Annotated in this window: 99 protein-coding genes, 2 tRNA genes, 1 other RNA gene and 1 riboswitch (2 of these 103 running past the window's edge); of the genes, 62 read left to right on the top strand and 40 right to left on the bottom strand. The window is 72.7% G+C overall.

The genetic code is table 11. The features are described from left to right. From ACZ6WH_RS29230 to ACZ6WH_RS29220, 3 genes are all read right to left on the bottom strand, one after another. Nucleotides 1-1,145: the 5' portion of a carbohydrate ABC transporter permease gene (locus tag ACZ6WH_RS29230; RefSeq protein ID WP_469731897.1), read on the bottom strand. The gene continues 205 nt to the left of window position 1, outside the view; the window shows 1,145 of its 1,350 coding nt (coding positions 1-1,145); its start codon is at nt 1,143-1,145; the stop codon falls past the left edge of the window. Nucleotides 1,146-1,149: 4 nt separating this feature from the next. Further along, a complete protein-coding gene (locus tag ACZ6WH_RS29225; protein WP_469731895.1) occupies nt 1,150-2,490 on the bottom strand; it encodes an ABC transporter substrate-binding protein in 1,341 nt (446 codons plus the stop codon). 161 nt (nt 2,491-2,651) lie between these two features. Next, the gene (locus ACZ6WH_RS29220; protein ID WP_469731893.1) at nt 2,652-6,746 is read right to left on the bottom strand and encodes an FHA domain-containing protein; all 4,095 of its coding nucleotides are present in this window, start codon (nt 6,744-6,746) and stop codon (nt 2,652-2,654) included. Nucleotides 6,747-7,285: 539 nt separating this feature from the next. Between ACZ6WH_RS29220 and ACZ6WH_RS29215 the strand changes: the two genes are divergently transcribed. The 4 genes from ACZ6WH_RS29215 (at nt 7,286) to ACZ6WH_RS29200 (ending at nt 12,967) form a co-directional block, all read left to right on the top strand. Continuing rightward, complete coding sequence (locus ACZ6WH_RS29215; protein ID WP_469731891.1) at nt 7,286-8,992, top strand: serine/threonine-protein kinase; 1,707 nt, start codon at nt 7,286-7,288, stop codon at nt 8,990-8,992. 250 nt (nt 8,993-9,242) lie between these two features. Further along, a complete protein-coding gene (locus ACZ6WH_RS29210) occupies nt 9,243-10,502 on the top strand; it encodes a serine/threonine-protein kinase (protein WP_432855057.1) in 1,260 nt (419 codons plus the stop codon). A 166-nt stretch (nt 10,503-10,668) separates the two neighbouring features. Then, on the top strand, nt 10,669-11,781 hold the full coding sequence (gene prfB / locus ACZ6WH_RS29205) for a peptide chain release factor 2 (RefSeq protein ID WP_469731889.1): 1,113 nt from the start codon (nt 10,669-10,671) through the stop codon (nt 11,779-11,781). Between the two features lie 310 nt (nt 11,782-12,091). Further along, the gene (locus tag ACZ6WH_RS29200) at nt 12,092-12,967 is read left to right on the top strand and encodes a hypothetical protein (RefSeq protein ID WP_469731887.1); all 876 of its coding nucleotides are present in this window, start codon (nt 12,092-12,094) and stop codon (nt 12,965-12,967) included. Between the two features lie 99 nt (nt 12,968-13,066). On the opposite strand, the gene ACZ6WH_RS29195 is transcribed toward ACZ6WH_RS29200, so the two are convergent. Then, the gene (locus ACZ6WH_RS29195) at nt 13,067-13,267 is read right to left on the bottom strand and encodes a hypothetical protein (RefSeq protein WP_432855048.1); all 201 of its coding nucleotides are present in this window, start codon (nt 13,265-13,267) and stop codon (nt 13,067-13,069) included. A 306-nt stretch (nt 13,268-13,573) separates the two neighbouring features. Here ACZ6WH_RS29195 and ftsE point away from each other — a divergent pair, with 306 nt between their 5' ends. The 6 genes from ftsE (at nt 13,574) to ACZ6WH_RS29165 (ending at nt 18,678) form a co-directional block, all read left to right on the top strand. Then, nucleotides 13,574-14,263 (top strand): cell division ATP-binding protein FtsE, encoded by a 690-nt coding sequence (ftsE, locus tag ACZ6WH_RS29190; RefSeq protein ID WP_361562588.1) that lies wholly within the window; start codon nt 13,574-13,576, stop codon nt 14,261-14,263. A gap of 32 nt (nt 14,264-14,295) precedes the next feature. Further along, nucleotides 14,296-15,207, top strand: a complete 912-nt coding sequence (gene ftsX / locus ACZ6WH_RS29185; protein ID WP_361562590.1) for a permease-like cell division protein FtsX — start codon at nt 14,296-14,298, stop codon at nt 15,205-15,207. A gap of 67 nt (nt 15,208-15,274) precedes the next feature. Beyond that, complete coding sequence (locus tag ACZ6WH_RS29180) at nt 15,275-16,498, top strand: S41 family peptidase (RefSeq protein WP_469731886.1); 1,224 nt, start codon at nt 15,275-15,277, stop codon at nt 16,496-16,498. An 18-nt stretch (nt 16,499-16,516) separates the two neighbouring features. After that, entirely contained in the window at nt 16,517-17,032 is a 516-nt protein-coding gene (gene smpB / locus ACZ6WH_RS29175; protein WP_432855040.1) for an SsrA-binding protein SmpB, read from the top strand. A gap of 144 nt (nt 17,033-17,176) precedes the next feature. Continuing rightward, nucleotides 17,177-17,547, top strand: a transfer-messenger RNA (tmRNA) gene (gene ssrA, locus ACZ6WH_RS29170). Between the two features lie 156 nt (nt 17,548-17,703). Next, entirely contained in the window at nt 17,704-18,678 is a 975-nt protein-coding gene (locus ACZ6WH_RS29165; RefSeq protein ID WP_469731885.1) for an extracellular catalytic domain type 1 short-chain-length polyhydroxyalkanoate depolymerase, read from the top strand. Nucleotides 18,679-18,721: 43 nt separating this feature from the next. Here the strand turns inward: ACZ6WH_RS29165 and ACZ6WH_RS29160 are convergent, their stop codons facing one another. Then, nucleotides 18,722-19,897 (bottom strand): epoxide hydrolase family protein, encoded by a 1,176-nt coding sequence (locus ACZ6WH_RS29160; RefSeq protein WP_469731884.1) that lies wholly within the window; start codon nt 19,895-19,897, stop codon nt 18,722-18,724. Nucleotides 19,898-20,024: 127 nt separating this feature from the next. Next, a complete protein-coding gene (locus ACZ6WH_RS29155; protein WP_469731883.1) occupies nt 20,025-21,329 on the bottom strand; it encodes an MFS transporter in 1,305 nt (434 codons plus the stop codon). A 127-nt stretch (nt 21,330-21,456) separates the two neighbouring features. Between ACZ6WH_RS29155 and ACZ6WH_RS29150 the strand changes: the two genes are divergently transcribed. From ACZ6WH_RS29150 to ACZ6WH_RS29120, 7 genes are all read left to right on the top strand, one after another. Beyond that, nucleotides 21,457-22,425: a LysR family transcriptional regulator gene (locus tag ACZ6WH_RS29150; protein WP_432855028.1), complete on the top strand. Its 969-nt coding sequence runs from the start codon at nt 21,457-21,459 to the stop codon at nt 22,423-22,425. 138 nt (nt 22,426-22,563) lie between these two features. Beyond that, nucleotides 22,564-23,925 (top strand): nitrate/nitrite transporter, encoded by a 1,362-nt coding sequence (locus ACZ6WH_RS29145; protein ID WP_469731882.1) that lies wholly within the window; start codon nt 22,564-22,566, stop codon nt 23,923-23,925. A 213-nt stretch (nt 23,926-24,138) separates the two neighbouring features. After that, complete coding sequence (locus ACZ6WH_RS29140; RefSeq protein ID WP_432855022.1) at nt 24,139-25,332, top strand: uroporphyrinogen-III synthase; 1,194 nt, start codon at nt 24,139-24,141, stop codon at nt 25,330-25,332. A gap of 114 nt (nt 25,333-25,446) precedes the next feature. After that, nucleotides 25,447-26,037 (top strand): CGNR zinc finger domain-containing protein, encoded by a 591-nt coding sequence (locus ACZ6WH_RS29135; RefSeq protein ID WP_432855019.1) that lies wholly within the window; start codon nt 25,447-25,449, stop codon nt 26,035-26,037. A gap of 101 nt (nt 26,038-26,138) precedes the next feature. Further along, nucleotides 26,139-26,678: a sigma-70 family RNA polymerase sigma factor gene (locus ACZ6WH_RS29130; RefSeq protein WP_432855016.1), complete on the top strand. Its 540-nt coding sequence runs from the start codon at nt 26,139-26,141 to the stop codon at nt 26,676-26,678. Further along, the gene (locus ACZ6WH_RS29125; protein WP_469731881.1) at nt 26,675-27,433 is read left to right on the top strand and encodes a zf-HC2 domain-containing protein; all 759 of its coding nucleotides are present in this window, start codon (nt 26,675-26,677) and stop codon (nt 27,431-27,433) included. Before ACZ6WH_RS29130 ends, ACZ6WH_RS29125 begins: the two co-directional genes overlap by 4 nt. Before the next feature lie 89 nt (nt 27,434-27,522). Further along, nucleotides 27,523-29,946: a HelD family protein gene (locus ACZ6WH_RS29120; protein ID WP_469731880.1), complete on the top strand. Its 2,424-nt coding sequence runs from the start codon at nt 27,523-27,525 to the stop codon at nt 29,944-29,946. A 244-nt stretch (nt 29,947-30,190) separates the two neighbouring features. Here ACZ6WH_RS29120 and ACZ6WH_RS29115 read toward each other — a convergent pair whose 3' ends face one another. Beyond that, on the bottom strand, nt 30,191-30,397 hold the full coding sequence (locus tag ACZ6WH_RS29115; RefSeq protein ID WP_030250355.1) for a cold-shock protein: 207 nt from the start codon (nt 30,395-30,397) through the stop codon (nt 30,191-30,193). Nucleotides 30,398-30,666: 269 nt separating this feature from the next. Here ACZ6WH_RS29115 and ACZ6WH_RS29110 point away from each other — a divergent pair, with 269 nt between their 5' ends. Next, nucleotides 30,667-32,100 (top strand): NAD-dependent malic enzyme, encoded by a 1,434-nt coding sequence (locus ACZ6WH_RS29110; RefSeq protein ID WP_399711079.1) that lies wholly within the window; start codon nt 30,667-30,669, stop codon nt 32,098-32,100. Between the two features lie 341 nt (nt 32,101-32,441). Beyond that, nucleotides 32,442-32,723 (top strand): HU family DNA-binding protein, encoded by a 282-nt coding sequence (locus tag ACZ6WH_RS29105; RefSeq protein ID WP_103834809.1) that lies wholly within the window; start codon nt 32,442-32,444, stop codon nt 32,721-32,723. Nucleotides 32,724-32,958: 235 nt separating this feature from the next. Here ACZ6WH_RS29105 and murA read toward each other — a convergent pair whose 3' ends face one another. Beyond that, complete coding sequence (gene murA / locus ACZ6WH_RS29100) at nt 32,959-34,296, bottom strand: UDP-N-acetylglucosamine 1-carboxyvinyltransferase (protein WP_469731879.1); 1,338 nt, start codon at nt 34,294-34,296, stop codon at nt 32,959-32,961. A 264-nt stretch (nt 34,297-34,560) separates the two neighbouring features. Here murA and ACZ6WH_RS29095 point away from each other — a divergent pair, with 264 nt between their 5' ends. Together ACZ6WH_RS29095 and ACZ6WH_RS29090 are read left to right on the top strand one after the other, a co-directional pair. Continuing rightward, nucleotides 34,561-35,172: a YqgE/AlgH family protein gene (locus ACZ6WH_RS29095; protein WP_469731878.1), complete on the top strand. Its 612-nt coding sequence runs from the start codon at nt 34,561-34,563 to the stop codon at nt 35,170-35,172. A gap of 143 nt (nt 35,173-35,315) precedes the next feature. After that, entirely contained in the window at nt 35,316-35,609 is a 294-nt protein-coding gene (locus ACZ6WH_RS29090) for a DUF3039 domain-containing protein (RefSeq protein ID WP_361562617.1), read from the top strand. Between the two features lie 85 nt (nt 35,610-35,694). Here ACZ6WH_RS29090 and ACZ6WH_RS29085 read toward each other — a convergent pair whose 3' ends face one another. Beyond that, on the bottom strand, nt 35,695-36,147 hold the full coding sequence (locus ACZ6WH_RS29085; RefSeq protein WP_469731877.1) for an SSI family serine proteinase inhibitor: 453 nt from the start codon (nt 36,145-36,147) through the stop codon (nt 35,695-35,697). A gap of 798 nt (nt 36,148-36,945) precedes the next feature. Here ACZ6WH_RS29085 and ACZ6WH_RS29080 point away from each other — a divergent pair. From ACZ6WH_RS29080 to ACZ6WH_RS29070, 3 genes are all read left to right on the top strand, one after another. Continuing rightward, on the top strand, nt 36,946-37,842 hold the full coding sequence (locus ACZ6WH_RS29080; protein WP_432854998.1) for an FAD binding domain-containing protein: 897 nt from the start codon (nt 36,946-36,948) through the stop codon (nt 37,840-37,842). A 91-nt stretch (nt 37,843-37,933) separates the two neighbouring features. Then, complete coding sequence (locus ACZ6WH_RS29075) at nt 37,934-41,773, top strand: 2Fe-2S iron-sulfur cluster-binding protein (protein WP_469731876.1); 3,840 nt, start codon at nt 37,934-37,936, stop codon at nt 41,771-41,773. Further along, nucleotides 41,770-44,103, top strand: coding sequence for a xanthine dehydrogenase family protein molybdopterin-binding subunit (locus tag ACZ6WH_RS29070; protein WP_469731875.1), 2,334 nt, complete (start codon nt 41,770-41,772; stop codon nt 44,101-44,103). Before ACZ6WH_RS29075 ends, ACZ6WH_RS29070 begins: the two co-directional genes overlap by 4 nt. Before the next feature lie 42 nt (nt 44,104-44,145). Here the strand turns inward: ACZ6WH_RS29070 and ACZ6WH_RS29065 are convergent, their stop codons facing one another. The 3 genes from ACZ6WH_RS29065 to ACZ6WH_RS29055 form a co-directional block, all read right to left on the bottom strand. Beyond that, nucleotides 44,146-44,340 carry a hypothetical protein gene (locus ACZ6WH_RS29065; protein WP_469731874.1) on the bottom strand — a complete coding sequence of 65 codons (195 nt, stop codon included), beginning with the start codon at nt 44,338-44,340 and terminating at the stop codon, nt 44,146-44,148. A 162-nt stretch (nt 44,341-44,502) separates the two neighbouring features. Then, nucleotides 44,503-44,574, bottom strand: a tRNA-Cys gene (locus tag ACZ6WH_RS29060). A gap of 112 nt (nt 44,575-44,686) precedes the next feature. After that, nucleotides 44,687-45,586, bottom strand: a complete 900-nt coding sequence (locus ACZ6WH_RS29055; RefSeq protein WP_469731872.1) for an alpha/beta fold hydrolase — start codon at nt 45,584-45,586, stop codon at nt 44,687-44,689. A 172-nt stretch (nt 45,587-45,758) separates the two neighbouring features. On the opposite strand from ACZ6WH_RS29055, the gene ACZ6WH_RS29050 reads away from it, so the two are divergent. From ACZ6WH_RS29050 to ACZ6WH_RS29035, 4 genes are all read left to right on the top strand, one after another. Then, nucleotides 45,759-47,282 carry an MFS transporter gene (locus ACZ6WH_RS29050; RefSeq protein ID WP_469731870.1) on the top strand — a complete coding sequence of 508 codons (1,524 nt, stop codon included), beginning with the start codon at nt 45,759-45,761 and terminating at the stop codon, nt 47,280-47,282. Nucleotides 47,283-47,413: 131 nt separating this feature from the next. Further along, entirely contained in the window at nt 47,414-49,189 is a 1,776-nt protein-coding gene (locus ACZ6WH_RS29045; protein WP_469731868.1) for a DEAD/DEAH box helicase, read from the top strand. 310 nt (nt 49,190-49,499) lie between these two features. Further along, nucleotides 49,500-50,141, top strand: a complete 642-nt coding sequence (locus tag ACZ6WH_RS29040; protein WP_432854983.1) for an IclR family transcriptional regulator — start codon at nt 49,500-49,502, stop codon at nt 50,139-50,141. Between the two features lie 104 nt (nt 50,142-50,245). Next, nucleotides 50,246-51,025, top strand: a complete 780-nt coding sequence (locus ACZ6WH_RS29035) for a YlbL family protein (RefSeq protein WP_469731866.1) — start codon at nt 50,246-50,248, stop codon at nt 51,023-51,025. A 61-nt stretch (nt 51,026-51,086) separates the two neighbouring features. Here ACZ6WH_RS29035 and ACZ6WH_RS29030 read toward each other — a convergent pair whose 3' ends face one another. Genes ACZ6WH_RS29030 through ACZ6WH_RS29010 form a run of 5 tightly spaced genes read right to left on the bottom strand, consistent with a single transcriptional unit; the run spans nt 51,087 to nt 55,324 of the window. After that, nucleotides 51,087-52,091, bottom strand: a complete 1,005-nt coding sequence (locus ACZ6WH_RS29030; RefSeq protein WP_469731864.1) for a glycine betaine ABC transporter substrate-binding protein — start codon at nt 52,089-52,091, stop codon at nt 51,087-51,089. Then, nucleotides 52,091-52,963: an ABC transporter permease gene (locus tag ACZ6WH_RS29025; protein WP_469731862.1), complete on the bottom strand. Its 873-nt coding sequence runs from the start codon at nt 52,961-52,963 to the stop codon at nt 52,091-52,093. The genes ACZ6WH_RS29030 and ACZ6WH_RS29025 overlap by 1 nt, the downstream gene beginning before the upstream one ends. Next, entirely contained in the window at nt 52,960-54,201 is a 1,242-nt protein-coding gene (locus ACZ6WH_RS29020) for an ABC transporter ATP-binding protein (RefSeq protein WP_432854971.1), read from the bottom strand. Before ACZ6WH_RS29020 ends, ACZ6WH_RS29025 begins: the two co-directional genes overlap by 4 nt. After that, nucleotides 54,194-54,841, bottom strand: a complete 648-nt coding sequence (locus ACZ6WH_RS29015) for an ABC transporter permease (RefSeq protein ID WP_361562639.1) — start codon at nt 54,839-54,841, stop codon at nt 54,194-54,196. The genes ACZ6WH_RS29020 and ACZ6WH_RS29015 overlap by 8 nt, the downstream gene beginning before the upstream one ends. Before the next feature lie 15 nt (nt 54,842-54,856). Beyond that, nucleotides 54,857-55,324 (bottom strand): Lrp/AsnC family transcriptional regulator, encoded by a 468-nt coding sequence (locus tag ACZ6WH_RS29010; protein ID WP_030614406.1) that lies wholly within the window; start codon nt 55,322-55,324, stop codon nt 54,857-54,859. A 134-nt stretch (nt 55,325-55,458) separates the two neighbouring features. Here ACZ6WH_RS29010 and hppD point away from each other — a divergent pair, with 134 nt between their 5' ends. The 4 genes from hppD (at nt 55,459) to ACZ6WH_RS28990 (ending at nt 59,958) form a co-directional block, all read left to right on the top strand. After that, on the top strand, nt 55,459-56,604 hold the full coding sequence (hppD, locus tag ACZ6WH_RS29005) for a 4-hydroxyphenylpyruvate dioxygenase (protein ID WP_469731859.1): 1,146 nt from the start codon (nt 55,459-55,461) through the stop codon (nt 56,602-56,604). 111 nt (nt 56,605-56,715) lie between these two features. Next, a complete protein-coding gene (locus ACZ6WH_RS29000) occupies nt 56,716-58,080 on the top strand; it encodes an FAD-binding oxidoreductase (protein ID WP_469731857.1) in 1,365 nt (454 codons plus the stop codon). Between the two features lie 48 nt (nt 58,081-58,128). Next, nucleotides 58,129-58,416: a ribosomal protein L7/L12 gene (locus ACZ6WH_RS28995; protein ID WP_432854958.1), complete on the top strand. Its 288-nt coding sequence runs from the start codon at nt 58,129-58,131 to the stop codon at nt 58,414-58,416. A 96-nt stretch (nt 58,417-58,512) separates the two neighbouring features. Further along, nucleotides 58,513-59,958 (top strand): dihydrolipoyl dehydrogenase family protein, encoded by a 1,446-nt coding sequence (locus ACZ6WH_RS28990; RefSeq protein WP_469731855.1) that lies wholly within the window; start codon nt 58,513-58,515, stop codon nt 59,956-59,958. A 108-nt stretch (nt 59,959-60,066) separates the two neighbouring features. On the opposite strand, the gene ACZ6WH_RS28985 is transcribed toward ACZ6WH_RS28990, so the two are convergent. Together ACZ6WH_RS28985 and ACZ6WH_RS28980 are read right to left on the bottom strand one after the other, a co-directional pair. After that, a complete protein-coding gene (locus tag ACZ6WH_RS28985; protein ID WP_469731853.1) occupies nt 60,067-60,414 on the bottom strand; it encodes a tetratricopeptide repeat protein in 348 nt (115 codons plus the stop codon). 62 nt (nt 60,415-60,476) lie between these two features. Continuing rightward, nucleotides 60,477-60,953, bottom strand: coding sequence for an SsgA family sporulation/cell division regulator (locus tag ACZ6WH_RS28980; RefSeq protein WP_432854949.1), 477 nt, complete (start codon nt 60,951-60,953; stop codon nt 60,477-60,479). Nucleotides 60,954-61,202: 249 nt separating this feature from the next. Here ACZ6WH_RS28980 and ACZ6WH_RS28975 point away from each other — a divergent pair, with 249 nt between their 5' ends. Both ACZ6WH_RS28975 and ACZ6WH_RS28970 read left to right on the top strand, forming a co-directional pair. Further along, nucleotides 61,203-62,822: an RDD family protein gene (locus tag ACZ6WH_RS28975; protein ID WP_469731851.1), complete on the top strand. Its 1,620-nt coding sequence runs from the start codon at nt 61,203-61,205 to the stop codon at nt 62,820-62,822. A gap of 183 nt (nt 62,823-63,005) precedes the next feature. After that, nucleotides 63,006-63,740, top strand: coding sequence for an RDD family protein (locus tag ACZ6WH_RS28970; RefSeq protein WP_469731849.1), 735 nt, complete (start codon nt 63,006-63,008; stop codon nt 63,738-63,740). Between the two features lie 12 nt (nt 63,741-63,752). Here the strand turns inward: ACZ6WH_RS28970 and ACZ6WH_RS28965 are convergent, their stop codons facing one another. Then, on the bottom strand, nt 63,753-64,043 hold the full coding sequence (locus ACZ6WH_RS28965; RefSeq protein WP_432854940.1) for a hypothetical protein: 291 nt from the start codon (nt 64,041-64,043) through the stop codon (nt 63,753-63,755). Between the two features lie 336 nt (nt 64,044-64,379). Between ACZ6WH_RS28965 and ACZ6WH_RS28960 the strand changes: the two genes are divergently transcribed. Beyond that, complete coding sequence (locus tag ACZ6WH_RS28960; protein WP_469731847.1) at nt 64,380-66,773, top strand: immune inhibitor A domain-containing protein; 2,394 nt, start codon at nt 64,380-64,382, stop codon at nt 66,771-66,773. Nucleotides 66,774-66,965: 192 nt separating this feature from the next. Further along, nucleotides 66,966-67,301, top strand: coding sequence for a hypothetical protein (locus ACZ6WH_RS28955; protein ID WP_432854934.1), 336 nt, complete (start codon nt 66,966-66,968; stop codon nt 67,299-67,301). Nucleotides 67,302-67,321: 20 nt separating this feature from the next. Here ACZ6WH_RS28955 and ACZ6WH_RS28950 read toward each other — a convergent pair whose 3' ends face one another. Then, nucleotides 67,322-67,918: an isochorismatase family protein gene (locus ACZ6WH_RS28950; RefSeq protein ID WP_469731844.1), complete on the bottom strand. Its 597-nt coding sequence runs from the start codon at nt 67,916-67,918 to the stop codon at nt 67,322-67,324. Nucleotides 67,919-68,170: 252 nt separating this feature from the next. Next, nucleotides 68,171-69,499 carry a nicotinate phosphoribosyltransferase gene (locus ACZ6WH_RS28945; protein WP_469731842.1) on the bottom strand — a complete coding sequence of 443 codons (1,329 nt, stop codon included), beginning with the start codon at nt 69,497-69,499 and terminating at the stop codon, nt 68,171-68,173. A gap of 80 nt (nt 69,500-69,579) precedes the next feature. Here ACZ6WH_RS28945 and clpS point away from each other — a divergent pair, with 80 nt between their 5' ends. The 7 genes from clpS (at nt 69,580) to ACZ6WH_RS28910 (ending at nt 74,478) form a co-directional block, all read left to right on the top strand. Continuing rightward, nucleotides 69,580-69,891, top strand: coding sequence for an ATP-dependent Clp protease adapter ClpS (clpS, locus tag ACZ6WH_RS28940; RefSeq protein ID WP_361562657.1), 312 nt, complete (start codon nt 69,580-69,582; stop codon nt 69,889-69,891). Beyond that, nucleotides 69,891-70,490 carry a DUF2017 domain-containing protein gene (locus ACZ6WH_RS28935; protein ID WP_469731840.1) on the top strand — a complete coding sequence of 200 codons (600 nt, stop codon included), beginning with the start codon at nt 69,891-69,893 and terminating at the stop codon, nt 70,488-70,490. Before clpS ends, ACZ6WH_RS28935 begins: the two co-directional genes overlap by 1 nt. Before the next feature lie 334 nt (nt 70,491-70,824). Then, a complete protein-coding gene (locus ACZ6WH_RS28930) occupies nt 70,825-72,276 on the top strand; it encodes an amino acid permease (protein WP_469731838.1) in 1,452 nt (483 codons plus the stop codon). A 94-nt stretch (nt 72,277-72,370) separates the two neighbouring features. Further along, a complete protein-coding gene (locus ACZ6WH_RS28925) occupies nt 72,371-72,805 on the top strand; it encodes a M67 family metallopeptidase (protein ID WP_469731836.1) in 435 nt (144 codons plus the stop codon). Between the two features lie 156 nt (nt 72,806-72,961). Further along, on the top strand, nt 72,962-73,075 hold the full coding sequence (locus ACZ6WH_RS28920) for a putative leader peptide (protein ID WP_361562663.1): 114 nt from the start codon (nt 72,962-72,964) through the stop codon (nt 73,073-73,075). Between the two features lie 174 nt (nt 73,076-73,249). After that, the gene (locus ACZ6WH_RS28915; protein WP_362208039.1) at nt 73,250-73,528 is read left to right on the top strand and encodes a MoaD/ThiS family protein; all 279 of its coding nucleotides are present in this window, start codon (nt 73,250-73,252) and stop codon (nt 73,526-73,528) included. Continuing rightward, complete coding sequence (locus ACZ6WH_RS28910) at nt 73,528-74,478, top strand: PLP-dependent cysteine synthase family protein (RefSeq protein ID WP_469731833.1); 951 nt, start codon at nt 73,528-73,530, stop codon at nt 74,476-74,478. The genes ACZ6WH_RS28915 and ACZ6WH_RS28910 overlap by 1 nt, the downstream gene beginning before the upstream one ends. A 125-nt stretch (nt 74,479-74,603) precedes the next feature. Here ACZ6WH_RS28910 and ACZ6WH_RS28905 read toward each other — a convergent pair whose 3' ends face one another. Then, entirely contained in the window at nt 74,604-75,155 is a 552-nt protein-coding gene (locus ACZ6WH_RS28905) for a type II toxin-antitoxin system PemK/MazF family toxin (RefSeq protein ID WP_469731831.1), read from the bottom strand. Between the two features lie 313 nt (nt 75,156-75,468). Here ACZ6WH_RS28905 and ACZ6WH_RS28900 point away from each other — a divergent pair, with 313 nt between their 5' ends. Beyond that, the gene (locus ACZ6WH_RS28900) at nt 75,469-76,221 is read left to right on the top strand and encodes an MBL fold metallo-hydrolase (protein ID WP_432854910.1); all 753 of its coding nucleotides are present in this window, start codon (nt 75,469-75,471) and stop codon (nt 76,219-76,221) included. 91 nt (nt 76,222-76,312) lie between these two features. On the opposite strand, the gene ACZ6WH_RS28895 is transcribed toward ACZ6WH_RS28900, so the two are convergent. Next, complete coding sequence (locus ACZ6WH_RS28895; protein ID WP_469731829.1) at nt 76,313-77,566, bottom strand: PTS transporter subunit EIIC; 1,254 nt, start codon at nt 77,564-77,566, stop codon at nt 76,313-76,315. 197 nt (nt 77,567-77,763) lie between these two features. Beyond that, complete coding sequence (locus ACZ6WH_RS28890; protein WP_469731827.1) at nt 77,764-79,077, bottom strand: PTS transporter subunit EIIC; 1,314 nt, start codon at nt 79,075-79,077, stop codon at nt 77,764-77,766. 227 nt (nt 79,078-79,304) lie between these two features. On the opposite strand from ACZ6WH_RS28890, the gene ACZ6WH_RS28885 reads away from it, so the two are divergent. The 5 genes from ACZ6WH_RS28885 (at nt 79,305) to ACZ6WH_RS28865 (ending at nt 82,080) form a co-directional block, all read left to right on the top strand. Continuing rightward, nucleotides 79,305-79,538: a PTS sugar transporter subunit IIB gene (locus ACZ6WH_RS28885; RefSeq protein ID WP_030250235.1), complete on the top strand. Its 234-nt coding sequence runs from the start codon at nt 79,305-79,307 to the stop codon at nt 79,536-79,538. 99 nt (nt 79,539-79,637) lie between these two features. Then, nucleotides 79,638-80,369 carry a ribonuclease PH gene (rph, locus tag ACZ6WH_RS28880; protein WP_361562676.1) on the top strand — a complete coding sequence of 244 codons (732 nt, stop codon included), beginning with the start codon at nt 79,638-79,640 and terminating at the stop codon, nt 80,367-80,369. Nucleotides 80,370-80,683: 314 nt separating this feature from the next. Next, entirely contained in the window at nt 80,684-80,845 is a 162-nt protein-coding gene (locus ACZ6WH_RS28875; protein WP_432854891.1) for an SCO1431 family membrane protein, read from the top strand. 92 nt (nt 80,846-80,937) lie between these two features. After that, nucleotides 80,938-81,387 (top strand): hypothetical protein, encoded by a 450-nt coding sequence (locus ACZ6WH_RS28870; RefSeq protein WP_469731824.1) that lies wholly within the window; start codon nt 80,938-80,940, stop codon nt 81,385-81,387. Between the two features lie 84 nt (nt 81,388-81,471). Then, the gene (locus ACZ6WH_RS28865) at nt 81,472-82,080 is read left to right on the top strand and encodes an XTP/dITP diphosphatase (RefSeq protein ID WP_432854885.1); all 609 of its coding nucleotides are present in this window, start codon (nt 81,472-81,474) and stop codon (nt 82,078-82,080) included. A gap of 78 nt (nt 82,081-82,158) precedes the next feature. Here ACZ6WH_RS28865 and ACZ6WH_RS28860 read toward each other — a convergent pair. From ACZ6WH_RS28860 to bcp, 4 genes are all read right to left on the bottom strand, one after another. Continuing rightward, a tRNA-Leu gene (locus tag ACZ6WH_RS28860) sits at nt 82,159-82,243 on the bottom strand. A 717-nt stretch (nt 82,244-82,960) separates the two neighbouring features. Beyond that, nucleotides 82,961-83,626: an HNH endonuclease signature motif containing protein gene (locus tag ACZ6WH_RS28855; protein ID WP_432854879.1), complete on the bottom strand. Its 666-nt coding sequence runs from the start codon at nt 83,624-83,626 to the stop codon at nt 82,961-82,963. Nucleotides 83,627-83,804: 178 nt separating this feature from the next. After that, nucleotides 83,805-85,304, bottom strand: coding sequence for an MFS transporter (locus ACZ6WH_RS28850; protein WP_469731973.1), 1,500 nt, complete (start codon nt 85,302-85,304; stop codon nt 83,805-83,807). Nucleotides 85,305-85,644: 340 nt separating this feature from the next. Beyond that, nucleotides 85,645-86,112 carry a thioredoxin-dependent thiol peroxidase gene (gene bcp, locus ACZ6WH_RS28845; RefSeq protein WP_432854876.1) on the bottom strand — a complete coding sequence of 156 codons (468 nt, stop codon included), beginning with the start codon at nt 86,110-86,112 and terminating at the stop codon, nt 85,645-85,647. A gap of 280 nt (nt 86,113-86,392) precedes the next feature. On the opposite strand from bcp, the gene ACZ6WH_RS28840 reads away from it, so the two are divergent. From ACZ6WH_RS28840 to ACZ6WH_RS28830, 3 genes are all read left to right on the top strand, one after another. Further along, a complete protein-coding gene (locus tag ACZ6WH_RS28840) occupies nt 86,393-86,713 on the top strand; it encodes a DUF3618 domain-containing protein (protein ID WP_432854873.1) in 321 nt (106 codons plus the stop codon). A gap of 117 nt (nt 86,714-86,830) precedes the next feature. After that, the gene (locus tag ACZ6WH_RS28835; RefSeq protein ID WP_019711573.1) at nt 86,831-87,133 is read left to right on the top strand and encodes a GroES family chaperonin; all 303 of its coding nucleotides are present in this window, start codon (nt 86,831-86,833) and stop codon (nt 87,131-87,133) included. A 109-nt stretch (nt 87,134-87,242) separates the two neighbouring features. Continuing rightward, nucleotides 87,243-87,302, top strand: a riboswitch (guanidine-III (ykkC-III) riboswitch). Nucleotides 87,303-87,346: 44 nt separating this feature from the next. Further along, entirely contained in the window at nt 87,347-87,667 is a 321-nt protein-coding gene (locus ACZ6WH_RS28830) for a DMT family transporter (protein WP_432854870.1), read from the top strand. 65 nt (nt 87,668-87,732) lie between these two features. On the opposite strand, the gene ACZ6WH_RS28825 is transcribed toward ACZ6WH_RS28830, so the two are convergent. Then, on the bottom strand, nt 87,733-90,054 hold the full coding sequence (locus tag ACZ6WH_RS28825) for a transglycosylase domain-containing protein (RefSeq protein ID WP_469731821.1): 2,322 nt from the start codon (nt 90,052-90,054) through the stop codon (nt 87,733-87,735). 304 nt (nt 90,055-90,358) lie between these two features. Here ACZ6WH_RS28825 and ACZ6WH_RS28820 point away from each other — a divergent pair, with 304 nt between their 5' ends. The 4 genes from ACZ6WH_RS28820 to ACZ6WH_RS28805 all read left to right on the top strand — a co-directional run bounded on the left by ACZ6WH_RS28820 (nt 90,359) and on the right by ACZ6WH_RS28805 (nt 93,743). Continuing rightward, complete coding sequence (locus tag ACZ6WH_RS28820; protein ID WP_469731819.1) at nt 90,359-91,186, top strand: ABC transporter permease; 828 nt, start codon at nt 90,359-90,361, stop codon at nt 91,184-91,186. A 61-nt stretch (nt 91,187-91,247) separates the two neighbouring features. Next, nucleotides 91,248-92,012: an ABC transporter permease gene (locus tag ACZ6WH_RS28815; RefSeq protein WP_469731971.1), complete on the top strand. Its 765-nt coding sequence runs from the start codon at nt 91,248-91,250 to the stop codon at nt 92,010-92,012. Nucleotide 92,013: 1 nt separating this feature from the next. Continuing rightward, the gene (locus tag ACZ6WH_RS28810) at nt 92,014-93,012 is read left to right on the top strand and encodes an ABC transporter ATP-binding protein (RefSeq protein ID WP_432854859.1); all 999 of its coding nucleotides are present in this window, start codon (nt 92,014-92,016) and stop codon (nt 93,010-93,012) included. Nucleotides 93,013-93,047: 35 nt separating this feature from the next. Beyond that, nucleotides 93,048-93,743, top strand: a complete 696-nt coding sequence (locus ACZ6WH_RS28805; protein WP_469731816.1) for a DUF1707 SHOCT-like domain-containing protein — start codon at nt 93,048-93,050, stop codon at nt 93,741-93,743. A 15-nt stretch (nt 93,744-93,758) separates the two neighbouring features. Here the strand turns inward: ACZ6WH_RS28805 and ACZ6WH_RS28800 are convergent, their stop codons facing one another. Further along, on the bottom strand, nt 93,759-95,069 hold the full coding sequence (locus tag ACZ6WH_RS28800; RefSeq protein ID WP_432854855.1) for an SGNH/GDSL hydrolase family protein: 1,311 nt from the start codon (nt 95,067-95,069) through the stop codon (nt 93,759-93,761). Nucleotides 95,070-95,329: 260 nt separating this feature from the next. Between ACZ6WH_RS28800 and ACZ6WH_RS28795 the strand changes: the two genes are divergently transcribed. Then, on the top strand, nt 95,330-96,679 hold the full coding sequence (locus ACZ6WH_RS28795) for a DUF445 domain-containing protein (protein ID WP_469731814.1): 1,350 nt from the start codon (nt 95,330-95,332) through the stop codon (nt 96,677-96,679). 52 nt (nt 96,680-96,731) lie between these two features. Beyond that, nucleotides 96,732-97,496, top strand: coding sequence for a class E sortase (locus tag ACZ6WH_RS28790; RefSeq protein WP_469731813.1), 765 nt, complete (start codon nt 96,732-96,734; stop codon nt 97,494-97,496). Here the strand turns inward: ACZ6WH_RS28790 and ACZ6WH_RS28785 are convergent. From ACZ6WH_RS28785 to ACZ6WH_RS28775, 3 genes are all read right to left on the bottom strand, one after another. Beyond that, nucleotides 97,493-98,500, bottom strand: coding sequence for an SCO0930 family lipoprotein (locus ACZ6WH_RS28785; RefSeq protein WP_469731811.1), 1,008 nt, complete (start codon nt 98,498-98,500; stop codon nt 97,493-97,495). The two genes, ACZ6WH_RS28790 and ACZ6WH_RS28785, sit on opposite strands and share 4 nt — an antisense overlap. Nucleotides 98,501-98,676: 176 nt before the next feature. Then, on the bottom strand, nt 98,677-100,233 hold the full coding sequence (locus ACZ6WH_RS28780; RefSeq protein WP_469731809.1) for an NADH-ubiquinone oxidoreductase-F iron-sulfur binding region domain-containing protein: 1,557 nt from the start codon (nt 100,231-100,233) through the stop codon (nt 98,677-98,679). Further along, nucleotides 100,230-100,949, bottom strand: coding sequence for a hypothetical protein (locus ACZ6WH_RS28775; RefSeq protein WP_432854844.1), 720 nt, complete (start codon nt 100,947-100,949; stop codon nt 100,230-100,232). The genes ACZ6WH_RS28780 and ACZ6WH_RS28775 overlap by 4 nt, the downstream gene beginning before the upstream one ends. 433 nt (nt 100,950-101,382) lie before the next feature. On the opposite strand from ACZ6WH_RS28775, the gene ACZ6WH_RS28770 reads away from it, so the two are divergent. Next, nucleotides 101,383-102,264 carry a PucR family transcriptional regulator gene (locus ACZ6WH_RS28770; protein WP_432854841.1) on the top strand — a complete coding sequence of 294 codons (882 nt, stop codon included), beginning with the start codon at nt 101,383-101,385 and terminating at the stop codon, nt 102,262-102,264. Nucleotides 102,265-102,348: 84 nt separating this feature from the next. Here the strand turns inward: ACZ6WH_RS28770 and ACZ6WH_RS28765 are convergent, their stop codons facing one another. From ACZ6WH_RS28765 to ACZ6WH_RS28755, 3 genes are all read right to left on the bottom strand, one after another. Next, entirely contained in the window at nt 102,349-103,821 is a 1,473-nt protein-coding gene (locus tag ACZ6WH_RS28765; RefSeq protein WP_469731806.1) for a DUF1996 domain-containing protein, read from the bottom strand. Next, a complete protein-coding gene (locus ACZ6WH_RS28760; protein WP_469731804.1) occupies nt 103,818-104,576 on the bottom strand; it encodes a DUF4142 domain-containing protein in 759 nt (252 codons plus the stop codon). Before ACZ6WH_RS28760 ends, ACZ6WH_RS28765 begins: the two co-directional genes overlap by 4 nt. A 185-nt stretch (nt 104,577-104,761) precedes the next feature. Further along, complete coding sequence (locus ACZ6WH_RS28755) at nt 104,762-106,582, bottom strand: AMP-dependent synthetase/ligase (protein ID WP_469731802.1); 1,821 nt, start codon at nt 106,580-106,582, stop codon at nt 104,762-104,764. Between the two features lie 134 nt (nt 106,583-106,716). On the opposite strand from ACZ6WH_RS28755, the gene ACZ6WH_RS28750 reads away from it, so the two are divergent. From ACZ6WH_RS28750 to ACZ6WH_RS28740, 3 genes are all read left to right on the top strand, one after another. After that, nucleotides 106,717-107,019 carry a DUF6412 domain-containing protein gene (locus tag ACZ6WH_RS28750; RefSeq protein ID WP_469731800.1) on the top strand — a complete coding sequence of 101 codons (303 nt, stop codon included), beginning with the start codon at nt 106,717-106,719 and terminating at the stop codon, nt 107,017-107,019. Nucleotides 107,020-107,181: 162 nt separating this feature from the next. Next, entirely contained in the window at nt 107,182-107,955 is a 774-nt protein-coding gene (locus ACZ6WH_RS28745) for a YidC/Oxa1 family membrane protein insertase (protein WP_469731798.1), read from the top strand. A 142-nt stretch (nt 107,956-108,097) separates the two neighbouring features. Further along, nucleotides 108,098-108,955: a fumarylacetoacetate hydrolase family protein gene (locus ACZ6WH_RS28740; RefSeq protein ID WP_469731796.1), complete on the top strand. Its 858-nt coding sequence runs from the start codon at nt 108,098-108,100 to the stop codon at nt 108,953-108,955. Between the two features lie 34 nt (nt 108,956-108,989). Here ACZ6WH_RS28740 and ACZ6WH_RS28735 read toward each other — a convergent pair whose 3' ends face one another. The 3 genes from ACZ6WH_RS28735 to ACZ6WH_RS28725 all read right to left on the bottom strand — a co-directional run. After that, nucleotides 108,990-109,958 (bottom strand): DUF3048 domain-containing protein, encoded by a 969-nt coding sequence (locus ACZ6WH_RS28735; protein ID WP_469731794.1) that lies wholly within the window; start codon nt 109,956-109,958, stop codon nt 108,990-108,992. 71 nt (nt 109,959-110,029) lie between these two features. Further along, nucleotides 110,030-110,497 (bottom strand): heme-degrading domain-containing protein, encoded by a 468-nt coding sequence (locus tag ACZ6WH_RS28730; protein WP_469731792.1) that lies wholly within the window; start codon nt 110,495-110,497, stop codon nt 110,030-110,032. Then, on the bottom strand, nt 110,494-110,983 hold the final stretch of the coding sequence (locus tag ACZ6WH_RS28725) for a Gfo/Idh/MocA family oxidoreductase (protein ID WP_469731790.1). Its footprint extends 629 nt past the window's final position; 490 of the gene's 1,119 nt are visible here — the last part of the coding sequence; the start codon falls outside the window, past its right edge; the stop codon is at nt 110,494-110,496. The genes ACZ6WH_RS28730 and ACZ6WH_RS28725 overlap by 4 nt, the downstream gene beginning before the upstream one ends.

The following is a 110,983-nucleotide window of genomic DNA, read 5'->3' as shown; positions in this document are numbered from 1 at the left end:
AGCACGTTGATCATCAGCGTGACGAGCACGACCACCAGGACCGGCGCCAGCAGCGGCACCGTCACCCGGCGGAAGACCTGCCACTCGTTCGCGCCGTCCACCCGGGCCGCCTCCAGCAGCTCCCGCGGCACGCTCGCCAGACCCGCCGCGATCAGCACCATCGCGAAGCCCGCCCACATCCACACGTAGCTGCCGATGATCGCGGGCGTCACCAGCGTCGGACCCAGCCAGTCGACGCCGTTGTACGCCTCGGCGAAGTTCGCGGCGGGCAGCCGCAGCTTCGCCCCCTCGGCGCGGCCGGGCAGCGCGTACGTGCCGTCCGCCGCGGTGGTCGCCGTGGCCACCACCTTGCCGTCCCGCACCGCCTCGATCCGCAGGCCCGCGAGGGCCTTCTCCGACGGGTCGATCCTGTCGGGGGTGCCGCCGCCCCCGCGCGTGAAGTCCAGCCAGGCGGTGCCGGTGATCTGCCCCGGCCGCGGCTTCGCCGGTACGGCCCGGTGCGCGCCCTTGACGTCGTCCGGCTGTACCGCCACCAGCGGCAGGCCCACCGCCGTACCGGTCCGCGCCGGATCCTTGGTCGTGAACGAACCGCCGCCGGAGGGCTTGAGGTCGGCGTTGGGCCGCGGATTGGCGCCCGGGTACGGCGCGGGCTCGGCGAACGTGTCGTGCACGCTCACCCAGACCGCGTTGGCCACCCCGCGCTCCGGGTCCTGCTCGTACACCAGCCGGAAGATGATGCCCGCCGCCAGCATGGAGATCGCCATCGGCATGAAGACGATCAGCTTGAACGCGGTGCCCCAGCGCACCCGCTCGGTCAGCACGGCGAAGATCAGCCCCAGCGCGGTGGCCACGGTCGGCGCGACCACCACCCAGATGACGTTGTTCTTCAGCGCCGTGCGGATCCGTTCGTCGGCGAACAGCTCCCCGTAGTTGTCCAGCCCCACGAAGCCGCTGCCCGGCGCGTCGAAGAAGCTGCGCCAGAGCGAGAACCCGATCGGATAGACCACCAGCGCGCCGAGCAGCAGCAGCGCCGGGAGGAGGAACGCGCCCGCGATCCACGGGCGTGTCCCCGTCACGCTCCTGCCGGGCGCCTTCGCGCCCTTGCCGGGAGCCGGTGCGGCGGCCGCGGTGCCTCGGGGGGCCATGGCGTCAGCTCCCGAACGACTTGGCGGCGTCCTTCTCCAGCTGCGCCTGGGTCCCCGCCACGTCCTTCGGGTTCTTCAGGAAGTCCTGCAGGGCCTTCCACTCGCCCTGCCCCGGCTTGCCGCCGAAGGACGCCGGGGCCTGGTCGGACATGTCGAAGCGGAAGTCGTCACCGGCCGCGACCAGCGCCTTGCCGATCTCCTTGAACACCGCATTCGGGTACACCGACGGGTCCAGCTTCTTGTTGGCGGAGACGAAGCCGCCCTGCGCCGCCCAGATCCGGGCCGCGTCCGGGGAGGCCAGGAACGTCAGCAGCGCCTGCGAGGCCTTGTTGTCCTTCAGCGCCACCGCCACGTCCCCGCCGGTCACCACCGGGGACTCCGTGCCGACCGCCGGGAACGGGAAGACCTTGGCGTCCGCGCCGACCTCCGCCTTGGTCTGGCCGATGTTGGCCGCGGCGAAGTCGGCCGAGGAGACCATCGCGGCCTTCGGCTCGTCCTTGAACGTCTGCGTCACCGACTGCGGGAACGCCGTCTGCAGCGCGCCCCCGTTGCCGCCCGCGAGCAGCCCCTTGGCACCGAAGAGCGAGCCGAGCGTGGTGAGCGCCTGCTTCACCGACGGGTCGGTCCACTTGATCTCGTGCTTGGCCAGCTGGTCGTACTTCTCCGGGCCGGCCTGCGAGAGGTAGACGTTCTCGAACCAGTCGGTGAGGGTCCAGCCGTCCGCGCCGCCCACCGAGACCGGCTCGACGCCGGAGTCCGCGAGCGTCCTGGCGGTCTTCAGGAACCCCTTCCAGTCCTTCGGCTCGGACACCCCCGCGTTCTCGAACGCCTGGGTGTTGTACCAGACCAGCGACTTGTTGCTGGCCTTGAAGTACACGCCGTAGCTCTTGCCGCCGGCGCTCCCCAGGTCCTGCCAGCCCTGGGAGAAGTTCGCCGACAGCTCCTTCTTCGCGGCCGGGCCGAGCGGCTTGATCCAGCCCTTCTTCGCGAACTCCTGGAGCACCCCGACCTGCTGGAGCATCGCGACGTCCGGCGCGCCGCCGCCGGCGACCTTGGAGCCGATGAAACCGGCCATGTCGTCGCCGCTCGGCACGAACTCCACCTTGGCGCCGGTGCGCTTCTCGAACTCGGCCAGGACCTTGGTGAAGTTCTCCCGCTCGGGGCCGGTCCACACGGCCGTCACCTGGAGGGTCTGTCCGTTCAGCTTTGGCAGCGAGACGGTGGGCGCGCTGTTGCTGCCGCCCTCGCCCTCGCTGTTGCCGCCGCCGTCGCCCCCGCAGCCGGTCAGTGCCAGTGCTCCCACCGCGACAAGTGCCGTTGCCGTACGAAGCGTTGCGTGACGCATCCGTCGCCCTCCCGTTCGCCGTGCGACAGTCCTACCGGCGCCGGGAAGCCCGAGCAATAGTGCGTTCGACTGCAACGCACCGTCGTGACCGGGCCGTTACCACGGCGGGTAACCCGGCTTTTCCGTACGGCGACCCATTCGTTGCACGGTTGCACTTGGCGCTACGGCACGGACTTCGCCGCCTTCTGGAGCGCGCTCGCCAGCAGGGCCAGGTCGGTCGGGCCATTGCCCAGCTCGCGCAGCGGGCGGCGGGCCGGCGGGTCGCCCATCCGCTGCCATTCCAGGGGCACGACCGTCGGCCGCAGGGTGGACGTCCGGGGTATCCGGCCCGTCACCCGGCCCGCCTGGAAGGGCGTCGCCGAATTGTCCGCCGCGCGGAACAGCCGGCCGCGCCCGACAGGCAGCGGCTCGGCCGGATCGCTCTCCGTGCCCAGCTCCACGCGGAGCCCGGCCCGCTCGGCGGTCGCGGTCGTGGCCGTACGGTCCGGATGGCCGGTCGCGGCGATCAGATGGACACCGAGCGCGGCGCCGTCCCGGGCGACCGCCTCCAGCGCCCGCACCACGGAGCCGGCGGCGGGTCGGCCCGTACTGCCCAGCGCCGGGGCGACCAGCGCGTCGAAGTCGTCGACGACCACGAAGAGCCGGGTCATCGGCGGTACGGCGGCGAACCCGTCGGCCCCCTGGCCCTCGGCCGTCGGCGCGCCCTGCGTCCGCTCCCGGGGGCGCAGCCGCAGCGTGCTGGTGGCCGGCGTGTCGAGCAGCCCCGACCGGTCGGCGCCGCTCTCGTACCCGGCGGCCGGCGCGTGCGCGGGGGCGGCCGTGCCGCCCGCGGTCGCCGTACGGCCCTCCGTGGACCGGCGCGGGCCGATCACCCGGGGCGCCGCGAGGTGCTTCGCCCGCCACTCCGCGAAGCCGGTGCCGCCCAGTATTTCCGCGCGCCGCTTCAGCTCCGAGGAGAGCGCCTGCGCGAACTCCCGCATCAGCACCGGGTCCGAGGCCGCCAGATGCGCCGTGACGTGCGGCAGGTCCGTACAGAGCCGCAGGCCGTCACCGCGCTCCGTGCCCGCGCCGTCGACCAGCACCAGCGAGAGCCGGTCCGGGCGGTCGGCCGCGGCGAGCGAGGCGGCGATCGAGCGCAGCAGCTCGGTCTTGCCCGTACCCGGACCGCCCTCCAGCAGGAAGTGGCAGCCGTCGGCTGCCGGGTCGGCGTGCACCGGGCCGTGCGGGCCCGCGCCCAGCACAGCGGGGGCCGAGGGCTCCTCGCTGTCCGCCGTGGCCGCCCAGCGGGCCATCAGGGAGGCGGGGGTGGCCCGGGCCAGCCCCATTTCGTCCAGCAGCCGGGTGGTGTCGGGCAGCGGCACCGCCGCGCTGCGCGCGCCGCGGTCCGTCCGCACGGATTCGGCCTCGCGCAGCGGCGCCAGGGCGCGCGCGAACCGCTCGGCCCAGGGCAGGGACACCGCGTCCACGGTCGCGACCGTGCCGTTCGTCCCCGCGCCGTACGGCCCGGCGACGCTCTGCGGGACGCCGTTCACGGCGATGCTGCCGGTCACCGCGGCACCCGGGGCGGCCGGGGCCAGCGGGGCACCGGGCTGCACGACGCGCAGCGCCGTGGCCACGTCGCCGCTGAGCACCGCGACGGCCCCGCACTCCCCGAAGGCGGGGGATGCCGCCCGGGCCGCTTCGTACGTCGCGGCCAGCGGATACACCGGCGACGCCGACGGCGTCTCGGCCAGCGCGAGCACATGGACACCGACCGACGGGCCGCTCGCCGCCAGCCGCGCCACGGTCTCCCGCAGCCCGGATGTGCCGGGGTCGCCGTCGGCGATCACGAGGGTGTACGGGCCGCGGTGGCGGGCCGCCGCCGCGGCCACCGCCGACCGCTCGGCGCTCGCCCAGCCGGGCCCGAGCGGCCCGTCGTCCAGCCGCCGCACCAGCTCGGTGGTGCGCGCGGCGGCCTGGTCCTTGTCGTACGCCAGCAGCAGCCGGCAGTCCTGGGCGTGCGCCGGGCGGACGTGCGGCAGCCAGCCGAGCCAGGACCACTCCTCCAGGCGCTGCGCCGCGGTGCGCGTACGGTCGGCGGCGAGCAGCACGATCTCCAGCGTGCCCGGCGCGTGCAGCGCGGCGAACTGGGCGACCGCGGACCGCGCCAGCCCGGCGAGGCGGGGACGCGGCCCGGCCAGGCCCAGCGAACCGGCCGAGCGCAGCGCGACCGTGACCGGCACGGCGGCCCGGCCGCCGGCGCGGTCGGCGGTGCCCAGCCGGACGGCCAGCGCGTCCGGATGCCCGGCGTCCCGCTCCCACAGGCGGGGGCCGGGGCCGAGGGCGGTGAGCAGGACCGTCGCCGCGTCCGGCCAGCGTTCGTGCGCGGCCGCTCCCCGGCCGTCCGCCGCGGGCGCCCCGGGGCCGCCGGCGACCGGGCCCTGCTCCACGGGGCCGTACGCGGCGGCCTCCGGGGCGGCCTCCTCGTCGGCCCCGGACTCCGCGGCGGCGCGGCCGCCGGCCAGCCTGCGCGCCCACGCGCTCAGGCCGCCCCGGCGGGTCGGCCGGCGGGACGGGGACGCGCCGTCGTCGGCCTCCGCGTCGGTGCCGGGCTCCGCGAACGGGCCCACCAGCTGCTCCCGGCCGCCGTGCGTGGCCGCGGACCGGGCATCGGGAGCGGACGGCCCGGCCGGGGCCCGGCCGTCGTGCCCCGCGTGCTCCGGTACGTCGTGGGCGTCCTGGCCCGCGCCGAACCCGACGGCGGCGGCCGGGGTGCCCCGCACGGGCGTGCCGCGCCGCCCCGAGGCGGGGGCCCGAGTGCCGGCGCTGTCGGCGGGGTGGCCGTGCGCGCCGCCCGCAACGGCGCCGTACGGGTCCGCTGCCGGCTGCCCGGGGTGGCCGTGCTGCTGCCGGGCGGGCTCGTCCTGCTGCGCGGCGTACGGATGGCCGTGCCGCGCGCGCTGCCGGTGCTGCTCCTCGGGTGCGGCCGGCGCGTACCGGTCCGGCTCCGGACGGCCCGTGACGCGCGCTTCGGGGGCGTGCCCCTCCGCCGCGCGTGCCCCGGCGGCGTACTCCGCCGCACCCGGCGTCCCGGCCGCGTACGGCCCGGTCCCGGGAGCGCCGCCGTACGGGCCGGCGGCGTGCCGGTCGTCCGTGCCGTAGGCGTCGGTGGTCGGCTGCTGCGCGCCGTACGGGGCCGCGGCGGCGGGCCGGGCGCCGTACGCGTCCGCCGGGTCCGCGCCGTACGCGGCGGTCCCGGCGGACTCCGCTCTGTGCCGGCCCGCCACGCCGTGGACCTCCTGCGCCGGGCCGTGACCGGTGCCCGTGCCCGTGGCGCGCGCCGGGCCGGCGTCGATCCGGCCCGTCCCGACGCCCTCCGCGCGCGGCGAGCCGCTGCCCGCGCCGCGCTCCTGCCCGCCGGCCGCCGCTCCGGGACCGGCCGCCGGGCCCGCCCCGGGGGCGAAGCGCTCGCTGCTGTACGAAGCGCTGTGCGAAGCGCCGTACGGGGCCGTGCTCCGGGCGCCGTAAGAGGGGGCGGGGCCCGCCGTGCCGTACGGGGACGGGCCGCCGGGCGACGGGTGGTGCTCCTCGCCGGGGGCGCCGCCGTCCGCCGGGTGGACGCGCAGCCGGCCCTCGCCGTCCGGGGTGGCCGGGAGCAGGGGATCGGGGGAGGCGGGGGACGGCTGGAGGCGCAGCGCCGACTCGCCGATCCGGAGCAGCGCGCCCGGGGGCAGCGACGCCGGGCGGTCGTCGATCTCGGTGCCGTCGACCGCCGTGCCGTTCGTGGAGCGGAGGTCGGCCACGGTCACCGCGCCGTCGGGCGCCACCGTGACCGCGCAGTGCATGCGCGAGACGTCGGGGTCGTCCAGCGGCACGTCGGCGTCCGCGGAGCGGCCGATGCGGATCTGGCCGCCGTGCAGCAGATGCACGCCGCCCGCGTCCGGGCCGGAGACGACCCGCAGCCGGGCGGGGCCGGCGGGCAGGCCGTGCGCCGGCGCGGGCCCGGGGCCCTGGAGGGAGAGGACCGCGCCGTCTATCAGCGGCGGCTCGCCGAGCGCGGCACGCTGGAGGTCGAGCCGCTCCTGGCCGGCGTAGAGCACGACCGGGCCGCTGCCGGCGCCGGCCCCGCCGACGTCGGCGCCCGCGCCCGCGACGGCCGCCGCGAGGCTGCTGGCCACCGCCGAGAGCGCCGTACCGGCAGGGGCCGTCACGAGCACGTCGCAGGCACGGGTGGAGTGGCCGCTGCGCGGCCCGAGGACGGTCAGCCGGATCTGCATCGCCGTCAACGGTCCCTTCCGCCCGGCAATGCGGCGGGGACCGTCACCTCCCCCCACCGCGCCCGGACACGTCGGCACGTACAAGTCCAAGTCCGCGTGCATGCGCACGCCGCACGCCGCGGCGCAGTGCCCCCGTACCCCACCGCTGCCGTGCTGGAGAGCATCCTCGCACCTGCCACCGACAACAGGCGGGGCGACTGTCCTTCAGTGATCTTGTTCGGTCACGCATGTGTGCAAAAGTGGCTGCTTGCGACCCATGATCGGCCAAAGATCGTCCACTGAATGGTCAGCGACCGGGGTAGGGAGCAACCATCCGTCCGGAACCGGCGTCTTTCCGAGGAGCCCCGCCGGGTCCCTTACCGGACGACCCGGAAGGAACCGCCCCGGACCACGGGATCCGCCCGGCAGCGGCCGCGAAACACGGCACTATGGTGGGGCGGAAGGGCCCGCCCGGTGCGCCGGAGTGGCCCACAGACCCCACAGCCCGACAGACAGCGCAGATCAGGCAGCTGCTCAGTAACGACCAGGGAGCGCATGACGTGCGGCCGGTAGGGAGCAAATACCTGCTCGAGGAGCCGCTCGGACGCGGCGCCACGGGCACCGTCTGGCGTGCTCGCCAGCGGGAGACGGCGGGCGAGGAGGCCGCCGTCGCCGGGCAGCCCGGCGAGACGGTCGCGATCAAGGTGCTCAAAGAGGAGCTGGCGCACGACCCGGACGTGGTGATGCGCTTCCTGCGCGAGCGCTCCGTCCTGCTGCGGCTCACCCACCCGAACATCGTCCGGACCCGCGACCTGGTCGTGGAGGGTGACCTGCTCGCGCTGGTCATGGACCTGGTCGACGGCCCGGACCTGCACCAGTACCTGCGCCGGAACGGCCCGTTCAGCCCGGTCGCGGCCGCGCTGCTGACCGCGCAGATCGCCGACGCGCTGGCCGCCAGCCACGCCGACGGCGTCGTGCACCGGGACCTCAAGCCCGCGAACGTCCTGCTCGCGGGGGCCGACGGCGCCGCCGAGATGCACCCGATGCTGACCGACTTCGGCATCGCCCGGCTCGCGGACTCCCCGGGGCTGACCCGCACCCAGGAGTTCGTCGGCACCCCCGCGTACGTCGCGCCGGAGTCCGCCGAGGGCCGCCCGCAGACCTCCGCCGTGGACATCTACGGCGCGGGCATCCTGCTGTACGAACTGGTCACGGGCCGTCCGCCGTTCGCCGGCTCGACCGCCCTCGAAGTGCTGCACCGGCACCTCAGCGAGGACCCGCAGCGTCCGGGCAGCGTCCCCGAGCCGCTGTGGACCGTCATAGAGCGCTGCCTGAGCAAGCGCCCCGAGGGGCGGCCCAGCGCCGAGAACCTCGCCCGCGGCCTGCGCGTGGTCGCGGCCGGCATCGGCGTGCACGCCTCGCCCGCCGAGGCCGAGGCCGCGCTCGGCGTCGCCGCCCTGCTCGCGCCCGACCCGGCGCCCGCGCCCGTTCCCGACACCGGGGCCGGCGGCGGCAGCGGTGACGCCGACCCGACCCAGGTGCTGCCCTCCGGCGGCGCCGGGGGCGGTACGTACGACCCGTCCGCCGCGACCAACGTCATGCCGACCACCGGCGCCGCCGCGGCGGGTGCCGCTGCCGCCGGTTTCGGCGCCGACTCCGGGCGTCCCCCGGGGAGCGGCGACCCGACCCGCGCGATGCCGCCCGTACCGCCGGGCCCGCCCGGTGGCGACCCGCAGCAGCCCGACGGGCCCCACCCCTGGGAGAACCAGCTGCGCGCCGCCCGGGACCGGAACGAGCAGACCCAGGTCCAGTACCTCAACCCGGACGAGGACCCGCTGCGCCGCCGCCCCCAGCGCCGGCCCCCGCAGCCCCCGCCCCAGCAGTACCAGCAGCAGCCGCAGTACGGGCAGCAGCCGCCGCCGCAGTACCAGCAGCCGCCGCAGCCGCAGCCGCGACAGCGCCGGCAGGAGCCGCCGCCGCAGCGGTACGAGCCGCGGCCGCCCGCCCCGGAGCCGCGCCGCCGCGAGCGCGAGCCGCGCCGGCGCAGCGCCAACCCGGTGCACATTCCGGGCCTCGGCTGCCTCAAGGGCTGCCTGATCATGATCGTGCTGATCGTGGTCGGCTGCTGGCTCATCTGGGAGCTCACCCCGCTCCAGGACTGGATCGGCCAGGGCCGCAGCTTCTGGAACCAGATCAGCCAGTGGTGGACCGACGTCTCGGACTGGGTGTCCACGATCGGCGAGGCCTCGAAGTCGGTGGGCCGGTAGCGGCCCGCCCGTGAGCGGACCCGTCCGCCGCCACCGCTCCGCCCGGAGGGGACGTCGTGGATTTGTCGACATCCCGGGAGATTTTCCGGCGGAGAAGTGGCGGTTGACGGCGTCCGGGGCGCCGAAAGCCCCGCGGCCCGCGTAGTTTTGTCGCCAGCATCGGCCCCGCGCACCCCCGCGCCCCGGGCCGCGGCCCCGCGCATCCGCGCCGCGGGCCGTCACCTGTCGGACAAGACCCGTCGGAGCAGTCTTGGCACGGAAGATCGGCAGCCGGTACACCGCCCACCAGATCCTCGGTCGCGGCAGCGCCGGCACGGTGTGGCTGGGCGAGGGCCCCGAAGGGGCCGTGGCGATCAAGCTGCTGCGCGAGGACCTCGCCTCCGACCAGGAGCTGGTCGGCCGCTTCGTGCAGGAGCGCGCCGCGCTGCTCAGCCTGGACCACCCGCACGTGGTCGGCGTCCGCGACCTGGTCGTGGACGGCAACGACCTCGCGCTGGTGATGGACCTCGTCCGGGGCACGGACCTGCGGACCCGCCTGGACGCCCAGCGCCGGCTGGCCCCGGAGGCCGCGGTCGCCATCGTGGCCGACGTCGCCGAGGGCCTGGCCGCCGCGCACGCCGCGCGCATCGTGCACCGCGACGTGAAGCCCGAGAACGTCCTGCTGGACATGGAGGGCCCGCTCGGCCCCGGCGGCGCGCACCCCGCCCTGCTCACCGACTTCGGCATCGCGCGCCTGGTCGACTCGCCCCGCCGCACCCGCTCCACCCGGGTCATCGGCACCCCCGACTACCTCGCCCCCGAGATCATCGAAGGTCTCCCGCCCCGCGCCTCCGTGGACGTCTACGCGCTGGCCACGGTCCTGTACGAGCTGCTCGCCGGCTTCACGCCCTTCGGGGGCGGACACCCCGGCGCGGTGCTCCGCCGGCACGTCACCGAGCGGGTGGCGCCGCTGCCCGGCATCCCGGACGAGCTGTGGCAGCTGCTCCTCCAGTGCCTGGCCAAGGCGCCGGCCTCCCGGCTCCGCGCCCCCGAGCTGGCGGCCCGGCTGCGGGAGATCCAGCCGTCGCTGGCGGGCATCCCGCCGCTGGACATCGACGAGCCGGAGAGCGAGCAGGAGGCCGACGAGCCGGCCGCGGCACCGGAGGCGGCCCGGGAGGAGGGCGGCCCGTACCACCCGGCGCCCGAGGAGGGCGGCAGGGTCCGCGGAGCGGTGCCGCTGGTCCACGGCGCGGCTCCGGATTCCAATCGGGACACGCACACGAGCATGCGGGTGCCGGGACCGGACGAGCTGGCCGGCGGGGCACACGGCACGGCCCGTACGCCGCGCGCCGCGGGCGAGCGCCGGGCGGGCTCGGCCCGTCACCGGGTACGGAAGCGCCGGGTCCGGCTGGGCCTCGCGGCGGGCGCCCTCGTGGTCGCGGCGGGCCTGGGCACCTGGCTCGCCTCCGGCGACGACGCCCCGGACGACGCCCGCCCGGGGACGCAGCAGTCGTCACCGGACGTGCCGTGACGCTCGGCCCCGCAGCAGTGGCGCGCCCCGCAAGGGGCGCGGGGAACTGCGCGAGCAACCGGGACGGCGCCGCGGGCAGCCACCGGCCGCCCGGCTCGGAGCCGTGCGAAGACGGCCGGGGACGGCCACGGCTCACGTCGGCTCACCCAGCCGTTAGGCTGGAGTCGTGGCAGTCGTCGATGTATCCGAAGAGCTGAAGTCCCTCGCCTCGACCATGGCGTCGATCGAGGCCGTCCTCGACCTCGACAGGATGAGGGCCGATATCGCTGCGCTCGAGGAGCAGGCAGCGGCCCCCGACCTCTGGGACGACGTGGAGAACGCCCAGAAGGTCACCAGCCGGCTCTCCTATCTCCAGGGCCAGCTGCGCAAGGCCGAGGAGCTGCGCGGTCGGGTCGACGACCTCGAAGTGCTGTTCGAGCTGGCCGCTGACGAGGCCGACGAGGACGCCCAGGCCGAGGCGGAGTCCGAGCTGACCGCGGTCCGCAAGGCCGTGGACGAGCTGGAGGTGCGCACCCTCCTGTCCGGCGAGTACGACTCCCGTGAGGCGGTCGTGAACATCCGCGCCGAGGCGGGTGGCGTGGACGCCGCCGACTTCGCCGAGAAGCTCCAGCGCATGTACCTGCGCTGGGCCGAGCGGCACGGCTACAAGACGGAGCTGTACGAGACCTCGTATGCCGAAGAGGCCGGCATCAAGTCGACCACCTTCGCCGTCAACGTGCCGTACGCCTACGGCACGCTCTCCGTGGAGCAGGGCACGCACCGCCTGGTCCGGATCTCCCCGTTCGACAACCAGGGCCGCCGCCAGACGTCGTTCGCCGGCGTCGAGGTGCTGCCCGTCGTCGAGCAGACCGACCACATCGAGATCGACGAGTCGGACCTGCGGGTCGACGTGTACCGCTCCTCCGGCCCCGGTGGCCAGGGCGTCAACACCACGGACTCCGCGGTCCGCCTGACGCACATCCCGACCGGCATCGTGGTCTCCTGCCAGAACGAGCGCTCGCAGATCCAGAACAAGGCCACCGCCATGAACGTCCTCCAGGCGAAGCTGCTGGAGCGGCGCCGCCAGGAGGAGCAGGCCAAGATGGACGCGCTCAAGGGCGACGGCGGCAATTCCTGGGGCAACCAGATGCGTTCGTACGTCCTGCACCCGTACCAGATGGTCAAGGACCTGCGGACGGAGTTCGAGGTCGGCAACCCGCAGAGTGTGCTGGACGGCGACATCGACGGCTTCCTGGAGGCCGGCATCCGCTGGCGCAAGCAGCAGGAGCAGCAGGGCTAGACCGGAACACCCGAAGCAACCGTCGCCGCTGAGGCGACGGTTGCTTTTTTGTTGTGGTGATTTGGTTACAGTCGTACGCCGCCGAGCCCATCAAACTACCGCAATACGGTCATCGAGCCTTTATTTGACCTTGACGGTCCGTTGGGATCTGGGAAGGGTAGAGCGCGGCATGCGTATGTCTGGGGCGCGTGTGAAACGGGGATCTGAGGTAACCGCCTGCGAGAGACGGAGCGGACTCGTGTCCCGCATCGGCCGTTGCCCCGCACAGCGATGCCCCAATGACACATGTAGCTACTGGGGGTAGCACTAGATGACGAAGAAGACACGGGTGCGTGTGGCACGCGTTGCGGCCGGTGCCGTGATCGCGGTGGGCGCTTCGCTCACCGTGACGGGCGCCGCTTCCGCCGCCACGCCGGGCGCCGAGGCCCAGGGCCAGAACGATGGCATCATCGGCGGCCTGATCGGCGGCATCATCGGCGGCGGCGACAACGGCGGCACCAACGGTGGCGACACCGGTGGTGACACCGGCGGCGACACCGGTGGCGAGACCGACGGCGGTCTGATCGGCGGCGGCGACGGCGGCGAGGACAACGGCGGCGCGATCGGCGGTGGCGACGACAACGGCGGCGCCATTGGCGGCGACGACAACGGCGGCCAGGACAACGGCGGCGCCATCGGTGGCGACGACAACGGCGGCGTCATCGGTGGCGACGACAATGGTGGCCAGGACAACGGCGGCGCCATTGGCGGCGACGACAACGGCGGCCAGGACAACGGCGGCGCCATCGGTGGCGACGACAACGGTGGCCAGGACGGCGGCCAGGTCGGCGGCGGCGACGGCGGCGACAACGGTGGCGACAACGGCAACGTCGGCGGCGGCGACAACGGTGGCGGCAACGCCGCCGGCGGCTCCGACGACGGTGGCTCCACCGGCCCCGGCCCCGACAACGGCGGCCAGACGCCGGTCGAGCAGCCGGGCGACTCCAAGGAGGACATCGCCAACACGCCGGGTCAGGCGCAGGACACCCCGCAGGGTGGCCAGCAGCAGGCCGGTGGTGAGCTGGCCGAAACCGGTTCGTCCGGCACCACGTTCCTGCTCATCGGTGCCGCGACGATGATCGCCGGCGGCGTCGGCTTCCGTATGCTGCCCCGCCTGATCAACAAGGGTGGCGCGGCCGCGGCCTGAGGCCGTACGGCTTCGTAGCGCGACACACAGCACAGCAGAGGGCCCGGCGCGGATTCCGCGCCGGGCCCTGGTGCGTCCTGCACAAGATCAGTCGATGGCTCAGGCCATTCGGTCCCACAGCAGACCCACCGCGACCAGCGCCACCAGCAGCGCGACCAGCGCCGCCGGGGTGACCTGCGCGAAAAGCCCGGTCAGGCCACTCTGCTGCTGCAGTCGCTGCCTGCTCGCCCGGCACACCGGGCAACGGCCCTCGTTCACGGGGGCCGCGCAGTTGGCGCACACCAGCCGGTCGTACGTCATGCGACCTCCTTCTCGCCAGCTCCAACGCGCGGGCCGGCGCGTTGGTTCCCTCTTCTACTGTGCCAGCTCGGCCGGACATCGGCGCGCCTACCGGGATCCTCCCAGCGCACGGCGTATTCAGGCCGCCCGGGGGCCGTCGGCCGAAGCCGGAATGTGCTCGTTTTGTCCCCGTAGGTGCCGTGAATAAACGCACCAAGACCGGACGCCGACTGCGCCGTGCCACGTGGTTCGCGTATGGTCACGCTCACCGACGGGAGCCGCAACACGGCAAACCGTGCCCCTACCCAGGTCGACCGTGGTGCATCAGTGATCCGATTCGACAACGTCTCCAAGACCTACCCGAAGCAGAACCGCCCCGCGCTCAGGGACGTCTCGCTCGAGATCGAACGAGGCGAGTTCGTCTTCCTGGTGGGCTCCTCCGGCTCCGGCAAGTCCACCTTCCTGCGGTTGCTCCTGCGTGAGGAGCGGTCCAGCCACGGCGCGGTGCACGTACTGGGCAAGGACCTCGGGAAGCTGTCCAACTGGAAGGTCCCGCAGATGCGGCGCCAGATCGGCACCGTCTTCCAGGACTTCCGGCTGCTCCCGAACAAGACCGTCGGGCAGAACGTCGCGTTCGCCCTGGAGGTCATCGGCAAGCCGCGCGGCCAGATCCGCAAGACCGTCCCCGAGGTGCTCGACCTCGTCGGCCTCGGCGGCAAGGAGGACCGGATGCCGGGCGAGCTGTCCGGCGGTGAGCAGCAGCGCGTCGCGATCGCCCGGGCGTTCGTCAACCGCCCGATGCTGCTGATCGCCGACGAGCCGACCGGCAACCTCGACCCGCAGACCTCCGTCGGCATCATGAAGCTGCTGGACCGGATCAACCGCACCGGTACGACGGTGGTCATGGCCACCCACGACCAGCAGATCGTCGACCAGATGCGCAAGCGGGTCATGGAACTCGAAAAGGGCCGGCTCGTACGCGACCAGTCGCGCGGCGTGTACGGCTACCAGCACTAAGCGTGTACGGCCCCCAGCACTGAAAGGACGCCATGCGCGCCCAGTTCGTCCTGTCGGAGATCGGCGTCGGTCTCCGCCGAAACCTCACGATGACCTTCGCCGTCATCGTCTCCGTGGCTCTCTCGCTCGGCCTCTTCGGCGCCTCGCTGCTGATGCGCGACCAGGTCAGCACGATGAAGGGCTACTGGTACGACAAGGTCAACGTCTCCATCTTCTTCTGCAACAAGAACGACGCCGACTCCGGCGCCAACTGCGCCAAGGGCGCGGCGACGACGCAGCAGAAGAACGACATCCGCGCCGAGCTGGACCGGCTGCCGATCGTCGACAAGGTGAGCTACGAGTCCAGCGACCAGGCGTACAAGCACTACAAGGAGCAGTTCGGCGACACGCCCGTGGCGGGCCTCGTCACGCCCGACCAGCTGCCGGAGTCCTTCCGGGTCAAGCTGAAGGACCCGACCAAGTTCGCGGTCATCAAATCGGCCTTCAGCGAGCGGCCGGGCGTCCAGGAGGTCCAGGACCAACGGGACACCGTCGAGCCGTTGTTCAACCTGCTCAACGGCATGAATATCGCCGCGCTGTGCGTGATGGGGCTGATGCTGGTCGTTGCGCTGTTGCTGATCGTCAACACCGTGCGGGTGTCGGCGTTCAGCCGCAGGCGGGAGACGGGGATCATGCGGCTGGTCGGCGCGTCCAGCTTCTACATCCAGATGCCGTTCATCCTGGAGGCCGCCATCGCCGGCCTGATCGGCGCCGCGTTCGCGTGCGTCCTGATCGTCGGCGGCAAGTTCATCCTCGTGAACAACTGGCTGGCGGAGAAGATCCAGGTGATCAACTTCATCGGCTGGGACTCCGTGGTGGCGGTACTCCCGTTGGTGCTGCTCATCGGTCTTCTGATGCCGGCGCTCGCCGCGTTTTTCGCGCTCCGCAAGTATCTGAAGGTGTGAGTTATGCCAAGAGCGCCGTACGGGCAACTGCCCGTACGGCGCTTCTTTCTGGCCTAGACTCACCGGCATGTCGGGCCGATTGCACTTTGTCCGGCCCCGCCGCATCCGCCGCGGGGCGGCCATGACGTTGGTGGTCGCGAGCGTGCTCGGCACCGGCGCAGCGGCCGGTACCTGGAGCGGCGAGGGCCGGGAAGGGGCCGAGCGGCACATACCGGTACGGACCGTCGCCGACGGCCGGGCCGCGGCGGAGGGCACGGCGGACCGCGAGGCCGTCGAGGAGGCCGCGGCCGAGGCGGCCAAGGCCGGCAAGTCCGGCAGCCAGGCCGCCGCCGACGTGGTCAGCCGCAGCGGCGACCGCTGGTCCACCGTCTACACCGCGGGCGAGTACGAGGACTTCCGGCGGGAGCTGGACGGCGAGTACGTCGGCGTCGGCCTGTGGCTGCGCCAGGGCGAGCACGGCCGCGTCCAGGTCTCCCGGGTCCGGCCCGACAGCCCCGCCGCACGGGCCGGCATCGCGCCCGGTGACGAGCTGCTCGCCGTCGACGGCCGCACCACCCGCCACCGCCCCGTCACCGATGTGGTGGCCGGGCTGCGCGGGGACGCCGGCAGCACCTCGAAGCGCGCGGGCGGCGCGGCAGCGCCCGGTACCCCCGTCGCGCTGCGGCTCCGGCGCGCGGACCAGGACCGGTCCGTGACGCTGCACCGCGCCCGGCTGCGCACGGCGAACGTCACCGTGGAGCGGCCGGCCGCGCCCGGCGGCATGACCCGGATCAAGGTCGAGGCGTTCGCCAAGGGCACCGGCGAGGAGGTGCGCGAGGCGGTCCGGTCGGCCCCGCCCGGCGGCATCCTGCTGGACCTGCGCGGCAACACCGGCGGCCTGGTCGGGGAGGCGGTCACCGCGGCCGCCGCTTTCCTCGACGGCGGCCTGGTCGCCACGTACGACGTACGGGGCAGCCAGCGCGCGCTGTACGCCGACCGCGGCCGGGCCACGAAGTCACCGCTGGCCGTGCTGGTCGACGGCGGCACGATGAGCGCGGGGGAGCTGCTGGCCGGAGCGCTGCAGGACCGCGGCCGCGCGGTGGTGATCGGCTCGTCGACCTTCGGCAAGGGGTCGGTCCAGATGCCCAGCAAGCTCGCGGACGGCTCGGTGGCCGAGCTGACCGTCGGCCACTACCGCACGCCGTCCGGCCATGGCGTCGACGGCCGGGGCATCCGCCCCGACATTCCCGCCGAGGATCGTGCGGAGAGCCGGGCCAGAGCAGTAATGAGTGGCCTGGGAGGCGGGTCGTAGTGCGAAAATGGCCGCACTATGGCTAAGCAGAACGCGAAGACGAAGGCCAAGCGGCAGGCCGCGGAGGCCGGGCGCAAGCTCATTGCGCAGCACAAGAAGGCGCGGCACGACTACCTCATCATCGACACCTACGAGTGCGGCCTCGTGCTCTCGGGCACGGAGGTGAAGTCGCTGCGGCAGGGGCGGGCTTCGCTCGTGGACGGCTTCGTCCAGATCGACGGCGGCGAGGCGTGGCTGCACAACGTGCACATCCCCGAGTACGCGCAGGGCACGTGGACCAACCACGCGGCGCGCCGCAAGCGCAAGCTGCTGCTGCACCGCGAGGAGATCGACAAGCTGGCCTCGAAGTCCCAGGAGACCGGTCACACGATCGTGCCGCTCCAGCTGTACTTCCTGAAGGGCCGCGCGAAGGTCGAGATCGCGCTGGCCAAGGGCAAGAAGGAGTACGACAAGCGGCAGACCCTGCGCGAGCAGCAGGACCGCCGTGAGGCCGACCGGGCGATCTCGGCGGTGCGCCGGCGGCAGCGGGCCTGACCTGGCGGAAGGGCCCTCCCGGGGACCCGGGGAATATTGCTGGCACGGTGCCGCGTTGTTCCCGTACGATGGCACACGTACCTCGGAATGACGGGGTGCGGGGCGCTCCGCGGGACGGAGTGTCCGGCTTTGAAAACACAACATGGGGATGATCGGTTTCGACAGCGGATGTCGAAGCAGGGGAAGCGTGTCGAGGAAGCGGCAATGATCTCGTTAACCATATGTCGCAACCAATAATCGCCAACACCAAGCGCGATTCCTTCGCCCTCGCTGCCTAAGTAGCGACCTGCGAAGTGTCAGCCCGGGGATGATCCCGACCCGGATCCTGGCATCAGCTAGGGGTCTTATCCACTGAGCCCGGTCACGGGGTTCTGTGGAGACATCAAACAGTGACTGAGCCCGTCGGAGACTTGTCCGCGTGATCTCCGGGGCTGAGAAAATCGCAGCGGACTGCACACGGAGAAGCCCTGATTCTGCACCGTTGGACGCGGGTTCGATTCCCGCCATCTCCACCGAACGGAGGCCCCGGCCTCCGGACATCCCATGTGAGGCAGAGCCCCGCAGCCGTCAGGCAGCGGGGCTCTTGTCGTGCCGGGGCCCATGGCGCGGGCGCTGGATGTGGCGCCCCGCGCCATATCGGGGTGCGTCGTCCGCTCCTACTGTCGCCGGGCATGTACAAGACAATCAGACGCACCTTGAGCGCGCTGGTCGCGGCCGTCCTTGCCGCCCTGTTGCTCCCCGCCGGCACCGCGCAAGCGGCCGCCGGCACCATCGAGGAAGTCACCGGCTTCGGCAGCAACCCCGGGGCGCTGCGGATGTACCGCTACGTCCCCGAGGGGCTGCCCGCCGGCCGCCCCGTGGTCGTCGCGCTGCACGGCTGTACGCAGAACGCCACCGCCTACGGCAAGCAGAGCGGCTGGACCGAACTCGCCGACCGCTGGGGCTTCTCGGTGGTGTTCCCGGGCCAGACGAGCGCCAACAACCTCAGCTCCTGCTTCAACTGGTTCCAGGCGGGCGACATCGAACGCGGCAAGGGCGAGGCGGCCTCCATCCAGCAGATGACCGCCAGGCAGCTCGCCGACGCGGGCGGCTCCAAGGCGTACGTCACCGGGCTCTCGGCCGGCGGCGGCATGACCGCCGTCATGATGGCCGCGTACCCGGAGACCTACACGGCGGGCGGCGTGGTCGCGGGCCTCCCGTACGGCTGCGCGCAGGCGGCGGGCTCGCCGTACGTGTGCATGTACGTCGGCGCCACCCAGACGCCCGCGCAGTGGGGCGACCGGGTGCGGGCGGCCCGGCCCGGGTACACCGGCCCCTGGCCCCGGCTCACGGTCTTCCAGGGCACGTCCGACACGACCGTGAAGCCGGCGAACATGGCCGACCTCGTCGAGCAGTGGACCAATGTGCACGGCACCGACCAGGCCGCGGACACCAAGGACACGGTGGGCGGCTATCCGCACGCGGTGTACCGGGACGCGGCGGGCGCGGTGGCCGCCGAGACGTACGAGATCACCGGCATGGGGCACGGGCAGCCGCTGGACCCCGGCACCGGCCCCGCCCAGTGCGGCACGGCCGGCGCGTACATGCTCGACGTGAATCTCTGCGCCGCCTACGAGATGGGGAAGGGGTGGGGCCTGAACGGCTGAGACCGCCGCCGGCCCCGCCCGCCTCACCGGAGCGCGCCGGGCCTCACCGGAACGTGCCGAAGAACTCCCGCAGGTCGTCCAGGAGCAGGTCCGGGACCTCCAGGCCGGGGAAGTGGCCGCCGCGCGGGTACTCCGTCCACCGCACCACGGCGTCCGACCGGTCCGCGAGGTGACGCACCGGGCGGGCCAGGTCGGCGGGGAGGACCGCGACGGCGGTCGGGGTGGTGGACGGCACCGTGTTCCCGCCCCAGCCGGCCCCGGAGTGCATCGTCTCGTAGTACAGGCGTGCCGAGGACGTGGCGGTGCCGGTGAGCCAGTAGAGCATCACGTTCGTCAGGAGGCGGTCGCGGCCGACCGCCTCCTCGGGCGTGTCCCGGCAGTCCGTCCACACCTTGAACTTCTCGGTGATCCAGGCGAGCTGGCCCACGGGGGAGTCGGTGAGCGCGTACCCGAGGGTCTGCGGACGGGTGGACTGCAGGATGCCGTAGCCCATCTCCTCCTTCTGGACGTGCGCGCGCTGCTCCAGAGAGGCGTGCACCTCCGCCAGCTGCGCTTCGAGAAGCCCCGCGCGCTCCTCCTCGGTGGGTTCGGCGGTCGCCACCGCGGAGGGCAGCAGCGTCAGATGGACCGCGGCCACCGCCTCCGGGTGCTGCCGTCCCCACTCGCGGGCGATCATCGCGCCCCAGTCGCTGCCGTGCACCCCGTAACGCGCGTACCCCAGTCGCCGCATCAGCTCGGCGAAGGCGGCGGCGATGCGCGGGACGCCCCAGCCGGGCTTCGCCGGCGGCCCGGAGAAGGCGTAGCCGGGCAGGGACGGCACGACGACGTCGTACCCCGCCTCGGTGAGCGGCCCGATCAGGTCGAGGAACTCCACGAAGGAGCCCGGCCAGCCGTGCAGCAGCACGAGGGGGAGCGCGTCCGGGGCGCCGGAACGCACGTGGAGGAAGTGCACGGTCGTGCCGTCGAGGGTGGTGGTGAACTGCGGGAAGCGGTTCAGCTCGGCCTCGTGCCGCCGCCAGTCGTAGCCGTCGTGCCAGTACGCGGCGAGCTCCTTGAGGTACGCCAGTGGCACGCCCTGGCTCCAGCCGACGCCCGGCAGCTCGTCCGGCCACCGGGTCCGGGAGAGCCGGTCGCGCAGGTCGGCGAGGTCGGCGTCGGGGATGTCGATACGGAACGGGGTGACGGCGGCGGTCTCTGTGTGCGGTCGGTCGGAGGTCATGGGCAGACGGTAGAGGCCACCGCGGACGGGGCGGGACCGCAACGCGGAATCGCACGGGCCGGGCCGCCGCGAGGAGCCCGGCCCGCGTTACGCGCTCGGGGTTGCCGCGTGGGCCCTACGGCCCGCGTCATGCGCTCCGGGCCGTCCGGAGGCGCCCCGTGAGCGTCACGGCCGCCGCCAGGGCCGCAGCGGCGGCCGGTACGGCGTATCCCGCCCCGCCGCTCCCGAGGTGGTCCGTGGCCCAGCCGCCCGCCGCCGAGCCGGCCGCGATGCCGGCCAGCAGGGCGGTGACGGCGAGCGTCAGGCCCTCGTTGACCTGGCCCGCCGGGGTCAGGGCCTGCACCCGGCCCATGCCGGTGGCCATGGTCGGCGCGGTCGCCATGCCGGCCACCAGCAGGGCGGCGGCCAGCACCGCGAGGCTGCCGCTCGCCGCCCCGAGGAGCGGCAGCAGCATCAGGGCGGCCATCGCCGCCACGCAGCCGGCGAAGCGCGCTGCGGGCCGGTCCGCGGGCGGCAGCAGCCCGTACAGCAGGCCGGCGGCGCACGAACCGGCCGCCTGCAGCGCCAGGATGCCGCCCGCCGCCGCCCGTACGCCGTGCCCGTCGGCGAACCCGATGGTGACCACCTCCAGCGAGCCGAAGACCGCGCCCGTGCACAGGAAGGCCAGCAGGAGCGGGGGCAGGCCGCGGTGGCGCAGCGGGGAGCGGACCCGGCCCGTACGGGGCGCGGGCGGCGGCTGCGTACGGCGCTGCGCGGCGAACAGCACCATCCCGGTCAGCAGCAGCACGGCCCCGACGAGCGTGCCCGCCTCCGGGAACAGCGCCGTGCACAGGAAGGCCGCGAGCACCGGCCCCAGCATGAAGCACACTTCGTCCGCCGCCTGCTCGAAGGAGTGGGCGGTGTGCAGGGCACGGGAGTCGCCTCGGAAGAGGTGCGCCCAGCGGGCCCGCGACATGCCGCCCGTGTTGGGTGTGGTCGCGGTGCACACGTAGGAGGCGAAGAGCGTCCAGACGGGCGCGTCGAGCCGTACGCACAGCACGAGGGCCAGCGAACCGGCGACGGCGAGGAGGGCGGCGAGCGGCGCCACCCGGCCCTGTCCGTAGCGGTCGGCCAGCCGCGCCGTCCACGGGCCGACGACCGCCGTCGCCGCGAGGCCGGCCGCGGTCACGGCCCCGGCGAGCGCGTACGAGCCGCGCGACCCGGCGATCATGAGCACCGCGCTGACGCTGAACATGCCCATGGGGAGCCGGGCCAGGAGGTTGGCCGCGATGAAGGCGCGGGCGCCGGGCACCTCGAAGATCCGGGCGTACGGGCGGAGGAACGGCAGGCGCGGGCGGCTGCCGGCCGGGCGGCGGGTGCGGCCGGCGGCCCGGCGCGGGCAGGCGGGAACGGGCGGTGCGGTCACGGGCCGGGCGGCGAGGAAGAGGATCACCCGTCCACGGTCGGGCCGGCGCCCACGGGGCGTCCAACACCTTCCCGCAGCCCATTCACCGTTATTGGTTGTCAATCCGCCGCCACCAGGACTGGGGGCCTCGGCCCGGCTTTGTCACCATGGGTGCGTGCCCCACGACATAGAGCCTCGACTGCTGCGCGCCTTCATGGCCGCCGCCGAGGAGCTCCACTTCACCCGTGCCGCCGCCCGCCTGTACGTCGCCCAGCAAGCCCTCAGCCGGGACATCCGCCGCCTGGAGCGCGATCTCGGCACCGTGCTGTTCCTGCGCACCACCCGTCAGGTGCGGCTCACCCCGGAGGGCGAGCGGCTGCTCCCGTACGCCCAGCGTGTGCTCGCCGCGCACGACGAGCTGTCCGCTGCGTTCACCGGCGGCGCCGACCGCGCGCGTCCGCTGCTGGTCGACGTGGGCGCGCCGGTGGGGACCGCGTACCGGGTGCTGGAGCGGGCCCGTGCCGCGGCCCCCGACCTGGAGTTCGCCGCGCGCTTCCACAGCGGCCTGACCGGCGCGGCGGAAGGGCTGCTGGCGGGCGCCCTGGACGTGTCCTTCGGACGGGTCGCGGGGCTGCCGCGCGGGGTGCGGAACCGGCTCGCCCACCATCCGGTGCGGTACGAGCCGATGGCCGTCCTGCTGCCGGCGGAGCACCCGCTGGCAGCCCGCGCCGCCGTGCCCGTGGGCGCGCTCGCCGGGGAGACGCTGTACACGGGGGCGGGCAACGCGCACACCGCGGAGTGGACCGCCCTGGCCGAGCGGCTCTTCGAAGGGCGCGGCATCCGGGCGGCGGCGCCGTACCCGGAGATCGACGGCCCGGCCGAGTTCCTCCGCGTCGTACGGAAGCGCGGCTGGTCCGTCCTGGCCAGCGTGGAGTTCATCGAGGCACCCGGGATGGTGCTGCGGCCCCTCGTGGACCCCGTGCCGCTGTCCCCGGTGTCGGTGGTCTGGCGGCGGGGGCTGCGCCACCCCGGCCTGGACGTGCTGCGGGCCGCGGCGCGCGAACTGGGCACGGAGGGCGGCTGGCTGTCCCGCCCCCGAGGTGCCTGGCTGCCTCCCGAGGACGCCCGGTTGATGGCAGGGTGAAGCGCGGCGCGGGCGGTACTCACCGCGTTCCGCGGTTCCGGGTGAGCGCGATATTGCGTCCGTGACACCTGGCGGCACCGCCGCGAAACGCGCCGTCCCTAGCGTCGGAGCGGGTGACTTCGAGAGCCGGGAGGCGCGATGACGGTGGCACGCAGGGGCAAGCGGTGGATCGAGGAGTGGGATCCCGAGGACGCGGCGTTCTGGGCGGACGGGGGTGAGCGGATCGCGCGCCGCAACCTGTGGTTCTCCGTGCTCTCCGAGCACATCGGCTTCTCCGTGTGGAGCCTGTGGTCGGTGATGGTGCTCTTCATGGGGCCCGAGTACGGCGTCGATGCGGCCGGGAAGTTCTTCCTGGTCGCGATGCCCACGGTGGTCGGCGGGGTGCTCCGCGTGCCGTACACGTTCGCGGTGGCGCGCTTCGGAGGACGCAACTGGACGGTGCTGAGCGCGTTGCTGCTCCTCGTGCCGACCGTCGCCGCGGCCTTCGTGATGGAGCCGGGCACCTCGTACACCACCTTTCTGGTGGTCGCGGCGCTCACCGGAGTGGGCGGCGGCAACTTCGCCTCCTCCATGACCAACATCAACTCCTTCTTCCCGCTGCGCGAGAAGGGGTGGGCGCTGGGCCTGAACGCGGGCGGCGGGAACATCGGCGTACCCGTCATCCAGCTCCTGGGCCTGCTGGTCATCGGTACGGCGGGTGCCGCGCACCCGCGCCTCGTGCTGGGCGTCTACCTCCCGCTGATCGTGCTCGCCGCCCTGTGCGCGGCGCTGTTCATGGACAACCTGGCGCCGGTCACCAACGACACCGGCGCGGCCAAGGAAGCGGCGCGCGACCCGCACACCTGGATAATGTCGCTGCTCTACATCGGCACCTTCGGGTCGTTCATCGGCTACAGCTTCGCCTTCGGGCTCGTCCTGCAGAACCAGTTCGCACAGACTCCGCTGCAGGCGGCCTCGCTGACCTTCATCGGGCCGCTGCTCGGCTCGCTGATCCGGCCCGTCGGCGGAAAGCTCGCCGACCGCTTCGGGGGCGCGCGGATCACGCTGGGGAACTTCGCCGCCATGAGCGTCGCGACGGGCGTCGTGATCGCCGCCTCGGTACGGGAGTCGCTGCCGGTCTTCCTCGTCGGCTTCATCGCCCTCTTCGTGCTCACCGGCCTCGGCAACGGCTCCACGTACAAGATGATCCCGGCGATCTTCCAGGCCAAGGCGGTCTCGCGCGGGCTGGCCGGCGAGGCGGCCGCGGCCTACGGGCGGCGCCTCTCGGGCGCGGCCATGGGGCTGATCGGCGCCGTCGGCGCGCTCGGCGGCCTGGGCATCAACCTCGCCTTCCGGCAGGCGTTCTCGACCGGGGGCTCCGGCACGCCCGCCTTCGTGTCCTTCCTCGTGTGCTACGCACTGTGCGCCGCCGTGACCTGGGCCGTATACCTCCGGCCCACCGCACCGGAGCCGGACGCGCAGGCCGAGGAGGCGCAGCGCCCGGCGTACGCCGAGGTGTGAGCGGACACGCCCGGTGACGGCCCCGGCGGGAACGTCCGGGGCCGCCCGGGCGTAACACTGGAGAAATGACGGTGAACCCGGGCCGACACGGACCCTTGACAGCATCAGAGGGCCGATCGGTCCGCCGGACCGCCCGGGACGGACGCCCGGGGACGGCAGGGCCCGGCCGCCGTTGAGCCGGCGCACATCACTGCGGAGCGGGACGAGAGCCACATGCACGACGGACAGCGAAACGACCTACCGGACGACAGCGGACCGAAGGAGCGGAGCGGCGGGCAGCCACTGGCCGGCTTCACCATCGGGGTGACCGCGGCCCGCCGCGCCGCCGAGCTGGGCACGCTCCTGGAGCGCCGCGGCGCCGAGGTCGTGCACGCGCCCGCGCTGCGCATCGTGCCGCTCACCGACGACACCGAGCTGCTGGCCGCCACCAAGCAGCTCATCGACGACGCGCCGGACATCGTGGTGGCCACCACCGCCATCGGCTTCCGCGGCTGGGTGGAGGCCGCCGAGGGCTGGGGCCTGGGCACCGCGCTGCTGGAGCGGCTGGGCGGCGTACGGCTGCTCGCCCGCGGCCCGAAGGTGCGCGGCGCGATCCGCGCGGCCGGTCTCACCGAGGAGTGGTCGCCCGCATCGGAGTCCATGGCCGAGGTGCTGGACCGGCTGCTGGAGGAGGGCGTGGACGGCAGCCGGATCGCGCTCCAGCTGCACGGCGAGCCGCTGCCCGGCTTCGTGGAGTCGCTGCGCGCCGCGGGTGCCGAGGTGGTCGGCGTGCCGGTCTACCGCTGGATGCCCCCGGAGGACATCGGCCCCGTCGACCGGCTGCTGGACGCGGTGCTGGCCCGCACCGTCGACGCGGTGACCTTCACCAGCGCCCCGGCCGCCGCGTCGCTGCTGCGCCGCGCCGAGGAGCGGGGCGTGCACGCCGAGGTGCTGGCGGCACTGCGGCAGGACGTCCTGGCCGCGTGCGTCGGCCCGGTGACCGCGCTGCCCCTGGAGAACCACGACATCGCGACCGTCCAGCCCGAGCGCTTCCGGCTCGGCCCGCTCGTCCAGCTGCTGTGCCAGGAACTCCCCGGCCGGGTAAGGCCGTTGCCGATCGCCGGGCGGCGGCTGGAGATCCGCGGGCACGCGGTGCTCATCGACGGCGAGCTGCGCCCCGTGCCGCCCGCCGGGATGTCGCTGCTGCGCGCGCTGGCCAGGCGGCCCGGCTGGGTGGTCTCCCGCGGTGACCTGCTGCGCGCGCTGCCGGGCGCGGGCCGCGACGAGCACGCCGTGGAGACGGCGATGGCCCGGCTGCGGGCGGCGCTGGGCGTCCCGAAGCTGATCCAGACGGTGGTCAAGCGCGGCTACCGGCTCTCGCTGGACCCGCACGCGGAGACCAAGTACGCGGACGAGCAGTCGCGTTGACGCGGGGGGCCGGTGTGGCCGGCCGGCGCCGCGAGGCCGGTACCGAGGGTTCCGGCGAGCCGCCCGGCCGGGCACTCTGGAGGGAGACGTTGTCCCCGAAGGAGTGACAGGCACATGGCGGCCCCTTACGACCTGCGGTTCGACTGCGGGCGGATCTGCCTTGACCTGGTGGCCACGACCGGCGATCCGTCGGCCGAACGGCTCCTCGGCCCCGACCACTTGAGAGCCTGGCTCGTCGGCGCGGGCGTCGTACCGCGCAGCACGCCGCTCGACGCCGTCGACGGCAGCTGGGTCGCGCGCTTCCGTGCGCTGCGCGAACTGCTGCGGCGCATCGTCCACGACGAGATCCGCGGCCGGGCCGCCGACCGCGACCTGGCACTGCTCAACGCCACGGCCGAGGCCCCGCCACCGCCCGAACGCGCCGTACGCGGCGTGGACGGCGCGCTGGAGCGCCGCTGCGCACGCGCGCCGGACTGCGCAGGTCTGATGGCCGCGGTCGCCCGGGACGCGGTCGGCATGCTGACCGACGCGGTGGCACGCGGCCAGCTGCGCCAGTGCGAGGGCGAGACATGCTCGCGGATCTACCTGGACACCTCGCGCGGCCGGCGGCGGCGCTGGTGCTCCAGCGAGGTGTGCGGCAACCGCGAGCGGGTCGCCCGGCACCGCCGCCGCGCCCTCGGCCCCGCCTCCCGCGTCACCGGCTGAACACCCGCACGCCCGCGTACGTACTCCACCGCGAGCTCCCGAAGGCCGGGGGCCCGGACCCGGAACGGAGTCCGTTCCGTCCTATCGACCGGGGAGTGGCGTTGCGCGAGGATGCCGTCGTGGCCGACCGGACGACGCCCGACGAAGAACTCATGCGGGCCTTGTACGAGGAGCACGCGGGACCGCTCCTCGCCTTCGTCCTGCGGCTGGTGGCCGGCGACCGCCACCGCGCCGAGGACGTGGTCCAGGAAACCCTGCTGCGCGCCTGGCGCAACGCCGACCAGCTGCAGCGCGCGACCGGGTCCGTACGCCCCTGGCTGGTGACCGTGGCCCGCCGCATCGTCATCGACGGGCACCGCAGCCGCCGGGCCCGCCCCCAGGAGGTGGACGCCGCGCCCCTGGAGACGCTGCCCGCCGCCGACGAGATCGACCGCGCGCTGCGCCTGATGACGATCTCCGAGGCGCTGGCCGACCTGAGCCCGGCGCACCGGGAGGCCCTGATCGAGACGTACTTCAAGGGACGTACGGTCAACGAGGCCGCGGAAGTGCTGCGAGTGCCGCCCGGGACGGTGCGGTCCCGGGTGTTCTACGCCCTGCGCTCCCTGAAGCTCTCCCTGGAAGAACGAGGAGTCACGGCGTGAACCGGCCCCACCCGCCCGCCGAGCCGGCGGACCACACCGACGTCGGCGCCTACGCGCTCGGCGTGCTGGACGCCGCCGACGCCGCCCGCTTCGAGGAACACCTGGCCGACTGCGACCGCTGCGCCGCCGAGCTGGACGGCCTGCTCGGCCTGCCCCCGCTGCTGGCCGGGCTCGCCGACGACGGCACGGGCGCCCCGCCCTCCGAGGCCACGCTCGTCCCGAAGCCCTCGCGGCGCGTCCTGGGCGGCCTGCTGGCCGAGGTCGCCGCCGTCCGGCGGCGCGGCCGCCGGCGGCTCGCCCTCGTGGCCGCGGCCGTCGCGCTGATCGTCGGCGGGCCGCTCGCCGCCCTGGCGGTGACCCGCGAAGCCCCGCAGCCCCCGCCGCAGGCCGTGAGCCCGGCCGAGCAGATGTACGACAGCGGCCGGGACAAGCACACCGCGGTCGACCCGGACACCAAGGTCGCCGCGGGCGTGGCCATGGCCGACCGCCCGTGGGGGACCTCCGTCGCGCTCCGCCTCGGCAACGTCAAGGGCCCGCTGACCTGCTCCCTCGTCGCCGTCGGCAAGGACGGCGACGAGCAGACCGTCACCACCTGGGCGGTGCCGGACGGCGGGTACGGCATCAAGGGCGGCGCCACGAAGTGGAGCCGGCAGCCGCTCTACACGAACGGCGGCGCCGCCATGAGCCGCGCCGAGATCGACCGCTTCGAAATCCGTACCCTCGCCGGCGAGCGGCTGGCCGCCGTCGACGTCTGACCGGACACCCGCGCTGCCGCACAGGTGCGCCCGCGACCTGCTTCGCGTACGGTTGACGGCTGCCCTACGCACAGCAGAAGGGGGCCTGGGTGGCCGCGCAGAACGCCACGCACGCGCCGGAGAACTCCACGCACGCGCCGGATTCCGTACCTGACAGCGACTCCGTCCGCGACCGCGAGATCGCGGGCGAGCAGACGCATCTGGACCGGGTGTACCGGCGCCTGGAGGAGAAGATCCACGAGGCACAGTTCCTGATGGACGACGCCGCCAAGCGCGGTCAGGTCGGCACGCCCGGCGCGCTCGCCGAACGCGACGCGCAGGTCTTCCAGGCCGGCGTCCACCTGCACCGCCTCAACTCAGAGTACGAGGACTTCCTCTTCGGCCGCATCGACCTGCTCCTGGGCAAGGACGGCAAGCGGGGCCCGGACGGCGCGTACACCTCCGTCGAGCCCGCCGACGGCGCGATCGGCGCCGACCACCGCGCGGAGATCGCCGAGACGCTGCACATCGGACGGCTCGGCGTGCTGGACGCCGACTACAGCCCGCTGGTCATCGACTGGCGGGCGCCCGCCGCCGCGCCCTTCTACCGCGCCACCCCGGTCTCCCCGGGCCGTGTCGTGCGCCGCCGCGTCATCCGCTCCAAGGGCCGCAGGGTGCTCGGCGTCGAGGACGACCTGATGCGCCCGGAGGTCACCGCCACGCTGGCCGGCGAGGAGCTGCCGGCGGTCGGCGACGGCGCGCTGATGGCCGCCCTCGGCCGGGCCCGCAGCCACTCCATGCGCGACATCGTCGCCTCCATCCAGGCCGAGCAGGACATGGTGATCCGGGCGCCCGCCGCCTCCGTCACCGAGGTCGAGGGCGGCCCCGGTACGGGCAAGACGGCGGTCGCCCTGCACCGCGCCGCCTACCTGCTCTACCAGGACCGGCGCCGCTACGCGGGCGGCATCCTCATCGTCTCGCCCACCCCGCTGCTGGTCGCGTACACCGAGGGCGTGCTGCCCTCGCTCGGCGAGGAGGGCCAGGTCGCCATCCGCGCGCTGGGCTCCCTGATGGAGGGCGCCGAGGCCACCGCGTACGACAGTCCTGCCGTGGCGCGCGTCAAGGGCTCCTCGCGCATGCTGAAGGTGCTGCGCAAGGCGGCCCGGGGCGCCCTGGAGCTCGCCGCAGACACCGCCCCGGCCGAAGCGCCGGACGGTCAGCTGGCCTTCGGCGACATGGACGAGGAGGACACCGCCCCGGCCGTGCCCACCGACCGCCTCCGGGTGGTCGCCTTCGGCTCCCGGATCGAGCTGGACGCCGCCGAACTGCGCCGCATCCGTACCGCCGCTCTCGGCGGCACCGCGCCGGTCAACCTGCTGCGGCCGCGCGCCCGCCGGCTGATCCTCGACGCGCTCTGGGCGAAGACCGGCGGGGACCGCCGCTACAGCGACCCGGAGCTGGCCGCCGAGGCGCGGTCCGGGTTCGACGAGGACATCACCACCGAGCAGGACTTCCTCGACTTCCTGGACGCCTGGTGGCCGGAGCTGACGCCGCGCCGGGTGCTCGCCGCCATGGCCGACGAGAAGCTGCTGGGCCGCTGGTCCCGGCGGGTGCTCCAGCACCGCGAGGTACGGCGGCTGGCCCGCTCGCTGGGCCGCCTGGACGCGCAGGGCCTGGGCCCGCTCTCCGTCCACGACGTCGCGCTCCTGGACGAGCTCCAGCTGATCCTCGGCGCCCCGGCACGCCCCGCCCGGCAGCGCGAGGCCGACCCGCTGGACCAGCTCACCGGACTGGAGGAGCTGACCACGTTTGCGGACCGCAACTCCTCGGGGCGCAGCCGCCGGGAGCGGCTCGCGGAGGAGCGCACGGACTACGCGCACGTCATCGTCGACGAGGCGCAGGACCTGACGCCCATGCAGTGGCGGATGGTCGGCCGCCGCGGCCGGCACGCCACATGGACCGTGGTGGGCGACCCCGCGCAGTCCTCGTGGTCGGACCCGGACGAGGCCGGGGAAGCGCGGGACGAGGCGCTGGGCACCCGCCCGCGCCGCCGCTTCACCCTCACCGTGAACTACCGCAACCCGGCCGAGGTCGCCGAACTGGCGGCGCGTGTCCTGGCGCTGGCCATGCCCGGCATGGTCGCGCCGGAGGCGGTGCGCTCCACGGGCCTGCGGCCGCGGTTCGCCGTCGCCGGGGACCGGCCGGGCGACTCCGTACGGGAGGAGGCGCGCCGGCTGCTGGACGAGGTGGACGGCACGGTCGGTGTGGTCGTGGCCATGGACCGCCGGGAGGAGGCGCGCGGCTGGCTCGCGGACCTGGGGGACCGCGTGGTCGCGCTGGGCTCGCTGGAGGCCAAGGGGCTGGAGTACGACGCGACGCTGGTGGTCTCGCCCGCCGAGATCGCCGACGAGTCGCCGGCCGGGCTGCGGGTGCTGTACGTGGCGCTGACGCGGGCGACGCAGCGCCTGACGGTGGTCTCCGGGGCGCGTGACGAGCCGGACGCGGACGGGGTGCCGGACCTGCTGCGCGACTGACGGATCCGGGGCGGGTCCCGGCGTACTCCGCTACGGGATTCGCTTACGGGACTCGGGTGTTCGGGGACATTGCCCGAGACGGCCGCAGTGTTAGCCTGTAGGTGGCACCGGCCCGATCCAAGCCCCCGGGCCCAACCATAGTCGCTTCGAGCGACCACTTGCCGCGAGGCGAGCATGGCGGGTCGGTGCCACCTCAACTTCTCCAGCGTCACGGACAGGTCCGTGTCACCGGTGGGCCGGAAGGTCAGCCGATGACGCGGACCTGTTCCGCTTGCGGGCCCTTGCGACCCTGGGCGATCTCGAATTCCACCCGCTGGGTGTCCTCCAGATTCCGGAAGCCGTCGCCGCTGATCGAGCTGTAGTGGACGAAGACGTCAGGTCCGCCGTCCTCCTGTGCGATGAATCCGTAACCCTTCTCGGAGTTGAACCACTTCACGGTGCCCTGAGCCATATCGCCCATCCTTGCGTGTCTTTGGGGTACTGCGCGCAAGATCTTAAGGGCGGTACGGCAGAGTTTCTCCCTATTAAGGCCGTTTTTCAGGCGAAGGAGTGGGGGGTTCCGCCGAGCTGACTAGCTCTCGTATGGTGGAAGAGTCATTCCGAAACTTGTGGCTGGTTACCGTGTACCGGCTGGTAGGTGGGACGATCGGACGATGCGCAGGACATCCGAGCTCCTGGGGCAGCGCATAGGGAAACAAGCGAAAGCAGAGGAAGTCGGCCATGGCAACGGCGCCTAGCGTCTCGTATTCGATGACGGTGCGACTGGAAGTTCCCGCGAGCGGCACCGCCGTCAGCCAGCTCACCACGGCCGTGGAGTCCTCCGGCGGGTCGGTCACCGGCCTCGACGTGACCGCTTCCGGCCACGAGAAACTCCGGATCGACGTCACCATCGCCGCGACGTCCACCTCGCACGCGGACGAGATCGTCCAGAAGCTGCGCGAGATCGAGGGCGTCTCGCTCGGCAAGGTCTCCGACCGCACGTTCCTGATGCACCTCGGCGGCAAGATCGAGATGTCGTCGAAGCACCCCATCCGGAACCGTGACGACCTGTCCATGGTCTACACCCCCGGCGTCGCCCGCGTCTGCCAGGCCATCGCGGACAACCCCGAGGACGCCCGCCGCCTCACCATCAAGCGCAACAGCGTCGCGGTGGTCACCGACGGCTCCGCCGTGCTCGGCCTGGGCAACATCGGCCCCAAGGCCGCGCTGCCCGTCATGGAGGGCAAGGCGGCCCTCTTCAAGCGCTTCGCCGGCATCGACGCCTGGCCGATCTGCCTGGACACCCAGGACTCCGACGCCATCGTGGAGATCGTCAAGGCCATCGCCCCCGGCTTCGCGGGCATCAACCTGGAGGACATCTCCGCGCCCCGCTGCTTCGAGATCGAGGCGCGGCTGCGCGAGGCCCTGGACATCCCGGTCTTCCACGACGACCAGCACGGCACCGCGATCGTCGTGCTCGCGGCCCTGACCAACGCGCTGCGCGTGGTCGGCAAGAGCATCGAGGACGTACGCGTCGTCATGTCCGGCGCGGGCGCCGCCGGTACGGCCATCCTCAAGCTGCTGCTGGACGCCGGCGTCAAGCACGCGGTCGTCGCCGACATCCACGGCGTGGTGCACGCGGGCCGCGAGGACCTGGTCTCCGCCGACCCCGACTCGGCGCTGCGCTGGATCGCCGACAACACCAACCCCGAGGGCGTCACCGGCACCCTCAAGCAGGCCGTGGTCGGCGCCGACGTCTTCATCGGCGTCTCGGCGCCCAACGTCCTGGACGGCGACGACGTGGCCCGGATGGCCGAAGGCGCGATCGTGTTCGCACTCGCCAACCCCGACCCGGAGGTCGACCCGGGCGAGGCCCGGCAGACCGCCGCCGTCGTGGCCACCGGCCGCTCGGACTTCCCGAACCAGATCAACAATGTGCTGGTCTTCCCGGGTGTCTTCCGCGGTCTGCTGGATGCGCAGTCGCGTACGGTCAACGAGGACATGATGCTGGCCGCGGCCCGCGCCCTCGCCGACGTCGTGCTGGAGGACGAGCTGAACGCGAACTACATCATCCCCAGCGTGTTCAACGACAAGGTCGCCGGCGCGGTCGCCGGGGCCGTCCGGGACGCCGCCCAGGCCGCCGGAGCCGCTGTGACGGGCGGCACGACCGCCTGATACGGCGCGTCGCACGACACGCGGCCCTCAGGCCCCCCATAGGGTGGCGGACAGCGCATGACTGGCCGCTGCCCATGGGCGGGGCCCCGGAGCATGACGCGGAGCGTCACCGGTGCGTCACCCTCTCGGGGCGATGGCGCTCTTCGTGTGACCCTCCAGGGCGCCGGATTGGCTTTACCGCCGCAGGTGGGGGCAGGATGCGTTACCGGGCGCGAGGGTCTGAACGGCAGACCCGGGTCCGGGGACTGTCCGAGGGCCCTGGCAGCATCGGCTTCGCTGTGCTTGATATGCGGCTCCGCCGCGTGGCACGCCCATTGGCAAGAAGAACACGGGAGTAATACATGAACCGCAGTGAGCTGGTGGCCGCTCTGGCCGACCGTGCCGAGGTGACCCGCAAGGACGCCGACGCCGTTCTGGCCGCGCTCGCCGAGACCATCGGTGAGGTTGTCGCCAAGGGCGACGAGAAGGTCACCATCCCCGGCTTCCTCACCTTCGAGCGCACCCACCGTGCCGCTCGCACCGCGCGCAACCCGCAGACCGGCGACCCGATCCAGATCCCGGCCGGCTACAGCGTGAAGGTCTCCGCGGGCTCCAAGCTCAAGGAAGCCGCCAAGGGCAAGTGATCCGGCACCGTGCTCCCGGGACGACGGGGCACGGACGGGACATCACAGGAGAGGCAGCCATCCCGAGCCGGATGGCTGCCTTTCGCATGTGCGGACGTACCCGGAGTACGCCGCCGTGAGCCCGCCTCAGCGGGCACGAGAACGCCGAAGGGCGACCACCGGGTTCTGGTGGCCGCCCTTCGGCGGTACGGGCGTCAGGCCCGGCCACAGCGCGCCGCGCCGGGCCCGTGGCGGGTCAGTCCTTCAGCGTGCCGTTCGGCAGTTCGACCTGGGCGCCCAAGGAGACCAGCTTGTCCATGAAGTTCTCGTAGCCGCGGTTGATCAGGTCGATGCCGTGGACGCGGGACGTGCCCTGCGCCGCCAGCGCCGCGATCAGGTACGAGAAGCCGCCGCGCAGGTCGGGGATGACCAGGTCGGCGCCCTGGAGCTTGGTGGGGCCGCTGACGACAGCGGAGTGCAGGAAGTTGCGCTGGCCGAAGCGGCAGGCCGAGCCGCCCAGGCACTCGCGGTAGAGCTGGATGTGCGCGCCCATCTGGTTCAGCGCGGAGGTGAAGCCGAGCCGGGACTCGTACACCGTCTCGTGGACGATCGACAGGCCGGATGCCTGCGTCAGCGCCACCACCAGGGGCTGCTGCCAGTCGGTCTGGAAACCGGGGTGCACGTCGGTCTCCAGCGCGATGGCGTTCAGCGAGCCGCCCGGGTGCCAGAAGCGGATGCCCTCGTCGTCGACCTCGAAGGCGCCGCCGACCTTCCGATAGGTGTTCAGGAAGGTCATCATTTCGCGCTGCGAGGCGCCGCGCACGTAGACCTGGCCTTCGGTGGCCAGCGCGGCGGACGCCCAGGAGGCGGCCTCCAGCCGGTCCGGCAGCGCCCGGTGGTTGTACCCGCCGAGCTTGTCGACGCCGGTGATACGGATCGTCCGGTCCGTGTCCATCGAAATGATCGCGCCCATTTTCTGCAGGACGCAGATCAGGTCCTCGATCTCCGGCTCCACCGCGGCGTTCGACAGCTCGGTGACGCCCTCCGCCAGGACGGCGGTCAGCAGCACCTGCTCGGTCGAGCCGACGGACGGGTACGGCAGGCGGATCTTCGTACCGCGCAGCCGCTGCGGGGCCTCCAGGTACTGGCCGTCGGCCCGCTTCTCGATGACCGCACCGAACTGGCGCAGCACGTCGAAGTGGAAGTCGACCGGCCGGCCGCCGATGTCACAGCCGCCCAGGCCCGGGATGAAGGCGTGGCCGAGGCGGTGCAGCAGCGGGCCGCAGAAGAGGATCGGAATCCGCGAGGACCCCGCGTGCGCGTCGATGTCGGCGACGTTGGCGCTCTCCACGTGCGACGGATCGAGGATCAGCTCCCCCGACTCGTCGCCCGGTCGTACGGTCACGCCGTGCAGCTGCAGCAGGCCGCGCACGACGCGCACGTCACGGATGTCGGGCACGTTGCGCAGCCGGCTCGGCTCACTGCCGAGCAGCGCGGCGACCATGGCCTTGGGCACGAGGTTCTTCGCGCCGCGGACCTTGATCTCGCCCTCCAGCGGGGTGCCGCCGTGGACAAGCAAAACGTCGTCGGTCATGGATCTCGCGTTCCTGGAGACGGACAGGGGGCAAGCTGAAATGGTAAGGGCGGTGCGGGGGTAGTCCGTAGGGCCGAGCGGCCCCAGTTCATGTAATAGCTCTGTCACAACACGTACGGTTTATCTGCCGGAACGGACCGTGATGTGAGAGAGGGCCCGGAAGCGCCGGGTCGGTCGCCGTACGTCCCGTCCGCTCCGGAGTGCGGGCATACGGGTGCACCCAATGGCTCCCCGGACCGGCCCGAAGTGCGGGATCATGTCGCCATGACCGAGGTGTCCTCGCTCACCGGACGGCTGCTCGTCGCGACCCCGGCGCTCGCCGACCCGAACTTCGACCGGGCCGTGGTGCTGCTCCTCGATCACGACGAGGAGGGCTCGCTCGGCGTCGTCCTGAACCGTCCCACGCCGGTCGGTGTGGCGGACATCCTCCAGCCCTGGGCCGAGCTGGCGGGCGAGCCGGGCGTGGTCTTCCAGGGCGGCCCGGTGTCGCTGGACTCCGCGCTCGGCGTCGCGGTGGTCCCGGGCGAGGCGGGCGAGCTCGACGGGGGCCCCACGGGCGACGGCGCCGACACCGACGGTGACGGCCCGCTCGGCTGGCGCCGCGTGCACGGCGCGATCGGCCTGGTCGACCTGGAGGCCCCGCCCGAACTGCTCTCCGCCGAGCTCGGCTCCCTGCGCATCTTCGCGGGCTACGCGGGCTGGGGGCCGGGCCAGCTGGAGGAGGAGCTGGCGGAGGGGGCCTGGTACGTCGTCGAGTCCGAGCCGGGCGACGTCTCCTCGCCGTCCCCCGAACGCCTCTGGCGTGCTGTGCTCCGCCGCCAGCGCAACGAGCTGGCGATGGTGGCGACGTACCCGGACGACCCCTCGCTGAACTAGCCGGCCCTCTTCCGGGCGGGCGGGCCGGTGGCCGGCAGCGGCGATCGGCGGTCGGAGCCGGTGGTCGGCGGGCCGGCGGGTCGTTCAACTTCGTACGGGCCGCGGCGCCCGGTACGGCGCGTGCGTGAGTACCCTTGGCAGTTATGAGCACTCTTGAGCCCGAGCGCGGGGCAGGTACGGGCACCCTCGTGGAGCCGACACCACAGGTGTCGAACGGCGACGGTGACCACGAGCGCTTCGCCCACTACGTCCAGAAGGACAAGATCATGGCGAGCGCCATGGACGGCACGCCCGTCGTCGCGCTCTGCGGCAAGGTCTGGGTCCCGGGCCGCGACCCGAAGAAGTACCCGGTCTGCCCCATGTGCAAGGAGATCTACGAGTCCATGAGCGCCGGTGGCGACAAGGACAAGGGCGGCAAGGACGGCGGCAAGAAGTAGGCCCCGGACCGCTCCGTACGGTGGCGCCCGGCCCGCTCCCTCCGAGGAGAGCGGGCCGGGCGCCGTGCTGTCCGCCGGTGCCGGCTCAGCCGTCGGTGCGCCGGGAGAGGTCGAAGACGCCGGCGCTGTCCGCCGCGGCGACGCACAGGTTGGGGTAGCCGCGGACGACGAACGTGGCGTTGCCCTGCCAGATGCTCTTCGCCGCGACCGTCACCGGGCGGTGGATCTTCGGGCAGGGCCGGGGCTGCGGCCGGAGCCGCTGGAAGTCGCCGTTCACCGGCGCCAGCGCGCGGCAGGCCGAGCGCGCGCGTGGGTGGGTGCCCCCGGTGGGGAAGCAGCGCAGGGTCGCCCGCGCGATCACCCTGCCCCCGGTGCCCTCGCCCGCGTGGATGACGATGCTCGCCTCGCGGGGCACCGCCTGCGGGGGAGCGGCGGCGGCCGGTGCCGTGGCGGCCGTGAGCGGCAGCAGGCCGAGGGCGGCGACGGCGAGCAGGGTGGCGCGAAGGCGTCTCTTGCGCACCGGCGGATTCTGTCGCATGAGCGGATTCCTTACGATCGGCTGAAAGTTGGGTGAGACGGACATCTCGTCTCATGGATAGCCCCGGCGCGGTGTCGCGCGGCTGATTGTGGGCCGCAGGTGGCGTGTCGGCCGGCCGCTCCGCCCCTCGCCCGCTGGTGGGCAACCCGCGCCCCATTGCAGGGAGTTATGGCCCGGAGACGGGGAGCGGCGCCTTTCCCGGGTGTTTCCCGGGGCGCCACCGGGACTTCCCGCCGTGTGCGGGCCGGGTTTTCCGGGCGGGGATCGCCGCCGGGGTCAAGTACCCGGCCGGACACGTGAATGACGGCCTGTCACGACCGCGGGCGGGCGCGCGGGGCGGCGACGGCGCCCGCTCGGACGCCCGATCGACGGACCGCCCCCAAACGTGTGAGCCACCCCGAAAGGCGGACGCGGTACGGCCGGGCCCCTGGCACCGTGTACCCACGCTGCGGGGGCGGGCGGCCCGGCCCCGGTGCGTCGGCCGGTGTGCCGAACATCCGCGCGGAACGCCCGTGCGGACGCCGTACGACGTCAAGTGGCGTCAAGGGCGCGGTGCGTGCGGTACGTGCCGTAACGCACAGTGCTTGAGAAAGGTGGCAATACGCTCTCTTCGGAGGTCCAGGACGGTGCGGGGCGAACCAGGAACTTCGCGCCGGTCGGTGACGGATCCTGCCTTCATGGACCCTCGCGTCGCGGGCCTGCGAAGATGTGCCAGAGTTGCCACGTCCGGGCCGTGAGCACGTACCGTACGGCGAGGCGGAACAGCACAGCCGGGACACCGGGGAAGGGGCAGCTGGGTTGACCACGCACGCACCGCAGGCGTCGCATTCCGTGACGTTGCCGGCCTCGCTCGACGAGGCCGTGGCGGCGCTGGCCGCCATGCCCGCCGCCGTGCCTGTGGCCGGTGGCACCGATCTGATGGCCGCCGTCAACTCCGGGCTGCTGCGCCCGGCGGCGCTGGTCGGCCTGAACCGGATCAGCGAGATCCGCGGCTGGCAGTACCAGGACGGCCACGCGCTGCTCGGCGCCGGCCTCACCCTCGCCCGCATGGGGCGCCCCGACTTCGCGGCCCTGATCCCCGGTCTGGCCGCGGCGGCGCGTGCCGCCGGACCGCCGCAGATCCGCAACGCCGGGACGCTCGGCGGCAACATCGTCACGGCCGCGCCGACCGGCGACACCCTGCCGGTTCTCGCCGCCCTCGAAGCCACCGTGATCATCGCGGGCCCCGGCGGCGCCCGTCGCGAGGTGCCGGTCAGCCACCTGCTCGCCGGCATGGAGATGCTGCGCCCGGGCGAGATCGTCGGCTTTGTGCGCGTACCGCTGTTGCACGCGCCGCAGACCTTCCTGAAGGCCACCGGACGGACGGGCCCGGGGCGCGCGGCCGCATCCGTCGCGCTGGTCCTCGATCCCGCGCGCCGGGGCGTTCGATGTGCGGTCGGGGCGGTCGCGATGATGCCGCTGCGCCCGCTGGAGGCCGAGCAGTGGGTGGCCTCCCTCATCGACTGGGACAACGACCGCGGCCTGGCCCCCGAAGCGCTGACCGCCTTCGGCGACTACGTGGCCGCCGCGTGCATCCCGGATCCCGCGCCGCCGGAGGACGGTACCGAGGCGGCCACCCTGCCGCCCGCCGCCCTGCACCTGCGCCGTACGGTGTCAGCACTGGCGCGCCGAGCACTTGGGAGGGCGCTCTCGTGAGTGAGCGCAGCGAGCGGACCGACAACGGGCAGCGAACCGCGCACGGCGCATGCGTGCCCGCCGAGCGAGCCGAGCGAAGCGAGGCCGGCGCATGAGTGACGGGGACACCCCGCGTCAGCCCCAGCACGGACAGGGCTGGGAGCCGCTGCCGCAGGGCGAGTACGACCAGGAGGCCACGGCCTTCGTCCAGCTGCCCGACGACCTGGAGGCGTACGGGCTGAACGGGGCGTACGGCGCGGGCGCGCACGGTGCCGGCGGCTACGCCTCCGGCGCGTACGGCGCGGCCATCTACGGGGCGCACGGCACGGCGGGCACACAGGGCGCGGGCGGTGCCGGCGAGGCGCACGGCGGATACGGCGTACCGGGCGCGGGCCACGAGGGCGAGGCCGGTGCGCCCGCCTACGGGTACGGCGCGGACCCGCTCGCGGCCCCCGGGCACGGCTACATCCCCCCGGACTACTTCCCGGCGGCGGGCGACGGCGCGGCCACGGGCACCGATGACGCGGCGGCCTCGCCGTACGTGTCCCCGGCGGGCGGCGCGAGCACGGACCCCGCCGCGACCGGCCAGTGGACCATGCCCTTCGTGGACCCGGCGGCGGACGCCCCGGCGGCCATGTCGTACGGCGGCGGGGCCCCGGCCGGCATGCCCGGCGGGGAGCAGCACGGCGCCGCCGGGCCCGGCGACGGCACCCACGATGCCGACGGGCCGGACACGGTGGAGTGGCCGGTCGCGGGCGCGGACGGGCAGCCGGGCGCGGACGGGACGTTCGGCGCGGGCGCCGGCCAGTGGGCGGTGCCCGCAGCCGGTGACGAGGTGCTGGAGGAGTCCGGCGAGTACCTGGTCGGCGACGACCGGCAGGGCCCGCACGGTGGCTACCCGGTCCAGGAGCCCGACCCGGCCCGCCGGACCATGCCCGGCACCCCGCAGCCCACCGGACACTGGGACTTCTCGGGCATCGGCACCCCGGCGGACGCGGCGGCACCCGGACCGGACACGGCCGCCGGAGCGGACGCGGCGGCCGACGGCCAGGGCCGGGACGGCGACGGCACCGGGGCCGGGCGCGCGGGCGAGGCGGGGCTGCCGCAGCCCGCCGGACCGCAGCACGTCGGCCCGTACCACGTGGGGCCGCACCCCGCGGCGCAGAACGCGATGCAGCAGGGCGCCTACGGGGCGAGCGACGCACCGGGGGCGCCCGGTGCCGCCGTGCAGTGGCCGCTTCCCGGTGACGCGCACGCAGCGCAGGGTTACACCGGCCACGCGCCGACGCCGCACGGCGTGCCCCCGGTGCAGGGCGAGCAGTGGCCGAGCCCCGGGCAGCAACCCCCTTCGTACCAGAGCCTGTTCGGCACGCCCGGTGGCGGTATGGCGGACGGCATCGCCCTCGCGGACGCCCTGGTCTCGGGTCGCCGGACCACCCCGAAGCCGCTGGCCGAGTCCGCGCCCGCCGAGCCCGGGACCGCACCGGCGGAGCCCGGGACCGTGCCCGCCGAGGACGGCCGTGCGGAGCCGGCGGACGCGCGTACGAACGCGGGGGCCGAGCGCGTGACGGCCCCGGCGGAGAGCGTGCCGGAGAGCCTGGAAGGTCCGGAGCGCCCGGAGGCGGCGCGGGACGGCGTGGCGGTTCCGGCCGACGGCGCACATGTCGATGCGCATGTCGACGTGCATGCCAACGGCGCGGCCCCTGAGGCGGACGCCGCGACGCGCCCTGAGGAGACCATCGCCGCAGAGCCCGAGGGCGCTCGTGCCGAGGCCCCTTCGGGTGCCGCGGTCGCCGCGCCCGAGGACGCGGCTGCCGCTCCGGAGGGGGCCGGGCCCGCCGAGGGGACGGCCCCTGCGGAGGGCGCAGTCCCTGTCGAGGGAGCGGCTCCCGTTGGAGAGCCCGCCGGGCCCGAGGAGCCGACCTCACCCGAGGCGGTCGCCCCTGAGGCGATTGCCCCCGAGCCTGTGGCTCCTGAGGCGGCCGAGGAGGTCGCTCCCGAGGCGCTCGCGGCCGGGACCGCTGCCTCCGAGGAATCGGCGGCATTCGACGCAGCGGCGGCAGCCGAGCCGTCCGAGGCGTCCGGCGAGGCGCCGGAGCAGGGGCCGGCCCCGGAGGACCGGGCGCCCGACGCTGCCGCGGCCGACGCGCCGGAGCTGCCGGAGACGCCGGCGCCGTCCGCAGAGGCCGGTTCCCCAGAGGCCGGCTCCCCGGCGGACCCCGCCGCGGCCGAGGCGGCCCCCGGGACCGAAACCGGCCCCGAGGCCGAGTCCGTCCCCGGGCCCGAGGCCGACGCCGACGCCGGTGCGGGCGCCGCCACGGACGCCACCTCTCAGGACGGCTCTCAGGACGACCGGGACGACCACGCATCGCGTACGTCCGAGGCACCCGAGGAGGCGCACGCCGCCTCTTCCGCGGTGGCCGCCCCGGAAGAGGCGCCCGCCGCTCCCGAAGCGGCGCACCCCGTGGCTCCCGAGGAGGCGACGACCGCAGCGCCTCCCGTGGACCCCTCTCCGCACGCCGACCTGGAGCACCCCCGTGCCTCCTACGTCCTGGCCGTGAACGGCATCGACCGCCCGGTCACGGACGCCTGGATCGGCGAGTCCCTGCTCTACGTGCTGCGCGAGCGGCTCGGCCTCGCGGGCGCCAAGGACGGCTGCTCCCAGGGCGAGTGCGGCGCCTGCTCCGTACAGGTCGACGGCCGCCTCGTGGCGTCCTGCCTGGTGCCCGCCGCGACCACGGCGGGCAGCGAGGTCCGTACGGTCGAGGGCCTGGCCAAGGACGGCACGCCGTCCGACGTGCAGCGCGCACTGGCCGCTTCCGGCGCCGTGCAGTGCGGCTTCTGCATCCCGGGCATGGCGATGACCGTGCACGACCTGCTGGAGGGCAACCACGCCCCCACCGAACTGCAGGCCCGCCAGGCGCTGTGCGGCAACCTCTGCCGCTGCTCCGGCTACCGCGGAGTCCTGGACGCCGTGCAGGAGGTCGCCACCGGCCGTGCCGAGGCGGCCCGGGCCGCCTCCGAGGCGCACGACGAGGAACTCGCCCAGCCGCAGGGCCAGGGGCACGGCCAGGACCGGGCACCGGAGCAGGCCCCGGACCAGCAGGAGCCGGCCGCCCGCATCCCGCACCAGGCGGGCCCGGCCGACCCCGGCGCGTACAACGGGGAGCAGTACGCGGAGGAGCAGTACGCCGACCCGGGGTACGCCGCGCAGGGGTACGCCGAGGAGCCGAACCCGGAGGCGGGGTACCCGGAGCAGCCGTACGGCGACGCCGCGGCCGACGCCGCTTCCTACGGGGAAGGGCAGCCCTACGACCACGGCCACGCGCAGGGCCACGACCACGGCCACGCGCACGGCACGGGTACCGAAGCCCTCCACGACGCCTCCGAAGGCCGGGGGTTCGCCACCCCCGAAGGCCTGCACCCGCACGGCCCCGAGGACACCCTCGACGGCCCGTCTCCGTACGCCGACCAGGCCGGCACCTACGCCGACGGGACGTACCCCGACGCCACGTACGCCGACAACGGTTACCCCGAGGGCGGCTACCCCGAAGGGGGCTACCCCGAGGGCGGGTACGCCGACGGCGGCACGTACCCCGAAGGCGTGCCCACGGCCGACCAGTACGCCACGCCCGGATTCACCGGCGACCCGTACGGCAGCGCCGATCCGTACGCCGGGACCGGTCCCGCGTACAACGGCGACCCGTACGCCACGCACGACTCCTACGGCCGGGACGCCCTCGCCGGACACGACTCCTACGGGCACGACGCCCTCGCCGGGCACGACTCGTACGGTCGCGACGCCCTCGGGGGCCAGGACGCGCTGGTCGAGGACCTGGACCCGGGTCTCGACCCGCACCCCGACCCCGCATCGCACCGCCGTCCCCACCACCCCCACGACCCGAACACCCAGGGCCCGGGGGCCGACCCGCAGTCGGGAGGCCTCGCATGACCGGCACGCACGAGGGCGCCGGCGCCGTCACCGTCACGGCCGCGCCCGGCACCGACCAGGCCACCGAGGCGGAGCCGCCGCCGCACGGTCTGGGCGTCTCGCTGCCGTCGGCCGACGCCCCCGCCAAGACCCAGGGCATCTTCCCGTACGCGGCCGACCTGTGGGCCGAGGGCCTGCTCTGGGCCGCGGTCCTGCGCTCCCCGCATCCCCGCGCCCGCATCCTCTCGATCGACACCAAGCACGCCGCCGAGATGCCGGGCGTACGGGCCGTCGTCACGCACGAGGACGTCCCCGGGGACGCCGGACACGGGCGCGGCACGCCCGACCGGCCCGTCTTCGCCAAGGACGAGGTGCGCCACCACGGCGAGCCGATCGCCGCGATCGCCGCCGACCACCCCGACACCGCCCGGCTCGCGGCCGCCGCGATCGCCGTCGAGTACGAGGTGCTGGAGCCGGTCACCGACCCCCAGCTGGCCTTCGAGGCCGAGCCGTTGCACCCGGACGGCAACCTCGTGCGGCACATCCCGCTGCGCTTCGGAGACCCCGAGGCGGCCGGCGAGGTGGTCGTCGAGGGGCTGTACCGGATCGGCCGCCAGGACCCGGCGCCCATCGGGGCCGAGGCCGGACTCGCGGTGCCTCGCCCGGACGGCGGGGTGGAGATCTACACCGCCGCCACCGACCCGCACACAGACCGCGACCTCGCCGCCGCCTGCTTCGGGCTGCCGCAGGACAAGGTCAAGATCGTGGTGACCGGCGTGCCCGGCGCGACCGCCGACCGCGAGGACCCCGGCATCCAGCTGCCGCTCGGCATGCTCGCGCTGCGCACGGGGTGCCCGGTCAAGCTCGCCGCGACCCGCGAGGAGTCCTTCCTCTCGCACGCCCACCGGCACCCGACCATCCTCCGGTACCGCCACCACGCCGACTCCGACGGCAAGCTGGTGAAGGTCGAGGCGCAGATCCTGATGGACGCGGGCGCGTACGCCGACACCTCGGCCGACGCGCTCGCCGCCGCCGTCTCCTTCGCCTGCGGCCCGTACGTCGTCCCGCACGCCTTCGTGGAGGGCTGGGCGGTCCGCACGAACAACCCGCCCGCCGGGCACCTGCGCGGCGAGGGCGCGATGCAGGTGTGCGCCGCGTACGAGGGCCAGATGGACAAGCTGGCGGCGAAGCTGGGCCTGGACCCGGCCGAGCTGCGGCTGCGCAACGCCATGGCCACCGGCGACATCCTCCCGACCTCCCAGACCGTCACCTGCCCGGCGCCGGTCGCCGAGCTGCTCCAGGCGGTCAAGGACGCCCCGCTCCCGGACCTGCCGAAGGACGCGCCGCAGGAGGAGTGGCTGCTGCCGGGCGGGCCGGAGGGCGCGAGCGATCCGTCCGCCGTGCGCCGCGGTGTCGGGTACGGCATCGGCATGGTGCACATGCTGGGCGCGGAGGGCGCTGACGAGGTCTCCACGGCCACGGTCAAGGTCAACGGCTCGGTGGCGACGGTGATCTGCGCCGCCGTCGAGACCGGCTCCGGCTTCTCCACGCTGGCCCGCCAGATCGTCCAGGAGACGCTCGGGGTCGAAGAGGTGCACGTCGCCGCCGTCGATACCGACCAGCCGCCGGCCGGCGGTGCCTGCCACAGCCGCCACACGTGGGTCTCGGGCGGAGCGGTGGAGCGGGCCGCGAAGATGGTCCGCACGCAGCTCCTCCAGCCCCTCGCCCACAAGTTCGGCATGTCCACCGAACTCCTCCAGATCGCCGACGGAAAGATCACCTCGTACGACGGCGTGCTCAGCACCACCGTCGCCGAGGCGCTGGACGGCAAGGAGCTGTGGGCCACGGCGCAGTGCCGCCCGCACCCCACCGAGCCGCTGGACGACACCGGTCAGGGCGACGCCTTCGTGGGCCTCGCCTTCTGCGCGATCCGCTGCGTCGCCGACGTCGACATCGAGCTGGGCACGATCCGCGTCGTCGAGCTGTCCGTCGCCCAGGACGTCGGCCGGGTACTGAACCCCGCCCAGCTGCGCGCGCGCATCGAGGCGGGCGTCACGCAGGGCCTGGGTGCCGCCCTGATGGAGAACCTCCGCACCACCCGCGGCCTGGTCCGCCATCCGGACCTGACCGGCTACCCGCTGCCGACCTCCCTCGACGCCCCGGACATCCGCATCGTCAAGCTCATCGAGGAGCGCGACGTGGTGGCCCCGTTCGGTGCCAAGCCGGTCTCCGCGGCCCCGGTCGTCGCGGCCCCGGCGGCGGTGGCCTCGGCCGTCCGCGCCGCCACCGGCCGCCCGATAGGCCGCCTCCCCATCCGCCCGCAGGCAGCGGCCCTGACCCCGCTGACGTAACTCGCAGGCACCAGGACCACCCCGGGAGACGCGGGAACGGGGCTATCCGGCCCCGTCACCGCCCCCCTCGCCGCCCGGCGCCGGCTCCCCGGCCCCGGGCCGGTGCGGCTCCTCCCCGGCGGCCTCCTGGGCCACCTCGGCCTCCCGCCGGTCCTTGTCCGCCTTCTCCAGCTCGTCCTTGTCGACCCCGTCCACAGCCTCAGCACTGGACCCACCGGGCCCGTACGTCTCGCCCATCACACACTCCTCACGAGCGACAACATCTCGTCCAGCCACTGAGTACCGCGCTCCGCCGCCCTTCATGTCCGGCCGTCCGCAATCACCCCGGAGCAGGGACACACGAAAGGGCGGCGCCCGCCGGGGGCGCCGCCCTTTCGTTCTGCCTGTTCAGACAGTCCGAGGCCGTGGCGGGAATCGAACCCGCGTAACTCGCTTTGCAGGCGAGTCCCTGAACCACTCGGGCACACGGCCGGGGGTTGGTGCGTGCAAGGAGAGTAGGCAGGGGGGCGGGGGAGGGGGCAAGGGATCGGGGGCGGGTGCCATGCGGTTGTCATGCGGGGCAACACGGCGTTCACGCAAGGGGTCAGGGGAGGGGGGCCTCGGCTGTGTGGAGGAAGGTTTCGACCAGGGCGCTGAAGCGGTCCGGGTCGTCGACCCAGGGGTAGTGGCCGACCAGGTGGAGGGGGCGCAGCTGCGCGTGCGGGAAGGAGGCGGCGACCAGTTCGCCGGCGCGCATGCCGGAGAGGGCGTCGCGGTCGCCGGTGACGACCAGGACGGGGCAGGTCACGTCGCGGAGGGCGGTCAGCAGGGCCGCGCGGGCGGTGTCGTCGACGGCCTGCCAGAAGCCGGCGCGGGGCACGGGGTTGAGCTGGTCGCCCTCGGCCGCGGCGTGGGCGCGCTGGGGTTCGTCCCAGTGGCCGTACGCCAAGGGGGCGGCGCGGCGGAGGAGGTCCCGTACCTCGTCCATGTCTCCGGTCTCGGCGAGCCGCTGGACGGCGACCGAGGCGTCGGGCCACCACTCCTCGTGGGCGCGGGACTCGAAGATCTCCCGGGCGTCGTCGGGGAGTTCGCCCTGGAGGCGCGAGCCGGGGGCGACCAGGACCAGGCGGCTCAGCCGGTCCGGGTGGCCGGCCGCGTACGCCTGCGCGGTGGCCGCGGCGGCGCTGTGCGCGAGGAGGGCGAAGCGTTCCAGGCCGAGGTGGGCGCGGAGCGCCTCCAGGTCCTCGGCGAGGCGGGGGAAGGCGTACGCGGCCGGGTCCTCGGCGGCCGGTGAGGCGCCCGTGCCGCGGCTGTCCGGGAGGATCAGCCGGCGGTCCGCGTCGAGACCGCCCAGGCCGCCGAGGTAGGCGGCGTCCCGGGCGGGGCCGCCGGCCAGGCAGACCAGGGGAGGGAGCCCGGAGTCGGCCTCGTCGGGGCCGAGCACGCGGTAGTGCAGTTCGGTGCCGTCGTAGGAGCGGTACTGGTACGAGCGGGAGCGGGACATGGGGGAAGTGTGCCGGATCGGGCGGGCGAACCGGTGCGACGACCGGTGCGGCGGCCGTATGACGACCGCGGCGGCGGCCGTGTGACGGCCCGCGCGTCGTAGGTCCAGCGGCGGAGCGGAATTCGGGCGAACGACAGGGGTGTACGCCGCGCGTGCGCCTTACTGTGGCGAAATGACCGCCGCTGACCCGCGCGACAGTGACGTCGCCGTCCCCGATGCCCAGGCCCCCGGGGCCATGCCCGTCCCCGCCCCCGAGCCCGCCGAAGGCGGCGTGCTCGGCCGTGCACACCGTGCGCTCACCCTCGGGATCATCTCCGTCGTCTCGCTCATCGCGTTCGAGGCGAGCGCGGTGAACACCGCGATGCCGGTGGCGGCGCGGGCGTTGGACGGGATCGAGCTGTACGCGTTCGCGTTCTCCGCGTACTTCACGGCGAGCCTGTTCTCGATGGCGCTGTCGGGCGCCTGGTGCGACCGGAACGGGCCGCTCGCGCCGCTGTTCAGCGGGATCTTCACCTTCGGCGGCGGGCTGGTGCTGGCGGGTGCCGCGCCGACGATGTGGACGTTCGTCGCGGGGCGCGCGGTGCAGGGGCTCGGCGGCGGGCTGGTGATCGTCGCGCTGTACGTGGTCGTGAGCCGCGCGTACCCGGAGCGGCTGCGGCCCGCCGTCCTCGCGTCGTTCTCGGCGGCCTGGGTGCTGCCGGTGATCGTCGGCCCCGTCGTCTCGGGGACGGTCACCGAGCACCTGGGGTGGCGGTGGGTCTTCCTCTCCATACCGGTGCTGGTGCTGCTGCCGCTCGCCGTCATGCTCCCGGCCCTGCGCAAGCTGCCCCGTACGGCGGACGGCGCGGCGTCGCTGGACCGCCGCCGCATCCTCCTCGCGCTCGCCGTGGCCGGCGGTGCCGGACTGCTCCAGTACGCCGGGCAGGACCTGCGCCCGGTCGCGCTGCTGCCCGCCGCGGCCGGGCTGGCGCTGCTCGTCCCCGCGGTGCTCCGGCTGCTCCCCGGGGGCACGTTCCGGGCGGTGCGCGGGCTGCCGTCCGTGGTGCTGATCCGCGGGCTCGCGGCGGGTTCGCTGCTGGCCGCGGAGAGCTTCGTGCCGCTGATGCTGGTCACCCAGCGCGGGCTGAGCCCGACGCTGGCCGGGCTCTCGCTCACCGGCGGCGGCCTGACCTGGGCGCTCGGCTCGTACACGCAGAGCCGTCCGCGCCTGGAGCCGTACCGCGAGCGGCTGATGTGCCTCGGCATGCTCCTGATGGCCCTGGCCGTCGCCCTGTTGCCCCTGGCGCTCATCGAGACGGTGCCGGCCGCCGTCGTGGCGTTCTCCTGGGTCGTCGCCGGGTTCGGCATGGGGCTGACCATCTCCAGCGGCAGCGTGCTGCTGCTGAAGCTGTCGCGCCCCGAGGACGCGGGCCGCAACTCCGCCTCCCTCCAGGTCTCCGACGCGCTGGGCAACATCGTCTTCGTCGGCGTGGCCGGCATCCTCTTCGTCGCGTTCGGCGGGGGCGCGGTCGCCACGGCTCACCCCGGCACGCACACCGGTGCTTCCACCGTCGCGCACCCGGCCGCCTTCGCCGCCGTCTTCGCCACGATGTCCCTGGTCGCGATGGTGGGCGCGTACGTGGCGACCCGGCTGCGGCCCGCGCCGGAAGCGGAACCTGCGACCGGACCGGCGGCCGGACCCGCACCCGGACCGTGAATGTGAGCTGAGTCGCACCCGCTCCGCCGCCCGGCCGGAATTCCGCGACGGGCCGGACGGCACGGGTACCCTGACGCGGTTGCCGATCGCCGAGCCAGCCGACGGAGACCGTGAGTACTACCACCAGCGCCATGAACAACCAGCACCTGTCCCCGGCCTTCCCGGGACGGGCCCCCTGGGGTACCGCGAACAAGCTGCGCGCCTGGCAGCAGGGCGCGATGGACAGGTACATCGAGACCCAGCCCCGGGACTTCCTCGCGGTCGCGACCCCGGGCGCGGGCAAGACCACCTTCGCGCTCACCCTCGCCTCGTGGCTGCTGCACCACCACGTCGTGCAGCAGGTCACCGTGGTCGCGCCCACCGAGCACCTCAAGAAGCAGTGGGCGGAGGCGGCCGCCCGGCTGGGCATCAAGCTGGACCCGGAGTACAGCGCGGGGCCGCTGAGCCGCGAGTACCACGGCGTCGCCGTGACGTACGCGGGCGTGGGCGTCCGGCCGATGCTGCACCGCAACCGCGTCGAGCAGCGCAAGACGCTGGTGATCCTCGACGAGATCCACCACGCCGGTGACTCCAGGTCGTGGGGCGAGGCGTGCCAGGAGGCCTTCGAGCCGGCGACCCGGCGGCTCGCGCTGACCGGTACGCCCTTCCGGTCGGACACCAACCCGATCCCCTTCGTGACGTACGAGGAGGGGAACGACGGCATCCGGCGCAGCTCGGCGGATTACACCTACGGCTACGGCAACGCGCTGGCCGACGGGGTCGTCCGGCCCGTCATCTTCATGTCCTACAGCGGCAACATGCGCTGGCGGACCAAGGCCGGCGACGAGATCGCGGCGCGGCTGGGCGAGCCGATGACCAAGGACGCCGTCTCGCAGGCCTGGCGCACCGCGCTGGACCCGCGCGGCGAGTGGATGCCGAACGTGCTGCGCGCCGCCGACCAGCGGCTGTCGGAGGTCAGGAAGTCCATCCCGGACGCCGGTGCGCTGGTCATCGCCTCCGACCAGGAGCAGGCCCGCGCGTACGCCAAGCTGATCCGGGAGATAACGGGGAACAAGGCGACGCTCGTCCTCTCCGACGACACCGGCGCCTCGCAGCGCATCGACGACTTCTCCGGGTCCGAGGACCGCTGGATGGTCGCGGTCCGGATGGTGTCCGAGGGCGTCGACGTGCCGCGGCTGGCGGTCGGCGTGTACGCCACGACGATCTCGACGCCGCTGTTCTTCGCGCAGGCCGTGGGCCGTTTCGTGCGGTCCCGGCGGCGCGGCGAGACGGCCTCGGTGTTCCTGCCGACCGTGCCCATGCTGCTCGGCTTCGCCAACGAGATGGAGGTCGAGCGCGACCACGTGCTCGACAAGCCGAAGAAGGACAGCGAGGAAGACCCGTACGCCGAGTCCGAGAAGGAGATGGACGAGGCGAACAAGGAGCAGGACGAGGACACCGGCGAGCAGGAGCAGTTCTCCTTCGAGGCGCTGGAGTCCGACGCGGTCTTCGACCGGGTGCTCTACAACAGCGCCGAGTTCGGCATGCAGGCGCACGCGGGCAGCGAGGAGGAGCAGGACTACCTCGGCATCCCCGGCCTGCTGGAGCCGGACCAGGTGCAGATGCTGCTCCAGAAGCGGCAGGCCCGGCAGATCGCGCACAGCAAGAAGCGGCCGGCCGAGGAGGCCGACCTGCTGGAGCTGCCCGCCGAGCGGCGCCCCGTGGTCACGCACAAGGAGCTGCTGGAGCTGCGGAAGCAGCTGAACACGCTGGTCGGTGCGTACGTCCACCAGAGCGGCAAGCCGCACGGCGTGATCCACAACGAGCTGCGCCGGGTGTGCGGCGGGCCGCCGAGCGCGGAGGCCACCGCCGGGCAGATCCGGGAGCGGATCAAGAAGGTCCAGGAGTGGGCCACGCGGATGCGCTGAGCCGCGCCGCGCGTACGCGGGTGTGCAGGGCGGTCCCCGAGCGGGGCCGCCCTCCTTCTTTTACCGGCACCGAGTGCCGTCACGCCAGGATCAATGGGGATAGAGCGGGCAGCTGCGACCGGATTCTGGACGGACTCTTCCGCTGACCGGACTGGATCGCTACTGTCCCCGTCACGAACACGCCCCGTGGCAGCGCCGCCGCGGAGCGCAGCCGGTGCCAGAACCGGCGGCCTCGTCAGCGCTGCCGTGGGACCGGCAGGGCGACCTCCCCGTAGAGCCAGAGCCGCCACTCACCCGAGGAGGAGGCGTCGTGACCGCGGAGACCTCCCAGACGCTCGACCGAGGACTGCGGGTCCTCAAGCTGCTCGCCGACACCGACCACGGCCTCACCGTCACCGAGCTCTCCCACAAGCTCGGGGTGAACCGGACCGTGGTCTACCGTCTGCTGGCCACCCTGGAGCAGCACGCGCTGGTCCGCCGGGACATCGGCGGCCGGGCCAGGGTCGGCCTGGGCGTGCTGCGCCTGGGCCGGCAGGTGCACCCCCTGGTGCGCGAGGCGGCGCTGCCCGCGCTGCGCTCACTGGCCGAGGACCTCGGCGCCACCGCCCACCTCACGCTCGTCGACGGCACCGAAGCGCTGGCCGTCGCCGTCGTCGAACCGACCTGGACGGACTACCACGTCGCCTACCGGGCCGGCTTCCGGCACCCGCTGGACCGCGGGGCCGCCGGCCGCGCCATCCTGCAGGCCCGCCAGGGACACACGGAGGGCGACGGGCTCGCGCTGACCCACGGCGAGCTGGAGGCCGGGGCGAGCGGGGCGGCTGCACCGCTGCTCGGGGTGAGCGGCATCGAGGGCAGCGTCGGCGTGGTGCTGCTCGCCGACACCGTGCCCGAGCGGGTCGGCGCCCGGGTGGTCGCGGCGGCCAAGGAGGTCGCGGAGGCGCTGCGGTGACGTACGGAACCCCGTACGTCCCGTCCGTACGGACGGGACCCTCCCGCGGCCGTGCACCGCGCCGCGGTGGGATCTTCGGTACGGAGGTCATCTAGGGTGGCGGGGTGTCTTCTCGCGCCCGCACCCTGGCGGTCTGCTCCGCCCTCGTCATCGCGCTCCTCGCCGTTGCCGCCTTTGTGCCGCTGCCGTTCTCGATCGCCTATCCGGGACCGGCCGCGAACGTCCTCGGCGAGCACAAGGGCGAACCGGTCATCACCGTCCACGGCGCCAAGGCCCGCAAGACCAGCGGCGAGCTGCGGATGACGGCCATCGTGGCCACCGGGCCGCAGGTCTCCGCGCGTCTGCCGGAGGTGCTGAAGGCCTGGTTCCGGCGGGACGAGGCCGTGATGCCGCGCGACACGGTGTACCCGGTCGGGGACAACACCGAAGAGGTGGCGAAGCACAACGCGGCACAGATGAAGGAGTCGCAGGACGCTGCGGTCGGCGCGGCCCTGCGCTACCTGCACCGCTCCCCGAAGGACGTGCGGGTGGACCTGGAGCTGGCGGACGTCGGCGGCCCGAGCGCCGGACTGCTCTTCACGCTCGGCATCATCGACACCATCGACGGGGACGGCGCCGGCCACGACCTGACCGGCGGCCGCTCCATCGCCGGCACCGGCACGATCACCACCGACGGGAAGATCGGCCCGGTCGGCGGCGTGGCGCTCAAGACGCAGGCCGCGCACCGCGAGGGCGCGAAGTACTTCCTGGTGCCGAAGGACGAGTGCTCCGACGCCCGCGCCAACCTCCCCGAGGACATGCGGCTGATCCCCGTCACCACGCTCTCCGGCACGGTGGACACGCTCAAGGCCCTGAACTCCGGCGGCAAGGTGCCCAGCTGCTGATCGGCGGCCGGCGGCCCGGCCGGACCGGCCGGGCACCCCGCCACCCACCACGGGCGGCCGGTCAGTCCTTCGCCTTGATGAACCCCTCCGACTCCAGCCAGTCCTTGGCGACCTCGTGCGGGTCCTCGCCGTCCACGTCGACCTTGCCGTTCAGCCGCTGCGCCACCTTGTTGTTCAGCGCCTTGGTGATCGGCGCGAGCACGTCGGCGATGGCCGGGTACTTCTTCATCGTCGGCGCGTACATCTGCGGCGCCGCGTTGTAGTTCGGGAAGAAGTGCTTGTCGTCCGCGAGCGTCTTCAGGCCCATCGCCTGGATGCGTCCGTCGGTCGTGTAGACCTCGCCGAAGGTGCAGGTGCCGCCCTTCTTGACCTGGGTGTAGATCACGCCGGCCGACATCCGCTTGATGTTCCCCGACGGGATCTTCAGGCCGTACTTCTTCACCATGCCGGGAAGGCCGTCGTTGCGGGTGGCGAACTCGTTCTCCACGCACAGCGTGACGGCGTCCGGGTTCTTCTTCAGCATCCCGGCCAGGTCCGAGAGGTTCGAGACACCGTACTTCTTCTGGTCGGACGGCAGGAGCGCCAGCGCGTAGGTGTTGTTCAGCTCCGAGTACGGGAGCCAGACCAGGTTCTTCTTCTTGTCGGCGGCCTTCACCGCCTCCCACTGCTTGCGCTCGTCGGGGATGGGCTCGGTGTTGCCGAGGTAGGTGATCCAGCTCGTGCCGGTGTACTCGTAACTGCCGTCGGCCGTGCCGGAGGTCACCGCCTCGCGGGCGCCGATCGAGCCCTGGATGTTGGTCTTGTCCACGACCGTGGCGCCGGCCGCCTTCAGGGCCAGGCCCATGATCTGGCCGAGCACGATCTGCTCGGTGAACTCCTTGGACGTGACGGTCAGCTGCGCGCCCTTCAACGGCTGTCCCTCGTAGCCCGCGTCCTTGCCGGGCTTGACCTCGTCGGTCATCGGGCTGCCGCTGACCAGGCCGCAGCCGCCGAGCGCGAGCGCCGCGAGCAGCGTCCCGGCCATTGCTGCCAGTGCGGTGGTCCGGTGCGTACGCCGGTTCCCCATCAGGTCGTCCCCTCCAGGCCGCGCGGCCGCAGCAGCAGTTCGGCGAGCGATGCCAGCCAGTCGACCAGCAGGGCGAGCGCCACGGTCAGTACGGAGCCCAGGATCAGTACCGGCATGCGCTGGGTGACGATCCCGGCCGAGATCAGGTCGCCCAGGCCCCCGCCGCCGCCGAACGTGGCGAGGGTGGCGGTGCCGACGTTCAGGACCAGCGCGTTGCGCACGCCGGCCAGGATCAGCGGTACCGCCAGCGGCAGCTCGACCTTGGTGAGCACGCCCATCGGTGACATGCCGACGCCGCGGGCCGCCTCGGTGAGGGTGGGGTCGATGGCCTGGAGTCCGGCGATGGTGTTGGCGAGCACCGGCAGCACGGCGTAGATGATCATGCCGATGATCGCGGCCCTGGGGCCCACGCCGAGCCAGATGACCAGCAGCACCAGCAGGCCCAGGGCCGGGATGGCCTGGCCGAGGTTGGCCAGGGCCACCGCCGCCGGGGTCGCCTTCCGCAGCTTCGCCCGGGTCAGCGCGATGCCCAGCGGGATCGCGATGATCAGTACGAAGAAGGTGGAGACCGCCGTGAGATAGATGTGCTGGCGCAACGCCATCCACACCTTGCCGTCGTCGACCGCTTGGTGGGCGATGGAGTCCAGGTGCGCGCCGCGGAACCACAGCCAGGTGGCGATCAGCGCCACGATCAGCACGAACGGCAGGAAGGTGGCCTTCTGCCAGGTGATCCGGCGCGGCGGCCGCGACGGCGGGGCCGGCGGCTCCTCCTCGCGTTCGCCGCCGCGTACCTCGTCCCGGAAGGCCAGCCCCATGACGTCGTGCTCGCCCGGCGGCCGGCCGTCCCGCCGGTTCTCCTCGCGCGGGCTCATGCCGAGGCCCCGCGGGCGTCGGTGCCCTCCTGCTCCCGGCGGGTCTGCTGGTGGCGCTGCTCCTCCAGCTCGTGCCGGTGCTCGATGGCGTCCATCCGGTCCGCCTCCAGCAGCTCGTGCACGCTGTTCATCAGCGTCTCCACGTCGACGACGCCGGTGTACTCGCCGCGCCGCCCGGTGACCGCGACGCGGCCGGCGTTGTCGGTGAGCACGGCCTCCAGGGCGTCCCGCAGCGTGGCGTCCCGGGTGACCGTGTCGTGCACGAGCGTGCCGGCCCGCGCGAGCGAGCCCTTGGCGAGCGTGACGTCGCCGCGGCGCAGCCATTTGTACGGCCGGTTGTGCCGGTCCAGCAGCAGCAGTTCGTTGCTGGCGCCGTCGCGCAGCTTGTCGAAGATGGACTGCAGCGGGTCCTCGATGGTGGCGGTGGGGAAGTCGACGACCTCCACGTCGCGGACGCGCGTGAGGTTCAGGCGCTTCAGGGCCGCGCCCGCGCCGACGAAGCCGGAGACGAAGTCGTCGGTGGGGTTGGTGAGGATGGCCTCGGGGGTGTCGAACTGGGCGATGTGCGAGCGTTCGCGCAGGACGGCGATGCGGTCGCCGAGCTTGATGGCCTCGTCGAAGTCGTGGGTGACGAAGACGATCGTCTTGTGCAGCTCGTGCTGGAGCCGGATCAGCTCGTCCTGGAGGTGGTCGCGGGTGATCGGGTCGACCGCGCCGAACGGTTCGTCCATCAGGAGTACCGGAGGGTCGGCGGCGAGCGCGCGGGCCACGCCGACGCGCTGCTGCTGGCCGCCGGAGAGCTGGCGGGGGTAGCGGCCGTGGAACTCGCGCGGGTCCAGGCCGACCAGGTCCAGCATCTCCTCGACCCGGCTCTTGATCTTCGTCCGGGACCAGCCGATCATCTTCGGCACCAGGGCGATGTTCTGGGCCACCGTCATGTGCGGGAAGAGCCCGGAGGACTGGATGGCGTACCCGACCTTGCGGCGGAGCCGCACCGGGTCGATGTTCGTGACGTCCTCGTCGCCGATGGTGATGCGGCCCGAGGTGGGCTCGATCAGCCGGTTGATCATCTTCAGCGTGGTGGACTTGCCGCACCCGGAGGGCCCGACGAGGATCACGATCTCGCCGGCCTTGATGTCCATGGTGACGTTGTCCACGGCCGGGACCGCGCCGCCCGCGTAGCGCTTGGTGAGGTTCTCCAGCTGAATGGCGGCGCCCGTGGTGGTTTGCTCAGGCACGGATCCCCCTGGGGATGGTCAGGCGTCCGATGAGTACGTACGCGGCGTCGAAGAGGAGCGCGAGGATCACGATGCCGAGGGTCCCCGCGAGGACCTGGTTCAGCGCATTGGCGCTGCCCAGGGAGGCGATGCCGCGGAAGATCTCGTTGCCCAGGCCGGGGCCCGAGGCGAACGCGGCGATCGCGGCGATGCCCATGAGCATCTGGGTGGCGACCCGGATGCCGGTCAGGATCGGCGGCCAGGCGAGCGGAAGTTCGACCTTGAGCAGCCGGGCGACCCGGGACATCCCGATGCCCTTCGCCGCGTCGACCAGCGTGGGGTCCACCCCGCGCAGGCCGACGACGGCGTTCCGGACGATCGGCAGCAGCCCGTAGAGCGTGAGGGCGACGACCGTGGGCGCGACGCCCAGGCCGACGATGGGGATGAGCAGGCCGATCATGGCCAGCGAGGGGACGGTCAGGATCGTGGCCGTCGCGGTGGTGGCGAGGTTGCCCATCCACTCGCTGCGATAGGTGAGGACGCCGACGAGCACCCCGATGAGGGTGGCGAGAACCATGCACTGGAACACCGCACTGGCGTGCTGATACGTATCGATCAGCAGCTGGGTGTGCCGGCCTGCGACGTACTCCCAGAAGCTCACTCGGGGTCTCCTCGTTCAGTCCCCCGACGCCTGTTGCACCAGGGGGATGATGCGCAGGCGGACCGGATTTTCCATGACAATCGCAGTCGAAGCCCGCATGATGCCATCAAAGCCGACAACTCGGTCGATGACACGTTGTAGATCGGCGTTGGAACGTGCAACCAATCTGCAGAGCATGTCCCCATGTCCTGTCGTTGTATGCAGCTCAAGCACCTCAGGGACGGTTGCCAAATGATTACGAACGTCGGCGCCTTGCCCCTGTTTGATCTCAAGCGTGGCGAAAGCGGTCACCGGATATCCGAGCGCCGCCGGATCCACATCGGGGCCGAATCCCCGGATCACTCCATTCGACTGAAGGCGGTCCAGTCGCGCCTGCACCGTGCCGCGCGCCACGCCCAGCCGGCGGGACGCCTCCAGTACGCCGATGCGCGGTTCCGCCGCGAGCAGTTCGATGAGCCGCCCGTCCAGCCGGTCGATCGCCATGTGCCGCCTCTCCATGGGGGTGAAGATGGTCAGGATGTACAGATCGCTCGACGATACCGGTGAGTCAGGGGTCATGTTGTCCAGTCGGAACGCAAACTATTGCGCACCTTGTGGTTCAGAGAGAGCCTGCCGCCATGACTGAGACCATCGATCATTCACCTGGTACGGCAGCGCAGGCGGACCCCTTCCCGGTGAAGGGGATGGACGCCGTCGTCTTCGCCGTCGGCAACGCCAAGCAGGCAGCGCACTACTACGCCACCGCCTTCGGCATGAAGCGGGTCGCCTATTCGGGTCCGGAGAACGGCAGCCGGGAGACCGCCTCCTACGTCCTGGAGTCCGGCGGTGCCCGCTTCGTCTTCACCTCCGTCGTCAAGCCCACGACGGAGTGGGGCCGCTTCCTCGCCGACCACGTCGCCGAGCACGGTGACGGCGTGATCGACCTGGCCATCGAGGTCCCCGACGCCCGTGCCGCGTACGCCTACGCGGTCGAGCACGGCGCGCGCGGCATCGAGGAGCCGTACGAGGCCAAGGACGAGCACGGCACGGTCGTGCGCGCGGTCATCGCGACGTACGGCAAGACCCGGCACACCCTGGTCGAGCGTTCCGGTTACGACGGCCCGTACCTGCCGGGCTTCGTCGCGGCCGCCCCCATCGTCGAGCCCCCGGCGAAACGGTTCTTCCAGGCGATCGACCACTGCGTCGGCAACGTCGAGCTCGGCAGGATGAACGAGTGGGTGGCCTTCTACAACAAGGTCATGGGCTTCACGAACATGAAGGAGTTCGTCGGTGACGACATCGCCACCGAGTACTCCGCGCTGATGTCCAAGGTCGTCGCGGACGGCACCCGCAAGGTGAAGTTCCCGATCAACGAGCCCGCGATCGCGAAGAAGAAGTCGCAGATCGACGAGTACCTGGAGTTCTACGGCGGCGCCGGCGTCCAGCACATCGCGCTCGCCACCAACGACATCGTCGCCACGGTGCGCTCGATGCGCGCGGCCGGCGTGGAGTTCCTGGACACCCCCGACTCGTACTACGACACGCTCGGCGACTGGGCGGGCGAGACCCGGGTCCCGGTGGAGACGCTGCGCGAGCTGAAGATCCTCGTCGACCGCGACGAGGACGGCTACCTGCTGCAGATCTTCACCAAGCCGGTCCAGGACCGCCCGACCGTCTTCTTCGAGATGATCGAGCGGCACGGCTCGCTCGGCTTCGGAAAGGGCAACTTCAAGGCCCTCTTCGAGGCGATCGAGCGCGAGCAGGAGAAGCGCGGCAACCTGTGACCCCGCGCCCGGGCCCGGGTGTTCCGCCCGGGCCCGGCCGGAGCGCGGCGTACGACGGAAAATCACTTCCACGATCTTCCGTGTATGCAACATAGATGCAAGGCTGACGCCATGGACCTCATCGCACAGCTGCGCAGCGGACTCCCCGAAGAGGCGGTCCTCACCGACCCCGACGTCACCGGCTCCTACGCCAACGACATGGCCAGCTTCTGCGAGGCCGGCGTCCCCGCCGTCGTCGTCCTGCCGCGCACCGTCGAGCAGGTCCAGCACGTCATGCGCACTGCCACCGAGCTGCGCGTCCCCGTCGTCCCGCAGGGCTCCCGCACCGGCCTGTCCGGTGCCGCCAACGCCTCCGACGGCTGCATCGTCCTCTCCCTCACCAAGATGGACCGGATCCTGGAGATCAACCCCGTCGACCGGATCGCGGTCGTGGAGCCCGGCGTCATCAACGCCACCCTCTCCCGGGCCGTGAACGAGCACGGGCTGTACTACCCGCCGGACCCCTCCAGCTGGGAGATGTGCTCCATCGGCGGCAACATCGGCACCGCGTCCGGCGGCCTGTGCTGCGTGAAGTACGGCGTCACCGCCGAGTACGTGCTCGGCCTGGACGTGGTGCTCGCCGACGGCCGGCTGCTGCAGACCGGCCGCCGCACCGCCAAGGGCGTCGCCGGCTACGACCTCACCCGGCTCTTCGTCGGCTCCGAGGGCAGCCTCGGCATCGTCGTGCGCGCCGTCCTCTCGCTCCGGCCCGAGCCGCCGCAGCAGCTCGCGCTGGCAGCGGAGTTCCCCTCCACGGACGCCGCGTGCGCCGCGGTCTGCGAGATCATGGCCCGCGGCCACGCCCCCTCGCTGCTGGAGCTGATGGACCGTACGAGCATCCGCGCGGTCAACGCCATGGCCAACATGGGCCTCCCGGACTCCACCGAGGCGCTGCTGCTCGCCGCCTTCGACAGCCCTGACCCGTCCGCCGAACTGGCCGCGGTCGGCGCCATCTGCGAGGAGGCGGGCGCCACCGAGGTCGTCCCCGCCGAGACGGCCGCCGAGTCCGACCTGCTGCTCCAGGCCCGCCGGCTCACCCTCACCGCCCTCGAAGCGGTGAAGACGGCCACGATGATCGACGACGTGTGCGTACCCCGCTCCAAGCTCGCCGACCTGCTCAACGGCTGCGCCGCCATCGCCGAGAAGTACGACCTCACCATCGGCGTCTGCGCGCACGCGGGCGACGGCAACACCCACCCCACCGTCTGCTTCGACGCCGCCGACCCCGACGAGTCCCGGCGGGCCCGCGAGTCCTTCGACGAGATCATGGGCCTCGGCCTGGAGCTGGGCGGCACGATCACCGGCGAACACGGCGTCGGCATACTGAAGAAGGAGTGGCTGGCCCGCGAACTGGGCCCGGTCTCCCTGGAGATGCACCGGGGCATCAAGCAGGTCTTCGACCCGCACAACCTGTTGAACCCGGGAAAGGTCTTCTGACGGCCCGCGCCGGGGGCCGGTGTCGGTGCCGGGACGTACAGTCCTGGCATGAATGACGTACTGACGTGGGTGGCGCTGGTCCTCGCCCTCCTGCTGCTGGTCAACTCCTTCTCCGACATGCGCGCCAAGCGGCTGGAGCGGCGCCTCCGGGAGACCGAGCACCGCCTGGACCTCCTCCTGGCGCACCACGGCATCGTGGACGACCGCCCCGAGCTGGCCGAGATCGACGACCTGATCCGCCGCGACCGCAAGGTCGAGGCGATCAAGCGGTACCGGCAGCTGACGGGCGCCGGCCTGGTGGAGGCCAAGGAGGCGGTCGAGGCGCGCATACGCTGACCGGCGCTCGCCTGGCCCTGGCGCGCTCACGGGCGGAGGATGGGCGCGACGACCGTCCACCGCCGGATCAGCCGGACGCAGGGAGCGAGAGCGCCGATGGCACCCACCGCAGAACCCGCAGCGAAGAGCAGGGAGTACGACGTCGTGGTGCTGGGCGCGGGCCCGGTCGGCGAGAACGTCGCCGACCGCGCGCACGCACTCGGGCTGAGCGCAGTGATCGTGGAGAGCGAACTGGTCGGCGGCGAGTGCTCGTACTGGGCCTGCATGCCGTCCAAGGCGCTGCTGCGCCCGGTCACCGCGCGCGCCGACGCCCGCCGGGTCCCCGGACTGCCCGAGGCCGCGGGCGGACCGCTCGACGCCCGCGCCGTGTTCGCCCACCGCGACGCCTTCACCTCGCACTGGAAGGACGACGGCCAGGTCGAGTGGCTGGACTCGGCCGGCATCGACCTCGTACGCGGCAAGGGCCGGCTGGCGGGGCCCGGGCGGGTGACCGTCGACGGCGGCACCGAGCTGATCGCCCGGCACGCCGTCGCGGTCTGCACGGGCAGCCGGGCGGCCCTCCCCGACCTGCCGGGACTGGCCACCGCGCGCCCGTGGACCAGCCGCGAGGCGACCAGCGCGCAGACGGTGCCGGGCCGCCTCGCGGTGGTCGGCGGCGGTGTGGTCGCCGTGGAGATGGCGACCGCCTTCCAGGCGCTCGGCTCCCGGGTCACGATGCTGGTACGCGGCTCCGGACTGCTGGCCCGGATGGAGCCGTTCGCCGGCGAGCTGGTCGCCGAGGCACTGCGCGAGGCCGGCGCCGACCTCCGGTGGCACACCTCCGTCGAGGAGGTGCACCGCCCTGACCCGGACGGCCCCGTCACCCTCACCCTGGGCGGCGGTGAGCGGATCGAGGCCGACGAGGTGCTCTTCGCCACCGGGCGCGCGCCGCGCACCGACGACCTGGGCCTGGAGACCGTGGGCCTGGAGCCGGGCGGCCGGCTGGACGTGGACGACAGCTGCCGGGTCACGGGCGTCGACGGGGGCTGGCTGTACGCGGTCGGCGACGTCAACCACCGGGCGCTCCTGACCCACCAGGGCAAGTACCAGGCCCGGATCGCGGGCGCCGCCATCGCGGCCCGCGCCCAGGGCGAGCCGGGGCTCGACACCGGCCGCTGGGGCGCGCACGCCGCGACCGCCGACACCGCCGCCGTCCCGCAGGTCGTCTTCACCGACCCCGAGGCGGCCTCGGTCGGGCTGACCGCCGAGGAGGCCGGGCGCGCGGGGCACCGCGTCCGCAGCGTCGACGTCGACCTGGGCGGCGTGGCGGGCGCGAGTCTGTACGCCGACGGATACCGCGGCCGCGCCCGGATGGTCGTCGACCTGGACCGCGAGGTGCTGCTCGGCGTGACGTTCGTCGGCCCGGGCGTCGGTGAGCTGCTCCATTCGGCGACCGTCGCCGTGGCCGGCGAAGTGCCGCTGTCCCGCCTGTGGCACGCCGTGCCCGCGTACCCGACGATCAGCGAGGTGTGGCTGCGGCTGCTGGAGACCTACCGGGGCTGAGCCGCCGGTCGGCACCCGTACGGCACCCGTACGGCAGCCATGGGCCGGTGGCACGGGCGACGGCAGCGCCCTGCCCCGGCCGCGTACGGGGCCGGGTGGCCCCGCGGCTCAGTCGAGTTCCGGGTAGCCGGTCATGACGGCGGCCAGCCGCAGATGGGGGGCGGCCTCGGCGGGCCGCCCCTGGCGCTGGAGAGTACGGCCCAGCATCAGCCGGGCGTAGCTCTCGACCGGGTCCCGGTCCAGGACCGCGCGCAGCTCCGTCTCCGCGCGCCAGAGCCGCGCGGAGTGGTAGTAGGCGCGGGCCAGCAGCAGCCGCGGCGCGACCTGCTCGGGTACCTCGGCGACGAGGCCTTCGAGGATCTGCGCCGCGGTGGTGTAGTCCTTGGCGTCGAAGAAGAGTCCCGCACGGTCCCAGCGCTCGGCGGGGGAGCCGTGCGTGTAGTACGTCTCGGTCATGGTCTCGGCAACGCCCCGAGGTGGTTGAACATTCCACCAAGGTCGGCGGGGTGCCGTCCGCCCTAGGCGCCGCTCTCCGGCGACTCGTCCGACGGCCAGGGGTCCAGCAGCCACAGGTCGTCCCGCGCGGCCGGTGCCAGCAGCTCCCTCAGCCCTTTGTCGATCCCCAGGTGCTCCTCCTCGGTGCCCGGCGGCACCAGCCGCAGCGTGCGCTCCAGCCACGCCGACACCGCGGTGGCCGGCGCCTCCAGCAGCGCGTCCCCGTCCGGGGAACTCAGCGCCATGCAGACCAAACTGCGCCCCTCGACCTTGGTCGGCCACACCCGCACGTCGCCGTGCCCGCACGGCCGGAACACCCCCTCCACCATCAACTCGCGGGCGAACGTCCAGTTGACGGGGGCGTCGGATCCGATGTGGAAGGCGACGTGTACGGCGTAGGGGTCGTCGGTCCGGTAGGTGAGCCGGGCGGGCACCGCGACGCTGCGCTCCGGCGACAGCACCAGACCCAGTTCCAGCTCTCGTTCCACCACGGTGTGCATGAGTCACGCCTCTCTACGTTCCGGTGCGGGCACCCCGTGAGCAACCGCCCGCACAGGGATAGAGGCTGGTACCCCGGAACCATTACGCGACTTCGTACAACTTTTTTCGCACCCCTCTTCCGAGGGGTCAGGACCCGGGACATACCCGACGACCACCCCCCGTCTGATAGATGTGGACGCTGCGTTGCGGCAGACTGCACTAGCCCCACCCCGCCCCAGCAGGCCGAGCACAGATACGGGATTTTGGACATGAGCGCGCCTTTGTCAGGATCCGCCGGCGACAGCCCCGCCCCCGGCTACTACCCGGATCCGTCCATCCCCGGCTACATCCGGTACTGGAACGGCGCCTCCTGGGTGCCCGGCACCAGTCGGCCGGCGCCCGCCGAGGGCGAGGCGATGCCGTCCCCGCCGCCGGGCGCCACCACCGCGCCGTCCGCCGAGCGGGCCCCCGCCGCCGAGGAGACCGGCCCGGTCTTCTTCGACGAGGAGGAGGACTCCGGGCAGGTCGACGGCGAGGCCGAGGGCGACGCCCTCGCGGTCCGCGAGCGCGGCGAGGTGGACGTGGCGTCCGCCGACTGGGACGACCCGCGCCGGCTGCACGGCAACAGCCCCGGCTCGGGCACCTCGTGGCAGGCCGACTCCGCCCACCAGAGCGGCTTCGGCGGCGAGCAGGACCGCCGGGTCTCCTGGGGCTCGGTCCCGCCGCAGCGCGAGGGCGCGGCACCGGGCGCGCCCGGCGATGCCCAGCCGTGGGGCGACGGCGCCCCGGCAGGAGCGCAGCAGGAAGGTTCCGACGCCGCTCCCGCCGCGCAGGGCGAGCGCACGGACGCCGCGCCCGCCACCGGTGAGCCGCCCGCCGTGGACGCCGCGCAGCCCGCCGTCCCGGCCGAGGGCACCATGGCCTTCCGCGCCCTGCGCCCCGGCGGGACCGCGGGGGAGCAGCCGGCGTCGGCGGCACAGGACACGGGCCGGGCCGACGGCACGATGGCGATCCGGCTGGACCGCGGTGACGCCCGCCCCGCGACCGGCTCCCCGGCCGCGCAGGCCCCCGCCGCTCAGCCCCCGGCCGGCCGGCAGTCCCCGCCGTCGGCGCCCGCCTACGGCTACCCCCCGCAGAGCACCCCCGCCGTCCCCGGCCAGGGCGGTTACGGCTACCCGCAGCAGGCCGGCCCCGCGGCGCCGGGCCCCCAGCAGCAGGGCGGCTACGGCTACCCGCAGCCCGGCCCCGCCGCGCCGCAGCAGAGCGGGTACGGCTACCCCCAGCAGTCGGGCCCCGCGGCTTCCCCGCAGTCCGGCCCGTCGGCCCCGCAGCAGTCCGGCGCACCCGAAAGCGTCATCCCGTGGAAGCCGCCGGCCGACAATCCCTTCCTGGCCGCGCAGGCCGAGGGGCGGCCCGCCCCGCTGGGCCGCCGGTTCGCCGCCCGGCTGATCGACACGGCCGTGCTGGGCGCCCTGATCGCCGGAGTCGCGGTACCGCTGTGGAGCGCGGCGGCCGACCACATCGACGCCAAGGTCGAGGCGGCGAAGGAGTCCGGCGTACAGACCACCGTCTACCTCCTCGACGGCACGACCGGCGGCTACCTCGCCATCGTGATCGCGGCGCTGCTGGTCGTCGGCCTGCTCGTCGAGGCGCTGCCCACCGCCAAGTGGGGCAGCACGCTGGGCAAGAAGCTCTGCGGCCTGCGGGTGCTGGACATCGAGGCGCACGACACCCCGGAGTTCGGCGCGGCGATCAAGCGCTGGCTGGTGTACGGCGTGCTCGGCGTGCTGGCCGTCGGTGTGGTCAACGCCCTGTGGTGCCTGATCGACCGCCCCTGGCGGCAGTGCTGGCACGACAAGGCGGCCCGGACGTTCGTGGCCGAGGCCTGACCCCTTCGGAGGGCCGGCCTTCCGGGGCGGCCGTGGGCCGGTGCGTGAGCCGGGGCGAACCTGTGCGCCCCGGAGTGCCGCACCACGCCCGCGCACGCTGCGCGCACCTCTCCGGCGCGTCGCACTTCCCCCGAACGGCGCACGCCGGATGCGGCGCCCGGTGGTACGCGGTCGACTCGGGCCATGAGTACCGACCAGCCGAGGCCCGGATCCGGCGAGCCGCCGGAAGACGACCCGTTCCTCAAGAAGCCGCAGCACCCGCAGGAGCCGGGCGGCGACCCGTACGGCGGCGCGCCCCAGGGCCCCGCCGCGGGCGGACCGTACGGCGGCGGCCCTCCGCCCGGAGGCGGTCCCTACGGTCCTCCGCCCGGTGGCGGCCCCTACGGTGGCCCGCCCGGTGGCGGCCCGTACGGCGGTGCCCCCTACGGCGGTGGTGATCCCTACGGCGCCCCCGATCCGCTCGCCGGGATGCCGCCGCTCGCGGGCCGCGGCCGGCGGCTGGTGGCGCGGATCATCGACGGCATCCTCATCGGGGTGCCGGTGGGCCTGATCATGTGGTTCCTCGTGGGCGGGGTGGACTACACCGCCACGAGCGCCGGCGACAGCGGCAAGCAGACGCTGGTCTCCGGCGTCACGATGCTGGCCTACCTGGTCTACGAGGGCGTCATGCTCACCACCCGCGGCCAGACTGTCGGGAAGATGGCCATGAAGATCAGGGTGGCGATGCTGGAGAACGGGGCGATCCCCACGCCCCGGGCGGGCTGGGTACGTGCCGCCGTCTACACCCTGCCCGAGATCATTCCCTGCTGCGGCACGATCTTCTGGCTGCTCAACGCCCTGTGGTGCACCTGGGACAAGCCGTACCAGCAGTGCCTGCACGACAAGGCGGCCCGCACGGTGGTGGTCTCCACCGCCTGACCGCCTCGCGTCCTAACGGGAGTGTTCGCCGACCCGTGCCTCGGCAGGCCGGGTCGGCGACGTACGCCGTCCCACGAAGCCTTCGGGCCGCACCTGCGGGGCGGCGGCGCGCGTCCGGCGGGCCCGCATCGAGCGCGGCAGCGGCGCCGTGACCGCGACGAGAAGCCCGAGCCCCAGCCCGGCGATGGCGATGACCGCGGCCCCGATGCCCGTCCTGGTCTGCGAGAGCAGCAGCATGGCGAGGGTGGAGAGCACGACGGTGGCCGAACCGTAGACGAGCTGTGCGGCAGTCGGTCGAGGCATGGCGGGTCCGTCCTCGGAAGCATCAGGGGTGTGAGTCGACTTGGCGCGCCGCCAAAAGACTTTACGGTCCTTACTGCCCGAGCGGAACGTCCGGTAAGCGTGAGTTGACCCACGGGTCCGGTGCACAGGGGGCGCACCGATTCATGTCTGCGGTCAACACCCCCGTACGACGCGCCCGTTGGGGCGCCCCCGCTAGGTGCTGAGCGTCCGATACCCGTACGCGGCAAGCCGAGTAACGTACTTCGCTGACGTGCTCAAATCAAGGTCTGTCTTTTCTCCCGGCGTTCCGGTCAAATGCCTCCCAACGACCGTTCGTTCTAGGGGAGGACAGCGCACGTGAGATCCCAGAGATTGCTGTTCAGATCGGCCGCCCTGGCCACGGCAACCGCCGCGATCGGGGCGGCCGTTTTTGCGTCCGGGGCCGCACAGGCCGACGGCCGTGGCGCGGCGGGGAGCGCGCCGAACGACCCGGCGCCCGCGGAACGGACGGTGGAGCACGACCTGAAGGGCCCGTTCAGCGAACGGCAGGCGGCACAGCGGGAAGAGGCCCTCCGCCAGGTCATATCCGGCGACGCCGAGGCGACGAAGCGCGGCGGGTCGAAGGTCGTGAAGCTGGACAAGGGCAAGTACGTCGAACTGGCCCGGGAGAAGACCGACAAGATCTTCACGATCCTGGTGGAGTTCGGGGACAAGGTCGACGACACCACCATGTACGACCCGGACGGCGACGGCCCCAAGCCGCCGGTGAAGAAGTACGGCGGCGACGCGGGCCCCGCGCACAACACGATAGCCGAGCCGGACCGTGCGACGGACAACAGCACGGACTGGCAGAAGGACTTCAACCAGCAGCACTACCAGGACCTCTACTTCTCGCACGACAAGAAGAAGGAGTCCCTGGCGAAGTACTACGAGAAGCAGTCCTCGGGCCGCTACTCGGTCCAGGGCGAGGTCTCCGACTGGGTCAAGGTCGACTGGAACGAGGCCCGTTACGGGTCCAACTACTGCGGCCAGACCAACTGCTCCAACGCCTGGGACCTGATACGCGACGGCGTGAACCGGTGGGCGAACGACCAGAAGGCGGCCGGCCGCACCGACGCGCAGATCAAGGCGGACCTGGCGCAGTACGACCAGTGGGACCGCTACGACTACGACGGCGACGGCAACTTCAACGAGTCCGACGGCTACATCGACCACTTCCAGATCGTGCACGCCGGTGAGGACGAGTCCGCCGGCGGCGGGGTGCAGGGCACCGACGCGATCTGGGCGCACCGCTGGTACGCCTACGGCACCGACGCCGGCCGCACCGGCCCCGGCGAGAACCGGGCCGGCGGCACGCAGATCGGCTCCACCGGCATCTGGGTCGGCGACTACACCATGCAGCCGGAGAACGGCGGCCTCGGCGTCTTCGCGCACGAGTACGGCCACGACCTGGGCCTGCCGGACGAGTACGACACCGGCGGCACCGGCGAGTCCTCCGTCGACTTCTGGTCCCTGATGTCCTCCGGCTCCTGGCTCGGCGAGGGCAAGGACTCCATCGGCGACCTGCCCGGCGACATGAGCGCCTGGGACAAGCTCCAGCTGGGCTGGCTCAACTACGACACCGCGCGCGCCGCGACGAAGTCCTGGCACAAGCTGGGCGTCGCCGAGTACAACACCAAGCACAAGCAGGCGCTCGTCGTCGAGCTGCCCGAGAAGGCCGTCACCACCTCGGTCGTGAAGCCCGCCGAGGGCACCAAGCAGTGGTGGAGCGGCATGGGTGACGACCTGAAGAACACCCTCACCCGGTCCGTCGACCTCACCGGCAAGTCCAAGGCGTCCCTGAACCTCAAGGGCTGGTGGGACATCGAGGCGGAGTACGACTACCTGTACGCCGAGGTCTCCACGGACGGCGGCGCCAACTGGACCCCGCTGGACGGCACGGCGAACGGCCGCGCCATCCCGCGCGACGCCGGTGACAAGCCCGCGCTGACCGGCACCGTCGACGCCTACCAGGACCTCGTCTTCCCGCTCGACGCCTACGCGGGCAAGAAGGTCGACCTGCGGTTCCGCTACCAGACCGACGGCGGCGTGGCCCAGAAGGGCTTCGCGGCCGACGCCCTGAGCATCGTGGCCGACGGCAAGCCGCTCTTCACCGACGGCGCCGAGGGCGACGACGCGGGCTGGACCGCCAAGGGCTTCTCGCGCATCGGCGAGTCCTTCACCAAGGACTACCCGCAGTACTACATCGCCGAGAACCGCCAGTACGTCTCGTACGACAAGACGCTGAAGACCGGCCCTTACAACTTCGGCTGGACCTCCACCCGGCCGAACTGGGTCGAGCACTTCCCCTTCCAGAACGGCGTGCTGATCTGGCTGTGGGACACCTCGCAGCCGGACAACAACGTCGGTGAGCACCCGGGCGCCGGCCAGATCCTCCCGGTCGACGCGCACCCGAAGGCCACGAAGTGGGCGGACGGCAAGCTCATGCGCAACCGCTTCCAGACCTACGACTCGACCTTCACCGCTGCCCGCACCGACGCGATCACGCTGCACAAGGACGGCAAGACGGTGCGGATCCCGTCGCAGAAGGGCGTCACGCTCTTCGACGACCGTTACGGGATCTACTACGACAAGCTGAACCCGACCGGTGGTGTGATCGTTCCTGACACCAACACCCGGATCAAGATCTCCAAGGAGGCCAAGGACGGCTCCACGGTGATCGTCGAGGTCGGGCGCGCGGCGAAGCGGTAAGTAAAGTCGCAGGTCACAGACGTATCGGCCGTCACCCCCTAGCGGGCGGCGGCCGATCGCGTTTAGATGCCTCCTGTGGCCCTCTTGCTGACACGCAGTCTCACGAGGGGATCCCGACGCATGCCCCGACCCGGCGTGCGCCGGCCGCACGACCATGCACCGACCGCTGCACCGACCATGCACGGGGGACACATGACCCTGACCGGATCCGGCTTCACCAGGCTTCCCGGCGGAAGCGTGGTGGTGGCCCTCTCGCTGCCCAGACCGGGCGGCAGCGGCCACCGCGTACGCGTCCTCGTCCACGCCGCGAACCGCCCGCGCGCCCTGACCCGGCTGCGCAACCTCGGCCTGCGCGCCGTCTACCTCCGCGGCAACACCGAGCCGCCCACGCCCGACGAGGTCACGGCCGTGCTGCACCACCCCGACGGACTGGTCTGGCGCGGCGCTCCCGAGGACGACACGGAGTCCTGGCACCCGATACGGGCCCTGCTGCGCCCGGCCGTCCCGGAGCCCCTCGGCCCCCGCTGAGGCGCCCCGGAGGGCCCTCCTCAGCCCCCGCTGACCACCGGCTTGCCGGTCAGCTCGGCCCCGGCCTCGCGCAGCTCGGCGACCGCCGCCTCCGTCGTGTGCGGGGCCACCCCGGCCGTCAGGTCCAGCAGGACCCGGGTCCGGAACCCCTCGCGCACGGCGTCCAGCGCCGTGGCCCGCACGCAGTGGTCCGTGGCGATGCCGACCACGTCGACCTCGGTCACGTCGTGCGCGCGCAGCCACTCCGCCGTCGAGGTGCCGTTCTCGTCCACACCCTCGAAGCCGCTGTACGCCGCGGCGTACTCGCCCTTGGAGAAGACCGCGTCGATCGCGCCCGAGACGATGGCCGGCGCGAAATTGGGGTGGAAGCCGCTGCCCTCGGTCCCGGCGACGCAGTGCACCGGCCAGCTGTGCTCGTAGTCCGGCCGGGTGGAGAAGTGGTCCCCGGGGTCGATGTGGTGGTCGCGGGTGGCCACCACGTACTGGTAGCCGCCGCCCGTGGCCTCGCCCACCAGGTCGGTGATGGCGGCGGCGATGTCCGAGCCGCCTGCCACCGCGAGGCTGCCGCCCTCACAGAAGTCGTTCTGGACGTCCACGACGATCAATGCCCGGTGCATGGTGCGGCCTTCCGGATGGGAAATGGGGGGACTCTGTGGCAGCTGAGGAACCTGTGGGGGGCTACGGCACGAGCCGATGTGACCGAGGGTAGCCACTGACCCGGGGTTCCGGGAGTGGGCGCTGTACGGCGGTTCGCGACACACCGGCAGGCCAGAGGCGCAGAGCGGAGCAGCGATGCGCCCCGCCGCGCCCCGGCCGCCGGTCGGCCGGTTCCCGGGGTCCTGCGTACCGAGGTACCCGGGGAAGCCGCCTCAGACGTGCTCCGTCGGCAGCACGGCCTCACCGCGCGACAACTGCATCGCCGACATCGGCAGGCCGGCGAGGGCCGCGCGGTGCCGGTCGCGCGCGACGTCCAGCGGCTCGCGGGCGACCACCTCGCCGCCGCGCACCAGCGGCACCTGGAGCTGCCGGTCGGCCAGCTCGGCGGGCACCGGCCCGGTCCCGACGACCTCGGCCTCCGCCACGCCGTGCTCGTCCCGGCGCCGCGCGGACCACTTGCGGCCGCCCTGCGAGGCCTTGCCGCCCATGGACTTCTTCGCGACCGGCCGCAGCGGCGCGTCGGCGCCGTCGCTGTCGGCGCGCGCGACCAGCTTGTAGACCATCGAGCAGGTGGGGTGCCCGCTGCCGGTGACCAGCTGGGTGCCGACGCCGTACGCGTCCACGGGGGCAGCGGCCAGCGAGGCGATGGCGTACTCGTCCAGGTCGCTGGTGACCACGATCCGGGTGTCCGTGGCGCCCAGCTCGTTCAGCTGCTCGCGCACCCGGTGGGCGAGCAGCAGCAGGTCGCCGGAGTCGATGCGGACGGCGCCCAGGCCGGGCCCGGCCACCTCGACGGCGGTGCGGACCGCCTCGGCGACGTCGTACGTGTCCACCAGCAGAGTCGTTCCTGCACCCAGGCTGTCGACCTGTGCGGTGAACGCGTCCCGCTCGTTGTCGTGCAGCAGGGTGAAGGAGTGGGCGCTGGTCCCGGCCGTCGGGATGTTGTACCGGAAGCCGGCCGCGAGGTCGGAGGTGGTGTGGAAGCCGCCCACGTACGCGGCCCGGGAGGCGGCCACCGCGGCCAGCTCGTGGGTGCGCCGGGCCCCCATCTCGATCAGCGGGCGCCCGCCGGCCGCGACCGACATCCGGGACGCGGCGGCGGCCACCGCGGAGTCGTGGTTGAGGATCGAGAGGATCACCGTCTCCAGCAGCACGGCCTCGGCGAAGGTGCCCTCGACGCGCAGGATCGGCGAGCCGGGGAAGTAGACCTCGCCCTCGGGGTAGCCCCAGATGTCGCCGCGGAAGCGGAAGTCGGCGAGCCACCGGCGGGTCTCGTCGTCGAGGATGCCCCGGTCGGCGAGGAAGTCCAGGATGGTCGCGTCGAAGCGGAAGTTCTCCACGGCGTCCAGCACGCGGCCGGTGCCCGCCACGACGCCGTACCGGCGGCCCTCGGGCAGCCGCCGGGTGAAGACCTCGAAGACCGAGCGGCGGTCGGCGGTCCCGGACCGCAGCGCGGCCTGCAGCATGGTGAGTTCGTACTGGTCGGTGAAGAGCGCAGTCGACGGCACGGCCACCGGCAGCCCCAGGTCTGCTGTGTTCATACGTCGATGCTACCCCGCTTACTCGTCACATTGACGATTTCCCCGGGTCGTTTGTGCGTGCACCCCTCCCGGGTGGCAGCATGGAACCCGTGAGTGTCGCACCGACGGAGATCGAACGTCCCGAAACGACCGAAGCACCTTTCGAGGTGACGGAACCCGACGTGCCCTGGGTGACCGTCGTTCACAATGACCCCGTCAACCTCATGAGTTACGTGACCTACGTGTTCCAGGCGTACTTCGGGTACTCCAAGGAGAAGGCACGCAAGCTCATGCTCGACGTCCACCGGAAGGGCCGCGCGATCGTGTCCAGCGGCACCCGCGAAGAAATGGAGCGCGACGTGCAGGCGATGCACGGCTACGGCCTCTGGGCGACCCTCACGCAGGACCGCTGATGGCCGGCCACTTCGAAGCCCTGCCCGGCGGGGGAGCGGCGGCCGCCTTCGACGAGGTCGAGATCTCGATCCTGCGCAGCCTGGCCGTCCAGCTGATGGAGCTGGTGGGCCCCGGCGACGAGCCCGCCGAGGGCGCGGACCCGCTGGACGCGCTCTTCGCCGAGGGGCCCAGCGAGCCGCCGTCCGACCCGGCGCTGGCCCGGCTCTTCCCCGACGCGTACGGCGGCCCCGACCACGTACCGGACGACGACGCGCGCGCCGCCTCGGCGGAGTTCCGCCGCTACACCGAGAACGACCTGCGGACCCGCAAGCGCGAGGACGCCCTGGCGGTCGTCCGCTCCCTGGACGCGCTGTCCGCGGAGGGAGACAAGAAGGCCGAGGGGGCCGTGCTGCGGCTGAAGCCCGACGAGTCCCAGCAGTGGCTGGGCGCGCTGAACGATCTCCGGCTGGCGATCGGCACCCGCCTGGAGGTGTCGGACGAGGACGACGGCAGCGGACTGATCGGTCTGTCGGACGACGACCCGCGCAAGCCGATGGCGATGGCGTACCTCTGGCTGGGCGGGCTGCAGGAGACCCTGATCGAGACGCTGATGCCCTGACCGGCGGCTTCGTCACCGGTCCGGCACGTCCGACTACGTACGGAGAGCCGTTCGCTCAGCGGATGCTCAAATCCGGATAACGATCGCATTACTGCGGAGCCAGGCCATCCTGCGCCTTTTGAATTTTGTCCTACTTTCCCCGTTGTGCCCTGTGGTGTCCCGGTAGTACATCCTCGGTGGTCGTGGTAAAAACTCTCGACCTGCCGCCGGTGACGCCACCCCTGTCGCCGCGGGAGCGCTTCGCCGGCCGACCGTCGGCGTGCAGGACTCCATCCGGGGGGATCGGGACCCGATCCGGACAGACCGGGTCGGAATGGAGAAAGGCGCACCACACATGACCTCAGCGCAGGTCGACAATCAGCACGGCGTCACCGACGCCGCGGGATCTGCCCCCGAAGAGGGCTATCAGCGCGGACTGGGAAACCGGCAGATCCAGATGATCGCCATTGGTGGCGCCATCGGAACGGGCCTGTTCCTCGGGGCGGGCAAGGCGATCTCGAAGGCCGGGCCGAGCATCATCCTCGCCTACGCCATCGTCGGACTCGTCATCTTCTTCATCATGCGGGCCCTGGGCGAGCTCCTCATGTACCGCCCCGTCTCGGGCTCCTTCTCCGAGTACGCCCGCGAGTTCCTCGGTCCCTTCATGGGCTTCGTGACCGGCTGGACGTACTGGCTCTTCTGGGTCGTCACCGGCATCACCGAGGTCACAGCGGCCGCGACGTACGTCCAGTACTGGAGCGACGGCATCCCGCAATGGCTTGCCGCACTGGTCTTCACCGTCGCCCTCTTCGGCATCAACCTGATCTCCGTGAAGATCTTCGGTGAGCTGGAGTTCTGGTTCTCCATGGTCAAGGTCACCGCCATCATCGGCATGATCCTGATCGGCCTCGGCGTGATCACGCTCGGCTTCTCCGACGCCGGCGACACCGCCTCCTTCAGCCTCCTGTGGTCCGAGGGCGGGTTCTTCCCCAAGGGCATCGGCGGCACGCTGATGACCCTCCAGATCGTGATGTTCGCCTTCCTCGCCGTCGAGCTGGTCGGCGTCACCGCCGGCGAGGCCACCGACCCGAAGAAGGTCCTGCCCAAGGCCATCAACACCGTCCCGTGGCGGATCGGCCTCTTCTACATCGGTTCGCTGATCATCATCCTGTCCGTCGTCAGCTGGACCGTCTTCGAGCCGGGCGTGAGCCCCTTCGTCGCGGCCTTCGCCAAGATCGGCCTCCCGGCCGGCGCCGGCATCGTGAACTTCGTCGTGCTCACCGCGGCGCTGTCCTCGGCCAACTCCGGCATGTACTCCACCGGCCGCATGCTGCGCGACCTGTCCCGCAACGGCCAGGGCCCGAAGTTCTTCAACCGGCTCAGCAAGAACGGCCTGCCCACGACCGGCACCGGGGTCTCGGTCGCGATGATGCTGGTCGGCGTCTGGATCAACTACCAGTGGCCGGGCGAGGCCTTCAACTACGTGGTCTCCTTCGCCACCATCTCCGGCATGTGGGCCTGGATCGTCATCCTGCTCTCGCAGCTGCGCTACCGGGCCAAGGCCAACCGCGGCGAGCTGCCGCAGTCGGAGTTCAAGGCCCCCGGCGCCCCGTACACCTCGATCTTCGCGCTGGCCTTCATCGCCATGGTCATCGTGATGATGGGCATCGACCCGGACACCCGGATCTCGCTCTACGCGGCGCCGATCTGGGCCGCGATCATGGGCCTGGGCTACCTGGCCATCAAGCGCCGGGACCCCGATGTCTTCGCGGCCAAGGGCTCCGTCGACACCACGAAGAAGGGCTGAGCCCCGCGGGGCCGGTCCGGCCTCCGTGTCCAGCATCCGGGCCCGTGCGTATCAGAGAATGGTACGTACGGGCCCGATGCTTATTCTTGGGCCCATGCTGACCATCACCCGGGCCCTCCACGACCAGATCGTCGAGCACGCCCGCAAGGACCACCCCGACGAGGCGTGCGGCGTCCTGGCGGGCCCGACGCCGGCGCCCGCCGACGGCCGTCCCGAGCGGTTCGTCCCGATGCTGAACGCGGCGCGGTCGCCCACGTTCTACGAATTCGACTCCACCGACCTGCTCAAGCTCTACCGCGAGCTGGACGACCGGGACGAGGAGCCCGTCGTCATCTACCACTCGCACACCGCCACCGAGGCCTACCCGTCCCGCACGGACGTCTCGTACGCGAACGAGCCGAACGCGCACTATGTCCTCGTCTCCACCGCGGACACCGACGACGCCGGCCCGTTCCAGTTCCGCTCCTACCGGATCGTGGACGGCGTGATCACCGAGGAGGAGGTCGAGGTCGTCGACGCGTACAAGTGACGCGTGACGCCCGTCACCTCCCGCACGGGACCGGCCCCGGCGGCACAGGGTTCGCCGGGGTGCCCCGAATGGGCGCATCCCACATGGTGTGCACCGTCCGTCCGCATCTCGAGACCGGGTTCCAAAAGCCGGACCGGGAATCGATACGATGACCGCATGGTTGACCACGACGTGAGCGAAAAGACGCCGGGCTTGCTGCTCGTTGCGCGGCTGCACGTCGACCTGTGCCGCCTCGCCAGCGCGATCTGTCCGCGCCGCGCAGCCGGCTGACCGGTTCCGCCTGCCCGGACGCAGGCACCCGGCCGAGACGGCCGGCGGGCTCCGCACGTACGCCCCGCCCGCGTCCCAGGACGCCTCGCCCGACGCGCCGCAGCGGCGCATTCCAGACTCGCTCTCCGGCCCCTCCGGGAAGCGCCCCAGCCAGCCGAAACCAGGAGCATCCTCATGGCCATCGAGGTCCGAATCCCGACCATCCTGCGCACCCACACCGACGGCCGGAAGGCCGTGGAGGGCAGCGGCGACACCCTCGGCGAGCTCTTCGACGACCTGGAGACCCGGCACGCCGGCATCAAGGAGCGCCTGGTCGACGGCGGGCAGCTGCGCCGCTTCGTCAACGTCTACCTGAACGACGAGGACGTCCGCTTCCTCGACGGCATCACCACGAAGGTCGCCGACGGCGACAGCGTGACGATCCTTCCCGCCGTAGCCGGCGGGATGCGCTGATGCGGTACGACAGCCCGCTCGCCGCGGTCGGCAACACCCCCCTGGTGCGCCTGCCGCGGCTGTCGCCCTCCGACGACGTACGGATCTGGGCCAAGCTGGAGGACCGCAACCCCACCGGCTCCGTCAAGGACCGTCCCGCGCTGCACATGATCGAGCAGGCGGAGAAGGACGGCCGGCTCACCCCCGGCTGCACGATCCTGGAGCCGACCAGCGGCAACACCGGTATCTCGCTCGCCATGGCGGCCAAGCTCAAGGGCTACCGCATCGTGTGCGTCATGCCGGAGAACACCTCCAGCGAGCGCCGCGAACTGCTCGCCATGTGGGGCGCGGAGATCATCTCCAGCCCCGCCGCCGGCGGCTCCAACACCGCCGTACGGGTCGCCAAGGAGCTCTCGGCCGAGCACCCCGACTGGGTGATGCTGTACCAGTACGGCAACCCGGACAACGCGGGCGCCCACTACGCCACCACCGGCCCCGAGATCCTCGCCGACCTGCCCTCCGTCACGCACTTCGTGGCGGGCCTGGGCACCACCGGCACCCTCATGGGCGTCGGCCGCTACCTGCGTGAGCACGTACCCGGCGTCAACATCGTGGCCGCCGAGCCGCGCTACGACGACGTGGTCTACGGCCTGCGCAACCTCGACGAGGGCTTCATCCCGGAGCTCTACGACGAGTCCGTGCTGACCACCCGCTTCTCCGTCGGCTCCCAGGACGCGGTGCGCCGCACCCGCGAACTCCTCGCCGAGGAGGGCATCTTCGCGGGCATCTCCACCGGTGCCGCCCTGCACGCCGCGATCGGCGTGGCGAAGAAGGCCGTCAAGGCGGGCGAGAACGCCGACGTGGTGTTCGTCGTCGCCGACGGCGGCTGGAAGTACCTCTCCACCGGCGTCTACACCGCCGAGAGCACCGAAGCGGCCATCGAGACGCTGCACGGTCAGCTGTGGGCGTGACCCCGCTCTGACACCGCTTCCACGAAGGCGCCCGGCCCGCGCGGCCGGGCGCCTTCGTGCGTTCCGGGTCCCTGCACGCGTTCCGGCGTCCTTCGCGCGCTCCGGGCGTCTCGTGGGCAGGGTGCCTACCGGGCCAGGTGCCGGACCCGTTCCCACAACTGGGGGTCGGCGGTGCCCGCGCGGCGCCGGAAGCCGGTCACCGCCACCTCCCGCAGCTCGTCCGTCTCCAGATAGCTCGCCCTGTTCCGCGCGTCGCCCACCGTGCCGGGCGGCAGCGCGATCACGCCGGGCCGCTCGGCGTGGTACCGCGTAGTGATCTTCGCGACCAGTGCGGACCCGCCGCGCACGGCCAGCACCAGACACGGCCGGTCCTTCTGGGCGGCACTGTCCTCGAACGGCACCATCGCCCACCAGATCTCGCCCGGCTCCGGCACCCCGCCGCGGCCCTTGCCGGACGGCGCACCGGCGGGCCGGCCACCGGGCTTGCGGGTACCCGCCGGCCGGTCACCGGGGCGCCGCGAGCCCGGCCCGGTACCGGTGCGGCCGTCCCGCGCCGGACGGCGCCCCGGCCGCCGTCGCTTCGGGCCCCGGCCCGAACGGGCCAGCCCGTCGACCACCGCCGCCACCAGCGCCAGCACGACCACGGCCAGCACCGCCGGCCACCATGAGGTGTCCACGCCCGCCTCCTCGCTCGCCGCGACACGCCCCGCGCCGCCCGCCCGCCGAGTACGCCACGCCGTGTCGGCCGCCGCCCGGCGGAAGATCCTCCCGCCAGGTGACCGTACATACCGGCCCTCGTCCCTCCCGGCACAAAGGCCCACCCGGACTGGTGATTCCGCCCACAGCTCGCCCCGCTGGAGGAGCCACCGGCCCTTTCGCGCCTTACCCTCGTGGGCACTGCAACGACTGGTACGGACCGGCCGAGCACGGACCGAGCCCCGCCGCATGGACCCGCCGCACCGCCCCCCGCCCACGGAGGTTCACGCCCCTATGAAGCTCACTGTCGTCGGATGCTCGGGGTCGTTCCCTTCGACGGAATCGGCCTGTTCGAGCTACCTCCTGGAGGCCGACGGCTTCAGGCTGCTCATCGACATGGGCAACGGTGCCCTCGGCGAGCTGCAGCGCCACTGCGGTCTCTACGACCTCGACGCGGTACTCCTCTCCCACCTGCACGCCGACCACTGCATCGACCTGTGCGGGTACTTCGTGGTGCGCTACTACCGCCCCGACGGCGGCCGCTGCGCCCCGATGCCGGTCTACGGCCCGGCCGGTACCGAACGGCGCCTCACCGCCGCCCACGCCGACCTGCCCACCGACCGCGCCATGAGCGAGGTCTTCGACTTCCGCACGCTCACCCCCGGCACCTTCACCGTCGGCCCCTTCACGATCCGCACGGAGCAGGTCAGCCACCCCGTGGAGGCGTACGGCTTCCGCATCGAGCACGACGGCCGGTCGCTCACCTACTCCGGCGACACCGGCGTCTGCGATTCCCTGCACACGCTCGCCGAGGACGCCGACTTCTTCCTGTGCGAGGCCTCCTTCACGCACGGCAAGGAAGACATCCCCGACCTGCACCTGAACGGCCGCGAGGCAGGCGAACACGCCGCCCGCGCCCGCGTCGGCCGCCTGGTCCTCACCCACATCCCCCCGTGGACCGACCCCGGCATCAACCTCCGCGATGCCCAGGACGTCTTCAACGGCCCGGTCGAGGTCGCGAAGGCGGGGGCGGTGTACGAGATCTGACCCCGCGTACGTGGCCCGTACGTGCCCGCGCCATGCACGAGGCCCCCGGAACCTGGACGGTTCCGGGGGCCTCGTCGCGTACGGGCGGGGCTCACGCCTTGGTGAGGTCCTCGACCTCCTCCTCGGGCTCGCGGCCCGGGGTGGGGAGGTTGAACTTCTGGATGACGAACCGGAAGACCACGTAGTAGACCGCCGCGAACACCAGGCCGATCGGGATGATCAGCCAGGGTTTGGTGGAGAGGTGCCAGTTCAGCGCGTAGTCGATGGCACCGGCCGAGAAGGTGAAGCCGGCATGCACACCGAGCGCCCAGGTGACGGCCATGGAGATGGCGGTCAGGACGGCGTGCACCGCGTACAGCAGCGGCGCGATGAACATGAACGCGAACTCGATCGGCTCGGTGATGCCGGTGACGAACGAGGTCAGCGCCAGCGAGACCATCATGCCCGTGACGACCTTGCGGCGCTCGGGGCGTGCGGAGTGCGCGATGGCCAGCGCGGCGGCCGGCAGACCGAACATCATGATCGGGAAGAAGCCGGTCATGAACTGCCCGGCGGTCGGGTCGCCCGCGAAGAAGCGGCCGATGTCGCCGTGCGCGACCTTGCCGGCCGCGTCGGTGAAGTCACCGAGCTGGAACCACGAGACGGCGTTCACGAACTGGTGCATGCCGATCGGGATCAGCGCACGGTTGATCAGACCGAAGAGGCCGGCGCCGACCGCTCCCAGGCCGGTCATCCACTCGCCGAAGCTGGAGATCGCCTCGCCGATCGGCTCCCAGATGAGGGTGAAGATCACGCCCACAGCGGTGCCGACGAAGGCCATGATGATCGGGACCAGCCGGCGGCCGTTGAAGAAGCCGAGCCAGTCCACCAGCTTGGTGCGGTGGAAGCGCTGCCACAGGATCGCGGCCAGCAGGCCCATGATGATGCCGCCGAGCACGCCGGGGTTGTTGACCACCGGCTCGACCCACTTGCCGTGGTCGATGTGGCCCTCCTCGACGGGGAAGGCCTTGAGGACGTTGCTGTAGACCAGGAAGCCGACCAGGGCGGCCAGCGCGGTGGAGCCGTCGGCCTTCTTCGCGAAGCCGATGGCCACGCCTATGCAGAACAGCAGCGGCAGATTGTCGAAGACCGCCCCGCCCGCGGCGGCGAAGACCTTCGACACCTCGGTCCAGCCGAGCCCCTTGTCACCGAAGACATCGGGCTGGCCGAGACGGTTGAGGATGCCCGCGGCGGGCAGGACGGCGATCGGCAGCTGAAGGCTGCGGCCGATCTTCTGCAGGCCCTGGAACAGGCCGGATCCCCGCTTCTTCGCGGGAGCCGCCTTGTCGGCGGTGGCCGTACTCATCGGATTCCTCCTGGTGAGGCGGGCTCGGGGGAAAGGGGCGGCCCGCTCGTATGGTCTACACCACTGAGTGGTTTAGACCATACTTAGCATGTCGTCACCACATAAAGGAATCCGTTCTTCCCGATCGTTACGGCGGCAAGCGGAACGGCCCCGGAACATATTGTTCCGGAGCCGGATTCCGCCACACAGAGCAGTCCCTACTTCACGTTCTGCTGCTCCATCGACTCGCCCACGTCCTCCGGTTCGCGGCCCGGGGTCGCCAGGTCGAACTTGATGATCACGAAGCGGAAGACCGCGTAATAGACCACCGCGAAACACAGCCCGATCGGAATGATCAGCCACGGCTTGGTCGCCAGACCCCAGTTGATGACGTAGTCGATCAGACCCGCCGAGAAACTGAACCCGTCGTGCACCCCCAGCGCCCACGTCACCGCCATCGACACACCCGTCAGCACCGCGTGCAACGCGTACAGCACCGGCGCCACGAACAGGAACGAGTACTCGATCGGCTCGGTGATCCCCGTGACGAACGACGTCAGGCCGACCGAGAGCATCATGCCCGCGATCTCCTTCCGGCGGTGCGGCCGCGCACAGTGCGCGATCGCCAGCGCCGCCGCCGGCAGCGCGAACATCATGATCGGGAAGAAGCCCGACGTGAACTGACCGGCCGTCGGGTCGCCCGCCAGGAACCGGTTGATGTCGCCGTGCACCACCGTCCCGTCCGGCTTGGTGAAGTCGCCGAACTGGAACCACATGAACGTATTCAGGAACTGGTGCATGCCGATCACCAGCAGCGCCCGGTTCGCCACGCCGAAGATTCCGGAGCCCGTCGAGCCCAGGTCCACCATCCACTTGCTGAAGCTCGTCAGCGCGTCACCGATCGGCGGCCACACGAACAGGCAGATCACCGCGAAGGCCAGCGCCACGAACGACATGATGATCGGCACCAGCCGCCGCCCGTTGAAGAAGCCCAGCCAGTCCACCAGCTTCGTACGGTGATACCGCTGCCAGAACCACGCCGACAGCAGCCCGATCACGATGCCGCCGAAGACGCCCGGGTTCTGATACGTCGCAGGCGCCCCCGTACCGTCCTTCGCCACGCACGCGCCGCCCAGCGGCCCGGCGCTCAGGAACTTCGCGCCACCCGTGCAGTCCTCCGGGAACTGGTGCAGCACGAAGAAGTACACGAGGAACCCCGCGACCGCCGCCAGCGCCGTCGACCCGTCCGCCTTCTTCGCCATACCGATCGCGACACCGACGCAGAACAGCATCGGCAGCCCGAGCGAGGAGTCCAGCAGCGCGCTGCCCGCGCCCGCGAACACCTTCGCCACGTCGTCCCAGCCCAGCCCGTCGGCGCCGAAGACATCGGGCTGGCCGAGCCGGTTCAGAATGCCCGCCGCCGGCAGCACCGCGATCGGCAGCTGCAGGCTGCGCCCCATCTTCTGCAGGCCCTGGAACAGCCCGCCGCCCCACTTCTTCTTCCTCGGCGCCGCCGCCGCGTCCGAACTCATCCGCATCCTCCCGGCCGTCGGCCCCGCGACGGCCGACTCGTGCTTGCCGCATACTGGTGGTGTAGACCATTCGTAGTGGCGCTGACGGGACTTCCCGGACGCACCACCGGGTGGTCGCCATCATTCGCCAGGCAGCGGACATACGCCCGTCCAACAGGGCTGAACGTGCGTTACCGTGTGGAATCCTTCGGCACCATCGCCGACGGCCGAGACAAGCAGGAGTGGACATGGCCAGCAAGGCTGAGAAGATCGTCGCCGGGCTCGGTGGCCTCGACAACATCGAAGAGGTCGAAGGCTGCATCACCCGCCTCCGCACCGAGGTCGTCGACCCGTCCCTCGTCGACGAGGCCGCACTCAAGGCCGCCGGCGCCCACGGCGTCGTCAAGATGGGCACCGCCATCCAGGTCGTCATCGGCACCGACGCCGACCCCATCGCCGCCGACATCGAAGACATGATGTGAGCTGAGCCGACGGCTCACGCCGCGCTCGCCCCGAGGCCCCTTCCGTACGTGCGGACGTACCGGAACGGGGCCTTCGGCATTCCCGATAGGCTCGTCCCCATGTCTCGCATCGACGGCCGCACCCCCGAACAGCTCCGCCCCGTCACCATCGAACGCGGATGGAGCAAGCACGCCGAGGGCTCCGTCCTCATCTCCTTCGGCGACACCAAGGTCTTCTGCACCGCCTCCGTCACCGAAGGCGTGCCCCGCTGGCGCAAGGGCAGCGGCGAGGGCTGGGTCACCGCCGAATACTCCATGCTGCCCCGCTCCACCAACACCCGCGGCGACCGCGAATCCGTCCGCGGCAAGATCGGCGGCCGCACCCACGAGATCTCCCGCCTCATCGGCCGCTCGCTGCGCGCCGTGATCGACTACAAGGCGCTCGGCGAGAACACCATCGTCCTGGACTGCGACGTCCTCCAGGCCGACGGCGGCACCCGCACCGCCGCCATCACCGGCGCGTACGTCGCCCTCGCCGACGCCGTCGCCTGGGCCCAGGGCAAGAAGCTCATCAAGGCCGGCCGCAAGCCGCTGACCGGCACGGTCTCCGCCGTCTCCGTCGGCATCGTCGACGGCAAGCCGCTCCTCGACCTCTGCTACGAGGAGGACGTCCGCGCCGAGACCGACATGAACGTCGTCTGCACCGGCGACGGCCGCTTCGTCGAGGTCCAGGGCACCGCCGAGGCCGAGCCCTTCGCCCGCGACGAGCTCAACGCCCTCCTCGACCTCGCCGTCGCGGGCTGCGCTGACCTGGACAAGGCACAGCGGGAGGCGCTGGAACGGACGCTGTGATCTGCGGCGTACCGGCGAGAGGACGGGGCCGGGGGCGGGTGCGGCAGCGGACCCGCATGCGGGCCCGAGTGCGGGTGTGGGGTATGAAATGCCCCGCACCCGGTGATCTGTGACGTTCCCCTCGTGGGAGCTGTATCTCTAGGAATGGCTGCGGTACGGGCGCACTGTGGGAGGTGCGCCCTCCGCTTCCCGTACGGCACCTTTCGTACGGCTCGTACAAGGTCGTAGGGCTCGTACGAGGTCGTACGGCTCCTACAAGCTCGTACGGCCGGGGCGCATCTCCCCAGCACCCGACGACGAGGAACATCACCGTCATGCCTGCTGAAGCCACCGCCGCCGCCCTCGACGCGCCCGCCGCCCGCACCGGGGGACCCAAGGACGACTCGCCGTGGATGGAGCACCTCCTCGGCTGGACGCTCGTGGTCGTCCTGGCCATGTTCCTGACCCAGACCGGCCTCATCACCGGACTTACCTGACCTTCCACCGCATAACGGCGGCGTCGGCAACCAAAAGCGTGCGCCAGGCGTTCCTTCCTTTACCTGTTCATTGCTTAGGGAGGGCCCAGCCCATGTCCGCGTACCGCCTCGACCGCCGTCGCCGTTCCCCCGGATCGGGCACCGCCGTGCGGCCCGCCCGTCGTACGGCCGTGACCGCCGCCTCCGCCGTGGCGGCCATCGCCCTGGCCGTCCCCGTGCTGACCGGCTGCGGAGCGGTGGAGACGGCCCTGGACTGCGCGCGGACCGCCACCGCCGTCGGCAAGAACGTCGACGAGCTCCAGCAGGCCTTCTCCAACGGCGCCGACAACCCGGCGGAGGCGCAGCAGGCCCTCGACAAGATCGACAAGAACCTCGACGAGCTCGGCGACAAGAGCGACAACGCCGACATCGGCAAGGCCGTCGACGACCTCTCCCGCGGCGTCAAGGACGCCCAGCAGTCCCTCGACCAGGGCAAGACCCCCGACATCACCCCCATCGAATCCGCCGCCTCGGAGCTCACCAAGATCTGCACCCCGGGCTGACGGGCAGCGTGACACGCGGGGCGGGGCAGGGCCGCCCGCCCCGCCGGGCCGTTCGAGTGCGGCGCACCGGGATAATCGCTCACCATGAAGCACCAGCGCCTGATCCTCGCGACCCGCAACGCCGGCAAAATCACCGAACTCCGCGCCATCCTCACCGAGGCCGACCTGGCCATCGAACTGGTCGGCGCCGACGCGTACCCGGACGTCCCCGACGTCAAGGAAACCGGCGTCACCTTCGCCGAGAACGCCCTGCTGAAGGCCCACGCACTCGCACAGGCCACCGGCCACCCCGCCGTCGCCGACGACTCCGGCCTCTGCGTCGACGTCCTGAACGGCGCCCCCGGCATCTTCTCCGCCCGCTGGGCCGGCCGGCACGGCGACGACCAGGCCAACCTCGACCTGCTCCTCGCCCAGCTCTCCGACATCGCCGACGAGCACCGCGCGGCCCACTTCGCCTGCGCCGCGGCCCTCGCCCTCCCGGACGGCACGGAGCGCGTCGTCGAGGGCAAGCTGGAGGGCACCCTCCGCCACGCCCCCGCCGGCAACGGCGGCTTCGGCTACGACCCGATCCTCCAGGTGGAGGGCGACACCCGCACCTGCGCCGAACTGACCGCGAACGAGAAGAACGCCATCAGCCACCGAGGCAAGGCGTTCCGCGCGCTGGCGCCGGTGGTACGGGAGCTGTTGGGCTGATCGGCAGCCGTGCAGTAACGACGAAGGCCCGGCCCCACTGACGCGAGTCCGGGCCTTCGAAACGAAGGTCAATAGAAGTGCGGCCGGTGGGATTCGAACCCACACGGGCTTTCGCCCACGGGCTTCTAAGGCCCGCATGTCTCGCCTATTCCATCACGGCCGCTAGCCGCCAGCCATGGTACCGGCTGGCGGCTGTGACGATGTCTCTGCCTGGGGCAGTGGGCGGTCCGGCGCCGATTGCCTCCCCTGCACCAGGTGCTCGTGATCGCATGGCAGTTGGGGCAGAGCAGCCGCAGGTTCTCGGCCCGGTCGTCGCTCCAGTCGCCACTGACGTGGTCGACCTCCAGCGTCATGGGGCGCCCGTGCCAGCTCGGACCTGTACCGCACTTGGCACAGCGCTCGGGCACTCCGATCTGCCTGAGAGCGCGCCGAAGCATCGCCGACTGTGTGCGGTGTCTTCCGTCGTGTCTCACCAAGGTGCGCTCAGGCGGCTTCGTGGGTGTGGTGCCCGGTCTTCCACGCTGGTGCGCTTGCCCCAGGAAGTGGCTCGTACTGATGCCGTCTTCCGCGACCCACTGGTGGAACAGCTTCTGGGCGCGAGTGTTCACCGGTCTGCCGAGATGCCGAAGGGCAGCTGCCATGGAGACCGACGCGCTGACGGCTTCTTGCAGCGCCACTTTGGTGGGGCGAGGGCGGGCCGTACGTCGTGGCGCGTGGTCGAAGTGCGAAATGTCGATTCCGAAGTGATCGAAGCGCTTTGCCAGATGCCGTCGCGCCCCGCGGTAGACACGGCCGCCGCCATACGCGATGACTTCCTCGATGCTGCTGCAGCGGAGTGCCGCTTCCGTCAGGAGCTCGCGTGTGTACCGGACGCCCATGCTCATCGCGGCACCCCCGTCCGTCGGCTCTGCGCGCCTTTGTTGCGCCCTCGGTAGGAGTCCGTCGTGGAATGGCAATTCGGGCAGAGGAAGCGCAGGTTTTCCGGGCGGTTGTCCCGCCAGTCGCTGTTGATGTGGTCGACCTCCAGCGGTAGCGGCTCGCCCTGCCAGGTCGGGCCGATGCCGCACAGGGCGCAGCGTTCGTCCGTGCCGTGGGCCAGGAGGGCACGCTTCAGCCGCTTCGCCGGGATACGGAAGGCGTTGGCCGGGGCCTGCTCCACCAGGAGTTCTTCGAGGGTGCGCCGCCGGTGCGGGGTCCGTTTCGTACGCCCACTTTCGCCGAAGTGCGACGTGTCGATCCCCAAGGCCCGTATGCGGCGGCTGATGTGGGTGTGGTGGCCGCCGACGGGATCCAGGCCGAGGTGGCGGAGGACCTCGTACGTGCTGGTTGAGGCGGCCACGGCCGGTTCGAGGGCTGCCCTGGTCCAGCGGGTGCCTTCCCGTTCGAAGTGCGAGGTGTCGATTCCCAGGGACTTCACGCGGGCGCGGAGGTAGCCGCGGGACGGGCCCTTCGGGTCCACGCCGAGGCGCAGTAAGGCTTCCGAGAGGGTGTGGGAGGCGGCTACGGCCTCGGAGAGGCGGGCGTGGGTGTATGGGCTGGGTGGCATGGAGTTCCCCCGTTCGGCGACCGTCGACTCCGTGTCGGCGGCCGGTTGTTCCTTTCTCGAATGGGTTAACGACGAACGACACCGCCGGTTACGGAGAGTTGTCGTAGGAGACGAAAAAATGCCCCGGCCGGAGTGGCCGGGGCATTCAGAAAGGCTGTGGGATCTCAGCTGGGGGATCTCAGAAGCGCGGGTCCGGGCTCTGGGCCGTGACCAGTTCGACCGCTTCCTCGTGGGTGGCTACCGAGGGCGGGGAGCCTTCCAGGGGCTGCTGGGCGGTCTCCTTCATGCACATGACGGCGATGACGCCGATCAGGGCGGCGCCCATGGCGTAGTACGCCGGGATCATCTGGTTGCCGTTGAAGCCGGCCATCAGGGCCTCGATGACCAGCGGGGTCGTGCCGCCGAAGAGCGAGGTGGAGAGGTTGTAGCCGATGGAGAGGGAGCCGTACCGGACGTTGGTCGGGAAGAGGGCCGGGAGGGCCGCCGACATCGTGCCGAGGAGGCAGACCAGGGAGAAGCCCATCAGCAGCATGCCGATGATGACGAACAGCAGGCTGCCGTCCCTGACCAGCAGGAAGGAGGGGATGGAGAGGACGAAGAAGCCGAGCATGCCGGCCATGAGCAGCGGCTTGCGGCCGAAGCGGTCGTTGAGGCGGCCGACGAAGTTGATGACCAGCATCAGGACGACCATGGTGCCGAGCAGCACCAGCAGGCCGTGCGACTCCTTGTAGTGGAGTGTGTCGGTCAGGTACGTCGGCATGTACGACAGCAGCATGTAGTCGGTGATGTTGTACGCGCCGACCAGGCAGATGCAGAGGATGAGGGCGGGCCACTGCTGGGAGAAGATCTCGCCGATCTTCCTCTTGGGCTGGTTCTCGGAGAGGTGGGAGAACTCCGCCTCCTCCTCGCTGGCCGAGCCCGTCGCGGAGTGCGTCTGGCTGGCTTCCAGCTTCTGGAAGGCGGGGGTCTCGTCGAGCTTCATCCGCAGGTAGAGGCCGACCAGGCCGAGCGGGCCCGCGACGAGGAAGGGCAGGCGCCAGCCCCAGCTCTCCATGGCGTCGGAGCCGAGGAAGGTGTTGAGGATCAGGACGAGGCCCGCGGCGCCGGTGTAGCCGGCGAGGGTGCCCATCTCCAGGAAGCTGCCGAAGAAGCCGCGCTTCTTGTCGGGGGCGTACTCGGCGATGAAGGTCGAGGCGCCGCCGTACTCGCCGCCGGTGGAGAAGCCCTGGACCAGGCGGAAGAGGATGAGCAGTACCGGTGCCCAGAAGCCGATGGTGGCGTACGACGGGATCAGGCCGATGCAGAAGGTGCCGACGGCCATCATGATCATGGTGAGCGCGAGGACCTTCTTGCGGCCGATGCGGTCGCCGAGCGGGCCGAAGTACGCGCCGCCGATGGGCCGTACGAGGAAGGCCACCGCGAAGGTCGCGAAGGAGGACAGCAGGCTCGCGGTGTCGCTGCCGCTGGGGAAGAAGACGTGGCCGATGGTGACGGCGAGGTAGCTGTAGATGCCGAAGTCGAACCACTCCATCGCGTTACCGACGGCGGCGGCCTTCACGGCGCGCTTGACGACCCGTTCGTCGGTGATCGTGATGTCGGTGCGGCGGAGCTTGGGGTTCTTGCGGCGGTTGATGGCGCGGAAGAGCATGCGGTGGCGCCGGACCGCCTCGGGGTCCATTTCGGTCCCGGACGTGGCATCGGTGCTGCCGGTCGTCACGAGTGCGGTCCTCTCGGTCGGTCGGTCCGCGCGCTGCGCGGTGGGCTCGCTTCGAAAGGGGCGTCTGCGCGGTTACGGAGCCGGTCAAACCACTTTGGCGGCAGAACGCGATTTTCGTCACTCGGTGTGGGCCGTTTAGGGCGGGTGTGAGGTGGTTGTGCCGGTCGGACGGGTGGGGGCATGGCCGCGGGGAGAGGGGTCAGCGCGCCGTGACGCCGAACGGCCTCCCGCCCGGGACGGGTGTCCGGTGGGAGGCCGTGCTGGGTGCCGGGGCCGGGGGCCCGGGGCGGCGCTGCGGGGGTTACAGCCCCAGGTCCTTGATGATCTTGGCGACGTGGCCGGTGGCCTTGACGTTGTAGAGGGCGCGCTCGACCTTGCCCTCCTCGTCGATGACGACGGTGGAGCGGATGACGCCGGTGACGACCTTGCCGTAGAGCTTCTTCTCGCCGAAGGCGCCGTAGGCCTCCAGGACGCTCTTGTCGGGGTCGCCGAGGAGGGTGACCTTCAGCTCCTCCTTCTCGCGGAACTTCGCGAGCTTCTCGGGCTTGTCGGGGGAGATGCCGATGACGTCGTAGCCGTGGCCGGCCAGGAAGTCGAGGTTGTCGGTGAAGTCGCAGGCCTGCTTGGTGCAGCCGGGGGTCAGGGCCGCGGGGTAGAAGTACACGATGACCTTGCGGCCCTTGTGGTCGGCGAGCGAGACCTGCTTGCCGTCCGCGTCGGGGAGGGTGAAGGCGGGGGCGGTGTCGCCGGGCTGCAGTCGCTCGCTCATGGCTCTCCTCAGGAGTGGTTCGGTGACCGTAAGGGTGGGTCGGTGACCGTGTTGAAGCGGTCCGGTGACCGTGCCGACCTCGGTGGTCGCTTGTGCTGTCCCGAGGTTACTGAGGTCCGCCGACAGCCCCTCATGCCCTCGGCCGGTTCGTCTCTTTGTACGCCGCGTGGGCGCGTTGATCGGGGGTGCCGTGGGGCGGTTCGGTGGGTGAGCTGACAGACTGTCCATCAGGAATCATTGAGGATCTGTATTCACCGGCCGAGACGACGGAGGCAGCGCGGTGTCGGATGCCAGGACCCCTGCGCAGATCGAGGCGGACATCGTCCGCCGGCGGCAGGAGCTCGCCGTGACGCTCGACGAGATCGGCGTGCGGCTGCACCCCAGGACGATCGTCGGCGACGCGAAGGCGAAGGCGGCGGCGGCCGTGGACCGTACGGCCGGGCGGGCGTACGTGGTCGCCAACCGGGCGGTCTCCGACGTCCGCTCGCAGCTGGTGTCGGAGGACGGTGCGCCGCGGATGGAGCGGATCGTTCCGGTGGCGCTGGTCGCGGTCGGTCTGGTGGGGCTGCTGGCGGTGGGTGTGCGCAAGCGCCGTTCTTAGGGGCGTTGCCGGGGCCGTACCGCCCGGGCCGGGGTCCGGTGCGGGGGCGGGTACAGGTACGGTCTAGCCGTGAGCCCGAACAACACTCAGGACACCCACGACAAGCTGCCGATCCGGATGCTGCACGACCGGGTGCTCGTCCGTACCGATATCGCCGAGGGCGAGCGGCGCTCGACCGGTGGCATCGTCATTCCGGCGACGGCCGCGGTCGGCCGCCGGCTGGCGTGGGCCGAGGTCGTGGCGGTGGGGCAGAACGTCCGTACCGTCGAGCCGGGGGACCGGGTGCTGTACGACCCGGAGGACCGCGCCGAGGTGGAGGTGCGCGGCGTCGCGTACGTGCTGATGCGGGAGCGCGATCTGCACGCGGTGGCGGCGGAGCGCCTGGAGGGCGCCGAGGACTCCACCGGGCTGTATCTCTGAGCCTGCCCCGGGTGCCTCCCGTAAAGCCCCTGATGTTCGTACCGTAAGGCCCTGACCAGCATTTTCTACGGGCGGTGACCGGCGTCACCGCCCGTTTCGGCATGGCTTGCTATGGTCGGAGACATCCCGACGAGACGCGCCGTACCGGGTCATGACAAGACGACGCACCCCTGTAGATGCACGCGTGTGCGCGCTTGTCACGGAGGTGCCGTCATGGCATGGGTTCTGCTGTTGGTCGCCGGTCTGCTGGAGGTCGGCTGGTCGATCGGGATGAAGTTCACCGACGGGTTCACGCGGCTGTGGCCGAGCCTGTTCACGGGCGCGGGCATCGTGGTGAGCATGGCCCTGCTGTCGGTCGCCGCGCGGACGCTGCCGATCGGTACGGCGTACGGCGTGTGGGTGGGCATAGGCGCCGCCGGTGCGGCGGTGGTGGGCATGGTGGTGCTGGGTGAGCCGGCGACCGCGGCCCGGATCTTCTTCATCTGTCTGCTGCTGGTGGCCGTCGTGGGTCTGAAGGCGACGTCGGGTCACTGAGCGCGGCGAAGGGGCCCGGGGCACGTCCTGTCGGCGTGCTCCGGGCCCCTTGGCGTGTGCTGCCGTTACTCCCAGTCGTCGGACGGTGTTCCCGGTGCTCCGCCGGGTCCGCCGCCGGGCCCGCCGCCGCCACCCGGTCCGCCGCCGGGCTCGACCGTGGGGAAGTCCTCGGTGGGGGCCGAGGTGGGCGGCGGTTCGCTCGGGAAGGTGGGCTCCGGCGGTTCGACGGTGGACGGGGGCGGCGTGGTGACCGGGGGCGAGTCCGGGGGCGTGGTCTCGGTCGGGGCGGTGGGCACCCCGGTCTCGCCGGGCGCGGTGGGCGGTGCCGTGTCGGTGGGGACCGGTTCCTGGGCGCCGCTCTCCAGCTCCAGGTCGAAGTCCTCGACGGCCTTGCCGTTCAGCGCGGCCGCGGTGTAGTCGGCCCAGATCTGGGCGGGCCAGCCGCCGCCGTTGATGCGGGCGAGGCCGCCCGCGCCGTACAGCGGTTCCTGGGAAGCGGTCTTGGGGTCCTGGCCGAACACGGCGATGACGGTGGCCAGGTCGGGCGTGTAGCCGGCGAACCAGGCGGCCTTGTCCTCCTCGGCGGTGCCGGTCTTGCCGGCGGCGGGGCGGCCTGCGGCCTGGGCCGCGGCGCCGGTGCCGCCGGGGCTCTCGACGACGCTGCGCAGGATGGAGGTGGTGGTGTCGGCGGCCTCGCGGGGCATGGCGGTCTGCTCGGCCCGCATGGGCAGTCCGACCTTCTCGCCGTTCTTGGTGATCTTCTGGACGAAGGTGTACGGGACGCGCTTGCCGTGGTGGGCGAGGGTGCCGTAGGCGCTGGTCATCTCCAGGACGCTGGGGGTGGCGGTGCCGAGCGAGATGGCGCCCTGGGACTCGGCGAGGCCGGGGGTCCCGCGGGGGATGCCGAGGTCGACGGCGGTCTCCCGGACCTTGTCGGGGCCGACGTCGATGCCCATCTGGGCGTAGACGGCGTTGACGGACTTGTCGGTGGCCTCGCTGACCGTGATCTGGCCGTACGAGCGGTCGTCCTCGTTGGCGGGGGCGAAGCCGGTGGGCTGTCCGTCGCTGAGGGTCATCCGCTTGTTGGTGCCGTCGTAGACGGTCTGCGGGGTGATCGTCTGGCCGTCCTGGGTGGTGGAGTGGTTGGCGACGGCGGAGGCGAAGACGAAGGGCTTGAAGGTGGAGCCGACCTGGTAGTCCGCGCGGGTGGCGCCGTTGACGAACTGCTTGGCGTAGTCGATGCCGCCGTACATGGCGACGACCTTGCCGGTGGCGGGGTCGATGGAGGCGCCGCCGGCCCGGACGTTCTTGTCGGCGTCGCGGTTCTTCTTGTCGAGCTGGTCCATCACCTGGTCGTCGACGGCCTTTTCGAGGGCCAGTTGCTTCTTCTTGTCGATGGTGGTGGTGATGCGGTAGCCGCCGCCGTTGAGATCGTCCTCGTCGACGATGTCGTTGTCGCGGAGGTAGTCCTTGATGGCGTTGACGAAGTAGCCGCGGCGGCCGGAGAGGCCGGAGGGGGTCTTGGCCTCGCCGGGCGGGTCGAACTTGGTCGACGCGCGCGCCGATCCGCTGAGCCAGCCCTTCTTGACCATGCCGTCCATGACGTAGTTCCAGCGGGCCTCGGCGCGCTTGCGGTTCTCCGGGTGGACGACGATGTCGTACTGGCTGGGGGCGTTCAGGAGGGTGGCGAGGTAGGCGCCCTGGGCGGCGTTGAGGTCCTTGACGTCCTTGTTGTAGTACGCCTGGGCCGCGGCCTGGATGCCGTAGGCGTTGCGGCCGTAGTAGCTGGTGTTGAGGTAGCCCTCCAGGATCTCGTCCTTGCTCACCTCGCGGTCCAGCTTGATCGCGATGAAGAACTCCTTGGCCTTGCGGGTGACGGTCTGTTCCTGGCCGAGGTAGTAGTTCTTGACGTACTGCTGGGTGATGGTGGAGCCGGACTGCTTGCCCTTGCCGATGACGGTGTTCCAGGCGGCGCGGATCATGGCGACGGGGTTGACCGCGGACTCGTTGTAGAAGTTGCGGTCCTCCGCGGCGAGCACGGCGTGCTGGACGGTCTTGGGTACCTGGTCGAGCTTGACGTTCTCGCGGTTCACCGCGCCGTCGCGGGCGAGCTGGGTGCCGTCGGAGAAGAGGAAGACGTTGCTCTGGGCCTTGGCCGCCTGGTTGGCGGGCGGGATGCCGACGAGGAGATAGCCGGCGATGAAGCCGCCGACGATGAGCAGCAGGATCACCAGGATGCCGCCGAGGGTCATGCGCCAGGTGGGCAGGAAGCGGCGCCAGCCCGTGCGGCGGGGGCGGCCCTTCTTGCCGGAGGGCGGGGCGGCGCCCGGTTCGCCGTCGGGGGAACCGTTACTTCCCCGGCCGTCCTGCTGCGGATCGTCGTTCATGTCTGTAGTGACTCCTCGGCCGCCGCCGATGGTTGTGCCGCGGCGGATCGGTGTCGTAGCGGGCGATTCGCGCCCTACGCCGGAAAAAGGTCTTGTCTTCCGAAATGCAAGTGTCGCCCGTTGAGAAACTCTCGCATCCTGCGGGCCGACCCAAGAGGGTGGCACGCACATGTGACCGGTCTGTGACCGGCCGAATGGGTTCTCTCCCTCACTGGATCGGGTGATAAACCCGTGGTGCCCCCACCAACGGCGGAGCTAGGCTCCGTTGTTTTGGCCTCACACCTCGGGGGACGGAAGCGTGCGCGTGGCAGTTCGTGAGCGCGGTGGCGGCCTCGCGCTGTACGCGGCCGTGGTCCGGGGCGGCTTCCGGCGGTACGTCACCTACCGCACCGCCACCGCCGCCGGGGTGTTCACCAACACCGTCTTCGGCTTCATCATCGCCTACGCCTACCTGGCCCTGTGGGACCAGCGGCCGCAGCTGGGCGGGTACGACCAGGCGCAGGCGCTGACCTTCGTCTGGGTCGGCCAGGCGCTGCTGGCGACGGTCTCGCTGGCCGTCAACGGCGGCCTGGAGGAGCTGCAGGAGCGCATCCGCACCGGCGACATCGCGGTGGACCTGTACCGCCCCGCCGACCTCCAACTGTGGTGGCTCTCCGCCGACCTGGGCCGGGCCGCCTGCCAGCTGCTCGGCCGCGGGGTGCTGCCGATGGCGATCGGCGCCCTCGCCTTCCCCCTGGCACTGCCCGCCGCGCCGGGGCTGTGGGCCGCGTTCCTGGTGTCCGCCGTGCTCGCGGTGACGGTCAGCTTCGCGCTGCGCTATCTCGTCGCGCTCACCGCGTTCTGGCTGCTGGACAGCGCCGGGGTGGCGGTGCTCGGCGGGCTGGCCGCGATGTTCTTCTCCGGGATGCTGCTGCCGCTGCGGGCCTTCCCCGGCGACTTCGGCGAGGTCGTACGGATGCTGCCGTGGGCGTCGGTGCTCCAGGTACCGGCCGACGTGCTGCTGGGGCGGTACGAAGGGATCGCCGTGCTGGGGGCGCTGGGCTTTCAGGCGGGCTGGGCGGCGGTGCTGCTGGCGGTCGGCCGGCTGGTGCAGTCGGCGGCCACCCGGAAGGTGGTGGTGCAGGGTGGCTGAGTCCTTCGGGCGGGCCGCGCCGGTGCGGCACGGCATACGGGCGTACCTGCTGATCGTAGCGATGTGGGTCCGGTCCACACTCACCTACCGGGCGTCGTTTGCGATCATGGCCTTCGGCAATGCCGCGGGCAGCGGCCTGGAGTTCGTGACGATCCTTCTGATGTTCTCGCACATCGACGAGCTCGGCGGATTCGGGCTGCCCGAAGTCGCCCTGCTCTACGGAGCGTCGGCCACGGCCCTCGGCCTCGCGGACCTGTTGCTGGGCAACGTGGAGCGGCTCGGCGCGCGGGTGCGCGACGGCACGCTGGACGTCCTGCTGGTCCGCCCGGCGCCGGTGTACGTACAGGTCGCCGCCGACCGGTTCGCGCTGCGCCGGATCGGGCGGCTGTCGCAGGCCGCGGTGGTCCTGGGCTGGGCGCTGTCCCGGGTCCCGGTGGACTGGACGCCGGGCCGGGTGGTGATGGTCGCGGCGATGCTGGTGGGCGGGGCCGCGATCTACGGTGCGATCTTCACGCTGGGCGCGGCCTTCCAGTTCTGGGCCCAGGACGCCGCCGAGGTGCAGAACTCCTTCACATATGGCGGAAACGCGATGCTGCAGTACCCGCCCACCGTCTTCGCCAAGGACCTGGTGCGCGGGGTCACGTACATCATTCCGCTGGCCTTCGTGAACTGGCTGCCGGCGCTCCGCCTCCTCGGCCGGGACGACCCGCTGGGGCTCCCGGGCTGGGTGGACTTCCTGGGGCCCGTGGTGGCCGCGGTGATGTGCGGGGGCGCGGCGCTGGCGTGGCGGGCGGGTCTGCGGGGTTACCGGAGCACGGGGAGCTGACATGACGACGGACGGGCCGGCGACGGATGGACAGCGGCCGGAATTCATCGCACTGGAAGGGGTGGAGAAGGTCTTCCGGGTGCGCCGCAAGGCCGGGCGGCTGCGCCGGGTGAAGCAGGAGGTGCGGGCGGTGGACGGCATCGGGTTCCGCATCGGGCGCGGCGAGATGGTGGGGTACATCGGGCCGAACGGCGCGGGGAAGTCGACCACGATCAAGATGCTGACCGGCATCCTCGTGCCCAGCGCCGGCCGCGTCCGGGTCGCGGGCATCGATCCCTCTCGGGAGCGCACCCGGCTGGCCCGCCGGATGGGCGTGGTCTTCGGGCAGCGCACGACCCTGTGGTGGGACCTGCCGCTGAAGGACTCCTACGAGCTGGTGCGGCGGATGTACCGGGTGCCGTACGACACGTACCGCAAGAACCTCGACCGGTGCGTGGAACTGCTCGACCTCGGTCCCCTGTTGACGGCGCCGGTGCGGCAGCTGTCGCTGGGGCAGCGGATGCGCGGGGACATCGCGGCGGCGCTGCTGCACGATCCGGAGGTGCTGTACCTGGACGAGCCGACGATCGGGCTGGACGTGATCAGCAAGGCGCGGGTGCGGGACTTCCTGCGCGAGGTGAACGCCACGCTCGGCACGACCGTCCTGCTGACCACCCACGACCTGACCGACATCGAGCAGCTGTGCCGCCGGGTGATGGTCATCGACCACGGGCGGCTGGTGTACGACGGCGACCTGGACGGGCTCCACGGGGTCGGGGAGAGCGAGCGGACGCTGGTGGTGGACCTGGAGCGGGAGCTGCCGCCGATCGAGGGCGTACCGGGCGCGCGGACCGTACGGGTGGAGGGGCCGCGGCAGTGGCTGGCCTTCCCGGCGTCGCAGAGCGCGGCGCCGGTGGTGGCGGCGGTCGCCGAGCGATGGCCGCTGGTCGACCTCTCGGTACGCGAGCCGGACATCGAGGACGTGATCGCGCGGATGTACACCCGAAGCGCCGCGAAGTAGGGCCGGACGGCTCGTTTGCTGCTTAGTCTTTCGCCATGAATGAGGAACTCCCCGAATTGCGGGCCTCCGATGCCGACCGGGACCGGGTCGCGGAGATCCTGCGGGACGCGCTCGCCGAGGGGCGGCTGCGGATGGAGGAATTCGACGAGCGGCTGGAGGCGGCGTACCAGGCGCGTACGTACGGCGAGTTGGAGCCGCTGACGGCGGATCTGCCGGTGGGCGGCCGGGAGGTGCCGGTGCTGCCCGTCGCCGCGCCCCGGGACGCCGTCGCGCCTGCCTGGGCGGAGCGGATCGTGGGCGGCGAGGGCAGTTCGTCGACCGGGATCGGGATCCTGGGCGGCTTTCAGCGGACCGGGCGGTGGACCGTGGGGCGGCGGTTCACGGCGGTCGCCTTCTGGGGCGGCGGCGAGATCGACCTGCGCGAGGCCCGGTTCGCGGACCGCGAGGTGGTGATCAACTGCGTCGCGATCATGGGCGGCGTGCACGTCGTCGTGCCGCCGGGCGTCGAGGTCGACGTGCGCGGCGTGGGCATCATGGGCGGCTTCGACCACCGGGAGGCCGGGGTGGCGGGCGACCCCGGCGCGCCCCGGGTGATCGTGACGGGCCTGGCGTTCTGGGGCGGCGTCGGCGTCGAGCGGAAGCCGACCAGGGCGGAGAAGGAGCGCCTGAAGGCCGAGCGGCGGGAGCGCAGGGCGCTGGAGAAGGAGCGGCGGCGCAAGGAGCTGGGCTGACCGCCGCCCGTCGTCCTACAGGGAGGCCGGGGCCGAGCCCTTGAGGTGCTTGAGGTTCACCGCGAGGGCCATCGCCTTGTAGCCGTCGTCGCTCGGGTGCAGGTGGTCCCCGGAGTCGTACTGGGGGAGCAGCCGGTTCGGCTGGGCCGGGTCGCGCAGCGCCTTGTCGAAGTCGACCACGTTGTCGTACACGTTTCCGGCCCGGATCTGCGCGTTCACCGCCTGGCGCACCTGGTCCATGCGGACCGAGTAGCCGCGGTGGCCGTAGAACGGCGTGAGCGTGGAGCCGGTGACCCGCAGGCCGCGCGCGTGCGCCTGCTTGACGACCTTCCGCATGCCGGCGACCAGCTTCTTCGGGTCCCACTGGCGCGGGGTCTTGAAGAGGTCGTTCAGGCCGATCTCGACGATCACGGCCTTGACCCCGGTCCGCGACAGCGCGTCGCGGTCCAGCCGGGTGAGCACGCTGGGGCCGTTGTTGGGGGAGTAGCGGCTGCCGTCGATCAGCAGGCGGTTGCCGCTGATGCCCTGGTTGAGGACGCCCAGGCGGGGCGCGCCGGGCTCCTCGCGCAGCCGCTGGGCCAGGAAGTCGGTCCAGCGGTGGTTGGCGCCCATGGTGGAGGTGATGCCGTCGGTGATGGAGTCGCCGATGACGACGACCGAGCCCTTGGCCTCGCGGCTCCAGACGTCGACGCCGGTGAGGTAGCGCCAGTACGGGCTCTGCTCGGTGAAGTCGGTGCCCGCTTCGGCCGCGGCCCGGTCGCCGCGCGCCAGGTAGGAGGTCTGCCGGGCGTACGGGTGGTAGGTGACGGGGCCGGAGGGCGCCGGGGAGTACGTGGTGATCAGGAGGTCCGCGTCGTGCGGCACGTCCAGCCGTACGGGGTCGCTCGCTATGGCGCCGCCGGCCGGGATGACGACGGAGGGGCGGTCGCCGAAGGTGAGGCGGCGCATCGTGCCGGCCGTCGCGGTCGGGTTGTTCGGCGCGGCGGCCAGGGCGATGGTGGCGTGGGTGATGGCCAGCGGTCGGGTGCCGTAGAGGTTGGAGAGCTGGATGCGGGCGCTGGTGCCGCCGACGCTGGTGTGGATCACGTTCCGTATCGACATCCCCGCGTATCCGTCGAGGGTGCCCGGTTCGGCGGCGGCGGCCGATGCCGCCCAGGTGCCCACCCACTGGCCGGAGACGGCGGGAGCCGCGGAGTTCCGCGGGCTGTGCGGGTCGCTGCCGGTGCCGCCGCCGTCGCCGCCGAACCCGACGAAGATCGCGGTCGATACGAGGACCACCACTGCCGCCAGACCGGCGAGCAGGGCGTAACCCACACTTTTGTTCATGCGGGGGCGTTCTCCTGGGGCAGGCGGAGCCGCTGGCTCCGGATGGGCAAGGGCAGCGTCTGATCAGCAGCGCCGTCGCAGTCCGATCGATCCTCCATGATCCCATGGTGGACGCCACGGCCGCCGGGCGGCTCCCTCGCCGCCGGGACGGCGGCGGGGCGATGCGCTCGACCTGTGGGACGACGGGAACTCGTGGTTCGTTCCAGGAAGGGAACCAGGACTAGGTCACAGTTGGACATACACCCGGGGCGGTCGAACGGATGGAGCGGATGGAACGCACGAAGACGGACCTGGCCACCGGCGCGGAGGGCGGGCCGGCGGCCGGAACCGCCGCGAATCCTGTGGCCGGTTTCACATTCAACGAGGCCGACGAGGAGAAGCGGCGCGGGGTCCGCCGCATGAAGACCTTCGCCACCGGCCTGCTGCTGGCCGTGGCCGTCGTCTACGCGCTGGCGAAGTGGGCGGGCGCCGCCGGGGCCGGCGGCTGGACCGGCTATGTGGCGGCGGCCGCCGAGGCGGGCATGGTCGGCGCCCTCGCGGACTGGTTCGCGGTGACGGCGCTGTTCCGGCGGCCGCTCGGCCTGCCCATCCCGCACACCGCGATCATCCCGACGAAGAAGGACCAGCTCGGGCAGAGCCTCGGCGACTTCGTGGGCGAGAACTTCCTCTCCGGCGAGGTGGTGCGGCAGCGGCTGCGCAAGGTCGGCATCGGCAGCCGGGTCGGCCGCTGGCTCGCCGAGCCCGAGCACGCCGACCGGGTCACCGCCGAGCTGGCCACGGCGCTGCGCGGCGCGCTGACGGTGCTCCGCGACTCCGACGTGCAGGCGGTGGTCGGCGAGGCGATCACCCGCCGCGCCGACGCCCAGGAGATCGCCCCGGGGCTCGGCGCGATGCTGGAGAAGGTCGTCGCCGACGGCGGCCACACCCGGCTGGTGGACCTCGTCTGCGCCCGGGCGCACGACTGGCTGGTCCTGCACTCCGACTCCGTCATGTCGGCGGTGGCGGGCGGCGCGCCCGGCTGGACCCCGCGCTTCGTGGACCGCAAGGTCGGCGACCGGGTCTACAAGGAACTGCTGCGGTTCGTCACGGAGATGCGGGACATGCCCGAGCATCCGGCGCGCGGCGCGCTGGACCGTTTCCTCACCGACTTCGCGGGCGACCTGCAGTCCGACACGGACACCCGGGCGCGGGTGGAGCGGCTGAAGTCGGAGGTGCTCGGCCGCGGCGAGGTGCAGGACCTGATCGCGTCGGCATGGGGCTCGGTCCGCGCCATGATGGTGGCCGCGGCGGAGGACGAGCGGAGCGAGCTGCGGCAGCGGGTGCGCGGCGCGCTGCTGTCGCTGGGCAAGCGGCTGGCGGCGGACGACCGGCTGCAGGGCAAGGTCGACGGCTGGCTGGAGGGCGCGGCGGTGTACGTCGTCACGACGTACCGGGACGAGATCACGCTGCTGATCACCGACACCGTCGCGAGCTGGGACGCCGAGCAGACCTCGAAGAAGATCGAGGCGCACATCGGCCGGGACCTGCAGTTCATCCGGATCAACGGCACGGTGGTGGGCGCGCTGGCGGGTCTGTGCATCTACGCGGTGTCCCACGCGCTGGGCGGCTGAAGCGGGGCCGTCGCTCTGGTGATTGCCGCCCGCACGCCGTACGGTGCCCCGCGTGCGGGAGCGGATACCGGTGGTGGTGCAGGGGCGGCGGGGCCGGCGGCGGTCCGCCGCACGGCTGGTGTGGACCGCCGCCGAGCTGGCGGTGACGTGCGGCGTGATCCTGTTGCTGCTCGTCGTCCACCAGCTGTGGTGGACCAACCGGCAGGCGCAGGCGAGCGCCCGGCAGCAGGTGTCGGACCTGGAGCGGGAGTGGCGCGGTACGCCGCCGTCCTTCGCACCGCTGCCGTCGCCGTCGGACATGGCCATCAGGCACGACACGGTGATCGAGGAGTCGCCGTCGGCCGAGCCGCCGCCGGCCCCGCGCCACGACCTGGCGTACGCCGTGCTGCGCATCCCCCGCCTCGGCGTCACCGCGCCCGTCGCGGAGGGGATCGGCAGGGCGGGCGTGCTCGACAAGGGGTACGTGGGGCACTACCCGCAGACCGCGCAGCCCGGACGGGCGGGCAACGTCGCGCTGGCCGGGCACCGCAACACCCACGGGGAGCCGTTCCGCCGGCTGAACCTGTTGCGGGCCGGCGACACCGTACGCATCGACACCGCCGACGCCCGCTACACCTACGTGGTCGACCGGACCCTGCAGCGGACCACGCCCGCCGACGGGACGGTGCTGGCGAAGGTCCCGTACAGCTCCGTCCACCCCGGACACCGCTACAGCGAGCCCGGCTACTACCTGACGCTGACGACCTGCACGCCGGAGTACACCTCGAAGTACCGGCTGGTCGTGTGGGGGCGGCTGGCGAAGATGGAGCCGCGCTAGTACGCGCTCGGGGCCCCGGCGGACTTGGAGATCTTCTTGCCGTCGGGGCCGACCGCGAACCAGGTGCCCTTCACGCCCTGGCCGTTGACGTCCCCGGGGGCCTTGTCGCCCTTGAACAGGTACATCGGCCAGCAGTCCACGGCCAGCTGCTTCGTGCCGTCGGGACGCTCGACGGTGGTGATCAGCTTGGCCGGCACCCCTTCGATCCTCTTTTTGTCGGCGGGCCCGGCGGGCTTCCAGGTGTCCAGGCAGGCGCCGACGCAGGCGAACTTCATCGGCCAGGGGCTGTCCTTGGTGAAGCGGTAGAGCGTGCGGCCCTTGCCGTCGACGATGATCTTGCCGAGCTGTGCGTTGTCGGCGACCGAGACGTCCGCCTTCGGCGCGGCGGCCGGCGGCTTCTTCGCGGCTGCCTCCCCGGCCTTGCCGCCGTCGGCCGCCAGCGCGTGCCAGACGCCGCCGACGTCCTGGCCCTTGGTGTCGCCGGCCGCGGTGTCCTTGGCGTACCGGTAGACGGGCCAGCCGCCGAGGGTGAGCTGCTTGCTGCCGTCGGACCGGGTCACCGAGCCGAGGTCGGCGGCGTTGATGCCGGCGGTGGCCTTGGCGTCGTCGGCGGGGACCGGCGGCCAGGTCGAGGCGCAGTCGCCGTTGCAGGCGGACTTCGGCGGTTTCGGGGTGTCCTTGTCGAAGCGGTACAGGGTCAGGCCCTGGCCGTCGGTGACGATCTTGCCCAGCCCCGGTGCCTCCTTCAGCGCGAGGGATTCGGCGGCGGCGCCGAGCCCGCCGGCCGCGGCGCCGCCCGCCGCGTCGTCGCCGTACGCGCCGTCCTTGGCGGCGCCCGACCCGTAGCCGTTGTCGGAGGTGCCCTGGCCGGCGGGCTGGACCTGGTCACTGCCGGCGGCGCCGTAGTCCTTGTCGCCGCAGGCGGCGGTGAGGGCGAGCACGGCGAGGGCGGTGAGGGCGATGCCCGCCTGTCGCCGGTTGACCGGAGCGGCTCGGTTGCTCATGGGGATCTCCTTCGGTGGGGGCGGCGGAGGTGCCGTCGGGACGGGGGTACGGACGGGGATACGGGAGGCGGTGCTGCCACCGTTCAACGCCCGCGAAAGTTGTCACTTCACGTCAAAAGGCGGTGCGCTACGGGCAGTACGGGGGCGGAGCGGGATCGGCGTACGCCCGTACGGGGTCACTCGGCGGGGGACCGGACGCGCAGGGCGAGGGCCGGGCAGCGGCGGACCGCGAGCTGGGCGCGGCGGCGCATCCGGGCGGGCAGCGCCATGGCGGCCTGCTGCGGATAGCCGTCCGGGCCGAGGCGGACGACGCCGGGCGCGAGATCGGCACAGAGCCCGTGGCCCCGGCAGAGCGTCCAGTCCACGACCAGTTGCGCGGCGGGCGCGGCCGGGGGGACGGGGGCCGCGGCGCCGGGCGGTGGGGCGCCCCCGGGCAGCGGCAGGGCGCCCAGGACCGGGCGTCCGCAGCCGCCGCCGTGCGCGTGCGCGGCGAACTCCTCGGGGAACGCGGCCAGCGCGGAGGCGACGAAGCGGGCGGTGCCGTCGGGGTGGCCGCACGCGCCGCGCCGCTCCACGGCCCGGGTCCTGGCCTGCACGGCCGCCAGGGCACGCGCGCCGCCGCCCCGCACCACCGCAGCCAGCGCGTCGGCGAGCGCGGGCAGGCCCAGCACGCACGGGCCGCACTGGCCGGCCGACTCCCCGGCCAGCCAGCGCGCCACCGCCGCGCACTCCCCGGCTGGGCAGGTGCCTGCCGGCAGCGGGAGCACGGCGCCCGCGCCCAGGACGGCGCCGTGCGCGGCGAGCGCGGGGCGGTCCAGGGTGACGGTGCGCGCCGCGGCCGGGGCGAGGAACGTGCCGTGGTAGCCGCCGATCAGCACGCCCTGGCCCGGCCCGGTGCCGCAGTGCGCCAGCACCCGGTCCAGACGCACGCCGGTGGGGGCTTCCAGGACGTGGCAGCCGGCGACGGTCAGCAGGAGGGTGCCCGGCTCGTCGGGGACGCCGGTGGCGCGGTGGCCGAGCGCGCCCAGCCGGGCGGCGACCGCGAGCTGCGCGTAGGTCTCGGTGTTGGACAGCAGGGTGGGCAGCCCGCCGAGGCCGCGCTCGCTGGAGCGGACCTTGCGCCCGGAGGGCAGCCCCGGGCCGCCGTCGAGGCCGTCGACGAGGGCCGAGCCCTCGCCGCCCACGAACCGCTCCGGCAGCCGGGCCACGCGCAGCCGCAGCGACATCGGGCCGCGTTCGGCGATCGCCCGGCCGACCGACTCCGCCACGTCGGCGCGGGCCACCCCGACGGCGATCTCCCCCGCGCCGAGCGCGTGCGCGGCCAGCAGCGCGCCGTCCAGCACCAGATGGGGCGCGTGGAGCAGCAGCGCGGTGTCCTTCAGGCAGCCCGGCTCGCCCTCGGTGCCGTTGACGACCACGGCGGCCCGGCCCTCCGAGCGGCGCAGCGCCTCCCGTACGGCGGTGACCTTGCGGGCGAAGGGGAAGCCGGCGCCGCCGCGGCCGCGCAGCCCGATGTTCTCGGCGAGCGCGGTCAGTTCCGCGGCGGAGAGCACGGGGGCGGTGCCGTGCCGGGTCAGATGGTCCACCCGGGAGAGCCGGGCGCCACCGGCCAGCCCGGCGAGCAGCCGCGCGGGGCCGAGCGAGACGGGCGAGGTGAGCAGCGGTAAGGGCGCGTGCGTGGCGGGCGGGGCGGTGGCGGCACGTGGGGCGGCGGGGCGCAGGACGGTGGTCATGACGGGCCCTTCGGGGGGAGCGGTGCGGCGGGGCGGTGGCGGCGGCCGGTGCGGGGTGGCGACAGGCCCGCCCGCAACCGCAGGGCGAGCACCAGGGCGACGGCCGCGAGGCAGCCGGCGTACCCGGCGGTGACCCAGCCCGCCGCCGGGCGGCCCGCGCGCAGGCCGTGCACCAGCGCCGCGCCCCAGGCCAGGTACGCGGTCATGTGCAGGGCGCGCCACCACCGGGCGGCGGCCCGGCCGGTGAAGGCGGTGCGCGCGGCGCCGGTGACCGCCACCGCGAGGAACCCGTAAGCGGCGAGCGTGCCCAGGCCGATCAGGGCCGGGCGGGCCCCGTCGGCGAAGGGCAGCGCGGCGGCCCGCCCGGTGGTCTGGCCGCGGGCCACCTTCACCCCGATGTGCAGGGCGAGGAAACCGAGGCCCGCCACGCCGGTGCCGCGGTGCACGGCCTGTGCCAGCAGCCGGTGTCCGGAGGCGAGCACCCGCCGGTCGGTGGCGGCCAGCCCCCAGACCACCGTGCCGGTCAGCGCGACAAGGGCGAGCACCCCGGCTCCAAAGTCCAGGAAGTCCGCGGCCCGGCCGGCGGCGCCGGAGCGGGCGAGGACGGCCAGGAAGAGCAGCAGCGCGGCGGGCAGGACGGGTCGCAGCGGGGGTCGTCTCCCGGCGCGGGGAGCGGAATGCGGGCGGCGGCGGGTGCGCGGGACTGGCGCGGGCATCGGGTCTCCACGGAAATCGAGCGGAAGGATGCACAACGCCCCGGAAAGGGCGGGGAATTGCCGTACGTACCGTCGGCGATGTGTCCGGCAGCATCGCGGACGCGTCCGGCCCCTTCCGGGCCTTTAGCGCGCTGTGACAAATTCCTGCACCGGCATCGCCGTCGTCCGTCCCGGTGCGGATGATGCCGACTCAGACACTGGCCCTCAGGCACAACGGCCGTATCCCAGCCGCCCCCCGACGGCAGGAAACGAGGTAGCGATGTGTGAACTCCTGAACCGCATCTGGTCACGCCCCCGAGGTGAGTGGACCCGGGTTCTGCGAAAGGAACTCCCGTCGCTCGCCGAGAAGATGGTGGAAGAGCTGCGTATCGCTTTTCCCGCCTTTTCCGCCCTTCTCGCGGAATCCCCGAAGGAAGAGGAAGCGCAATGGGCCATGGAACAGGCCCTGTTGACCTCGCTCGGTTATCAGGAACGGACGGAGCGCGAACGCCGGCCGGCCGGACTCGTCGTCACGCCGATGCCGGTGTCCCGCGCCCGCCAGGTCCTCTTCGGCGCGCTCACCGGACAGCAGCCGCTGTCGGCCGCCGCGCTGGCGGAACCCGCCCGGTGCGCCGGCTGGCCCGTACCGGCCTCCCTGCGGGCCGTCGTGCTCGGCTCCGCCGCCGAGGCGCCGCAGCTGGCCGCGGCGCTGGGCGACGCGCTCGTCGGCACCGTCGACGGCACCACCTGCCTCCTCGTGCCGGACCCCGGGACGCAGACCCGGCCCCGGCTGGAGGCCGCGCTGAAGGGCCGCGCGGCGGCGGTCGGCCATGCCGTGCCCGCCGACGACGCGGCGTCCTCGGTGCGCTGGGCCCGGGCGCTGCTGGCCCTCGGCCCGGGGCGCGGCGGCCCCGACGTACGCCCGGTCTTCGTCGACGACCATCTCTCCGCGCTGCTGCTTCTGCAGGACGAGTCACTGATCAGGGCGCTGACCGCACGCTGGCTCGGCCCGCTGGAGGAGCTGACGCCCCGGCAGAGCGAACGGCTGGAGGTGACGCTGCTGGCCTGGCTGGAGGGCGGTGGCGCGCCGGAGGCGGCCAAGGTGCTCCAAGTGCATCCGCAGACGGTGCGCTACCGGCTGCGGCAGATCGAGAAGCTCTTCGGCCCCGCGCTGCGTGACCCGCGTACCCGCTTCGAGCTGGAGATGGCGCTGCGCAGCCGGCGGCTGCTGGCCCGGGTGCGGCGGTTTCGCTCCCGGCCGGGGCGCCGGGCCGGGGCGGTGACCGGCGTCCGGCCCCTGGGGATCGCCAGGGAGGCACGGGTCAACGGGCTCTGAGCGCGCCGCCCGCCGGGTGGGTCCCGGCGGGCGGCGTCGGTGCGGTGGTCCCGGGCCGCGCGTGCCCGGGACCACCGCGGCGGCTCAGTCGCAGTCGCGGCCGCTGTTGATGCACTCGACGGCCTGGTCCATCAGCTGGTCCGGCATGACGTTGATGAAGTCGCCGTGGTCGGTGACCGGCTTGTGGAGCTGTTCGGGGAAGCTGTCCACCGCGAACTGCTCACCCTCCGGAACGTCGTAGGTGATCTTCTCCTGCAGCTGCGGGACGGCGCGGAAGCCGGCCGGGCAGGAGCCGTCCTGCTGGGCGAAGGCCACGTGCGTCCGGTGGTTGGCGCTGTCGGTGTTCTGCCCGTCCCAGCAGCTCTGGAAGTTGAAGGTGCGCACCACGTCGGAGCCGTCCGGGCAGATCGGGTACTTGTCCTTCAGCTGCCGGTCCTCGAAGCCCGTGCAGCTCCAGGAGGCGTTGGCGTTGGCCGGGCCGTTGGTGAACGCCTTGGCGTCCCCGGTGATGATCCGCAGGAAGCGCGGCATCGCGGTCACGTCGCCGTCCTGACTGCCGCTGAAGGTGAGCTGCACGTCGGACGGGGTGAGGACCGAGCCCACGTTGCCGTCGTGGCCCGCGCCGGGCTTGTGCTCGGCGGTGCCGTCCAGGACGCGCAGCACCGGCCAGTAGTACGTGGACAGGTCGCCGTTGCCGCAGGTGGTGCCGGAGGCGGCCAGGCTCTCGTCGGTGGAGAAGGCGTCGGTGGACTCGTTGCCGACGTAGTCGTGGGTGTGGTGCGCGCCGTTGCTGACGCCGGGGGTGACGATGACGTTGTCGGAGTTGAAGTGGCCCTCCTCGTTGGTGCCGCACTCCGAGACGAAGGTGCCGGTGGACGCGCCCTCGCCCTGCGGGGGCTGCTGGGCGTTGGGCTGTACGGAGCGGATGTCGGCGAAGTCGTCGGGCGAGGGACCGCCGACGGGCGGCGGCTGCCCGCCGCCCTGCTGCTGACCGCCGTTCTCCTGACCGTCGCCGTCCTGGCCGCCGCCCTGCTGCTGACCGCCGTCGTCCGCCTGTCCCTGGTCCGGGGCCGGTTCGCCGACCGACACCGGCTGTCCCGTGGACTTCATCCGGCAGGCACTCATGTTCAGCAGCGCGTCGGGGCGCGGCGCCGACCTGCCGATCGCGTCGGCCATCGCCCCGATGGTCTTCTCCCGCTGCTGCCGCAGCTGCCCGAGCACGGCGTCCGTACCGCTGCCGCGGCCGCCCGCCGTCATCTTCTCGTACGCCGCCGCCACCTGACGGTCCAGCGCCGCGAGCCCGCGGGACACCGGGAGCTTCGCGCCGCGCGGCACCTGGCGCAGCCGGTCGCCGACGTCCGGACAGGACACGGTGGCCGCCGCGGCAGCCCCGGCCGCCCGGCCGTCGTCGCGCTGTCCCGGGCCGTTTCCGTCCGTCCCGTCCGCCGAGGCGCCGGCGGCTATCAGCGCGGTCCCGCCGCCGCCCAGCAGCAGCGCGGCGGCCGCGGCCACCAGCCGGGTGGTCAGGCGCGAGCGTTTATGGGCCTGTGGAGTCATGCGATCACTTCGCTTCGTGGGGAGTGGTGGGAAGTGCTGAGGAGAGTGAGGTGGGGGTGCGGCCGCGTGTTCGGGGAAACGTACGGCTGCCGGGGGCGGGCCGCCGCCAGGTTGCCGAAGTCGACCAGGCCGGTACCTTCCAGGACCGTGATGTGGTCCAGGACGACCGCATTCGTACGAGTGGCCAGGCGCCGCACCATCGCGTTGCGGCTCTGCGCCCGGACGAGCGCCACGAGCCCGAAGACCTTGCCGTGCGCGCGGCGCAGCAACTGCGCGAAGCGCCGGTCGAATTCCTGGCCGCGCGCCGCGTCCAGCCGGCCGAGCCAGCCCTGCTGCTGTGCGGTGGGCTCGTCCGGCAGCGGCATTCCCAGGTCACGGGCGGCCCGCACCGAGAGCCGGTCCAGCTCCGTGTGCCCGGCCACGAGGTGGTCGCCCGCGGTCCGCACGGCCTTGCGCGTACCGCGCTCCCGCGCCTGGCGGCCCGCGGGCAGTTCCCACAGCCCGGCGAGCCGCACCTTGCGCACGAAGTCCCGGTCCAGGGGTGTCAGCGGGCCGTACGGGGTGCGGACGGTGCCGCCGCCGTCGTCCTCCCAGCCGGCCGCCGCTGCGGCCACCGAGGTGTTCTGGCCGAAGAGCTGGACGGGCAGCAGCAGGGCGACGAAGGTGGCCGCGAGGGCGGCGACGATCAGCCCGGTGGCGAGCGCCCGCGCGTCGGCGGGGGATGCGGGGGACGACAGGCGGGCGAGGGAACGCAACTGAACCTCCCGGTCGGTCCGGTGGGGACGACTGGGACGCTAGGCCGGTGGCGGGCGGCGGAACGCGGGGTCCTCATGCCCGGACAAGAAACGGCCGGAGCGGCGCGGGCGCTGCTACGGTGCGGCGGGGCCCGCCTGCCCCGGCCCGGTACGCCGGCGGGGCCGTGCCCGCGCGCGGGCACCGCTCAGCGGCTGTACAGCGCGTCGATCTCCTGCGCGTACGCCGCCTCGATGGCCCTGCGGCGCAGCTTCAGGGAGGGCGTCAGCAGCCCGTCGGCGACGCTGAACTCGCCGGGCAGGATGCGGAACGCGCGGATCGACTCGGGGCGCGAGACCGACGCGTTGGCGACCGCCACCGCCCGCTGCACCGTCGCCCGCACGCCCTCCTCCGGCGGCTCGCCGGGCCGGGCGTGCTGGTATCCGCCGCGGTAGCGCCGCCAGTGCTCCAGCGCGTCGGGGTCCAGGGTGATCAGCGCCGCGATGTAGGGCCGGTTGTCGCCGACCACCAGGCACTGCGAGACCAGGGGATGGGACCGGATCCGTTCCTCCAGCCCCTGCGGCGCCACGCTCTTGCCGCCACTGGTGATGATGATGTCCTTCTTGCGGCCGGTGATCACGAGGTGGCCGTCCTCGTCCAGGAGCCCGAGGTCGCCGGTGGCGAACCAGCCGTCGTGGGGCGCGCTGCCCCGCTCGTCGACGTACCCGGTGAACACCACGTCCCCGCGCACCCACACCTCGCCGTCCTCGGCGATCCGTACCGCGCAGCCCGGCAGCGGCCGCCCGACCGTGCCGAACCGCACCCGGCCCGGCGGCTGCGCCGTCACCGCGCCGCTGGTCTCGGTGAGCCCGTACCCGTCGTAGATGGTCAGCCCGGCTCCGGCGAAGATCCGCCCGAGGTCGGCACGGAGCGGTGAACCGCCCGAGACGGCGGTGCGCACCCGGCCGCCCAGCACCCCGCGGATCCGCCCGTACACCAGCCGTTCGTACAGCGCGTGCTTGGCGCGCAGGGCGGGCCCCGGGCCGTGCCCGCGGCCCTGTTCCTGGCGTTCCACGGCGTGCACGTACGCGAGCGCGGTGGACGCGGCGGCGTCGAACATCCGCAGCCGGCCGTGCTCCTCGGCGACCCGGCGCGCGGTGTCGTAGATCTTCTCGAAGACGTAGGGGACGCCGAAGAGGAAGGTGGGCCGGAAGGAGGCGAGCGCGGGCAGCAGGGCCTGCGGGGTCAGCTCCGGTTCGTGGCCCAGCAGGATGCCCCCGCGCAGGCAGGCGACCTGGACCATCAGCCCGTAGCTGTGCGCGAGCGGCAGGAACGCCAGGATCGACGGCTGCTCGCCGGGCGGCCCGGCGAGCCGTCCCCAGCCCGCCAGCAGGGTGTCCGCCTCCGCGGCGAGGTTGCCGTGGGTGAGCACGCAGCCGCGCTGCCGCCCGGTGGTGCCGGAGGTCTGTACGACGGCCGCGGTGTCCCGCGGGACGACGGCCCGGCGGAGCCGGTGCACGTCCTCGTCCGCCAGCCGGCCGCCGAGCTCGCCGAGCCGGCCGACGCAGTCCTGGTCCAGCTGCCAGACGCGGCGCAGCCGGACCTGCGCGTCGCAGGCCGACGCCACGGTCATGGCGTGCTGTTCGTTCTCGATGACGACGGTCCGCGCCCCGGTGGTGGCCAGCAGCGCGTGCAGCTGCTCGGTGGAGGAGGTGGGGTAGACCGGTACGAGATGCGCGCCGAGCGACCAGACCGCATAGCTGAACAGCGTCCACTCGTAGCGGGTGCGGGACATCACCGCGATCCGGTCGCCGGGGCGCACGCCGTCCGCGAGCAGGCCCTTGGCCAGGGCCAGCACCTCGGCCCGGAAGGCGTCGGCGGTCACCGGCCGCCAGCGGGCGGGGTCGGCGGGGTCCCGCCGGGCCGCCACGGGGAGGGCCGGCACCCGCTCGGCCAGTTCGTGGACGGAGTCGGCGAGGCCGCCGTTACGGGCCGCGGCCACCAGGGCGGGCGTACTGATCTCGCGCACGGCACCTCCCTGGTTCACCCCGGTCCGAGTGGCCGGTGGCAGCGGGAAAGTTACCCGCTGGGAACCCCGACTGCACAGATCTGTGGTTACTCTTGAGCGGAAGAGGACAAAGCCGAGCGGGAGAGGGGGCACGCGTGCAGCGCATCGCAGACCGGCGGCTGTACGTCGGCGCGCTCCTGTTCCTGCTCGCCGGGCTGGTGCTCGCGCAGAGCGGGCCGGACACGGCGCTGACCGTGGCAGCGGCCACCGCGGCCCTCCTGCTCAGCGGCAGCGCCGTGCTCGTCGCGACGCTGGCACGCGCCGAGCCGCCGCACCGGGTGCGCACCGCCATCCGGGACCGGGAACGCCGTACGGCCTTCCTGCCGCAGCGCGATCCCGACGCCGCCGGCCGGCCGCGGCCGAGGGCACCGGGCGGCCGTCTCCCGACGGCCGCGTAGGCGCTCGCAAGGCGCTGCTCCACCTCGCCCCGCACGGGGCCCGTCCGCGCATCCGCGCACGCACGGGTCTGCCCACGTGGCTCGTCACGCCGAGATTCACCCCTTTCTTCCGGAAGTCGACTTTCTTCCGGTCAGCGACGTGACCCCACGGAGGGCTCCTTCATGTCCGTCTTCGCCACGCTCGGCGCCGCGCTCGGCCACCTCGCCGACGTGCTCGCCCCGGTGTTCGGCGCCTCGGCGACCGCCGCCGCCATCGTCGTCTGCACGCTCGCCGTGCGCGCCGCCCTGCACCCGCTCTCCCGGGCCGCCGTACGGGGGGAGAAGTCCCGGGCCGCGCTGGCCCCGCGGATGACCGAAATACGCCGCCGGCACGCCAAGGATCCCGAGCGGATGCAGCGCGAACTGGCGGACCTCTACCGGAACGCGGGCGCCTCGCCACTGGCCGGCTGTCTGCCCATGCTGCTCCAGCTGCCGGTCTTCTTCCTGATGTACCACCTCTTCACCTCCGCCCGCTCCGGGCTGCTGGGGGAGCGGCTGCTGGGCGCCCCGCTCGGCGGTCACTGGGCAGACGCGCTCGCCGACGGCGGCCCGTTCGGCCCGTACGGGCTGGTGTACGTGGCCCTCTTCGCGCTGGTCGCGGCGGTGGCGACGCTGAACTTCCGGCGGACCCGCCGGGCGACGGCGGCGGCCCGGGCCGACGCCACCGGTGAGCAGGTGCCGGGCATGGCCGCGATGACCAGGCTGGCGCCGCTGCTGTCCTTCGGCACCCTGGTCACCGTGGCCGTCGTGCCACTGGCCGCGGGCCTGTACGTCGTCACGTCCACGGCGTGGACGGTGTGCGAGCGGGCGCTGCTGACGCGCGACCGGGAACCGGCCGCCGAAGCCGCCCGGCCGGCCGTCGGCGGCGCCAAGTCACGTACTGCTACTGCTGAGTAAAGGTCCAGTACGTGAACGGGGTCTTGCGGGCGGGACCTCGTTCTTGGACGATCATCCGAATCGCTCGATGGCCGCACCCATCGGCCGGCCCGGGAGACCCTCCCGGGCCGACCCTTCGCACACGACCACGGGAGTTGAATCGATGAAGCTGCTGCGTGTCGGACCGGTGGGGGCGGAACGCCCGGCGCTGCTCGACGAGTCGGGAACCCTGCGTGACCTGTCGGAACTGGTGCCGGACATCGACGGGGCGCTGCTCGCCGACGAGACCGCGCTGACCCGGATACGGGAGGCGGCCGCGTCCGGCGGGCTGCCCGCACTGGACCCTGCCGGACTGCGGACGGGTGCGCCGCTCGCCGGCATCGGCAAGGTCGTGTGCATCGGGCTGAACTACCACGACCACGCCCGGGAGACCGGCGCGGCCATCCCCGCCGAGCCGATCGTCTTCATGAAGGCCCCGGACACCGTCGTCGGCCCGGACGACACCGTGCTCGTACCCCGTGGCAGCGAGAAGACCGACTGGGAGGTCGAACTGGCCGTCGTCATCGGCCGCACGGCCCGCTACCTGGAGACCGACGAGCAGGCCCGCGCGGCCGTCGCCGGTTACACGATCGCGCACGACGTTTCCGAGCGGGAGTTCCAGATCGAGCGCGGCGGCCAGTGGGACAAGGGCAAGAACTGCGAGACGTTCAACCCGCTGGGCCCCTGGCTGGTCACCTCCGACGAGGTTCCCGACCCGCAGGCGCTCGGCGTTCGCCTGTGGGTGAACGGTGAGCTGAAGCAGGACGGCACCACGGCCGAGCAGATCTTCCCGGTCGCCGAGGTCGTCCGCTACCTCAGCCACTTCATGACGCTGTACCCCGGCGATGTCATCAACACCGGCACCCCGGCCGGCGTCGCCATGGGCCACGCCGAGCCCAAGCCCTACCTCCGCGCCGGCGACGTCGTCGAGCTGGAGATCGACGGCCTGGGCCGGCAGCGCCAGGAGCTGAAGGACGCCTGACGCGCCGCCGGGTGGCCCGCGGGGCGTCCGCGCCTCAGCCCTTCTCCGGGGTCAGGGCCACCCAGACCGGGCCGCGGGGGAAGGCGAGGCGGTTGCCGTCGGGGGTGGTGAAGGCGGTGCCGCCGTCGGCGGCCGCGCGTGACCACCGGGCCTCGTACTTCTTGCCGTCGCGGAGGACCAGCGCGTCCCCCGACCCCACGGTCTCGGTGTACGGCGTGACGCTGCCCCACTTGTCGTGCAGGCGGGAGGAGCGGACGGTCACGTACTGGATCACCACGGTGGCGACGCCCAGCCGGCCGGCGCCGGTGGTGCGGAAGGGCGTGCCGTCCATCGAGACCAGCCAGCGGTTCCGGGGCTCGGACCAGGTGAAGCCGAAGCGGGCCGCGGGGTAGCTGACGTCCTGCCGGCTGGTGCGGGTGCCGCCCGAGGGGGCCGAGCCGAAGCGGAAGCCGATGTCGGCGGGGGCCGAGGCGCCCGAGGCGGCTTCGAGGGCGCGGGCCGGGCGGAGGTAGAGGTTGTGCGGCGCGGCGCGGTCCGCGCTGCGGACGTACGCGTCGGGCGCCTCGCCCGGCGGCAGGGGGACGAGGGGCGCCGACTCCAGGGTGGGGCGGAGCTTGGCCTGCGCTCCGGAGTAGGCCAGCGCCGGGTTGCCGAACTGGCGGAGCAGTTCGAGGTCGGACTCGCGGGCGCTGCGGACCGGGCCGACGCGGTCGGGGAGGTGGGCGGCGAAGACGGCCAGTATCCGGGACAGGCCCGCCTCCACCTGCTCGGTGTAGAGGATGTCGGCCTTCTCCAGGCCGGTCTGCGGCCGCGCTGCGGCGACGTTGTCGATCTTCACGGCGAGCACCTTGTCGCCCGCGCCGTCCTCGCCGGTGAACGGCGACCGCCCGTCGTCGCCCGCCTGGCACCCCGCCACCAGCGGCGTCAGCCCCGCGGCGAGCCCCGCCGCCAGGACGGTGCGCCGTGATGTTCCGGTCCAGCCCGCCCCGCCCGTCCGCGCCATGGGGGTTACCGCCTCTCTCGTCGGTTCCCCCACAGCTTTCCCGTTTCCGGGGGCGGGGCGCACGCTTTGCGTCAGGCGGGGCGCAGGAATCGCTCCAACGCCTCGACGACGAGGGCGTGGTCGTCGGCCTGGGGGAGGCCGGAGACGGCCACCGCGCCGACGACCCCGGTCCCGCGCAGGCGGATCGGGAAGGCGCCGCCGTGTGCCGCGTAGGTGTCGGGGTCCAGCCGGGAGGACTCCTCGAAGGTCCGGCCCTTGGCCCGGAAGCGCGCGCCGACCAGGAAGGACGCCTCGCCGTACCGCTCCACCACCCGGCACTTGCGGTCCAGCCAGGCGTCGTTGTCGGCGCTGGTGCCGGGCAGCGCGCAGTGGAAGAGGCGCTGGGAGCCGCGCCGGATGCTGACCGTCACCGCCGCGTTCCGCTCGCGGGCCAGGCCGACGAGGAGGGAGCCCAGCGCCCAGGCGTCGTCGTTGCCGAAGCGGTCGAAGACCAGGCGGCGCTCGTGCTCCTCCAGGGTGTCGATGTCGTCGGCGGTCATCGGGTGGCCTCGATCCGGACGGTGCGGCCCTCGGCGGCCGAGAGCCTGGCGGCCTCCAGGACGCGCAGCGCCGCGGCGGCCTCCAGGGCGGTGACCGGCGGTGTGCCGCCGGTACGCAGCGCCTCGGCGACCGCGGCGTAGTACGCGGGGTAGTCGCCCGGCAGGGTCGGCACGGGCTCGCCGCCGCCGGTCTCCGGGGACTCCCCGGCGCCGATGCGGCCCCAGGAGGACTGCGGCTCCACGCCCCACTCGGTGCCGGCGCCGGGCCGGACGCCCTCGCGCAGCGCCGCCTCCTGCGGGTCCAGGCCGTACTTCACGTAACCGGCCTCGCTGCCGAGCACCCGGAAGCGCGGGCCGAGCTGCGCGGTGGTGGCGCTCACCCACAGGTGGGAGCGGACGCCGTTCGCGTGCGTGAGCGCGAGGAAGGTGTCGTCGTCGGCCTCGGCGCCGGCGCGTCGCACGTCGGACTCCGCGTACACCGAGACG

The sequence above is a fragment of the Streptomyces sp. NPDC050806 genome, from assembly GCF_055586425.1.
The sequence above is the reverse complement of the archived record's forward strand: the minus strand, read 5'-3'. Positions and strand labels throughout refer to the sequence as shown.

Excerpts from the sequence above, each read along its gene's own strand:
- ACZ6WH_RS29225 (WP_469731895.1), bottom strand. The coding sequence starts at position 2,490 with ATGCGTCACGCAACGCTTCGTACGGCAACGGCACTTGTCGCGGTGGGA.
- ACZ6WH_RS29220 (WP_469731893.1), bottom strand. The coding sequence starts at position 6,746 with ATGCAGATCCGGCTGACCGTCCTCGGGCCGCGCAGCGGCCACTCCACC.
- ACZ6WH_RS29200 (WP_469731887.1), top strand. The coding sequence starts at position 12,092 with ATGACGAAGAAGACACGGGTGCGTGTGGCACGCGTTGCGGCCGGTGCC.
- ACZ6WH_RS29195 (WP_432855048.1), bottom strand. The coding sequence starts at position 13,267 with ATGACGTACGACCGGCTGGTGTGCGCCAACTGCGCGGCCCCCGTGAAC.
- ftsX (WP_361562590.1), top strand. The coding sequence starts at position 14,296 with ATGCGCGCCCAGTTCGTCCTGTCGGAGATCGGCGTCGGTCTCCGCCGA.
- ACZ6WH_RS29180 (WP_469731886.1), top strand. The coding sequence starts at position 15,275 with ATGTCGGGCCGATTGCACTTTGTCCGGCCCCGCCGCATCCGCCGCGGG.
- smpB (WP_432855040.1), top strand. The coding sequence starts at position 16,517 with ATGGCTAAGCAGAACGCGAAGACGAAGGCCAAGCGGCAGGCCGCGGAG.
- ACZ6WH_RS29165 (WP_469731885.1), top strand. The coding sequence starts at position 17,704 with ATGTACAAGACAATCAGACGCACCTTGAGCGCGCTGGTCGCGGCCGTC.
- ACZ6WH_RS29160 (WP_469731884.1), bottom strand. The coding sequence starts at position 19,897 with ATGACCTCCGACCGACCGCACACAGAGACCGCCGCCGTCACCCCGTTC.
- ACZ6WH_RS29145 (WP_469731882.1), top strand. The coding sequence starts at position 22,564 with ATGACGGTGGCACGCAGGGGCAAGCGGTGGATCGAGGAGTGGGATCCC.
- ACZ6WH_RS29140 (WP_432855022.1), top strand. The coding sequence starts at position 24,139 with ATGCACGACGGACAGCGAAACGACCTACCGGACGACAGCGGACCGAAG.
- ACZ6WH_RS29135 (WP_432855019.1), top strand. The coding sequence starts at position 25,447 with ATGGCGGCCCCTTACGACCTGCGGTTCGACTGCGGGCGGATCTGCCTT.
- ACZ6WH_RS29115 (WP_030250355.1), bottom strand. The coding sequence starts at position 30,397 with ATGGCTCAGGGCACCGTGAAGTGGTTCAACTCCGAGAAGGGTTACGGA.
- ACZ6WH_RS29110 (WP_399711079.1), top strand. The coding sequence starts at position 30,667 with ATGGCAACGGCGCCTAGCGTCTCGTATTCGATGACGGTGCGACTGGAA.
- ACZ6WH_RS29105 (WP_103834809.1), top strand. The coding sequence starts at position 32,442 with ATGAACCGCAGTGAGCTGGTGGCCGCTCTGGCCGACCGTGCCGAGGTG.
- murA (WP_469731879.1), bottom strand. The coding sequence starts at position 34,296 with ATGACCGACGACGTTTTGCTTGTCCACGGCGGCACCCCGCTGGAGGGC.
- ACZ6WH_RS29095 (WP_469731878.1), top strand. The coding sequence starts at position 34,561 with ATGACCGAGGTGTCCTCGCTCACCGGACGGCTGCTCGTCGCGACCCCG.
- ACZ6WH_RS29090 (WP_361562617.1), top strand. The coding sequence starts at position 35,316 with ATGAGCACTCTTGAGCCCGAGCGCGGGGCAGGTACGGGCACCCTCGTG.
- ACZ6WH_RS29085 (WP_469731877.1), bottom strand. The coding sequence starts at position 36,147 with ATGCGACAGAATCCGCCGGTGCGCAAGAGACGCCTTCGCGCCACCCTG.
- ACZ6WH_RS29075 (WP_469731876.1), top strand. The coding sequence starts at position 37,934 with ATGAGTGACGGGGACACCCCGCGTCAGCCCCAGCACGGACAGGGCTGG.
- ACZ6WH_RS29070 (WP_469731875.1), top strand. The coding sequence starts at position 41,770 with ATGACCGGCACGCACGAGGGCGCCGGCGCCGTCACCGTCACGGCCGCG.
- ACZ6WH_RS29065 (WP_469731874.1), bottom strand. The coding sequence starts at position 44,340 with ATGGGCGAGACGTACGGGCCCGGTGGGTCCAGTGCTGAGGCTGTGGAC.
- ACZ6WH_RS29055 (WP_469731872.1), bottom strand. The coding sequence starts at position 45,586 with ATGTCCCGCTCCCGCTCGTACCAGTACCGCTCCTACGACGGCACCGAA.
- ACZ6WH_RS29050 (WP_469731870.1), top strand. The coding sequence starts at position 45,759 with ATGACCGCCGCTGACCCGCGCGACAGTGACGTCGCCGTCCCCGATGCC.
- ACZ6WH_RS29045 (WP_469731868.1), top strand. The coding sequence starts at position 47,414 with ATGAACAACCAGCACCTGTCCCCGGCCTTCCCGGGACGGGCCCCCTGG.
- ACZ6WH_RS29030 (WP_469731864.1), bottom strand. The coding sequence starts at position 52,091 with ATGGGGAACCGGCGTACGCACCGGACCACCGCACTGGCAGCAATGGCC.
- ACZ6WH_RS29025 (WP_469731862.1), bottom strand. The coding sequence starts at position 52,963 with ATGAGCCCGCGCGAGGAGAACCGGCGGGACGGCCGGCCGCCGGGCGAG.
- ACZ6WH_RS29010 (WP_030614406.1), bottom strand. The coding sequence starts at position 55,324 with ATGGCGATCGACCGGCTGGACGGGCGGCTCATCGAACTGCTCGCGGCG.
- hppD (WP_469731859.1), top strand. The coding sequence starts at position 55,459 with ATGACTGAGACCATCGATCATTCACCTGGTACGGCAGCGCAGGCGGAC.
- ACZ6WH_RS29000 (WP_469731857.1), top strand. The coding sequence starts at position 56,716 with ATGGACCTCATCGCACAGCTGCGCAGCGGACTCCCCGAAGAGGCGGTC.
- ACZ6WH_RS28995 (WP_432854958.1), top strand. The coding sequence starts at position 58,129 with ATGAATGACGTACTGACGTGGGTGGCGCTGGTCCTCGCCCTCCTGCTG.
- ACZ6WH_RS28990 (WP_469731855.1), top strand. The coding sequence starts at position 58,513 with ATGGCACCCACCGCAGAACCCGCAGCGAAGAGCAGGGAGTACGACGTC.
- ACZ6WH_RS28985 (WP_469731853.1), bottom strand. The coding sequence starts at position 60,414 with ATGACCGAGACGTACTACACGCACGGCTCCCCCGCCGAGCGCTGGGAC.
- ACZ6WH_RS28980 (WP_432854949.1), bottom strand. The coding sequence starts at position 60,953 with ATGCACACCGTGGTGGAACGAGAGCTGGAACTGGGTCTGGTGCTGTCG.
- ACZ6WH_RS28975 (WP_469731851.1), top strand. The coding sequence starts at position 61,203 with ATGAGCGCGCCTTTGTCAGGATCCGCCGGCGACAGCCCCGCCCCCGGC.
- ACZ6WH_RS28970 (WP_469731849.1), top strand. The coding sequence starts at position 63,006 with ATGAGTACCGACCAGCCGAGGCCCGGATCCGGCGAGCCGCCGGAAGAC.
- ACZ6WH_RS28965 (WP_432854940.1), bottom strand. The coding sequence starts at position 64,043 with ATGCCTCGACCGACTGCCGCACAGCTCGTCTACGGTTCGGCCACCGTC.
- ACZ6WH_RS28955 (WP_432854934.1), top strand. The coding sequence starts at position 66,966 with ATGACCCTGACCGGATCCGGCTTCACCAGGCTTCCCGGCGGAAGCGTG.
- ACZ6WH_RS28950 (WP_469731844.1), bottom strand. The coding sequence starts at position 67,918 with ATGCACCGGGCATTGATCGTCGTGGACGTCCAGAACGACTTCTGTGAG.
- ACZ6WH_RS28945 (WP_469731842.1), bottom strand. The coding sequence starts at position 69,499 with ATGAACACAGCAGACCTGGGGCTGCCGGTGGCCGTGCCGTCGACTGCG.
- clpS (WP_361562657.1), top strand. The coding sequence starts at position 69,580 with ATGGAACCCGTGAGTGTCGCACCGACGGAGATCGAACGTCCCGAAACG.
- ACZ6WH_RS28935 (WP_469731840.1), top strand. The coding sequence starts at position 69,891 with ATGGCCGGCCACTTCGAAGCCCTGCCCGGCGGGGGAGCGGCGGCCGCC.
- ACZ6WH_RS28930 (WP_469731838.1), top strand. The coding sequence starts at position 70,825 with ATGACCTCAGCGCAGGTCGACAATCAGCACGGCGTCACCGACGCCGCG.
- ACZ6WH_RS28925 (WP_469731836.1), top strand. The coding sequence starts at position 72,371 with ATGCTGACCATCACCCGGGCCCTCCACGACCAGATCGTCGAGCACGCC.
- ACZ6WH_RS28920 (WP_361562663.1), top strand. The coding sequence starts at position 72,962 with ATGGTTGACCACGACGTGAGCGAAAAGACGCCGGGCTTGCTGCTCGTT.
- ACZ6WH_RS28915 (WP_362208039.1), top strand. The coding sequence starts at position 73,250 with ATGGCCATCGAGGTCCGAATCCCGACCATCCTGCGCACCCACACCGAC.
- ACZ6WH_RS28910 (WP_469731833.1), top strand. The coding sequence starts at position 73,528 with ATGCGGTACGACAGCCCGCTCGCCGCGGTCGGCAACACCCCCCTGGTG.
- ACZ6WH_RS28900 (WP_432854910.1), top strand. The coding sequence starts at position 75,469 with ATGAAGCTCACTGTCGTCGGATGCTCGGGGTCGTTCCCTTCGACGGAA.
- ACZ6WH_RS28895 (WP_469731829.1), bottom strand. The coding sequence starts at position 77,566 with ATGAGTACGGCCACCGCCGACAAGGCGGCTCCCGCGAAGAAGCGGGGA.
- ACZ6WH_RS28890 (WP_469731827.1), bottom strand. The coding sequence starts at position 79,077 with ATGAGTTCGGACGCGGCGGCGGCGCCGAGGAAGAAGAAGTGGGGCGGC.
- ACZ6WH_RS28885 (WP_030250235.1), top strand. The coding sequence starts at position 79,305 with ATGGCCAGCAAGGCTGAGAAGATCGTCGCCGGGCTCGGTGGCCTCGAC.
- rph (WP_361562676.1), top strand. The coding sequence starts at position 79,638 with ATGTCTCGCATCGACGGCCGCACCCCCGAACAGCTCCGCCCCGTCACC.
- ACZ6WH_RS28875 (WP_432854891.1), top strand. The coding sequence starts at position 80,684 with ATGCCTGCTGAAGCCACCGCCGCCGCCCTCGACGCGCCCGCCGCCCGC.
- ACZ6WH_RS28870 (WP_469731824.1), top strand. The coding sequence starts at position 80,938 with ATGTCCGCGTACCGCCTCGACCGCCGTCGCCGTTCCCCCGGATCGGGC.
- ACZ6WH_RS28865 (WP_432854885.1), top strand. The coding sequence starts at position 81,472 with ATGAAGCACCAGCGCCTGATCCTCGCGACCCGCAACGCCGGCAAAATC.
- ACZ6WH_RS28855 (WP_432854879.1), bottom strand. The coding sequence starts at position 83,626 with ATGCCACCCAGCCCATACACCCACGCCCGCCTCTCCGAGGCCGTAGCC.
- ACZ6WH_RS28850 (WP_469731973.1), bottom strand. The coding sequence starts at position 85,304 with ATGGACCCCGAGGCGGTCCGGCGCCACCGCATGCTCTTCCGCGCCATC.
- bcp (WP_432854876.1), bottom strand. The coding sequence starts at position 86,112 with ATGAGCGAGCGACTGCAGCCCGGCGACACCGCCCCCGCCTTCACCCTC.
- ACZ6WH_RS28835 (WP_019711573.1), top strand. The coding sequence starts at position 86,831 with ATGCTGCACGACCGGGTGCTCGTCCGTACCGATATCGCCGAGGGCGAG.
- ACZ6WH_RS28830 (WP_432854870.1), top strand. The coding sequence starts at position 87,347 with ATGGCATGGGTTCTGCTGTTGGTCGCCGGTCTGCTGGAGGTCGGCTGG.
- ACZ6WH_RS28825 (WP_469731821.1), bottom strand. The coding sequence starts at position 90,054 with ATGAACGACGATCCGCAGCAGGACGGCCGGGGAAGTAACGGTTCCCCC.
- ACZ6WH_RS28815 (WP_469731971.1), top strand. The coding sequence starts at position 91,248 with ATGTGGGTCCGGTCCACACTCACCTACCGGGCGTCGTTTGCGATCATG.
- ACZ6WH_RS28810 (WP_432854859.1), top strand. The coding sequence starts at position 92,014 with ATGACGACGGACGGGCCGGCGACGGATGGACAGCGGCCGGAATTCATC.
- ACZ6WH_RS28805 (WP_469731816.1), top strand. The coding sequence starts at position 93,048 with ATGAATGAGGAACTCCCCGAATTGCGGGCCTCCGATGCCGACCGGGAC.
- ACZ6WH_RS28800 (WP_432854855.1), bottom strand. The coding sequence starts at position 95,069 with ATGAACAAAAGTGTGGGTTACGCCCTGCTCGCCGGTCTGGCGGCAGTG.
- ACZ6WH_RS28795 (WP_469731814.1), top strand. The coding sequence starts at position 95,330 with ATGGAGCGGATGGAACGCACGAAGACGGACCTGGCCACCGGCGCGGAG.
- ACZ6WH_RS28785 (WP_469731811.1), bottom strand. The coding sequence starts at position 98,500 with ATGAGCAACCGAGCCGCTCCGGTCAACCGGCGACAGGCGGGCATCGCC.
- ACZ6WH_RS28780 (WP_469731809.1), bottom strand. The coding sequence starts at position 100,233 with ATGACCACCGTCCTGCGCCCCGCCGCCCCACGTGCCGCCACCGCCCCG.
- ACZ6WH_RS28775 (WP_432854844.1), bottom strand. The coding sequence starts at position 100,949 with ATGCCCGCGCCAGTCCCGCGCACCCGCCGCCGCCCGCATTCCGCTCCC.
- ACZ6WH_RS28770 (WP_432854841.1), top strand. The coding sequence starts at position 101,383 with ATGGAACAGGCCCTGTTGACCTCGCTCGGTTATCAGGAACGGACGGAG.
- ACZ6WH_RS28765 (WP_469731806.1), bottom strand. The coding sequence starts at position 103,821 with ATGACTCCACAGGCCCATAAACGCTCGCGCCTGACCACCCGGCTGGTG.
- ACZ6WH_RS28745 (WP_469731798.1), top strand. The coding sequence starts at position 107,182 with ATGTCCGTCTTCGCCACGCTCGGCGCCGCGCTCGGCCACCTCGCCGAC.
- ACZ6WH_RS28740 (WP_469731796.1), top strand. The coding sequence starts at position 108,098 with ATGAAGCTGCTGCGTGTCGGACCGGTGGGGGCGGAACGCCCGGCGCTG.
- ACZ6WH_RS28735 (WP_469731794.1), bottom strand. The coding sequence starts at position 109,958 with ATGGCGCGGACGGGCGGGGCGGGCTGGACCGGAACATCACGGCGCACC.
- ACZ6WH_RS28730 (WP_469731792.1), bottom strand. The coding sequence starts at position 110,497 with ATGACCGCCGACGACATCGACACCCTGGAGGAGCACGAGCGCCGCCTG.